Annotated in this window: 111 protein-coding genes, 1 tRNA gene and 1 pseudogene (1 of these 113 running past the window's edge); 61 read left to right on the forward strand and 52 right to left on the reverse strand. The window is 60.5% G+C overall.

What is annotated here, in order from left to right; translation table 11 throughout:
- Positions 1-40 precede the first annotated feature (40 nt).
- Positions 41-1,573 (reverse strand): YifB family Mg chelatase-like AAA ATPase, encoded by a 1,533-nt coding sequence (locus tag ACXHXG_RS05520; protein WP_104821758.1) that lies wholly within the window; start codon positions 1,571-1,573, stop codon positions 41-43.
- 133 nt (positions 1,574-1,706) lie between these two features.
- Here ACXHXG_RS05520 and ACXHXG_RS05525 point away from each other — a divergent pair, with 133 nt between their 5' ends.
- On the forward strand, positions 1,707-2,108 hold the full coding sequence (locus ACXHXG_RS05525) for a hypothetical protein (RefSeq protein ID WP_104821757.1): 402 nt from the start codon (positions 1,707-1,709) through the stop codon (positions 2,106-2,108).
- Between the two features lie 56 nt (positions 2,109-2,164).
- Here the strand turns inward: ACXHXG_RS05525 and gshB are convergent, their stop codons facing one another.
- From gshB to rsmI, 5 genes are all read right to left on the reverse strand, one after another.
- On the reverse strand, positions 2,165-3,112 hold the full coding sequence (gene gshB / locus ACXHXG_RS05530) for a glutathione synthase (RefSeq protein WP_457898676.1): 948 nt from the start codon (positions 3,110-3,112) through the stop codon (positions 2,165-2,167).
- Positions 3,113-3,221: 109 nt separating this feature from the next.
- The gene (locus ACXHXG_RS05535; protein WP_199773512.1) at positions 3,222-3,725 is read right to left on the reverse strand and encodes a cupin domain-containing protein; all 504 of its coding nucleotides are present in this window, start codon (positions 3,723-3,725) and stop codon (positions 3,222-3,224) included.
- A 96-nt stretch (positions 3,726-3,821) separates the two neighbouring features.
- Positions 3,822-4,817 (reverse strand): endonuclease, encoded by a 996-nt coding sequence (locus ACXHXG_RS05540; protein WP_457898826.1) that lies wholly within the window; start codon positions 4,815-4,817, stop codon positions 3,822-3,824.
- A 102-nt stretch (positions 4,818-4,919) separates the two neighbouring features.
- Complete coding sequence (locus tag ACXHXG_RS05545) at positions 4,920-5,288, reverse strand: YraN family protein (protein ID WP_283048740.1); 369 nt, start codon at positions 5,286-5,288, stop codon at positions 4,920-4,922.
- Entirely contained in the window at positions 5,281-6,189 is a 909-nt protein-coding gene (rsmI, locus tag ACXHXG_RS05550; RefSeq protein ID WP_104821754.1) for a 16S rRNA (cytidine(1402)-2'-O)-methyltransferase, read from the reverse strand. The genes ACXHXG_RS05545 and rsmI overlap by 8 nt, the downstream gene beginning before the upstream one ends.
- 246 nt (positions 6,190-6,435) lie before the next feature.
- Here rsmI and dnaN point away from each other — a divergent pair, with 246 nt between their 5' ends.
- The 7 genes from dnaN (at position 6,436) to ACXHXG_RS05585 (ending at position 11,534) form a co-directional block, all read left to right on the forward strand.
- A complete protein-coding gene (gene dnaN / locus ACXHXG_RS05555) occupies positions 6,436-7,554 on the forward strand; it encodes a DNA polymerase III subunit beta (protein WP_285169009.1) in 1,119 nt (372 codons plus the stop codon).
- A gap of 163 nt (positions 7,555-7,717) precedes the next feature.
- Positions 7,718-8,311, forward strand: coding sequence for a phospholipid N-methyltransferase PmtA (pmtA, locus tag ACXHXG_RS05560; RefSeq protein ID WP_283048733.1), 594 nt, complete (start codon positions 7,718-7,720; stop codon positions 8,309-8,311).
- A gap of 86 nt (positions 8,312-8,397) precedes the next feature.
- The gene (locus ACXHXG_RS05565; protein WP_457898677.1) at positions 8,398-8,985 is read left to right on the forward strand and encodes a histidine phosphatase family protein; all 588 of its coding nucleotides are present in this window, start codon (positions 8,398-8,400) and stop codon (positions 8,983-8,985) included.
- A 1-nt stretch (position 8,986) separates the two neighbouring features.
- Positions 8,987-9,679 (forward strand): orotidine-5'-phosphate decarboxylase, encoded by a 693-nt coding sequence (pyrF, locus tag ACXHXG_RS05570; protein ID WP_457898678.1) that lies wholly within the window; start codon positions 8,987-8,989, stop codon positions 9,677-9,679.
- A 25-nt stretch (positions 9,680-9,704) separates the two neighbouring features.
- The gene (locus ACXHXG_RS05575) at positions 9,705-9,992 is read left to right on the forward strand and encodes a DUF1330 domain-containing protein (protein WP_457898679.1); all 288 of its coding nucleotides are present in this window, start codon (positions 9,705-9,707) and stop codon (positions 9,990-9,992) included.
- 111 nt (positions 9,993-10,103) lie between these two features.
- The gene (locus tag ACXHXG_RS05580; RefSeq protein ID WP_457898680.1) at positions 10,104-11,084 is read left to right on the forward strand and encodes a complex I NDUFA9 subunit family protein; all 981 of its coding nucleotides are present in this window, start codon (positions 10,104-10,106) and stop codon (positions 11,082-11,084) included.
- Positions 11,085-11,369: 285 nt separating this feature from the next.
- Positions 11,370-11,534 (forward strand): hypothetical protein, encoded by a 165-nt coding sequence (locus ACXHXG_RS05585; protein ID WP_199773511.1) that lies wholly within the window; start codon positions 11,370-11,372, stop codon positions 11,532-11,534.
- Between the two features lie 70 nt (positions 11,535-11,604).
- On the opposite strand, the gene ACXHXG_RS05590 is transcribed toward ACXHXG_RS05585, so the two are convergent.
- Positions 11,605-12,405 (reverse strand): undecaprenyl-diphosphate phosphatase, encoded by an 801-nt coding sequence (locus ACXHXG_RS05590; RefSeq protein ID WP_104821747.1) that lies wholly within the window; start codon positions 12,403-12,405, stop codon positions 11,605-11,607.
- Between the two features lie 151 nt (positions 12,406-12,556).
- Between ACXHXG_RS05590 and ACXHXG_RS05595 the strand changes: the two genes are divergently transcribed.
- Genes ACXHXG_RS05595 through ACXHXG_RS05605 form a run of 3 tightly spaced genes read left to right on the forward strand, consistent with a single transcriptional unit; the run spans position 12,557 to position 15,291 of the window.
- Positions 12,557-13,249, forward strand: coding sequence for a glutathione S-transferase family protein (locus ACXHXG_RS05595; protein WP_104821746.1), 693 nt, complete (start codon positions 12,557-12,559; stop codon positions 13,247-13,249).
- Positions 13,250-13,261: 12 nt separating this feature from the next.
- Complete coding sequence (queG, locus tag ACXHXG_RS05600) at positions 13,262-14,419, forward strand: tRNA epoxyqueuosine(34) reductase QueG (RefSeq protein WP_457898681.1); 1,158 nt, start codon at positions 13,262-13,264, stop codon at positions 14,417-14,419.
- Positions 14,419-15,291, forward strand: coding sequence for an SDR family oxidoreductase (locus ACXHXG_RS05605; protein ID WP_457898682.1), 873 nt, complete (start codon positions 14,419-14,421; stop codon positions 15,289-15,291). The genes queG and ACXHXG_RS05605 overlap by 1 nt, the downstream gene beginning before the upstream one ends.
- A 309-nt stretch (positions 15,292-15,600) precedes the next feature.
- Here ACXHXG_RS05605 and ACXHXG_RS05610 read toward each other — a convergent pair whose 3' ends face one another.
- A complete protein-coding gene (locus ACXHXG_RS05610) occupies positions 15,601-15,813 on the reverse strand; it encodes a hypothetical protein (RefSeq protein WP_457898834.1) in 213 nt (70 codons plus the stop codon).
- On the opposite strand from ACXHXG_RS05610, the gene ACXHXG_RS05615 reads away from it, so the two are divergent.
- From ACXHXG_RS05615 to ACXHXG_RS05640, 6 genes are all read left to right on the forward strand, one after another.
- Complete coding sequence (locus ACXHXG_RS05615) at positions 15,716-16,057, forward strand: septal ring lytic transglycosylase RlpA family protein (protein WP_457898827.1); 342 nt, start codon at positions 15,716-15,718, stop codon at positions 16,055-16,057. The two genes, ACXHXG_RS05610 and ACXHXG_RS05615, sit on opposite strands and share 98 nt — an antisense overlap.
- Positions 16,058-16,271: 214 nt before the next feature.
- Entirely contained in the window at positions 16,272-17,561 is a 1,290-nt protein-coding gene (locus ACXHXG_RS05620; RefSeq protein WP_457898683.1) for an RsmB/NOP family class I SAM-dependent RNA methyltransferase, read from the forward strand.
- A 224-nt stretch (positions 17,562-17,785) separates the two neighbouring features.
- Positions 17,786-19,072 (forward strand): imelysin family protein, encoded by a 1,287-nt coding sequence (locus tag ACXHXG_RS05625; RefSeq protein ID WP_260303300.1) that lies wholly within the window; start codon positions 17,786-17,788, stop codon positions 19,070-19,072.
- A gap of 45 nt (positions 19,073-19,117) precedes the next feature.
- On the forward strand, positions 19,118-20,677 hold the full coding sequence (locus tag ACXHXG_RS05630; RefSeq protein ID WP_457898684.1) for a di-heme oxidoreductase family protein: 1,560 nt from the start codon (positions 19,118-19,120) through the stop codon (positions 20,675-20,677).
- Entirely contained in the window at positions 20,677-21,786 is a 1,110-nt protein-coding gene (locus tag ACXHXG_RS05635) for an imelysin family protein (RefSeq protein ID WP_457898685.1), read from the forward strand. Before ACXHXG_RS05630 ends, ACXHXG_RS05635 begins: the two co-directional genes overlap by 1 nt.
- Positions 21,787-21,791: 5 nt before the next feature.
- On the forward strand, positions 21,792-22,877 hold the full coding sequence (locus ACXHXG_RS05640) for a DUF1513 domain-containing protein (protein ID WP_457898686.1): 1,086 nt from the start codon (positions 21,792-21,794) through the stop codon (positions 22,875-22,877).
- A gap of 6 nt (positions 22,878-22,883) precedes the next feature.
- Here the strand turns inward: ACXHXG_RS05640 and ACXHXG_RS05645 are convergent, their stop codons facing one another.
- Complete coding sequence (locus ACXHXG_RS05645) at positions 22,884-23,561, reverse strand: GntR family transcriptional regulator (protein ID WP_457898687.1); 678 nt, start codon at positions 23,559-23,561, stop codon at positions 22,884-22,886.
- 327 nt (positions 23,562-23,888) lie between these two features.
- Between ACXHXG_RS05645 and ACXHXG_RS05650 the strand changes: the two genes are divergently transcribed.
- Positions 23,889-24,692 carry an alpha/beta fold hydrolase gene (locus ACXHXG_RS05650; RefSeq protein WP_457898828.1) on the forward strand — a complete coding sequence of 268 codons (804 nt, stop codon included), beginning with the start codon at positions 23,889-23,891 and terminating at the stop codon, positions 24,690-24,692.
- 14 nt (positions 24,693-24,706) lie between these two features.
- Here the strand turns inward: ACXHXG_RS05650 and ACXHXG_RS05655 are convergent.
- Positions 24,707-25,782: pseudogene (locus ACXHXG_RS05655) on the reverse strand (DUF2252 family protein).
- Between the two features lie 158 nt (positions 25,783-25,940).
- Here ACXHXG_RS05655 and ACXHXG_RS05660 point away from each other — a divergent pair.
- The 5 genes from ACXHXG_RS05660 (at position 25,941) to ACXHXG_RS05680 (ending at position 30,880) form a co-directional block, all read left to right on the forward strand.
- Positions 25,941-26,387: a PaaI family thioesterase gene (locus ACXHXG_RS05660; RefSeq protein ID WP_104821734.1), complete on the forward strand. Its 447-nt coding sequence runs from the start codon at positions 25,941-25,943 to the stop codon at positions 26,385-26,387.
- The gene (locus ACXHXG_RS05665; protein WP_104821733.1) at positions 26,384-27,025 is read left to right on the forward strand and encodes a 5'-methylthioadenosine/S-adenosylhomocysteine nucleosidase; all 642 of its coding nucleotides are present in this window, start codon (positions 26,384-26,386) and stop codon (positions 27,023-27,025) included. Before ACXHXG_RS05660 ends, ACXHXG_RS05665 begins: the two co-directional genes overlap by 4 nt.
- A gap of 94 nt (positions 27,026-27,119) precedes the next feature.
- Entirely contained in the window at positions 27,120-28,682 is a 1,563-nt protein-coding gene (gene guaA, locus ACXHXG_RS05670) for a glutamine-hydrolyzing GMP synthase (RefSeq protein WP_104821732.1), read from the forward strand.
- A gap of 701 nt (positions 28,683-29,383) precedes the next feature.
- Positions 29,384-29,962 (forward strand): TetR/AcrR family transcriptional regulator, encoded by a 579-nt coding sequence (locus ACXHXG_RS05675; protein WP_457898688.1) that lies wholly within the window; start codon positions 29,384-29,386, stop codon positions 29,960-29,962.
- A gap of 93 nt (positions 29,963-30,055) precedes the next feature.
- Complete coding sequence (locus ACXHXG_RS05680; RefSeq protein WP_457898689.1) at positions 30,056-30,880, forward strand: SDR family NAD(P)-dependent oxidoreductase; 825 nt, start codon at positions 30,056-30,058, stop codon at positions 30,878-30,880.
- Between the two features lie 470 nt (positions 30,881-31,350).
- On the opposite strand, the gene ACXHXG_RS05685 is transcribed toward ACXHXG_RS05680, so the two are convergent.
- Positions 31,351-32,100, reverse strand: coding sequence for an SDR family oxidoreductase (locus ACXHXG_RS05685; RefSeq protein WP_457898690.1), 750 nt, complete (start codon positions 32,098-32,100; stop codon positions 31,351-31,353).
- Positions 32,101-32,207: 107 nt separating this feature from the next.
- On the opposite strand from ACXHXG_RS05685, the gene ACXHXG_RS05690 reads away from it, so the two are divergent.
- Positions 32,208-32,843 carry a TetR/AcrR family transcriptional regulator gene (locus ACXHXG_RS05690; protein WP_283048709.1) on the forward strand — a complete coding sequence of 212 codons (636 nt, stop codon included), beginning with the start codon at positions 32,208-32,210 and terminating at the stop codon, positions 32,841-32,843.
- A gap of 107 nt (positions 32,844-32,950) precedes the next feature.
- Here the strand turns inward: ACXHXG_RS05690 and ACXHXG_RS05695 are convergent, their stop codons facing one another.
- From ACXHXG_RS05695 to ACXHXG_RS05705, 3 genes are all read right to left on the reverse strand, one after another.
- Positions 32,951-33,391, reverse strand: coding sequence for a lipid-binding SYLF domain-containing protein (locus tag ACXHXG_RS05695; protein WP_104821730.1), 441 nt, complete (start codon positions 33,389-33,391; stop codon positions 32,951-32,953).
- Positions 33,392-33,594: 203 nt separating this feature from the next.
- Positions 33,595-34,854, reverse strand: coding sequence for an RNA polymerase sigma factor (locus ACXHXG_RS05700; RefSeq protein WP_457898691.1), 1,260 nt, complete (start codon positions 34,852-34,854; stop codon positions 33,595-33,597).
- A 6-nt stretch (positions 34,855-34,860) separates the two neighbouring features.
- Positions 34,861-35,208: a YciI family protein gene (locus ACXHXG_RS05705; RefSeq protein ID WP_457898692.1), complete on the reverse strand. Its 348-nt coding sequence runs from the start codon at positions 35,206-35,208 to the stop codon at positions 34,861-34,863.
- Positions 35,209-35,448: 240 nt separating this feature from the next.
- Between ACXHXG_RS05705 and ACXHXG_RS05710 the strand changes: the two genes are divergently transcribed.
- On the forward strand, positions 35,449-35,820 hold the full coding sequence (locus ACXHXG_RS05710; RefSeq protein ID WP_457898693.1) for a YciI family protein: 372 nt from the start codon (positions 35,449-35,451) through the stop codon (positions 35,818-35,820).
- A gap of 145 nt (positions 35,821-35,965) precedes the next feature.
- A complete protein-coding gene (locus ACXHXG_RS05715) occupies positions 35,966-36,379 on the forward strand; it encodes a GFA family protein (RefSeq protein WP_104821727.1) in 414 nt (137 codons plus the stop codon).
- Positions 36,380-36,403: 24 nt separating this feature from the next.
- Here ACXHXG_RS05715 and ACXHXG_RS05720 read toward each other — a convergent pair whose 3' ends face one another.
- A complete protein-coding gene (locus tag ACXHXG_RS05720) occupies positions 36,404-37,354 on the reverse strand; it encodes a LysR family transcriptional regulator (protein WP_104821726.1) in 951 nt (316 codons plus the stop codon).
- Positions 37,355-37,481: 127 nt separating this feature from the next.
- Here ACXHXG_RS05720 and ACXHXG_RS05725 point away from each other — a divergent pair, with 127 nt between their 5' ends.
- Complete coding sequence (locus ACXHXG_RS05725) at positions 37,482-38,015, forward strand: hypothetical protein (RefSeq protein WP_457898694.1); 534 nt, start codon at positions 37,482-37,484, stop codon at positions 38,013-38,015.
- Between the two features lie 32 nt (positions 38,016-38,047).
- Here the strand turns inward: ACXHXG_RS05725 and ACXHXG_RS05730 are convergent, their stop codons facing one another.
- Both ACXHXG_RS05730 and ACXHXG_RS05735 read right to left on the reverse strand, forming a co-directional pair.
- Positions 38,048-38,611 (reverse strand): methylated-DNA--[protein]-cysteine S-methyltransferase, encoded by a 564-nt coding sequence (locus tag ACXHXG_RS05730; protein ID WP_104824958.1) that lies wholly within the window; start codon positions 38,609-38,611, stop codon positions 38,048-38,050.
- A gap of 172 nt (positions 38,612-38,783) precedes the next feature.
- Positions 38,784-38,912, reverse strand: coding sequence for a hypothetical protein (locus tag ACXHXG_RS05735; RefSeq protein WP_457898695.1), 129 nt, complete (start codon positions 38,910-38,912; stop codon positions 38,784-38,786).
- Between the two features lie 246 nt (positions 38,913-39,158).
- On the opposite strand from ACXHXG_RS05735, the gene ACXHXG_RS05740 reads away from it, so the two are divergent.
- Entirely contained in the window at positions 39,159-39,779 is a 621-nt protein-coding gene (locus ACXHXG_RS05740) for a 2'-5' RNA ligase family protein (protein WP_104821724.1), read from the forward strand.
- A gap of 14 nt (positions 39,780-39,793) precedes the next feature.
- Here the strand turns inward: ACXHXG_RS05740 and ACXHXG_RS05745 are convergent, their stop codons facing one another.
- Both ACXHXG_RS05745 and ACXHXG_RS05750 read right to left on the reverse strand, forming a co-directional pair.
- Entirely contained in the window at positions 39,794-41,428 is a 1,635-nt protein-coding gene (locus tag ACXHXG_RS05745) for a SulP family inorganic anion transporter (RefSeq protein ID WP_457898696.1), read from the reverse strand.
- 91 nt (positions 41,429-41,519) lie between these two features.
- Positions 41,520-42,398 (reverse strand): LysR family transcriptional regulator, encoded by an 879-nt coding sequence (locus tag ACXHXG_RS05750; protein WP_457898697.1) that lies wholly within the window; start codon positions 42,396-42,398, stop codon positions 41,520-41,522.
- A gap of 92 nt (positions 42,399-42,490) precedes the next feature.
- On the opposite strand from ACXHXG_RS05750, the gene ACXHXG_RS05755 reads away from it, so the two are divergent.
- The 6 genes from ACXHXG_RS05755 (at position 42,491) to ACXHXG_RS05780 (ending at position 48,714) form a co-directional block, all read left to right on the forward strand.
- Positions 42,491-43,465 carry a quinone oxidoreductase family protein gene (locus tag ACXHXG_RS05755; protein ID WP_457898698.1) on the forward strand — a complete coding sequence of 325 codons (975 nt, stop codon included), beginning with the start codon at positions 42,491-42,493 and terminating at the stop codon, positions 43,463-43,465.
- A gap of 280 nt (positions 43,466-43,745) precedes the next feature.
- Entirely contained in the window at positions 43,746-44,927 is a 1,182-nt protein-coding gene (locus ACXHXG_RS05760) for an MFS transporter (protein WP_457898699.1), read from the forward strand.
- Positions 44,928-45,080: 153 nt separating this feature from the next.
- Positions 45,081-46,142 (forward strand): M14 family zinc carboxypeptidase, encoded by a 1,062-nt coding sequence (locus ACXHXG_RS05765; RefSeq protein WP_457898700.1) that lies wholly within the window; start codon positions 45,081-45,083, stop codon positions 46,140-46,142.
- 99 nt (positions 46,143-46,241) lie between these two features.
- Positions 46,242-46,592 carry an ArsC family reductase gene (locus tag ACXHXG_RS05770; protein ID WP_457898701.1) on the forward strand — a complete coding sequence of 117 codons (351 nt, stop codon included), beginning with the start codon at positions 46,242-46,244 and terminating at the stop codon, positions 46,590-46,592.
- A 304-nt stretch (positions 46,593-46,896) separates the two neighbouring features.
- On the forward strand, positions 46,897-47,370 hold the full coding sequence (gene ybaK, locus ACXHXG_RS05775; protein ID WP_104824956.1) for a Cys-tRNA(Pro) deacylase: 474 nt from the start codon (positions 46,897-46,899) through the stop codon (positions 47,368-47,370).
- 90 nt (positions 47,371-47,460) lie between these two features.
- A complete protein-coding gene (locus ACXHXG_RS05780) occupies positions 47,461-48,714 on the forward strand; it encodes an aminopeptidase (protein ID WP_457898702.1) in 1,254 nt (417 codons plus the stop codon).
- A gap of 38 nt (positions 48,715-48,752) precedes the next feature.
- Here the strand turns inward: ACXHXG_RS05780 and ACXHXG_RS05785 are convergent, their stop codons facing one another.
- From ACXHXG_RS05785 to xseA, 3 genes are all read right to left on the reverse strand, one after another.
- Positions 48,753-49,862, reverse strand: a complete 1,110-nt coding sequence (locus ACXHXG_RS05785) for an endonuclease/exonuclease/phosphatase family protein (RefSeq protein ID WP_457898703.1) — start codon at positions 49,860-49,862, stop codon at positions 48,753-48,755.
- A gap of 101 nt (positions 49,863-49,963) precedes the next feature.
- Entirely contained in the window at positions 49,964-50,560 is a 597-nt protein-coding gene (locus ACXHXG_RS05790; protein ID WP_457898704.1) for an NAD(P)H-dependent oxidoreductase, read from the reverse strand.
- Positions 50,560-52,176, reverse strand: coding sequence for an exodeoxyribonuclease VII large subunit (gene xseA / locus ACXHXG_RS05795; RefSeq protein WP_457898705.1), 1,617 nt, complete (start codon positions 52,174-52,176; stop codon positions 50,560-50,562). The genes ACXHXG_RS05790 and xseA overlap by 1 nt, the downstream gene beginning before the upstream one ends.
- 137 nt (positions 52,177-52,313) lie before the next feature.
- On the opposite strand from xseA, the gene ACXHXG_RS05800 reads away from it, so the two are divergent.
- Positions 52,314-52,541: a homogentisate export protein gene (locus ACXHXG_RS05800; protein ID WP_104821712.1), complete on the forward strand. Its 228-nt coding sequence runs from the start codon at positions 52,314-52,316 to the stop codon at positions 52,539-52,541.
- Between the two features lie 40 nt (positions 52,542-52,581).
- On the opposite strand, the gene ACXHXG_RS05805 is transcribed toward ACXHXG_RS05800, so the two are convergent.
- A complete protein-coding gene (locus ACXHXG_RS05805; protein ID WP_457898706.1) occupies positions 52,582-53,130 on the reverse strand; it encodes an RES domain-containing protein in 549 nt (182 codons plus the stop codon).
- Between the two features lie 102 nt (positions 53,131-53,232).
- Positions 53,233-55,068: a hypothetical protein gene (locus ACXHXG_RS05810; protein WP_457898707.1), complete on the reverse strand. Its 1,836-nt coding sequence runs from the start codon at positions 55,066-55,068 to the stop codon at positions 53,233-53,235.
- Between the two features lie 238 nt (positions 55,069-55,306).
- Here ACXHXG_RS05810 and ACXHXG_RS05815 point away from each other — a divergent pair, with 238 nt between their 5' ends.
- On the forward strand, positions 55,307-56,320 hold the full coding sequence (locus ACXHXG_RS05815) for a glycosyltransferase (protein WP_457898829.1): 1,014 nt from the start codon (positions 55,307-55,309) through the stop codon (positions 56,318-56,320).
- On the forward strand, positions 56,317-56,703 hold the full coding sequence (locus tag ACXHXG_RS05820; RefSeq protein ID WP_104821709.1) for a GtrA family protein: 387 nt from the start codon (positions 56,317-56,319) through the stop codon (positions 56,701-56,703). Before ACXHXG_RS05815 ends, ACXHXG_RS05820 begins: the two co-directional genes overlap by 4 nt.
- Before the next feature lie 105 nt (positions 56,704-56,808).
- Here ACXHXG_RS05820 and ACXHXG_RS05825 read toward each other — a convergent pair whose 3' ends face one another.
- On the reverse strand, positions 56,809-57,795 hold the full coding sequence (locus ACXHXG_RS05825) for a Gfo/Idh/MocA family protein (protein ID WP_457898708.1): 987 nt from the start codon (positions 57,793-57,795) through the stop codon (positions 56,809-56,811).
- 316 nt (positions 57,796-58,111) lie between these two features.
- Between ACXHXG_RS05825 and ACXHXG_RS05830 the strand changes: the two genes are divergently transcribed.
- The 4 genes from ACXHXG_RS05830 (at position 58,112) to ACXHXG_RS05845 (ending at position 61,193) form a co-directional block, all read left to right on the forward strand.
- Positions 58,112-58,678, forward strand: a complete 567-nt coding sequence (locus tag ACXHXG_RS05830; protein ID WP_457898709.1) for an isochorismatase family protein — start codon at positions 58,112-58,114, stop codon at positions 58,676-58,678.
- Positions 58,675-59,667 (forward strand): GlxA family transcriptional regulator, encoded by a 993-nt coding sequence (locus tag ACXHXG_RS05835; RefSeq protein WP_104821706.1) that lies wholly within the window; start codon positions 58,675-58,677, stop codon positions 59,665-59,667. Before ACXHXG_RS05830 ends, ACXHXG_RS05835 begins: the two co-directional genes overlap by 4 nt.
- Positions 59,668-59,779: 112 nt before the next feature.
- Positions 59,780-60,730, forward strand: a complete 951-nt coding sequence (locus ACXHXG_RS05840; protein WP_283048662.1) for an aldo/keto reductase — start codon at positions 59,780-59,782, stop codon at positions 60,728-60,730.
- A 19-nt stretch (positions 60,731-60,749) separates the two neighbouring features.
- Complete coding sequence (locus ACXHXG_RS05845) at positions 60,750-61,193, forward strand: GNAT family N-acetyltransferase (protein WP_104821704.1); 444 nt, start codon at positions 60,750-60,752, stop codon at positions 61,191-61,193.
- A gap of 50 nt (positions 61,194-61,243) precedes the next feature.
- On the opposite strand, the gene ACXHXG_RS05850 is transcribed toward ACXHXG_RS05845, so the two are convergent.
- Positions 61,244-61,861: a hypothetical protein gene (locus ACXHXG_RS05850; RefSeq protein ID WP_457898710.1), complete on the reverse strand. Its 618-nt coding sequence runs from the start codon at positions 61,859-61,861 to the stop codon at positions 61,244-61,246.
- 170 nt (positions 61,862-62,031) lie between these two features.
- Here ACXHXG_RS05850 and ACXHXG_RS05855 point away from each other — a divergent pair, with 170 nt between their 5' ends.
- The gene (locus ACXHXG_RS05855) at positions 62,032-62,526 is read left to right on the forward strand and encodes a YciE/YciF ferroxidase family protein (RefSeq protein ID WP_104821702.1); all 495 of its coding nucleotides are present in this window, start codon (positions 62,032-62,034) and stop codon (positions 62,524-62,526) included.
- Between the two features lie 42 nt (positions 62,527-62,568).
- Here the strand turns inward: ACXHXG_RS05855 and ACXHXG_RS05860 are convergent, their stop codons facing one another.
- The gene (locus tag ACXHXG_RS05860; RefSeq protein WP_457898711.1) at positions 62,569-63,462 is read right to left on the reverse strand and encodes a LysR family transcriptional regulator; all 894 of its coding nucleotides are present in this window, start codon (positions 63,460-63,462) and stop codon (positions 62,569-62,571) included.
- A 136-nt stretch (positions 63,463-63,598) separates the two neighbouring features.
- Here ACXHXG_RS05860 and ACXHXG_RS05865 point away from each other — a divergent pair, with 136 nt between their 5' ends.
- The 4 genes from ACXHXG_RS05865 to ACXHXG_RS05880 all read left to right on the forward strand — a co-directional run bounded on the left by ACXHXG_RS05865 (position 63,599) and on the right by ACXHXG_RS05880 (position 73,098).
- Positions 63,599-64,594, forward strand: coding sequence for an aldo/keto reductase (locus tag ACXHXG_RS05865; RefSeq protein ID WP_104821700.1), 996 nt, complete (start codon positions 63,599-63,601; stop codon positions 64,592-64,594).
- Positions 64,595-65,043: 449 nt separating this feature from the next.
- Complete coding sequence (locus ACXHXG_RS05870) at positions 65,044-70,551, forward strand: alpha-2-macroglobulin family protein (RefSeq protein WP_457898712.1); 5,508 nt, start codon at positions 65,044-65,046, stop codon at positions 70,549-70,551.
- 9 nt (positions 70,552-70,560) lie between these two features.
- Complete coding sequence (gene pbpC / locus ACXHXG_RS05875; RefSeq protein ID WP_457898713.1) at positions 70,561-72,648, forward strand: penicillin-binding protein 1C; 2,088 nt, start codon at positions 70,561-70,563, stop codon at positions 72,646-72,648.
- 90 nt (positions 72,649-72,738) lie between these two features.
- Complete coding sequence (locus ACXHXG_RS05880; protein WP_104821697.1) at positions 72,739-73,098, forward strand: nuclear transport factor 2 family protein; 360 nt, start codon at positions 72,739-72,741, stop codon at positions 73,096-73,098.
- Between the two features lie 40 nt (positions 73,099-73,138).
- Here ACXHXG_RS05880 and pheT read toward each other — a convergent pair whose 3' ends face one another.
- From pheT to infC, 5 genes are all read right to left on the reverse strand, one after another.
- Positions 73,139-75,562 (reverse strand): phenylalanine--tRNA ligase subunit beta, encoded by a 2,424-nt coding sequence (gene pheT / locus ACXHXG_RS05885; protein WP_457898714.1) that lies wholly within the window; start codon positions 75,560-75,562, stop codon positions 73,139-73,141.
- 16 nt (positions 75,563-75,578) lie between these two features.
- A complete protein-coding gene (pheS, locus tag ACXHXG_RS05890; RefSeq protein WP_260303283.1) occupies positions 75,579-76,661 on the reverse strand; it encodes a phenylalanine--tRNA ligase subunit alpha in 1,083 nt (360 codons plus the stop codon).
- 318 nt (positions 76,662-76,979) lie between these two features.
- On the reverse strand, positions 76,980-77,384 hold the full coding sequence (rplT, locus tag ACXHXG_RS05895; protein WP_104821695.1) for a 50S ribosomal protein L20: 405 nt from the start codon (positions 77,382-77,384) through the stop codon (positions 76,980-76,982).
- A gap of 37 nt (positions 77,385-77,421) precedes the next feature.
- Positions 77,422-77,625 carry a 50S ribosomal protein L35 gene (rpmI, locus tag ACXHXG_RS05900; RefSeq protein ID WP_028750884.1) on the reverse strand — a complete coding sequence of 68 codons (204 nt, stop codon included), beginning with the start codon at positions 77,623-77,625 and terminating at the stop codon, positions 77,422-77,424.
- 319 nt (positions 77,626-77,944) lie between these two features.
- Positions 77,945-78,481: a translation initiation factor IF-3 gene (gene infC, locus ACXHXG_RS05905; protein ID WP_183868856.1), complete on the reverse strand. Its 537-nt coding sequence runs from the start codon at positions 78,479-78,481 to the stop codon at positions 77,945-77,947.
- 278 nt (positions 78,482-78,759) lie between these two features.
- Here infC and ACXHXG_RS05910 point away from each other — a divergent pair, with 278 nt between their 5' ends.
- Entirely contained in the window at positions 78,760-79,572 is an 813-nt protein-coding gene (locus tag ACXHXG_RS05910) for an alpha/beta hydrolase (protein WP_457898715.1), read from the forward strand.
- Between the two features lie 235 nt (positions 79,573-79,807).
- Positions 79,808-80,407, forward strand: a complete 600-nt coding sequence (locus tag ACXHXG_RS05915) for a transglutaminase-like cysteine peptidase (protein ID WP_283048642.1) — start codon at positions 79,808-79,810, stop codon at positions 80,405-80,407.
- A gap of 215 nt (positions 80,408-80,622) precedes the next feature.
- Here the strand turns inward: ACXHXG_RS05915 and mbfA are convergent, their stop codons facing one another.
- Positions 80,623-81,606 (reverse strand): iron exporter MbfA, encoded by a 984-nt coding sequence (mbfA, locus tag ACXHXG_RS05920; protein WP_283048640.1) that lies wholly within the window; start codon positions 81,604-81,606, stop codon positions 80,623-80,625.
- A 210-nt stretch (positions 81,607-81,816) separates the two neighbouring features.
- Here mbfA and ACXHXG_RS05925 point away from each other — a divergent pair, with 210 nt between their 5' ends.
- Positions 81,817-82,284, forward strand: coding sequence for a group III truncated hemoglobin (locus ACXHXG_RS05925; protein ID WP_457898716.1), 468 nt, complete (start codon positions 81,817-81,819; stop codon positions 82,282-82,284).
- Between the two features lie 2 nt (positions 82,285-82,286).
- On the opposite strand, the gene ACXHXG_RS05930 is transcribed toward ACXHXG_RS05925, so the two are convergent.
- Together ACXHXG_RS05930 and ACXHXG_RS05935 are read right to left on the reverse strand one after the other, a co-directional pair.
- Positions 82,287-83,201: an EamA family transporter gene (locus ACXHXG_RS05930; protein ID WP_104821689.1), complete on the reverse strand. Its 915-nt coding sequence runs from the start codon at positions 83,199-83,201 to the stop codon at positions 82,287-82,289.
- A 97-nt stretch (positions 83,202-83,298) separates the two neighbouring features.
- A complete protein-coding gene (locus ACXHXG_RS05935) occupies positions 83,299-84,324 on the reverse strand; it encodes a histone deacetylase family protein (RefSeq protein WP_457898717.1) in 1,026 nt (341 codons plus the stop codon).
- A gap of 152 nt (positions 84,325-84,476) precedes the next feature.
- On the opposite strand from ACXHXG_RS05935, the gene ACXHXG_RS05940 reads away from it, so the two are divergent.
- Positions 84,477-85,085 (forward strand): HAD family hydrolase, encoded by a 609-nt coding sequence (locus ACXHXG_RS05940; RefSeq protein WP_457898718.1) that lies wholly within the window; start codon positions 84,477-84,479, stop codon positions 85,083-85,085.
- 15 nt (positions 85,086-85,100) lie between these two features.
- Here ACXHXG_RS05940 and ACXHXG_RS05945 read toward each other — a convergent pair whose 3' ends face one another.
- A complete protein-coding gene (locus ACXHXG_RS05945; RefSeq protein ID WP_104821687.1) occupies positions 85,101-85,622 on the reverse strand; it encodes a GNAT family N-acetyltransferase in 522 nt (173 codons plus the stop codon).
- A gap of 17 nt (positions 85,623-85,639) precedes the next feature.
- Positions 85,640-86,209 carry a helix-turn-helix domain-containing protein gene (locus ACXHXG_RS05950; RefSeq protein ID WP_283051420.1) on the reverse strand — a complete coding sequence of 190 codons (570 nt, stop codon included), beginning with the start codon at positions 86,207-86,209 and terminating at the stop codon, positions 85,640-85,642.
- A 176-nt stretch (positions 86,210-86,385) separates the two neighbouring features.
- Between ACXHXG_RS05950 and lepA the strand changes: the two genes are divergently transcribed.
- Both lepA and ACXHXG_RS05960 read left to right on the forward strand, forming a co-directional pair.
- Positions 86,386-88,218: a translation elongation factor 4 gene (lepA, locus tag ACXHXG_RS05955; RefSeq protein WP_104824951.1), complete on the forward strand. Its 1,833-nt coding sequence runs from the start codon at positions 86,386-86,388 to the stop codon at positions 88,216-88,218.
- A 121-nt stretch (positions 88,219-88,339) separates the two neighbouring features.
- The gene (locus ACXHXG_RS05960) at positions 88,340-89,395 is read left to right on the forward strand and encodes a DUF4238 domain-containing protein (RefSeq protein WP_457898719.1); all 1,056 of its coding nucleotides are present in this window, start codon (positions 88,340-88,342) and stop codon (positions 89,393-89,395) included.
- Positions 89,396-89,399: 4 nt separating this feature from the next.
- Here the strand turns inward: ACXHXG_RS05960 and ACXHXG_RS05965 are convergent, their stop codons facing one another.
- On the reverse strand, positions 89,400-89,861 hold the full coding sequence (locus ACXHXG_RS05965) for a GFA family protein (protein ID WP_457898720.1): 462 nt from the start codon (positions 89,859-89,861) through the stop codon (positions 89,400-89,402).
- 143 nt (positions 89,862-90,004) lie between these two features.
- Here ACXHXG_RS05965 and ACXHXG_RS05970 point away from each other — a divergent pair, with 143 nt between their 5' ends.
- Positions 90,005-90,829: a DUF2066 domain-containing protein gene (locus tag ACXHXG_RS05970; RefSeq protein WP_457898721.1), complete on the forward strand. Its 825-nt coding sequence runs from the start codon at positions 90,005-90,007 to the stop codon at positions 90,827-90,829.
- 23 nt (positions 90,830-90,852) lie between these two features.
- Here ACXHXG_RS05970 and ACXHXG_RS05975 read toward each other — a convergent pair whose 3' ends face one another.
- Positions 90,853-91,581: a type 1 glutamine amidotransferase gene (locus tag ACXHXG_RS05975; RefSeq protein ID WP_457898722.1), complete on the reverse strand. Its 729-nt coding sequence runs from the start codon at positions 91,579-91,581 to the stop codon at positions 90,853-90,855.
- 121 nt (positions 91,582-91,702) lie between these two features.
- Between ACXHXG_RS05975 and ACXHXG_RS05980 the strand changes: the two genes are divergently transcribed.
- The gene (locus ACXHXG_RS05980) at positions 91,703-91,996 is read left to right on the forward strand and encodes an Rdx family protein (RefSeq protein WP_028750867.1); all 294 of its coding nucleotides are present in this window, start codon (positions 91,703-91,705) and stop codon (positions 91,994-91,996) included.
- A 96-nt stretch (positions 91,997-92,092) separates the two neighbouring features.
- On the opposite strand, the gene ACXHXG_RS05985 is transcribed toward ACXHXG_RS05980, so the two are convergent.
- Complete coding sequence (locus ACXHXG_RS05985; RefSeq protein WP_199773510.1) at positions 92,093-92,230, reverse strand: hypothetical protein; 138 nt, start codon at positions 92,228-92,230, stop codon at positions 92,093-92,095.
- 161 nt (positions 92,231-92,391) lie between these two features.
- Positions 92,392-92,817, reverse strand: a complete 426-nt coding sequence (locus tag ACXHXG_RS05990; protein ID WP_104821683.1) for a BA14K family protein — start codon at positions 92,815-92,817, stop codon at positions 92,392-92,394.
- A gap of 187 nt (positions 92,818-93,004) precedes the next feature.
- On the opposite strand from ACXHXG_RS05990, the gene ACXHXG_RS05995 reads away from it, so the two are divergent.
- The 3 genes from ACXHXG_RS05995 (at position 93,005) to ACXHXG_RS06005 (ending at position 97,037) form a co-directional block, all read left to right on the forward strand.
- On the forward strand, positions 93,005-94,426 hold the full coding sequence (locus ACXHXG_RS05995; RefSeq protein ID WP_457898830.1) for a phosphomannomutase: 1,422 nt from the start codon (positions 93,005-93,007) through the stop codon (positions 94,424-94,426).
- A 92-nt stretch (positions 94,427-94,518) separates the two neighbouring features.
- A tRNA-Leu gene (locus tag ACXHXG_RS06000) sits at positions 94,519-94,603 on the forward strand.
- A 289-nt stretch (positions 94,604-94,892) separates the two neighbouring features.
- A complete protein-coding gene (locus tag ACXHXG_RS06005) occupies positions 94,893-97,037 on the forward strand; it encodes an AAA family ATPase (RefSeq protein WP_457898723.1) in 2,145 nt (714 codons plus the stop codon).
- 87 nt (positions 97,038-97,124) lie between these two features.
- Here ACXHXG_RS06005 and ACXHXG_RS06010 read toward each other — a convergent pair whose 3' ends face one another.
- From ACXHXG_RS06010 to ACXHXG_RS06030, 5 genes are all read right to left on the reverse strand, one after another.
- Entirely contained in the window at positions 97,125-97,439 is a 315-nt protein-coding gene (locus tag ACXHXG_RS06010; RefSeq protein ID WP_283048610.1) for a hypothetical protein, read from the reverse strand.
- A 145-nt stretch (positions 97,440-97,584) separates the two neighbouring features.
- Positions 97,585-99,504: a beta-N-acetylhexosaminidase gene (locus tag ACXHXG_RS06015; protein ID WP_457898724.1), complete on the reverse strand. Its 1,920-nt coding sequence runs from the start codon at positions 99,502-99,504 to the stop codon at positions 97,585-97,587.
- Positions 99,505-99,531: 27 nt separating this feature from the next.
- A complete protein-coding gene (locus tag ACXHXG_RS06020) occupies positions 99,532-100,308 on the reverse strand; it encodes an SDR family oxidoreductase (protein WP_457898725.1) in 777 nt (258 codons plus the stop codon).
- A 179-nt stretch (positions 100,309-100,487) separates the two neighbouring features.
- Positions 100,488-101,351 carry a MurR/RpiR family transcriptional regulator gene (locus tag ACXHXG_RS06025; RefSeq protein ID WP_104821677.1) on the reverse strand — a complete coding sequence of 288 codons (864 nt, stop codon included), beginning with the start codon at positions 101,349-101,351 and terminating at the stop codon, positions 100,488-100,490.
- 87 nt (positions 101,352-101,438) lie between these two features.
- Entirely contained in the window at positions 101,439-101,828 is a 390-nt protein-coding gene (locus ACXHXG_RS06030) for a RidA family protein (protein ID WP_104821676.1), read from the reverse strand.
- 110 nt (positions 101,829-101,938) lie between these two features.
- Between ACXHXG_RS06030 and ACXHXG_RS06035 the strand changes: the two genes are divergently transcribed.
- The 3 genes from ACXHXG_RS06035 to ACXHXG_RS06045 are packed head-to-tail and all read left to right on the forward strand — an operon-like array spanning position 101,939 to position 105,031.
- Positions 101,939-102,424 (forward strand): hypothetical protein, encoded by a 486-nt coding sequence (locus tag ACXHXG_RS06035; protein ID WP_457898726.1) that lies wholly within the window; start codon positions 101,939-101,941, stop codon positions 102,422-102,424.
- An 11-nt stretch (positions 102,425-102,435) separates the two neighbouring features.
- Positions 102,436-103,926 carry a M81 family metallopeptidase gene (locus ACXHXG_RS06040; protein ID WP_457898727.1) on the forward strand — a complete coding sequence of 497 codons (1,491 nt, stop codon included), beginning with the start codon at positions 102,436-102,438 and terminating at the stop codon, positions 103,924-103,926.
- Position 103,927: 1 nt separating this feature from the next.
- Entirely contained in the window at positions 103,928-105,031 is a 1,104-nt protein-coding gene (locus ACXHXG_RS06045) for a D-TA family PLP-dependent enzyme (RefSeq protein WP_457898728.1), read from the forward strand.
- A 212-nt stretch (positions 105,032-105,243) separates the two neighbouring features.
- On the opposite strand, the gene ACXHXG_RS06050 is transcribed toward ACXHXG_RS06045, so the two are convergent.
- The 6 genes from ACXHXG_RS06050 to ACXHXG_RS06075 form a co-directional block, all read right to left on the reverse strand.
- Positions 105,244-106,380 carry an ABC transporter ATP-binding protein gene (locus ACXHXG_RS06050; RefSeq protein ID WP_104821672.1) on the reverse strand — a complete coding sequence of 379 codons (1,137 nt, stop codon included), beginning with the start codon at positions 106,378-106,380 and terminating at the stop codon, positions 105,244-105,246.
- An 84-nt stretch (positions 106,381-106,464) separates the two neighbouring features.
- A complete protein-coding gene (locus ACXHXG_RS06055) occupies positions 106,465-107,694 on the reverse strand; it encodes an ABC transporter substrate-binding protein (protein ID WP_283048601.1) in 1,230 nt (409 codons plus the stop codon).
- 35 nt (positions 107,695-107,729) lie between these two features.
- Positions 107,730-108,587, reverse strand: a complete 858-nt coding sequence (locus tag ACXHXG_RS06060) for a carbohydrate ABC transporter permease (protein ID WP_104821670.1) — start codon at positions 108,585-108,587, stop codon at positions 107,730-107,732.
- Positions 108,584-109,468: a carbohydrate ABC transporter permease gene (locus ACXHXG_RS06065; RefSeq protein ID WP_457898729.1), complete on the reverse strand. Its 885-nt coding sequence runs from the start codon at positions 109,466-109,468 to the stop codon at positions 108,584-108,586. The genes ACXHXG_RS06060 and ACXHXG_RS06065 overlap by 4 nt, the downstream gene beginning before the upstream one ends.
- 13 nt (positions 109,469-109,481) lie before the next feature.
- Positions 109,482-110,642 (reverse strand): Gfo/Idh/MocA family protein, encoded by a 1,161-nt coding sequence (locus ACXHXG_RS06070; protein WP_104824949.1) that lies wholly within the window; start codon positions 110,640-110,642, stop codon positions 109,482-109,484.
- A gap of 195 nt (positions 110,643-110,837) precedes the next feature.
- Positions 110,838-111,170: a hypothetical protein gene (locus tag ACXHXG_RS06075; RefSeq protein WP_285169047.1), complete on the reverse strand. Its 333-nt coding sequence runs from the start codon at positions 111,168-111,170 to the stop codon at positions 110,838-110,840.
- 289 nt (positions 111,171-111,459) lie between these two features.
- Between ACXHXG_RS06075 and ACXHXG_RS06080 the strand changes: the two genes are divergently transcribed.
- A protein-coding gene (locus ACXHXG_RS06080; protein ID WP_104821668.1) for a glycosyltransferase family 25 protein crosses the window boundary here: on the forward strand, positions 111,460-111,930 show its 5' portion. Its footprint extends 372 nt past the window's final position; only the first 471 of its 843 coding nucleotides appear in the window; the start codon lies at positions 111,460-111,462; its stop codon lies off the right edge, out of view.

Raw genomic sequence — 111,930 nt, forward strand, 5'->3', positions numbered from 1 at the left:
GGGGCGCTGCGGCGCCCTTTGTCATTTCAGCCGCTTGCGCTTACGCCGCCGCGGTCAGCCGCTCGCCGGCAATGCGGTAGGAAATGGCTTCTGCGAGGTGGATGCGCCCGACGGTTTGCTTGTCGTCGAGATCGGCGAGCGTGCGGGCCACTTTCAGCACGCGATGATAGCCGCGGGCGGAAAACTTCATCTTCTCGGCCGCGTCGCGCAGCAATTGCAGGCCGGCGGCGTCCGGCTCGGCGATCGTTTCGATCATCGATGTCGAGCAGCGGGCATTGGTGGAAATTCCCTTCATCCCGGCGGCCTCGAAGCGTTCGCGCTGCCGCTCGCGGGCACGGGCGACACGAAGGGCGACATCGGCGCTCTTTTCGGCCGTCGTCGGGCGGATGAGATCGGCCGCAGAGACGGCGGGCACGTCGAGGCGGATATCGATGCGGTCCAACAGCGGTCCGGAAATCCGGCCCTGATAATCCGCGACGCAGCGCGGGCCGCGGGCGCAGGTGTGACCCGGCTCGCCGGCCATGCCGCAACGGCAGGGATTCATCGCTGCAACCAATTGAATGCTCGCCGGATAGGAAACGCGATGATTGGCCCTGGCGATGACGCATTCGCCCGATTCCAGCGGCTGGCGCAGCGCATCCAGCGCTTGCGGCGAAAACTCGGGCAATTCATCGAGAAAAAGGACGCCGTGATGGGCAAGCGATACCTCGCCGGGGCGGGCACGCAAGCCGCCGCCGACCAGCGCCGCCATGGTGGCGGAATGATGCGGCGTGCGATAGGGCCGGCGGTCGGAGAGCTTTCCGCCCGAAAGCTGACCGGCAACGGAATGGATCATCGACACTTCCAGCAGCTCCGCCGTCGACAATGGCGGCAGAATGGACGGCAGGCGCGAGGCCAGCATCGACTTGCCGGAACCGGGCGGGCCGACGAAAAGCAGATTATGTCCCCCGGCCGCCGCCACTTCCAGCGCCCGCTTGGCGCTTTCCTGGCCCTTGATATCGGCGAGATCGGGGACGTTGGCGGCATTGGCGCGGATCGCCGGTTCGGGGCGTGACAGAACCTGGGTGCCGCGGAAATGATTGGCGAGCGCGATCAGGCTGCGCGGCGCGAGAATATCGATGTCGGCGCCGGCCCAGGCGGCCTCAGGACCGCTTTCGGACGGGCATATCAGCCCCTTGCCGATGGCATTGGCGGCGATCGCGGCCGGCAGCGCGCCAGCGACCGGCGCGATCGTGCCATCGAGGTTGAGCTCGCCGATGACGGTGTAGGCCGCAAGCGCATCCGCCGGGATGGCGCCCAGCGCCGCCATCAGCCCAAGCGCGATCGGAAGATCGAAATGGCTGCCCTCCTTGGGCAGGTCCGCGGGTGCGAGATTGACCGTGACCTTCTTCGGCGGCAGCGACAGGCCAGAGGCATGAAGAGCTGCCTGCACCCGTTCGCGGCTTTCGGCCACGGCCTTGTCCGGCAGACCGACGATATGCATCAGCACCTTGCCCGGGGAAATCATCACCTGCACTTCGACAGGAACGCCCTCAATGCCTTGAAACGCAATCGTGCTGACGCGCGCTACCATCCCCGCCCTCTTTTAACTCGTTTACCGTTATCAATTTTTCATAACAGACTATGGGTTGCATAGTGGCAGAAAACATGGAATAAAACAAGAACAATAAAAGAACGAAGGGACGATTTCTACAATCGGAGCAAATATGAGACTTGTAGTATCGCTATCCCTTCTACTGAGCGCTGTTCTGGCCGGCTGCCAATCTATCGATGGCGGGGATAATCTGGAAAAAGGCGCTCCCTATCAATTAAGCGCCAAGGAAATTGCCGCGGTGGAAAAGGGTTTGCACGAGCAGCTTCCCTATGAGGGCGTGCTGATCTTCGGGCCGATGGCGGCTTCCAAGGATAGCAAGGGCTACGTCAGCGTCTGCGGCACCATCAGCTCCTTTGGCGGCCTGCACGGTGTCATGGACAAGCGGCCTTACGTCGGCATGATGGTCGACGTGAAACCACTTTTCGGCTTCGTGCCGACGGTCATCGCAGACGATAGCTCCACCGGACCGTCGGCAGTGATCCTAACCTGCCGCCGGATGGGCATCGCGATATAGCCCGCCTTGCGGCGAGCGGAGAGGCGGCGTCCTGGTCCCTATAGGGCAGGCGCCCCTCAAGCCCGCTTCGCTTCGATCGCATCCCACAACAGGCTAGCGATATCGGCGCCGCCGAAGCGCTTGACTTCGCGCAGGCCGGTCGGCGAGGTGACGTTGATCTCGGTCATATAGTCGCCGATGACGTCGATGCCGACGAGCAGGAAGCCGCGCGCTCTCAATGCCGGGCCGATGCGCTCGCAGATTTCCTTTTCGCGCGGCGTCAGTTCGGTCGCCTCGGCGCGGCCGCCGACATGCATGTTGGAGCGGCTGTCATGCTCGGCCGGCACACGGTTGATCGCGCCGACCGCCTCGCCGTCGACGAGGATGATGCGCTTGTCGCCCTTGCGCACGTCGGGCAGATATTGCTGAGCGATGAAGGGCTCACGGAAGAGCTGGCCGAACATTTCGAGCAGAGAGGATAGATTGCGGTCGTCCCGCGTCGAATGAAAGACGCCGGCGCCGCCATTGCCATACAGCGGCTTCAGGATGATATCGCCCATCTCCTCGCGGAAGCGGCGAATTTCGGCCGGATCGCGCGTGATCAGCGTCTTCGGCATGAGATCAGCAAATTCGGTGACGAAGATCTTTTCCGGCGAATTGCGCACCCAGGCCGGATCATTGACGACGAGCGTCTTGGGATGGATGCGCTCGAGTAGATGCGTCGAGGTGATATAGGCCATGTCGAAGGGCGGGTCCTGGCGCAGCAGCACCACGTCCATGGTCGAGAGATCGACGCGCTCCGGCTCGCCGAGCTCGAAGTGATCGCCCTTGACGTCGCGAACGATCATCGGCTCAACCGTCGCGTAGACATTGCCGTCACGCATGCTCAAGCGCTCGGGCGTGTAATGGAAGAGCTTGTAGCCGCGGGTCTGGGCTTCCAGGCTCATGGCGAAGGTCGAGTCACCCGCAATGTTGATGCTCTTCACATGGTCCATCTGGACCGCAACATTCTTGATACCAGCCATAGTCAGCCCTCGCTCGAATTTGCGGACAGATGTAGGTCGGCCTGCATCCAAACGCAACGGCTATTCAAGGGCTTCCGTCAGAGACGTCTTTCGTCTGGGCTGGCCGCGCTCAGGCGGCAAGGCCCTGTGCGCCGCCCTGCCGGATGAAGTTGCGCAGGCGATAAGCCATGGTCAAAGGCTTCGGGAACGGCTTGCGGCAGAAGGCGACCTTGCGCAGATAGTGATCGATGCGCCATGTGGCCCAGGTTCCGCCCGCGAAATAGGCAACATCGCCTGCGCTGAGCGTGCGTTCGACGCCGTCTTCCGTCGTGATATGCACCTCGCCTTCAAGGATCATCACCGTTTCGTCCCAGCCGAAATACCAGCGAAACTCGCCTGCCGTGCAATCCCACAGCGCCGTCATCGCGGCATCATCCCGCCCACGCGAATGCTCGGCAATGCGCGCAACCGGATCGCCGGCCAGGATCCACGACGGTTCGATCGGCGAGGGCTTCATTTCCATCTCATCGCTTGCGCCAGCCACGAAGCTCTTCGACTGCGGCAATGCAACAACAACCGGGACCGCACGCGCGGCAAAGGCCGCCATGCTCGCCAACATCAATCTCAAAACCATGCAATCCCCCAATTCCAAGCGCGTCTCAGTTTCCATCGCACGGAAGAGGTAACGGCGCGGTTCATGAAATCTGGCGCATTTTAATGATTGCAGAGATCAGGCAGAAAAACCTTCGATTGTACAGACGACCATGTCATGATCGGATAGCGGCTTGCCCTCCTCATTGAGGGAGGAAACAAGGTGGCTTTCGCCGATCTTCAAACCGCGAGTGATGAACCAATCGAGCTTCATGGTGCGATCGGGAAAACGCGTGATCAGGCTCGGGCGCGTGCTCGTCTGATCCAGCGGGCCACCATGGCATTCGAAGCCACGGCCTTCGGCCATGGCGAACAGGGTATCGGTCGAGAAATCGCCGCCGGTGTGATTGCCGGTATTGAGATCGCCGCCGATCAGGATCGGAAGACCGGGCGCGAAGGCCTCGACAGCGTCGATCAACGCCGCCATCTGCCGCTCGCGATAGGCAGCGGTCGCGACACTTTCGAGATGAACCGACACGGCAACGAGGGGACCGGCCTCGGTCCCGACGATGGCGCCGACAGCACAGCGATCGCCGATGCGCGGCTGCTCATTTCCGTCGTTGAACCAGACGGCCTCGCCCGGCAGGCGGAAGAGGAAAGCATCCTTCAGGGCAACGGAGGACATCAGGGCGTTGCCGTGAAAGCCCTTCTCGTTGAAATCGTCGCGGCAGAAGGAACGCTCGATTTCCGAGCCGAGGCTGAGTTCCAGGAATTCCACGCCATAGGCATAGTTCATGCCGAGTTCGCCGGCGACGATCGCGGTCGGGTCATTCTGTTCGGTGCGCGCCATGCCCTCGTCCATCTCGGAGAGCAGGATCAGCGGCGCTTTGGTCGCCTTCAGCTTGGCGGCGGATTCGAGGGGGAAAAGGCAGCGTTCCAAATTCCATGCCGCCACGGTGAAGGGGAAAGCAAGCGGCCGATCCTCGCCAGTCGCGCCACCAACGCGCACCGTGTTCATGCAGGCAAGCGACGCCAATGTTGCCGCGTGAACGTCAGGGGTCTTTTCCAACGAAATGAAGCCCTTGCGTTCCTCCTGCGAGGGAACGGCGAAAGCGGAAACGGTATTGCGGATCATCATGAGACCTGTCGAAGTGGCTAAAGCGCGATGCCTGGAAGCGGTGTCAGCGCGGTGGTCTGGCAATAGTTGCGCTTTGTGACGTTGCCATGATGGCAGACGTTAAAAAGCATCCGGAAAATGGCGTGGCCAGCGGCCAGGCAGGATGGCAACGATATCGTAGCGCTGCGACAACAGCGCATAGTCCGGCTGGCGGGCAAGCCAGAGGTCACTCGCGGCACGGATGCGCCTTTGCGCGGAAAAAGAAACGGCGTCGATCGCCTCCTGCGCACCACGCCTGGCCTTTACTTCGACGAAGACGGCGAGATCGCCTTTGCGGGCGATGATGTCGATTTCGCCGAGCTTGGTGCGATGGCGAATGGCGAGGATGCGGTAGCCCTTGAAGAACAGGAAAAGTGCTGCGGCATATTCCGAGACATGGCCGCGCCGCCACGCTTCCCGCCGCTTCAGCCTCTCGCCGGTCTCAGCCATGGCGCTCCTTCATATCGAGCAGTCGCTGGTAAAGCTCCTTGCGCGGCAGGCCGGTGATGCGGGCGGCTTCTGCCGCGGCCTTGGCGGTCGGCATGCTGCGGGCGAGATCCCCAAGAATGGCCTCGACATCCGCCTCCGCCGCAACACTTTCCGCCGGCGGGCCGACGAGCAGGACTATCTCGCCTTTCACATGCTCGACGGCCTCATAGAACACGGCAAGCTCTGTGAGCGTGCCGCGACGGAATTCCTCGAAGGTCTTGGTGAGTTCGCGGCAGACGGCCGCCTTGCGCTCGCCGCCAAGTACATCGGCGGCTGCGGCGAGCGTCGCGGCGATGCGATGGGGCGATTCAAAGAAGATGAGGGTAGCGGGAACGGCGGCGAGTTCGGCCAGCCGGTCGCGGCGGCCCTTGTCCTTGGCGGGCAGGAAGCCAGCGAAGAAAAAGGCGTCGTTGGGCAGGCCGGAGCCGACCAGCGCGGCGAGCGGCGCGGAGGCTCCGGGGATCGGCACGACACGGTAGCCCGCCTCGATCGCCTGCAGCGCCAGCCGGTAGCCGGGATCGGAGACCAGGGGCGTGCCGGCATCGGACACCAGCGCCACCGAGCGGCCAGCTTCCAGCGCCTGCAGCAGCCGCGGCCCTGCCTCGTCGGCATTGTGCTCATGATAGGCGAAGGGTCGGTTCTGTATTCCGTAACGGTCGAGCAGCACGCGGGTGACGCGCGTATCCTCGCAAGCGAGAACATCGGCACCGGCCAGCGTTTCCAGCGCCCGGAGCGTGATGTCGCCGAGATTGCCGATCGGCGTGGCGACAAGATAAAGCGCCGGCTCCAGCGGACGGGCAGGAACCGTGGTATTGTGCAGGCGGAAGCTGCGCGCTCCGCCGCTTGTGTGTTCGTCGCTCATGCCGACCCTGAATTCGCCTCGGATTCATCGTCTTTATGGGCGAGGTATGGCCTGACGGCAAGAGCGGCGCAAATCCTGTGAGCATTGTCGGCCAAATACCGAAATGAGGTGCAGCATACCCGGATGCCTCTTGCATTCGCATGCTGAGTTCTGTCATTTTGCCCGTCCAATCTCGGGCCTTGTCCGAAAAAGCATCCTTCGGGCGCCTGTGGCTGCCCGGGAGTAACGGTCGAAAGCGGTAGCATCATGCGTATTACAATTGAGCGGTCGAACCTCCTGAAATCGCTGAACCACGTGCATCGCGTGGTCGAGCGTCGCAACACGATCCCGATCCTGTCCAACGTGCTGCTCAAGGCCGAGGGCACAAGCCTCGACATGAAGGCGACCGACCTCGATCTCGAAATCACCGAGGCGACGCCCGCCAATGTCGAAAAGGCCGGCGCCACCACCGTACCGGCGCATCTCCTCTACGACATCGTGCGCAAGCTGCCGGACGGTTCGGAAGTACTGCTCGCCACCAATCCTGACGGCAGCTCGATGACGGTTGCCTCGGGCCGCTCGAAATTCTCGCTGCAGTGCCTGCCGGAATCGGACTTTCCGGACCTGACCGCCGGCAGCTTCAGCCATTCCTTCAAGCTGAAGGCGTCAGACCTGAAGATGCTGATCGATCGGACGCAGTTCGCGATTTCCACCGAAGAGACGCGTTATTATCTGAACGGCATCTTCTTCCATACGATCGAAAGCAAGGGCGACCTGAAGCTGCGGGCCGTGGCCACGGATGGCCATCGCCTCGCCCGCGCCGATGTCGACGCCCCCTCGGGTTCGGAAGGCATGCCGGGCATCATCATCCCGCGCAAAACGGTCGGCGAATTGCAAAAACTGGTCGACAGCCCCGATGTTGTCGTCACCGTCGAAGTGTCCGATGCGAAGATCCGCCTGACGATTGGCTCGATCGTCATGACCTCGAAGCTGATCGACGGCACCTTCCCCGATTATCAGCGCGTCATCCCCACCAGCAACGACAAGGAAATGCGGGTCGATTGCCAAAGCTTTGCCCAGGCCGTCGACCGCGTCTCGACCATTTCGTCGGAGCGCGGCCGCGCCGTGAAGCTGGCACTGTCGGACGGCCAGCTCCTGTTGACGGTCAATAACCCCGACTCCGGAAGCGCGACCGAAGAAGTCGCCGTCGGCTACGACATGGACGCGATGGAAATCGGCTTCAACGCCAAATATCTGCTCGACATCACCGCGCAATTGTCCGGCGATGCGGCGATCTTCCTTCTTGCCGATGCTGGCTCGCCGACGCTGATCCGCGACACGGCCGGCGACGATGCTCTCTATGTCCTGATGCCGATGCGCGTCTAGCGAAACCGAAGCGCCCTTCATGCGTTCTTCGGAACGACAGAGGGGCGCTTTTCTTTGAGCCTGTGCAGCTTGCGACATTTTCTCTTTGTATTGCGCCATGGCATTGCAAGATGAGAGATAAACGATATGTAAGCCGTAACTGTTAAAACTGGTGGGGGAGAGCATGGCGCTGCGTCTCAAGGAACGGCTGGGCAAGAAGTTCGACGAAGAAATCCGTTTCTTCAAGGGTATGATGCAGGGTCCGAAAACGGTCGGTTCCATCGTTCCGACCTCCTCGATTACCGCCCGCAAGATGGCGAGCGTCGTCAATATCCATTCCGGCCTGCCGGTGTTGGAGCTCGGCCCCGGCACGGGTGCGATCACCAAGGCGATCCTGGCGCGCGGCGTCGAACCGGAAAATCTCGTCGCCGTCGAATATTCCACCGACTTCTATAATCATCTCGTCCGTCTTTATCCCGGCGTCCATTTCATCAATGGCGACGCCTTCGATCTCGACAAGACGCTTGGGGTGTTGCGCGGCCAGACCTTCGATTCCATCGTCTCGGGTATTCCACTGCTGAACTTTCCCATGAAGGCGCGCGTCGCTCTGCTCGAAAGCCTGCTGGACCGCATCCCACCCGGCAGGCCTGTGGTGCAGATCTCCTACGGACCGGTCTCGCCGATCATTGCCCGGCCGGATCGCTATCATATCCGCCACTATGATTTCATCGTCCGTAATATCCCGCCGGCCCAGCTCTGGGTTTATAGCCGGGGCTGAGGCTATCCAGGAAGAGTCATCTTGCCACCGCGTTTCGGCTGGACATATTCCTGTTCCGAGACCCTTCAGTATGGAATCCTGCTCCGATGTTCGCTCTCTATATTACGCACCCGCAGGTGCGCATCGATCCCTCTGTGCCGGTTCCGGACTGGGGTCTTTCCGATATCGGCGCGGAACGCGCCAGACTGGCGGCAAATCGCGCATGGGCGCGTGAGCTCGGCCTGATCGTTTCCAGCGGCGAGCGCAAGGCGATCGAGACTGCCGAAATCCTGGCGACAGCCAGCGGCGCAGCTGTCCAGATCATCGAAGCCATGCATGAGAACGACCGCAGCGCCACGGGCTTCCTAGCCCCGCCTGAATTCGAGAAGGCGGCCGACTGGTTCTTCGCCCATCCGCATGAAAGCTTCAAAGGCTGGGAGCGCGCGATCGATGCGCAGGCGCGGATTGTCTCGCAGGTAGAGGCCGTTCTTTCTCGGCACGACCCGCGCACGCCGATCGCCTTTGTCGGCCATGGTGGCGTCGGTACGCTGCTAAAATGCCATCTCGAGGGCAAGCCTATCGCGCGCCAGGGCGATCAGCCGCCCGGCGGCGGCAATCTTTTCTGTTTCGACCTTGCGAAGCGCGCCGTCTCATGCGACTGGACGCCTATGGAAGATTGGCAGGGGTGGAGTTGAGATGACCGCACGCGACCGCTTGATCGTTGGACTGGATGTTCCAAACCTTCAGGAGGCCGAAAAGGTCGTCACGGCGCTCGGCGACGATATTCTCTTCTACAAGATCGGCTATCAGCTCGCCTTCGCCGGCGGCCTGGAGTTTGCCCGCGACCTTGCCGCCGACGGCAAGAAGATCTTCCTCGACATGAAACTGCTCGACATCGACAACACGGTTGCGTCCGGCGTTGAAAACATCGTCAAAATGGGTATGTCGATGCTGACGCTGCATGCCTATCCGAAGGCGATGCGCGCCGCCGTTGCCGCAGCCAAGGGTTCCGATCTTTGCCTGCTCGGCGTCACCGTGCTGACCTCGATGGACGAAGAGGATCTCATCGCCGCCGGTTATGAATACGACCCGCATACGCTGGTACTGCGCCGCGCCGAACAGGCGCTCCTCGCCGGCATGGGCGGCATCGTATGCTCGGCCGAAGAATCTGCCGCCGTGCGCAAGATCATCGGTCCGGACATGGCACTGGTGACCCCCGGCATCCGCCCGACCGGCAGCGACAAGGGCGACCAGAAGCGCGTGATGACGCCGACCGAGGCCATCAAGGCCGGATCGAGCCATCTCGTCGTCGCCCGGCCGATCGTCAAAGCGGCCGACCCGAAGGAAGCGGCCCGCGCCATCCTCGCAGAGATGGACGCCGCGCTCTAAATTGCAGGAAACAGGGAGACCGGACATGGCCAAGGGATATTGGATCGCACGCGTGGATGTACGCGACCCTGAGCGCTACAAGGACTACGTTGCCGCCGCCAAGCCGGCTTTCGAGAAATACGGCGCGAATTTCCTCGCCCGCGGCGGCGCTTTCACGCCACTGGAAGGCCAGGCGCGCGGCCGCAATGTCGTCATCGAATTCCCGTCGCTGCAGCATGCTGTCGATTGCTACAACTCGCCGGAATATCAGATCGCCGCCAAGATTCGTCATGAAGTCGCAGACGCCGAAATGGTGGTCGTCGAAGGCGTCTAACGCTTTTAAAAAGCAGCCGGAACATGCGGTGTGATAGCACTTCACCTCGGCCCTCGGATCGGTTAAGACGAAACCAGATCAGCCCTATTTAAGCCTCTCGAGGAGCCTGCCATGACCCTGTCCAACCTTCCACCGCTCGTGACCGTGTTCGGGGGATCGGGCTTCATTGGGCGGCATGTCGTGCGCGTGCTCGCCAAGCGCGGCTATCGCATCCGCGTCGCCGTGCGCCGCCCCGATCTCGCCGGTTTTCTGCAGCCGCTCGGCAATCTCGGCCAAATCTCGATCGTCCAGGCGAACCTGCGTTACCGCAACTCCATCGATCGCGCCGTCGAAGGCGCACAGCATGTGGTCAATTGCGTCGGCATCCTCGCCGAAAGCGGCCGCAATAAATTCGATGCCGTGCAGGAATTCGGCGCCAAGGCCATCGCGGAAGCTGCACGCGGCGCCGGCGCTTCGCTGACGCATATTTCCGCCATCGGCGCCAATGCCAATTCGCCTTCCGCCTATGCCCGCACCAAGGCTCGCGCTGAAGCCGGCATCCTGTCGATCAAGCCCGATGCCGTCATCCTGCGGCCATCGATCGTCTTCGGTCCGGAAGACAGCTTCTTCAACAAATTTGCCGATATGTCGCGCACCGCGCCCTTCCTGCCGCTCATCGGCGGCGGCGAGACGAAGTTCCAGCCGGTCTATGTCGAGGATGTCGCCGAGGTAGTCGCCCGCGGCGTCGACGGCAAGCTGAAGGCCGGCACGATTTACGAGCTTGGCGGTCCGGAGGTGCTTTCTTTCCGCGAATGTCTCGAAACGACGCTTGCCGTTATCAACCGGAAGAAGTCGCTCGTCTCCATCCCCTTCGGCCTCGCTTCGCTCATCGGCTCGGTCGCTTCGCTGGTGCCGCTCATCACGCCGCCGATCACGCCCGATCAGGTTCGCCTGCTGAAGCACGACAATGTCGTCTCCAAGGAAGCCGAGGCGGAAGGCCGGACCCTGCAGGGTATCGGCCTGATGCCGACCCTGCTCGTCTCCGTGCTGCCTTCCTACCTGGTACGCTATCGCCCGCAGGGCCAGTTCACCGGCTCCGGCAAGGCCGCGTGACGCTTTGTAGCGATTCGGAAAAATTGAAACGCCGTCTGGTTCATCCAGGCGGCGTTTTTGTTTCCTCTGGCTGCGTTTTCGGCACCGGGAGAGCTAGCTTTGCCGTCTTGATTCACAGCTTGGCGTTGCTCAAAAGACGCACACTGAAAATAGTAGCATTAACGTCAAATTTAACATGAACCTTTATTGCTATTCATCATTTCACTGACTAACACAACCGCGCGTCGCCAAGCCCGGCACGGGCCAATCGTGGCGCGTTTCACTTCTGCGGAAAGGCATTCTTCGATGGGTAAGTCTATCGCGCTTTTGTTTGCGTGCGCGGCACTGGTGATCCTCGCTGGCTCGTTCGTGGCCCGCGGCAGCATCGCCTCGGTCAAGGGTGAATGCACGCCGACCTATGGCGTCGATCCCTGCACGACGGGTTCCATCGAGCCTTCATCCTCGAACTGATCGAGCATGAAAAAAGGCCGGTTCTCACCGGCCTTCATTTTTCTCAAGATTTCACCCCCGGCGATCGGCCTCAGCCGACCGTATAAAGCCCGATCAGGCCGAGCACGCCAATGGCGATGCGCCACCAGGCGAAGGGGGCATAGCCGCGGCGCGAGACGAAGTCGAGCAGAGCCCGGACCACGAACAATGCCGATATGAAAGCGGTGAAGAAGCCGACGACGATCAGCAGGCCCTGGTCCGTGCTGAGGTCGTGACGGCTCTTCCACAAATCCAGCGCGAAGGCGCCGGCCATGGTCGGCATGGCAAGGAAGAAAGAGAATTCCGCGGCCGAGCGCTTGTCAGCGCCAAGCAAGAGGGCGCCAACGATGGTGGAGCCGGAACGCGATGTTCCCGGGATCATTGCCAGACATTGGAAGAAGCCGATCTTGATCGCCATCGGCCAGGAAAACTCATAGGCGCTGGTATATTTGGGTTTGAACTCGATCTTGTCGATCGCCAGCAGAACGATGCCGCCAAGAATCAGCGAGATACAGATAACCTTCGGCGAATCGAACAGCACCGTCTTGATGAAATCATGCGCGATCGCGCCGATCACGGCAGCCGGGAGGAAGCCGAAAAGGACCGCCAGCACGAAATGGCGAGCCTTGACGCTGACCGGCAGCGCCTTTGCGATTTGAACGAGACGATTGAAATAGACGAGCAAGATGGCGAGGATAGCACCGAGCTGGATCAGAACGTCGAAAGTGGCAGCTTCATCAAAACCGAGGAAATGTCCGATCAATATCAAATGACCCGTGGAGGATACGGGAATGAACTCCGTCAGGCCTTCCACAAGGCCCAAAAACAACGCGATAACAATTTGTTCAGCCATATTGTGTCCTTTGTCAAAGAGCGGGGTGGCCCGATTCGCTTGTAATAGCTAGGCCAAACTCCTATAGCTTCAACCGATGACGTATGACTAGGGCCGCAAGATGGTGGGCCCGAGACTCTTATAAGCATCAACTGCAAAAGCCCGAGTATCAATGCCGACGCTGTATCATCATTCCATGTCATCTCCGTCACGGTTCGTCCGTCTGATTCTGACCGAATACGGCTATCAGACGGAGTTGATCGAGGAACAGACGTGGGAAAAACGGCGCGATTTCCTGGCGCTCAATCCGGCCGGCACCCTGCCGGTCTATGTCGACGACAGCATGCGGGCGCTCTGCGGCGCGACCGTGATCTCCGAATATCTCGACGAGACGCATGGCGTTTTGAAGCGAGACCGCCGGCTTCTGGCCGAAGACCCGTTCCAGCGCGCCGAAATCCGCCGGCTGACGGAGTGGTTCATGCAGAAGATGGAACAGGACGTGACGCGGCCTCTGGTGCGCGAACGGGTCTACAAGTTGCAGATGACTGCCGATCAGGGCGGCGGCGCTCCCGATTCCAAGGTGATGCGCATGGCTCGCGGCAACATCCGCCAGCACATGAAGTATCTCTCCTGGCTTGCGGGTTCCCGCCAATGGCTCGCCGGCGATCGACTGAGCTATGCGGATCTCGCTGCTGCCGCCTCGGTTTCCGTTCTCGATTACCTCGGCGAGATCGACTGGATGGAATCACCCGTTGCCAAGGAATGGTATCAGCGGCTGAAATCGCGCCCGTCGTTCCGGCCGATCCTGGCGGAACGCGTGCGCGGCATCACGCCTGTATCGCACTACGCCGATCTGGATTTCTGACGAGGGCTGCATATGCCCGAAGACCGTGCCATAGATAAAGAAAGCAAGCGAAGGCATAGGCTGACGGCCTTTCTTCGCGACGAAGCACAGGCGCAGGGATTCGATCTCTGTCGCATCACCCGACCGGACACTATTCCGGACGCGGGGATCAGGCTCAATCAATTCCTTGAACAAGGCTACCACGGCACCATGGCGTGGATGGAGGAAACGCGCGAACGTCGCGGCGATCCGCACATGCTCTGGGGCGATGTCCGCTCCATCGCCGTCTTCGGTCTCAATTACGGTCCCGAGGAAGACCCGCGCGGCATTCTGGCGAAGCCTGATAAAGCGGCCATTTCCGTCTATGCCCGCAACCGCGACTATCACGACATCATCAAGGGCCGGCTGAAGGAGATCGCCACCCGCTTTGCGGCGCGATCGCAGGAGGACGTCAAGGTCTTCGTCGACACGGCGCCGGTCATGGAAAAGCCGCTGGCTGCCGCAGCGGGCCTCGGCTGGCAAGGCAAGCATACCAATCTCGTCAGCCGGACGCACGGTTCCTGGCTGTTTCTTGGCTCGATGTTCACAACAGCCGATCTCGAACCGGATCAGCCCGAGATCGATCACTGCGGCTCCTGCCGCGCCTGTCTCGACGTCTGCCCGACGGCCGCATTCCCGGCCCCCTATCAGCTCGATGCGCGCCGCTGCATTTCCTATCTGACCATCGAGCATAAGGGGCCGATCGATCCGCAGCTTCGGCCGTTGATCGGCAACCGCATCTATGGCTGCGACGACTGTCTCGCCGCCTGTCCCTGGAACAAATTCGCCAGTGCGGCCGCCGAGATGAAGCTGGTCGCTCGCGACGACCTCAGGGAGCCGTCGATCGCCTTTCTGCTCGATCTCGACGATGCCGCCTTTCGCGCCTTCTTCAGCGGCTCGCCGGTCAAGCGCATCGGGCGTGACCGCTTCATTCGCAATGTGCTGATCGCCGCCGGCAATTCCGGGGATCGCGGCTTGATCACGGCATGCCGTGGCCTGTCGGAAGATCCTTCAGCCGTGGTGCGCGGCATGGCCGTCTGGGCGCTGTCGCGGTTGATGACGGCTGGCGAGTTCCGCACTTTTGCGGCAGAAAGAGGTGACGAACCGGACGCGGATGTCCGCGCGGAGTGGATACTGGCAGGAGTTGCGTGATGCATGTGATGATTTTCGGCTGCGGCTATTCAGGAACGGCTATCGCCAAGGCCTTCGCCGGCCAGGGCATTCGGATCACCGGCACGACCCGTTCGCCCGAAAAGACCGGCCCTCTTGGCGAGGAAGGCATCGAAGCTTTCGTCTTCGACGGAGAGACATTCGATCCCGCATTGAGCGAGGTGATGAAATCCGCCACGCATCTCGTCCAGTCGATCGCGCCCGGCAAGTCGGGTGATCCGCTGCTGCGGCTGGCGCATCTGAATATCCGCGCGCTCATGCCGAAGCTCGAATGGGTTTGCTATCTTTCCACCGTCGGCGTCTATGGCGACCACAAGGGCGCCTGGGTCAGCGAGGAAACGCCGCTGCATCCGGTTTCCGACCGCTCGGTTGAACGCGTCGAAGCGGAGGATGGCTGGCACCGCGTCGGAATCAGGCTCGGCATTCCGGTTGCCGTGCTCCGGCTTGCCGGCATCTATGGTCCTGGCCGCAACACCTTCTGCAATCTGGAAAAGGGAACGGCACGGCGGCTGATCAAGGCGAACCAGGTGTTCAACCGCATCCGCGTCGAGGACATCGGCGCCTGCGCCAAGTTCCTCTCCGACCGCAAACTGGGCGGCATTTATAATGTCACCGATAACGAGCCCGGTCCGCCGCAGGACGTCATCGTCGAGGCCGCCCGTCTGATGGGTGTCGAGCCGCCGCCGGAACAGGCTTTCGAAACGGCGGAGCTGACGCCGATGGCGCGTTCGTTCTATGGTGAGAACAAGCGGGTTTCGAACGCAAAACTGCGCGCGCTGGGCTTCCCATTCCGCTATCCGGACTATCGCATGTCGCTCGCCCAACTGTGGTCCTCGGGGCGCTGGCGCGGCTAAGGGAATTCGACCTCACCCCCCAGATCAATCGCACGAAAATTCCTACTAACCCATATTGGCTAGTTCAATTTGCTCCACATTTATGGTTAATGATCTCTGAAATTGCACAAATGCGGCAGCAAATAAGGCGAAGTCGGAAAATTATTTTTTCAAATTTCGTGATCTTCTGCATTGCAGCATCGATTTGGGAAAATTCGTTCGGTTTTTAACTGAATTTATTGTGTTTTTTCCATCAAACCTTAGTTTTAGCGATACTCGATATCACTCGTCATAAATCACAAATGTTACAGCATGTAACATTCCGTGATATTAGCAGGCACTTTTTTGCCATTTTTCGCCCGATTTAAGCCCCCGCCGCTCACCAGGCGCAAGTTCAATTGTTTGAGGGAAAATCGGTTTGAAGAAAATCAATCGTTCTGTTGCGATCATCGCAACTATATCCGCCGCTTTTGCTATCCTCTCGACGGACGCATTTGCAGCAACGGGATGCGGGGGCGCATCATGGTACGGGGGAAGCTCCAAGACTGCTTCCGGGGAACGCATGAGTTCGGGTAACTTTACTGCCGCCCACCGCTCGCTTGCCTTCGGCACACGCCTGAAGGTGACCAACCGCCACAATGGCCGCAGCGTTGTCGTTCGCATCAACGATCGCGGACCTTTCATTCGTGGACGCGTGCTCGATCTCTCCCGCGCTGCAGCGCAGAATATCGGCATGGTTGCCTCCGGCACGGCGAGCGTTTGCTACGACGTCGTCGCCTCGAAGTAATCGGCGGATTTGCTGGGAACGACCCCGGCGTTTCGGCCTGACGCTTGCTCTCTCCGTCAATCGCGGCTACCACGCGGTTGAGACGTCTCAATAATCTGCCGCCACGTGCTTATTTCGTGCGGATTGATGAGGTGTCAGTGACACTTTGGTGGCGCATGAGCCTTTCCGGTGATCCAGGTGGTTTCGGAACCATGCGCAAGCAGGAGAATAGTGAATGCGTCTGGGCGGCCGGCTGCAGGGGGCCATCGAAGTTCTTGCCGATATCGAAGCGCGCAAGCGACCAGTGGCCGACGCCCTGAAGGATTGGGGACTGGCCCATCGCTTCGCCGGCTCCGGCGACCGCGCCGCAATCGGCAACATCGTCTACGATGCTCTGCGCATGCGGCTGTCTCATGCTTGGCTGATGGGCGACGACAGCCCCTCCGCGCTTGCCCATGCCGTGCTCTTTCGCCAATGGGGCTTGACGCCCGAAGTGCTGGCCGCCGAATTCGAGGGCGACAAATTCGCGCCCGAGCCGCCAAGCGCCGAGGCGCTCGAAGCCTTTGCCGCCCGAAAGATCGAAGATGCGCCGCGCCATATCCAGGGCGACATTCCGGAATGGGTCGAGCATTCCTTCCAACAGGCTTTCGGCGATAGCTGGCTTGCCGAGGCCCAGGCATTGGCCGAGCGGCCGACGCTCGATCTGCGCGCCAACGCGCTGAAGGCCAGCCGCGACAAGGCCGTGAAGGCGCTGGAACGCGCCGGAGCGCACGCTTCGAAGATCGCCCGTTACGGCATCCGCATTCCCGCCGGCGAAGGCGCATCGCGCCTGCCGAATGTCACCGCCGAACTTTCTTTCCAGAAAGGCTGGTTCGAGGTGCAGGACGAAGGCTCGCAGATCGTTGCCGATCTTGTCCTACCTGAAGAAGGCGACCAGGTGCTCGACTATTGCGCCGGCGGCGGCGGCAAGACGCTCGCCATGTCGGCGGCGATGCACAATAAGGGCCAGGTCCATGCCTATGATTCCGATCGGCGGCGGCTGGCACCGATCATCGAGCGATTGAAGCGCGCCGGCACGCGCAATGTTCAGGTGCATGACGAAAGAAACGGCCTGCTCCCTTTGCGCGGCAAATTCGACAAGGTGCTGGTCGATGCCCCCTGCACCGGTACCGGCACCTGGCGCCGCCGCCCCGATACGAAGTGGCGGCTGACGCAGAAGAACCTCGACGAGCGCACCGGCCAGCAGCAGGAAGCGCTGGCTCAGGCCGGCGAATTCGTCCGCCCCGGCGGCCTGTTGCTCTATGTCACCTGTTCGGTCCTGCCGGAAGAAAATGAAACGCAGGTCAACCGCTTCGCAGCCAACAATCCGGACTTCGAAGTGGTCGAGGCGCTGAGCTCCTGGGAGAAGCTGTTCGGAAAAGATGCGCCCAAGCCGCGCTCTTCCGATGGCAAGACCATTACCCTGACGCCGGCATCGACCGATACCGACGGCTTCTTCTTCTGCCGGCTGCGGCGAAAGGGATAGGCAAGACTTATCCCGCCCGCAGCGCATTAGCTGGTTCGGCGGAACGAGACGGCGCGATATCTGCCGCTTTTTCCAGGCAAATGCGCTGCTTTGCCAATGCTGGAACTATCAATTTCCCGTTTTAAAATCATTCCAAACTAGAGTGTTTGACACCAGTTTATTTTTAATACATGAGACAATTTACCAAGTTTCTGACGGCGCCCCCGCCGTCGCAGGAGAGGATCATGAAACTGAAAATCAATTTTGGCGCCGGCCTGGCGCTGGCCGTCGCCTCGACTGCCATGTCCACCCTTCCGGCGCTCGCAGCCGCACCCGAGCCGGCCGCCATCATCAAGCATTACGCCGAAGTGGGGCATGCCAAGTATCAGGACGCGCTGACCACGGCGCAGACGCTGGACAAGGCGATCGATGCATTGCTTGCCAATCCCAGCGACAAGACGCTGAAGGCTGCCCAGGCTGCCTGGATCAAGGCGCGGGTTCCCTACGAGCAAACAGAAGTCTACCGCTTCGGCAATCCGATCGTCGACGATTGGGAAGGCGCGGTGAATTCCTGGCCGCTCGACGAAGGCCTGATCGACTATGTCGATGCCTCCTACGGCACCGAGAGCGATGAGAATTCGCTTTATGTCGCCAATGTCATCGCCAACAAGACGATCAAGATCAACGGCAAGGATGTCGACGCTTCGCATCTGACGCCGGAATTCCTCTCCGGTACGCTGCAGCAGGCCGGCGGCGTCGAAGCCAATGTCGCGACTGGCTACCACGCTATCGAATTCCTGCTCTGGGGCCAGGATCTGCACGGCACGGGCCCGGGCGCCGGCGAACGTCCCGCCACCGACTACGACCTGAAGAATTGCACGCACGGCAATTGCGATCGCCGCGCCGAATACCTGAAATCGGCCTCGACCCTGCTCGTCTCCGCCATGCAGGAGATGACCAATGACTGGGCGCCGGATGGCGAAGCCACCAAGCATATCGAAGCCGATCCGAAGGCCGGTCTCGCCGCCATCCTGACCGGCATGGGCTCGCTCTCCTATGGCGAACTCGCAGGCGAGCGCATGAAGCTCGGCCTGCTGTTGCATGATCCCGAGCAGGAGCATGATTGCTTCTCCGACAACACCTACAACTCCCACAACAATGCCGCCATCGGCATTGCCGCGGCTTATAACGGCAATTACACGCGCGTCGACGGCACCAAGATGAAGGGTCCGTCGCTGCACGATCTCGTTGCCGCCAAGGACAAGGCGCTGGACAAGGAGATGGAAGGCAAGCTGAACGCGACGCTCGATGCCATGAAGGCCATGGTTCATCGCGGAGAGACCGTCGAGAAGTACGACCAGATGATCGCCGAGGGCAATAAGGTCGGCAACGCCACCGTTCAGAAAGCGATCGACGGCCTGCTCGATCAGACGAAGAGCATCCAGCGCGTCGTCGCCGACCTCGATCTCGGCACGATCAAGCTTGAAGGCTCGGACAGCCTTGATAATCCTAACGCCGTCTTCAAGAAGTAATAAAGGAGGGCGGCGGTATCTGACGATGCTGCCGCCCTGATCCAGATGATCCGCATTCCGGTCAGCCGCGCATTCTTGCCCGCCCTCGCAGCGGGCTTTGTGGTTTTTGCAGTGACGTTGGCGGCAGCCGATGCGCTGAATTTCCCAACCGTCCGCACCGATCTGTCGGCCGATACGCTGAAACGGGTTCAGGACGTTACCCGCCCGACGGCGGATTTTTCCAAAGCCGAGCCCTATGAGGCGATGGAGAGTGGCGCGACGACGTCGATTGCCCCCGTCAGCCGCAATATCTTTTCCCAGCCTTCCGCCAATCTGGGCCTGGAGCGCGAAGAGAATTTCCATCTCGGCAACGCGTTGTTTCGCCAGCTCTGGGTCTCCTCGCCCTCTTCGACGCAGGCGACTGATGGGCTGGGGCCATTGTTCAACGCCCGTTCCTGCCAGAGCTGTCATATCAGGGACGGTCGTGGCCATCCGCCGGAGACGGCGGGAGCCCCCGCCACGTCGATGGTGCTGCGGCTGGCGCGGCAGGCGATCACGCCGGACGAGGAACAGGCCATCAAGGATTCCAAGGCGCTCAATTTTCCGGATTCGACCTATGGCGCTCAGTTGCAGGATCTTGCCGTTCCCGGTCTCACTGCCGAAGGCAAGGTGGCTGTCACCTATGCTGAGGAAACGGTGACGCTGGCAGGTGGCGAAACCGTTTCGCTGCGCAAGCCGCATTATGCCGTGACCGCGCTGGCCTACGGTCCTCTCGGCCAGACGACAACGGTCTCGGCGCGTGTCGCGCCGCCGATGATCGGCCTTGGCCTGATCGAAGCCATTCCCGATGCCGATATCCTTGCCCATGCCGACCCCGACGACAAGGATGGCGACGGCATTCACGGCCGCGCCGCCCTGGTCCGCGACCACCGCACCGGCCAGCTCGCTCTCGGCCGCTTCGGCTGGAAGGCGCAAAACGCCACCGTGCGCGACCAAGTCGCTGATGCTTTTCTCAACGATATCGGCATTTCCACGCCCGACCAGCCGAACGCCCACGGCGATTGCACGGCCAAGGAGACACACTGCCTTGCCATGCCGACCGGCGTGCAGAAGCGTCTTGGTGACACGGAAGCACCGGCGCCGATCCTCGATCTCGTCACCTTCTATTCCGAGAACCTCGCCGTGCCCGCGCGCCGCAAGGCGAGCTTTCCCGATGTTCTGCACGGCAAGGAAATCTTCTATCAATCCGGCTGCGCTGCCTGTCATACGCCGAAATACGTCACCCGCGACGATCTCATGGGAAGCGACAGCAAGGCTGCCGCGCAGGCCTTTCAGCTCATCTGGCCCTATTCCGATTTCCTGCTGCACGACATGGGCGACGGGCTCTCGGACGGCCAGCAGGTCGGTGTGGCATCGGGACGCGATTGGCGCACGCCGCCTCTCTGGGGTATAGGGCTGACGCAAACGGTCAGCGGCCAGCAAGCCTACCTGCATGACGGCCGCGCCCGCACGCTCACCGAAGCCATCCTCTGGCATGGAGGAGAGGCGGAAAAGGCCCGCAATACATTCGCAAACCTGCCGCAGAACGACAGGCAAGCACTCATCGATTTTCTGGAGTCCCTTTGATGCGCCATTGGAAACCTTTCGCGGCCAGCCTGCTCCTCAGCCTTGCGGCACTGCCCGCAAGCGCCCAGGACGCGACGGCCAATGGCGCCGGGCTGAACGAAGCAGCCGTGCCGGTGGTCCTGCAGAAGGCGGTCGACGATGTCATCCGCCCCGGATACCGCGCCATGCATGACAGCGCCTCGAAGCTGACCACGGCGATGAAGGCGCTCTGCGCTGATCCTTCCGCCGCAAGCCTTGCCAACGCGCAGTCCGCCTTCGGCGATACGATCAAAAGCTGGTCGCGCATCGAGATCGTGCAGACCGGGCCGATCATCGAAAAGAACCGTTTCGAACACATCCTCTTTTATCCCGACCGCAAGGGCGTCGGCTTGAAACAAGTGCAGGCGCTGATCGCTAAGGCCGACGAGCACGACACCACGGTCGAGGCGGTCGCCGGCAAGAGCGTGGCACTGATGAGCCTAACGGCGCTGGAATACGTGCTCTACGGCAACGGCTCCAGCGTTCTCAGCACCGAAAAGCAAGGATTCCGCTGCCGCTATGGCGCGGCCGTCGCCGGCAATATCGAAAACACGGCCAAGGACATCGCCGACGAATGGGACGATCCGAACGGCGTGCAGAAATCCTGGAAGTTTCCCGGCAAGACCAGCAACGACTTCATGGACAACAAGGAAGCGGTAACGGCGCTGCTCGGCATCCTCGTACACGGTGCGGCGAATATCCGGGATCAACGGCTTGAGACCTTTTACAAGGGCGATCCCGCTGCCGCACGGCCAAAGATGGCGATCTACTGGCGGTCCGGCGACACCTGGGCCTCGCTGTCAGGCAATCTCGAAGGGCTGAAGACGCTCTGGAAAAAAGCCGGCATGGCCAACCTTCTGCCCGCCGACAAACGCGGCATCGCCGACAAGGTCGACAATCTGCTGAAGGAACTGACGCTGACCGCGCCGACAGTCAATCCTGATATCGAAGCAGCACTCGGAAACGATGCCGAGCGCGCCAAGATCGACAAGCTGCTGAATGTCAGCCGAGACCTCACCACCGCTTTCAGTGACGATTACGGCGGCGCGATCGGCCTTTCCGCCGGCTTCTCCTTCGCAGACGGAGACTGAGCGCGATGCGCAGCGGCCTGATCGATCGCAGAGCTTTCGTCAAGGCGGCGGGGCTGACGTTCCTGGCCGCCTTGAAGCCCGGTGCCCTGATGGCGCTGGAGCGGGCCGATGCAGTCTATGCCTCCGGCATCCGCGCATCAGACGGTTCCTTCGCCGTGGCGACGGTCACCGAGAGCGGCCAGATCCTTGATCAGGTGGCACTGCCCGCCCGCGCCCACGGCATGGCCTTTTCTAAGGTAACCGGCAAGACCGTCGCCTTCGCCCGCCGCCCCGGCACCTATGCGATGATCTTCGATCCCTGGAACAAGGGCGAGCCCATCGTCATCACCTCGCGCGAGGGCCGGCATTTCTATGGCCATGGCACGTTTTCCCCTGATGGAAAGCTGCTCTACGCCAGCGAAAACGACTTCGACAAGAATCGGGGCATGATCGGCATCTACGACGCCCGTAATCGCTTTGCGCGGATCGGCGAATACGAAACCTACGGCACCGGCCCGCATGACATGACAGTTTCCGACGACGGGACGCTGTTAGTCGTTGCCAATGGCGGCATCGAGACCCATCCGGATTTCGGCCGCACCAAGCTCAACCTCGATCATATGGAGCCGTCGCTCACCCTGATCGACGCGGCCAGCGGCCGGCTGATCGAAAAGCACGCCTTGCCGCCACAATATGCTCAGGTCTCCACCCGCCATGTCGATATCGACGCGCAAGGCCGCATCTGGTTCGCCTGCCAATATGAAGGCCATCGCAACGACCTGCCGCCGCTCATCGGCCATTTCTCCAAGGGCGAGAACCTGACCTTCGTAACCCTGCCCGACGATACGACACGGGCGCTTGGAAATTATGTAGGCGCCATTGCCGTCAATCGCGCCGAAAACCTCGTCGGCGTCGCCTCGCCGGTCGAAGGCACGTCGGTGACGCTCGATGCGAAGACAGGCAGGGTGCTGAAGGTGGAAAGCATCGCCGACGCCGCCGGCATCGCACCGGCACGGCATGGCTTTGCCGTTTCCTCCTATCGCGGCGATTTCCTGGGCGAGCACAGCGACGTCGCCTGGGATCAGCATATCGTGCGCATCACCCGCGACTGACGCTGCCTAAACTAGCTTGTTGCCTTCAATGAAACGCCGCAACGCCGTCGCCGCATTTAGCATATGCGCCCGCATGCGCCGCGACGCCATTTCCCCGTCACCCTCTGCGATTGCCTGCATGATGGCTTCATGCTCCGCCCGGGATCGATCGAGGCGATGTTCCTGCTGCAATTGAGCGCGGCGGAAGGCCATTAGACGATTGCGGATCGCGATTGCCTGTTCGGCGAGGAAGCTATTGTGGGTCGCCTGATAGATCGCCTCGTGGAAGGCGCGATTGAAGGTATCATAGGCATCGAAATCGCCCTTTTTCACAATAGCTTCGGATGCATCGTGCAGTTCGATCAGGTGGCTACGCTCCAGGGGCGTCATGCGATAAGTGGCAAGCCTGACGCACATGGCTTCGATTTCGGCTGCCGTCTCGAACATGTCCATGATGCGCTCGGGCGTCATACGGGCGACGACGACGCCCCGCCGAGCCCGCACTTCGACTAGGCCGTTTGCCGCCAGTTGCCTTAATGCCTCGCGAACCGGCGTGCGGGAAGCGCCGAAGCGATCGGCAAGGTGCTGCTCGTCCATCGCAGCGCCCGCCTCCAGCTTACCCGCCGCGATCTCATCCGCCAGCGCGTTGCGGATACGATCGGACAACAATTCGCGATCCTCAGTGTCATCCGATCTATCAGCCATTTCTCATTCTCCCGCGTCCATACTGCTTGTATGCAAAAACATCTCTGCGCCTCATTTTTGCATGCAAATTCTCCATCACGCAACTGTTACGCATCCAATTATTGACAAATATCACCATTTAGAATACAAAACGATCAACGAGAGCGCTCTTGCATACATAAAGAAGCCTCGAATACCCATCCGGAATGCAAGACGGAGCCACATTTGATCCGTTCGGGCAAATGCCGCTCGCAGAAATACGAGACCTTCAAGAAGCTCACCGCTCCGACATCCGGCGCGGACGGCTTTCTGGTGCCCGTTTATCCTCTAACCACAAGGATCACGATGATGATGATGACCAGACGGAATTTCTCGACCGCGCTCATTGCCGGCGCCGCCGCCTCCTTAGTTTCGACGCGCGCCATGGCCGCCAGCAGCGCGGCCTCGAGTTCGGGTTCCGCGCTCCCGGCGCCGCCAAAGGCTCGCAACGTCGTCCTTGCCCATGGGCTCTTCGCAGACGGCTCCTGCTGGACGGAAGTCATCGCGCGGCTGCAGGCCAAGGGGCTGAAGTGCACGGCGGTGCAGAACCCACTGACGACGCTTCCCGAGGCGGTTGCGGCCGCCCAGCGCGTTCTCGATCGCCAGGACGGCCCGACAGTCCTCGTCGGCCATTCCTTCTCCGGCATGATCGTGACGGAAGCCGGTGTGCATCCGAAGGTTTCTTCGCTGGTCTATGTCGCAGCCCGCGCACCGGATGCAGGCGAAGATTATACGGCGCTCGCCAAGACATATCCGACGCCTCCGGCATCGGCAGGCATTGTCTTCGACGGCGATGAAGGACGACTGACAGAGGAAGCTTTCCTGCGGGATTTCGCCGGCGACCTGCCCAGGGCCAAGGCAGAGGTGCTTTATGCCGTGCAGGAGCCCTTCCAAAAGGCCTTGCTGACCGGGAAGACCACCCAGGCCGCCTGGCGCAGCAAGCCGAGCTGGTATGCGGTCTCCACCGAAGACAGGACGATCAATCCGGATCTGGAACGCTTCATGGCCAAGCGCATGGGCGCCAAGACCATAGAGGTGAAGGCCAGCCATCTCTCGCTGATCTCGCACCCCGATACGATCGCCCGTCTGATCCTTGAAGCCGCCGGGCATTGACCGGCTTTGCCGGTTTAGCCCTTCGCCGCGAACTCCGCCTGCTCCGTGCCGATCGCGACCGCAGCCGCCTTGGCGGAGTTCCTGAGCCAGTCCACCTCCCTCCTGTCGAGGTCAGCTAGAATGCCTGGAATGCAGGAGGCGTCATCGGCATGGCAGTTGGCGATCTCGAAGCCCATCAGGTCGAGCATCGCCGGCGACAGCAGGAGCTGCGCATCGCCCTCGACCTCGATCTTTCGGCTGTTTGGCGACAGCCGACGGACCAGCAGCTTGCCCACCACCTGATAATGCGGATCGGGAGAGCGGGCGCGGCCGGCGGCGATGACGCCCGTGTGGATCGTCGTGTCGGACGGATTGTGTCGGAGCGACCAGGCGGACTGGGCGAGCGCCTTGACCTCGCGGATCACCGGTCCGCCGCGCCATTCGACATCGGCGACAAAGCGCGGGCGGCCGAGGCTACCGGTGCCGGCCGTGCGCGGCTTGGCGACAAAAGGGAGCTGCTCATCTGGCAGCGATCGCCGCAGCACTTCAAGGCAAGGCGCAGGAACCGGTTTGGCGGAGGGCGGCAGATCGCGATATTTGTCCCAGAAAGCCTTGCGCTCGCCATTCGAAAGGATGACGTCGTTGCGCAGCCACTTGTAATCACGCTCCAGAATGACCGGTGACGGCGTCTTCAACCCACGGCGATAGCCGCCCAAAATGGCCTCGGCGATGGCGCGCGGCGTCGGCGCGGTGGCGCCTCGCGCAAGGATCGCACTCGTCGCCAAACGCACAAGGTCCAGCGCATAGGGCATTACCGCCGCATCATCGAAATCGTTGGCGCCCCAGACCAGCCGCCCTCCTCGTCGCGCCAGGTGCCGAAATTCTCCAGATGCGTATCGCCGATCGCCAGCACCTGCGGCGCGCTCGCAAGTTGGGGGCAGATGTCGAAGATGGTCTCGGCCCAGCGCCAATAGGTGGCGCGCAGGAAGACAAAACCGCCGCTCTTCATCTTCTTGTGCTTCTTGTCGAGATCGGCATCGACCAGATCGTCCCCCAATTGCGTCCGCATCCAGGTCTCATAGGCTCTCGTCGATTGCAGGATCGTCGTCATCTCGGTTCCATCTCGAATCTGTTGATGCGTATCGAATACCCAGCATCATGGGAAAACAATGTCGATCGCGCGTTATTTCCGCGAGGCGAATTCCACCGCAGTGCCCTTGTCCAAATCCTCCTGCCATGCCAATTTCGCACCCCGCGAAAGGGAATGGGATGACTGGGGAAAGCAGCGACTTTCGGGCGCGTATTCGAACGAGTTTCGAGCGACAGGCGGCGATGACGACGATCGGCGCGGAGCTGACGCGCGTCGAGCATGGCACGGTCGAGATCGAGTTGCCGTTCGACGTCAAGCTGACGCAGCAGCACGGTATTCTACACGCCGGCATCATTGCCGCCGCGCTGGATTCGGCCTGCGGATTTGCGGCTTACAGCGTCATCGATCCTACAGCATCAATTCTTACAATCGAATTCAAGATCAATCTGATGTCCCCGGGACGCGGCGAGCGGTTTCTGTTTCGCGGCGATGTTACCAAGCCCGGCTCCACCATTATCGTCGCCGATGGGCGAGCCTATGCCATCAGCGACGGGCCTGCCAAGCTGATTGCCTCCATGACCGGAACGATGATGGTCATCCGAGGCCGAGAGGGAATTACCGGATGAAATTCGAACTGAAACGCGTATCGGGAAAGTCGATCCTGTTCGTCATGGCGGCGGAGGCGGAATACGGCCCCTTCCTGCGCTCCCGCATCGACCCGCTGATGACCGGCGTCGGTCCAGTGGAGGCGGCGATCGCCATGACGAAAGCGTTCGCTCAGCTCGAAGCGCAGGACGATTTGCCGGACATGGTGGTTTCGTTGGGTTCGGCCGGCTCCTCCAAGCTGGAGCAGACGGAGGTCTATCAGGTCACCTCCGTTTCCTATCGCGACATGGACGCCTCGCCGCTCGGCTTTGAGAAAGGCCGCACGCCGTTCCTCGACCTGCCCGCCACGATCGAGCTGCCGTTGCGCATTCCCGCCATTCCGGAAGCGAGCCTCTCGACCGGCGGCAATGTCATCTCCGGCGCCGACGCCTATGGCCGGATCGCCGCCGACATGGTGGATATGGAGACCTTCTCCGTACTGCGTGTCTGCCAGCTCTACGACCGGCCGCTGATCGGACTGCGCGGTATTTCCGATGGCCTAGTCGAGCTCCAGCACATTTCCGGCTGGACCGAATATCTGCACGTCATCGACCGCAAGCTCTCCTACGCCGTCGACGGACTGTTCACTGCGCTGGAAGACGGCGTTTTCTGGTTCTGAACGGCGCGGCGGCTGATACAATCGGGACAATAAAATCGGCCCTCGCGCGATTTGCCGGATTGCCAGGGAAAGCGCTTTTCATTAAAGGCTCGCCATGACCCAGACAGCACATCCAGACACCGTTCTCATCGTCGATTTTGGCAGCCAGGTGACGCAGCTCATCGCACGGCGCGTGCGCGAAGCGGGCGTCTATTGCGAGATCGTCCCCTTCCAATCCGCCGAAGCCGGCTTCAAGCGGCTGCAGCCGAAGGCCGTGATCCTGTCCGGCAGCCCGGCCTCGACCGTGGATGAAGGCTCGCCGCGGGCGCCGCAGATCATCTTCGACAGCGGCTTGCCGGTCTTTGGCATCTGCTATGGCCAGCAGACCATGTGCATGCAGCTCGGCGGCAAGGTGGAAAGCGGCCACCATCGCGAATTCGGCCGCGCCTTCCTGGACGTCGACAAGGATTGTGCCCTCTTCGAAGGGTTGTGGTCGCACGGTTCGCGCCATCAGGTGTGGATGAGCCATGGCGACCGTGTCACCGCGCTGCCCGAGGGCTTTGAAGTCGTCGCCACTTCCTCGAACGCGCCTTACGCCTTCATCGCCGACGAGAAGCGCAGATATTACGGCGTGCAGTTCCATCCGGAAGTGGTGCATACGCCTGACGGCGCCAAGCTGATCGGCAACTTCATCCACAATATCGCCGGCATCAAGGGCGATTGGTCGATGTCAGCCTATCGCGCCAAGGCGGTGCAGGCGATCCGCGATCAGGTCGGCGACAAGCGCGTCATCTGCGCACTGTCCGGCGGCGTCGACTCTTCCGTTGCCGCGCTGCTGATCCATGAGGCAGTCGGCGACCAGCTCACCTGCATCCTCGTCGACCACGGCCTGATGCGCAAAGACGAGGCGGCCAATGTCGTCGCCATGTTCCGCGAGCACTACAATCTGCATCTGCTGCATGTCGACGCCTCCGACCGCTTCATTGGCGAGCTGGAGGGCGTCAGCGACCCCGAGACCAAGCGCAAGATCATCGGCCGGCTCTTCATCGAGACCTTCGAAGAGGAAGCGAAGAAGCTCGGCGGCGCCGATTTCCTCGGCCAGGGCACACTCTATCCGGATGTCATCGAGAGCGTTTCCTTCACCGGCGGCCCCTCGGTCACCATCAAGTCGCATCACAATGTCGGCGGCTTGCCGGAGCGCATGAAGATGCAGCTCGTGGAGCCGCTGCGCGAACTCTTCAAGGACGAAGTGCGCGTGCTCGGCAAGGAGCTCGGCCTGCCCGACAGCTTCATCGGCCGCCACCCCTTCCCCGGCCCCGGCCTCGCCATTCGCTGCCCGGGCGGGATCACCCGCGAGAAGCTGGAGATCCTGCGCGAGGCAGACGCCATCTATCTCGACGAAATCCGCAAGGCTGGCCTCTACGACGCCATCTGGCAGGCATTCGCCGTGCTGCTGCCGGTCCAGACCGTCGGCGTCATGGGCGACGGCCGCACCTACGAGTTCGTCTGTGCGCTCCGCGCCGTCACCTCCGTCGACGGCATGACGGCCGATTTCTACCACTATGACATGGAATTCCTCGGCCGCGCCGCGACCCGCATCATTAACGAGGTCCGTGGCATCAACCGCGTGGTCTACGACGTCACGTCGAAGCCGCCCGGCACGATCGAGTGGGAGTAGGGGAAACGGCGGTGATCGGCGGCCCTAGCGTAGAATTTCGCAGAAAATACAATGATTTGCGGGTGGCGTGGATTGCTGCCTAGGGTGCATTATCAATTAAAGTTTCAGGTCTAGTAAGCTATTGAAATTGTTCGATTTTATCGAGGCTCATTGCGGCTGGTGACGTTCCGGCAGATCAATCTGACGGTACTTTTGACGGTGCTCTTCACATCCGACCCGGCATTCGAAAAAGTACCGTCGCGCGTTTTTAGAACCTGACGGTACTTTTTTACGTATCAACGCTTTGAAAGCTATCCTGAAAATGGTCTTTCAGACGACGTATCCGCGCTGACGGTACTTTAGTTGTCAACATACATAGTTCGTAGCTGTCGGCCGCGGCTCGGGGACGATGTCCCGGACCTGATTGCACGTCGTTGGATGGTACCATCGCATGACCTATTGGATGCTGTCTAGACTGCTGCCGGATCTGCGATGGAGAGGTGCGTCGACCGCATCCAAGGGATATGCGCCCCTCCGAGGATGAGCGATATTGACAAAACAAGTAAATATGTCTAGTTTGACAATATTGTCAATTAGCGAAGCCTAACCAGTGAGCACCACCCTCAGATTCAGCAGCAGTTCCTACGGCCGAAAGGCCATCGAAGAAGCTACTTGCGCGACGGGTTCGATGTGCATGCTTCATCCGTATCCGAGGTGCCAACGTGCCTGATACGACCCAGACAGCCACGGCTCGGCAGACGGAAATCCTCGACGCGGCCCTTGAGGTCTTCGTCCGTTATGGTTTCAAGAAGACCTCAATGGACGACCTCGCTCGCGCCGCAGGTCTCTCTCGGCAAGGGCTCTATCTGCACTTCCCAAGCAAAGAGACGCTCTTTGCGGCCATGGTGGCGCATGCCAACGACGCCCTTCGAACTGGAGCCCGCGACGCGTTGCAGCGCGAGGATGTCGATATCGAGGAACGCCTGGTTGGGGCATTCGAGGCAATGCACGGAAGCGCCGTCGGGTCTGAGGCTCTGGACGAACTGATTGCGGCGACCGTCAAATTGGTCGGGCCTGCTATTCGCGAACTTGAAGAGGTCTTCGTTACCGACGTCGCGCGCGCCATCGGTGAAGCGGGTGTGCCTGAGCGTTGGCCACAGGAAGGCTTCACCGCGAGGATTCTTGCCGAGCACCTGTCGGAAGCATCAGCGGGCATCAAGCATAAGGCGAGGAGTCCAGCCGAATATCGTGAACGGATGCGTATTGCGGTCCGCCTCGTCTGCCGGGGCGCGCATTCGTAGAGAAATTGGTGCCGCCGCAACACGCTACGGCCGCGCCGAACTGAATTTGGCCGCCGCTTCGGCGGAGCGACCTAAAGTCAGAATGGAGACTTCATGCAGACGATCATCATCACTGGGGCTAGCGATGGCATTGGCGCCGCCAGTGCGCGCCAGTTGAAAGCCAAGGGCCACAACGTCGTGCTCGTCGGCCGTTCACGGGCTAAGACTGAAGCGCTTGCACGCGAGCTCGCAGCACCTTTCCACCTGGCCGATTACGCTCGTTTGGCCGACGTGAAACGGCTCGCCTCCGAACTGTTGCGATACGACCGCATCGACGTGTTGGCGAACAATGCCGGCGGCATCATGGGCGAGCGGGAGGTGACGGAAGACGGTTTCGAGAAGACGTTCCAGGTCAATCACCTGGCGCCGTTCCTGCTGACCAAGCTGCTTATGGGGCATCTCGCCGCCAGCCGCGCCAAGGTCATCCAGACGGCCAGCGAAGCCGCGAACATGTGGGGCAAGAACTTCGACGTCACGGATCTCAATAACGAACGCAACTACGCGGCACAAGTCGCCTACGGCAACGCCAAGCTCGAGAACATACTGTTCACCCGAGAACTCGACTGGCGGCACCGCGCGGACGGAATCTCGGCCGTCGCCTTCCACCCCGGCGTGGTGCGTTCCAGCTTCGCCAGCGACACCAACCACTTCATGCGGTTCATCTATCACTCGCCGTTGAAGTATCTGATCACGATCAGCCCGGAGAAGTCCGGTCTTGCACTCACGGCGCTTGCCGAAGGGAAGCCGGGCATCGATTGGCAGCCTGGAGGAATGTACTCAAGCGGTAAACCGATGAAAGTTGCGTTCAAGGATGACGGAACGGTTGCACGCCAGCTTTGGGAAAGGAGCGAAGAGCTTTTGAAGGTCGCACTTTCCTGATTTTGCACCGGACGAACAATAGCGCACGAAACACTCCACCGATTTCGGAATCCCGCTGGTCCGCGGAGCGCGTGCTCTGATAATGGCGGCGCATTGTCGGTTGGCTTCGTGGGAAACCCCTGCTGGAACTGTAGGTGACGGTACTTTTCTGACCTATACTTCCGGGGTTTCAGCTTGGCGAGGCGGCAGGTCGAGAGGCAATCGACCTCGATAGATGCCGAAGCCGATAGAAAAACTTTCAAAGAAATTTCTCTGTAAGATCAACACTATAAAATTTTGACGGGCCATGCGCCGGTTTTTCGGGCTGCCGGCAATAAAAAATCAAACTAGATCAATGATATAGCTGGATTTGGAACAATCGAGTGGGAATGAGGGGCGAGCTGCGGCCATAGCGTAGTTTCGGCAGCGATATTCGCTGCCGAACTTTTGCAGTCACTCGCTGTATCTCCCCCTCCGCGCCGCCGGGACACTCAGATCTGAGCCCAGCCACCATCGACGCAGAGTTCGCTGCCTGTGATGTAAGACGAGTCATCGGAGGCGAGGAACAGGACGGCCTTGGCGATCTCGTCGACGGTTCCGCTGCGGTGCATGGGAATTTGGGCGTGCACCTGGGTCTTCGTCTGTTCGATCATCTCCTCGCTCACTCCGGCTTTACGTGCTTGGTCCGTATCGATGTAGCCAGGCGCCAGGGCATTTACCCGTATGCCCTTGTCGGTCAGCTCCGCGGTGAGCGACCGTGCCAGTGAGCGGATGGCCGCTTTCCCCGCCGAATAGACGCTGACATAGGGGCGGCCTTGTCTGCTCAGGGTCGAGGTGTTCAGGATTATCGAGCCGCCGGAACCCATCAGCGGTAGGAGCTTCTGCACCGTAAAATACGTCCCTTTGAACGTGTTAGCGACCGTGAAATCGAATTCTTCTTCGGACGTGTATTCAAACATGTTCGGTCGCGCGCCCCCGGCGTTCGCGAAAATAATGTCGACGCGGCCATGCTTTCTCTCGACATATTCGCGAAGCGCTTCGATGTCCGACATCCTGGAAATATCACTGCGGACCGCGTCGGCGCCATTTCCGATGCTTTGCACGGCAGCGTCGAGCGCCGCTTGATCGCGGCCGGTGATGACCACCTTTGCGCCTTCGCGTGCGAACAGCTTGGCCGTCGCCAGTCCCATTCCTGAGTTACCGCCAGTGATGACAGCGATCTTACCGTCCAATTTACCCATATTCGTCTCCTAATTCGCTTCCTAAGGCGTCACCGGCAACCACACGGGGCTAGAGCATCGGCGACGGCTGTAATATATGAAGCATTATTCAGTTTTTGGATTCGCATATGGAAAACGCTGCTCCGTCACCGCTAAACCGCCGGAAACTACCGCGTCAGGTCCGATCCATCGTCACCGTGAACGCTATTTTCGAGGCGACCATTCAGGTTTTGCTGAGCGATGGGCCGATCCGCCTGAACACGACGCGCGTGGCGCGTCGTGCCGGCGTTTCGGTCGGAACGCTGTACCAATATTTCCCGCATAAGCAGGCCTTGCTTTTCGCTGTGCTGGAGCGGCATCTCGCGCTTCTCGCCGAGGCTGTGGAGAAAGCGAGCGACGAAAACCTGTACGCTCCGGTGGAGACAATAGCTCGGGCGGTGGTGAAGGCCTATCTTGACGCAAGGATGGCGCAAACCGAGGTCGCGCCCGCCCTCTACCTCATCGCTACGGAGCTTGATGCGCGCGAGCTGATCGAATCGGCGTCCCGGCGGAGTGAAAGGGCGATCGAGGCGATGCTGTCCACCGCCAGCGATGGCCGTTTTGCCGATCCGCACTTGATCGCCCAAACAATGACGGCAGTGATTTACGGAACGGTCCCGGCATTCTGCAAACGGGTCATGCCCCCGGCTGTGGGAAGCGAGGCCGAAAGACAGCTAACGATAATGTTTCACTCTTATCTCGTCGCGAGCAGCACTGCGGCATAGCGCAAGTGGCAAAAGCCACTTCCTGAATGACTTTGCCGGAGAGGCCCGATCGCCAAACTCAGCAAATCGGGCCTCTCCGGGGAGATGACGAACGGAGCAACAGCCCCTTACTTCACCGTGATGCTCAGACCGCTGATATCGGCATTGATTTGCAGGCCTACCTGCCTGCCTGTGAGTTCGAGCTGAGCGCCCTTGTCATTGGTCATGACGATCACCTGGGCTCCTTTGACGACCGCGCCGCCGCCGCCCACTGCGCCGTACACGCCCGACACATCTCGAGCGCGGCGAATGTGGCGCACGGTACCACTGAAATACGTCTTGGAGGCACCGAAGGCGAGGCCGCCCGAGATGCCGCCGATCGTGATGGGGTAGCGCCGGCCGTGGAAGGTCAGCGTGCCCTCGCCGCCGGAGCCACCGACGAAGAAGGCTGCCTTGTAGACGGCGAAGCGGATCGTGCCGCTGTCGGCATGCGCGGCACTGGCAAAGCTAATTCCCGCGGCGGCGATGACGGCAACCGCGACTGAACGAAATCCGGACGAAATCTTCATGATGAGAGACTCCTGAAAAAGCGCCGCTTACCCCAGCCGGCCGGGCACGACGTTAGCGTCGTATCAAAGTTATAACTGAACAGTCTCGCACGTCATTAGTTCCAAGCCATAATAGTAACATATCAAAATAATCGCGCGAGAATGAGGGGTTACACCTTCCAGCCAAGAAGGCGAGCTCGACCGGTCCGAGCGGAACACCAAGCTCAGCGCGGCGGCGTTAGGCTTTCGGTCTGTCGCCTTTGCAAAAAGCGGCGGACGGCAGGATCTATTTCCAACGCAATCGCTTGGTCATAGGCTTCGCGGGCCGCTGCCATTTCCCCCGTTCTCGCATGGAGTTCGGCGCGCGCTGCCCAATACGGCTGATATTCGACCAGCCGGCTGCCAGGGGCCAGTATCGGCAGCGCCGCCAGCCCTGCCGCAGGCCCGTGCGTCTGCGCCACGGCGATCGCGCGATTAATTGCCGCCACCGGCGAGCCGGTAATTGCGCAAAGGCCATCATAGAGGCGCTCGATAGCCACCCAATCCGTCGCGCCTGTGCGGCGTCGCACGACATGCGCCGATTGGATTGCCGCTTCCAATTGATAGCGGTCGAAGGCGTCAAGCGTACTGGCGCGAATAAGCAGATCTTCAGCTTCGTCGATCAACGCTTCGTCCCATAGAGCGGGATCCTGATCGGCAAGCGGCACGAATTCGCCGGCCGGACTGCGCCGGGCGCCACGCCGCGCATGGGAATAGAGCATCAGTGCAAGCAGGCCGAGCGCTTCGGCCTCCTTCGGCAGGAGCGCGACGATCAGCCGGCCGAGCCAAATCGCCTCTTCCGCGAGGTTGCGCAGGCTCGCATCGGTACCAGCTGGATCGCTCCAGCCTTCCGTATAGGCCGCATAGACCGCCTCCAGTACCGCCGCCAAACGTGCGCGCATGTCTGCCCTGTCGGGCACACGCAAGGGAATCCTGGCGCGACGGATCTTGTTCTTGGCCCGCGCCAGCCGTTGACCCATTGCCGCCGGCGAGACCAGGAAGGCGGAACCGATTGTCTGTGCGTCAAACCCAAGGATCGTCTGCAGGATCAGCGGCGCTCTCACTCCAGACTCTATTGCCGGATGCGCGCAGGCGAACATCAAAGCCAGACGCTCGTCTGGAATGTCTGGCGCTAGGCTCGCCGTTGCCTCCAACTCTTCCGCCATGAGCTTCAGATGCTCGGAGGCAACGGCGCTTACTCGTCTGCGCCTGACGGCGTCGATCATCTTGCGCCGGGCAACGGCAAGCAGCCAAGCCTCGGGGTTTAGCGGCGCGCCATTGGCCGGCCAATCGGCCAAGGCAGACGCAAAGGCCTCCGACAGGGCGTCTTCGGCGCCGGCCACATCGCGTGTGCGGGCCGCAAGGATGGCGACCAGTTTGCCATAGCTTCGGCGCGCCACCGCTTCAGCAGCTTTGATGGCGGACCGGTTATCTCCTTGCGACATGATAGTTCAATAGACCATGAGAGGGCGAACCTCTACCGTGTCCTGCCGGGAGCCGGGACAGCGCGCCGCCCAGGCGACGGCGCTATCGAGATCATCAGCCTCGATAATATAATAGCCGCCTAACTGCTCCTTGCTTTCGATATAGGGGCCGTTGAGAACGGTGGTCTTGCCCTCCGGCGCACGCACCACGGTTGCCATCGAGGAATCCTGCAATCCACTACCCGCAACGTAGGCTCCGGCCTTTTTCAACGTTTCCGTATAGGCCGCATAGGCCGCAAACGTCTCGGCTTTCTGTTCCTTCTTAGCATTCTTATGCTCGGCTTCGTTCCAATACACCAACAGCATATATTGCATGATGCGTTCCTTTCTCTCGATACGCGCAGCCTGATGGCCCGCTGCGACAAAGACGTTTGAACCGGCGAGATTTTGACAAGGCACTGGAAGAAACTAGGGGCATCCATCGATATTCTCGACGCTACTCTCATGCGAACGGTCGTGTCGCTAAAAAATCGCGAGATGGTGTCGGTTTCCAAAAACTCCGTTCGTCATTCCAATGTCAGGCCGATGCGGCCGGTTCAAAAAAGGAGACAGACGATGCGTGTGATGGTGATCGTGAAGGCTACCGAAGACAGCGAGAAGGGGTTCCTCCACACGGCCTGGGAGGCGGAGATGATGGAAGCGATGGGCAAATTCAATGACGAGCTGCGGGATGCCGGCATCTTGCTCACGGCCGACGGCCTCAAGCCCTCCTCGCAGGGCAAGCGTGTTGCGTTCGATGGTCCCGGGCGTGCGGTCATTGATGGGCCTTTCGCCGGTGGTCGCGAGATGGTCGCCGGCTTCTGGATCTGGGACGTCAAGGACATGGACGAGGCAATCGCCTGGGTGAAGCGCTGCCCCAATCCCATGCCGGGACCGAGCGAGATCGAAATCCGGCCGCTATACGAGATGGCTGATTTGCAGCAATAATCCGACGGGCAGAAGTCAATCGCGAACCTTTGCCTGTTTTATCCGCATGTCCGATGCTTCCTGCTGCATGATCCCCTAGAATACAGCGATTGACAGCGCGCGAACGGCGCGGATGCTTTGCCAGTCAAATATGGAGGGCTGATACATGGCGAAGAAGCACACCGGTCAGTGCGCATGCGGGGCCGTCAAATTCGAGTTTGATACCGATCCTACCTTTGTTGCCGTCTGTCACTGCCTCGACTGCAAGAAGGCGTCAGGCGGCGAGGCGGCGACGTTCTTCGGCGTGCCCGAGGACGATTTTGCGCTGGTCAGCGGCGAGCCGAAGGCGTTTCACTACATCGCCCAATCCGGCAAGGGCCTGGATCGCAACTTCTGCCCCAATTGCGGCGCCAGGGTCTTCAGCAGCAAGCTGGAGAGCTTCCCAGGAATGATCTTCGCCACGATCGGCTGCCTGGATAGTTCCGCGGGCATCGAACCGGTGCTCGAGATGTTCACCAAGCGACGTCTTGAATGGGTGAAGCCGCTCGACCTTCCGCAATTCGAGAACATGCCGAGCTGAGTCCAAGCGGGCATATCGATGTGATCATTGGTGCGATCTAGCTGGGTCGCCTCTGCGCGGAGCGTCGTTGCTGCGGTATCTGACATGCTCGATGAATGCGCGCAGTTTGGGCAAAACCTGGCTTCTGCCCGGGTGGTACAGAAAAACCCCGGGGGTTGTGACGGCGAAGGAGGCGAGCAGCACTTGCAAGCGGCCATCGGCAAGAGCCGCTTCGGCGAGCGGGCTTGGCACTTGCGCAATTCCCGCACCCTGGATGGCAGCTCCCAGGACCGTGGGGTAGTCATGCGCGATGAGCGGCCCTGAGACGATTGCCTCGACCGCCTTGCCGCCGTCGACAAAGGACCAGGGCGCGACCGACCCGTTCGTGCGGCGCATGCGCAGGCAGGCATGGTCACGCAGATCGTCGATACGCTCCGGCCGCTTATGCCGAGACAGGTAATCGGGGCTGCCAACGACTACAAACGGGAACGGCGGCGTCAGCCGCACCGCGACCATGTCGGCGTCGATGAATTCCCCCAGTCTGACGCCGGCATCAAATCCTTCTGCTGCGAGGTCGACCAGCTTCTCGCTTACGGCAATCTCCACCTCGATCGCGGGATAGGCCTCGCAGAAGGACGCGATCAGTGGCTCCAGCACGATCGGCACGACCGAACGCGGCACTGCAAGGCGCAATAATCCGGCTGGCCGCTCTCCGAGTTGACCGGCAACCTCGCTCGCAGCGACGAGTTCCTCGAAGGCTGGCTTTGCACGCGACAGGAATCGTTCTCCTGCTTCGGTCAGGCCGACACTGCGCGTGGTGCGCAGGAAGAGCGCTGCGCCGACGCGCGCCTCAAGCGCGCGCACCACTTGGCTGATCGCCGATGGAGTCACCCCGAGTTCCGCGGCCGCTCTGCGAAAACTGCGGTGCTCGGCGACGCTCAGGAACGCCTCCACCCCATCGAGCGCGCCTCGTCTGACTGTGAAATTCTGCTTCATGGCCCGTCAACATTATAGCGAATAGTCGCCAGGCGATAGCGGTCGTACATCTGACCCGGACGGCCCGGCTCGGCATTCCGACCACCGTGTTTGAGACCGCATGAGCTAGCACACCATAGGAGGCTACATGTCGCCCGCAATCATCTTCCAGCTACATCTCGTTCTGGGTTACGTCCCCTGGCTGCTCTGCTTCGGAGCCTACGTCTGGCCGAAGCTCAAATCCATGGATCAGGTCGAAGCGCAACGCGCCATCGCCACGCTGCACAGTTTCCGTTTCTTCGGGCTGGTCTTCATTGTTCCCGGCGTCGTCGGCCCCAATCTGCCCACCGGCTTCGCGATATCAGCCGCTTATGGTGACTTTGCAACCGGCCTGCTCGCCATGCTGGCGCTTCTCACCGTAAGGATACGTCCGCTCTTTTGGCTGTTCACCATTGCCTTCAATGTTGTGGGGACAGTCGACCTCATCGTCGACTACTATAATGGCACCCAATTCGACCTTCCCGGGTTCGCCGGACAGTTGGGCGCCACCTACGCAATCCCGATCATCTATGTGCCTCTATTGATGATCACGCATGTCGCCGCGTTCTATCTGCTGCTGCGTCCTCAGCCCGGAACGGCTCGGGCCATCGCCGGAGATGCGGCCGCATCCACGGACGCGTGACCCTCCGGGCGCGTTATGCACACGACCAACGTTCAGAAACCCAGGGATTGCTGCACGGGCTTCGGCGGCGCGAGCTGGACGCCTTCCAGTTCCAGCATGCGAGCCTTGGCGGTCGAACCGCCGGGCGCGGAGAAGCCGCCTATCTTGCCGCCGGCGGCCAAGACGCGGTGGCAGGGAATGATCAGCGCCACGGGGTTCTTGGCCATGGCCTGGCCGACGTCGCGCGCCGCTTCCGGACCGGCGCCGAGCTGTTTGGCTAGCGCGCCATAGGTGGTGGTGTGCCCCCACCCTACCTGCCTCGCTGCGGCATAGATCTGCTTGAAGAAATCGTCCTGCTCGCTGAGATCCAGTTTCACGCCGGAGAAATCGATTGTTTCGCCAGCGAAATAACGCTTTACGGCGGCAACCGCATCGGCGACATCGGGCGTCGGCGCGCTAGGTCGTGCATTTGGCAAACGGCGAAGCATGAGGCGCTCGGTCGCCTCAGCGCTTTTCGTCGGCAATTGGAAGCGAGTGACACCGATGTCGTTCCACGCAATCCCACAGAAACCACCGACGGTTTCGAAGATCAGATAATGTTGCCTTGTCTCGCTCATGGCAAAGTCTCCGTGTTTCCACTTGCCATGAAAATCGTGCCTCTGGCACCCGAATTCAACCCGATTCTTGCGCAGGCCGATTGTTGCCAACATTTTGCGGAGTGAAGGAAGCGATGCCGATGCTGCGACGGCAACATCCGCCACACCACTTCCCACCCAGCTTGGGAGCTTATCAATACCCTCCGCCGGCCGGAGCCGAATTCTGCGTCATGCCGCCGCCGGAGCCGGTGGTGGAGCAGGCGGAGACGCCGAGACCGATGAAGGCGAAAAGAACGGCGGAGAAGATGGCTTTGATCAACATGTGAGGTCATTCCCTTGTTGAGAGCGGGCCAAAATGCCCTGACCTGCGGTGAACAATCGAAGGGCAGTTTTATTCGGTGCTTTTTCCAAATCGAGGGATGCGATGAAATATCCGATCTTCCCGGCCAATTGCGGCCACTTCAATTTGTTCTCTATTTGTTCTTGATTTTAAGACTAGGCGACCGTAGGATATCAGCGCTCAGCAAGAACAGCACGAGGCAAGGCCGGCTGGCTTTGAAGCGATCTCATGAAGAACAACGCACAGCTTTCGCTCAATCTTGGCGGAGGATCACGAGTCAGGAAATCTGAAGCCGATCCGATGCATTCGGCTGGTCTTTATTTTGCTGTACTGCCTGATCGGGAGGTTGCTTCGTCAAGTGCCAAACTGGCAAGCGATCTGCATCGGCAATACCGCTTCTTCGCAAAGCCGCGCCCCTCGGATCTGTTTCATATTACGCTTTACCAGTTGGGCTCCTACGCCGGCATGCATGAGCCACCGCATGAGATCGCATTTGCGGCAATGCAAGCGGCGTCGACCGTCAGGAAGCCATCATTCCAAGTGGTTTTCGATCGAGCCGTCAGCTTCGGTAATGGCGACAATCGCCCCCTTGTCCTATGGTGCAAGGAAGGAAATGCGGAACTGAAAGCGCTGCGTCAAGAACTGGATGACGCAATGCGGTTCACCGGCTTTGCAAATAACGATAGAAGGGAATTTGAGCCGCATATGACCTTGCTATATCGGGGTCAATTGATTCCGGAAGTCGTGCTTGACGAACCCGTAGGGTGGACCGTCCGGGATTTTGTTCTGGTCCATAGCCTCCAGGGGGAAGGCAGGCACGAGCATCTTTGCTACTGGCTGCTGAACTAAGCCGGCTACAGAGGTCAGCCGTTCCCCACCGCCGGTGCAACCACCGCGGCCGCGTCGTCAACGCTGAAGCTACAGCGATTTTCGAGATCGGTCATTCCGGCCGCGGCCATGAGGTCGCGGGCTTTATCATGAGCACGCGCGAATTGCACGCGGATGCCGGCAATGCGCATGGCATTGTCGAATTCCATCAAAGCGTCGAGCGCGGAGCTGTCGAGATCGAAGCTTTCCTCCAGACTTAGCACCACGGCCTTCAGTCCCGTTTCGGCGCGGCTGCGCGTCAGAATCTCGCCAAGGATCATATCGGCATTGCCGAAAAACAGCGGCTCGCCGGGACGCCAGATCGCAATGCCGGGCGTTTCTATCGCCTCTGGGTGGCGGCTGACGTCGACGAAATTATGGCTGCCCCCCAGCCGTCCGAGACGAGCAACATAGGGGGATGCCAATCGATGCATCATTGCGACGAGCGAAAGTACGATCGCCAGCAGCATGCCGTTGAGGACGCCGAAGATCAGTACGCCGGCCGCGGCACCGAGCGCGACATAGAAATCACGATGAAGCCGCCGCAGTCGAAGAATCGGACCGGGGTCGAGCGCATGCGTGAGGGCCGCAATCACCACGGCGGCAAGCACCGGCTCCGGCAGCCGCGCCACCAGCGGCCCGGCGCTGGCGATCAGAATGGCAAGGCCGATGGCGGCAAAGACGGTGGTAGCCCGCGTCTTCGCTCCCGCCGCTTCGCTGGCGAAACCCGCGGAAAAACCGGCGCCGACGGGCATGCCTTGGACGACGGCGCTGGCGATATTGGCAAGGCCCAGCGCCCCCAATTCGCGATTGACCTCCAGAGCATCGCCGTAGCGTAGCGCCAAGGCCCGCATCGTACCCCAGGATTCGGCAAAGAGAATGAGCACCAGCGGCACGGTAAATTGCACCAGCCGCGAATAAGCGGGCCAGCCGGCATCGGGAAGCGAAGGCCATTGCGGCAGGACCTCGATCGTCCCGACCAACGCGACACCATGGCCGTCGAGGCCAAAGGCAGAAGAGGCGAGGATGCCGGCAGCGAGCACGAGGAAGGCGCCGGGGACGCCCGGCAGCCGCTTGAGCAATAGCAGTGCGACCAATGCCACGATGCCGACGGCAACGCTTGCGATGTTCCACCTGGGAATTGCCGCCAACAGCGCGCCGGCATAGCTGAAGATATTCGAGCCCTGCACGGGGACGCCGACGAGAATCGGGAGCTGATGCAGGATGATGGTAATCGCCAGTCCCAGGGCAAAGCCGCGCAACACCGGGCGCGAGATGAAGCCGGTAATGCCGCCCAGGCGCAAGGCGGCGGCGATGACGAAGAGGATGCCGGCCAGCGCGACGGCGATGGTCGCGAGGCTCGCCTTGACGGTGGCGTCTCCCGGAACAACCGCTAGCGTCGCCGCAAGAATGGCGGCAGATGAAGAGGTCGGTGAGACGATGGCGAAACGGCTGCGTCCGAAAATCGCGTAGACCAGACAGCCGGCAATACCGGCGAGGATCGCTCTATGCGGCGGCAGACCGGCGATACCGGCATAGGCGACCGCTTCCGGCAGCATCAGGCCGGCAACCGATATGCCCGCGATCACATCGGCTTTGTTTATCGCGGGCCAGCCGCTGAGCTTCGTCATCGATCACCGACCACAGGAATCGCCAATCTGTCTAGGTGTAGAGTTTCGCTGGTAAGCTGCAACAGGAAAGTAAGCATGACGAACCGTTGGCTTACGTGGCCCCGTCAGCCTCTCTCAATGGACACGTTCTGCCGATCATTTCGCTGACAAAATCCATCACTGCGCGGATGGCCGGAGAGCGGCGCAGATCGGGATAAGTGACGAGCCAGAGGTCGCGCGTGGGTGACGGGATCTCCGTCGGCAGACGCGTAAGCGCAGCTTCACCGTCGCCGAGAAAGGCGGGGAGCGCGACGACGCCGAGACCGGCAAGTGCGGCTTGCAATTGACCGAAGACGTCGCCGGCGCGGAAAACGATCGGGCGGCCTGCAAGCAGGCTGCGCAGCCAGGTCTGCTGAGTCAGATGATCGAGCGCCGCATCATAGCCGATGAAGACCCAGCTCTCCTCCGGTGTTGCGGCAATCTCAGGGACAGCATAGAGCCCGAAGCGCATGACGCCGATGCGCCGCACCAGAAGGTCGCTTTCCTCGGGCCGCGACATGCGCACGGCGACATCAGCCTCTCCATGATCGAGGGCGGCGCGACGGGTAACGCCGGCGATCGTCAGCGTGATATCGGGATGTTCGGCACGAAAGGCGACCGCTTTCGGGGCGATGAGGTGGGCGGCGATGGACGGCGGCGCGCTGATCTTGACGGCGGCGGAAAGCCCCGCAACCGCGCTTTTTGAATAGCGTCTGATCGCCTCGACATTGTCCTCCATGCCGGCCACCAGCTCGGCGATCGCCCGGCCATCGGCCGTCAGCGGCGAGGTGCGCGGCCTACGGTCGATCAGGCGCAGGTCAAGCGTGCGTTCCAGCGCGGCGATGCGCCGGCCGACCGTGGCATGGTCGACGCCGAGCTCACGCGCAGCCGCCGAGAGCGAGCCGGTCCGCGCCAGATAAGCGAAATGAAGAAGGTCCTGCCAATCGATCATCTGTGCATTATTGCACAGATATGGTGAACTCATACCGAATTTATTCAGACGCACCTTTGTGATCAAAAGTCCGTCTGAAAGGAGACCGTTCAATGCCTCTAGCCATCGCCATCACCAGTCCCGGCAGTCCCGAAACCATGACGCTCGTTGATCTTGCCATCACCGAGCCGGGTCCCGGCCAGGCCCGCATCCGCCAAAGCATTTCCGGCGTCAATTTCGTCGATATCTATGTCCGTTCTGGACTGTACCCTCTGCCGCCCGGCCAGACCGTTCTCGGCTTCGAGGGCGCCGGCATCGTGGAGGCAATCGGCTCCGGCGTCGAGGGCCTGTCGGTCGGCGATCGGGTCGCCTATGTCGGTCATCCGCTGGGAAGTTACGCGGAAGTGCGCACCCTGCCTGCTTCACGGCTGGTGCGGCTGCCTGACGATGTCAGCGAAAGGCTCGCCGGCAGTACGATGTTGCGCGGACTCACCGCCCATATGCTGCTCCACAAGGTTCATCCGCTGCAATCGGGCGAATGGGTGCTGGTGCATGCTGCAGCCGGCGGTGTCGGGCAGATCGTGACGCGCTGGGCCAAGCGGCTCGGCGCCAACGTCATCGGCACTGTCGGTTCCGAAGCCAAGGCGGGATTTGCCTATGAAGCCGGCGCCGACGCCGTTCTCCTGCATAATTCCGAGGATTGGGTGGAGGAAACGCGCCGCATCGCCGACCGCCGGGGCGTACATCTCGCCATCGACGGCATCGGCGGCGCGATGCTGTCGCAGACGCTCGCCACCGTCCGGCCCTTCGGCATGGTCGCCAGCATCGGCCAGGCCGGCGGCCCCATTCCTCCGATCCAGATCGAGGAACTGACTGCGCCCCGCGCCATCGGTCTCGCTCGCCCGAGCGTATTGACCTACGCCAACGATCCCGATCTCTATCGACGGGGCGCCGAGGCGCTGATGATGGAATTGCAGGCCGGCCTGATCAATCCGATTGGCGCGGAATACGCACTGAAAGATGCGGCCGGAGCGCATGCCGACCTTGAGGCGGGGCGGACGACGGCAAGCGTGGTGTTGACGATGTGAACCCAAGGGCAAGGTGGCGCAATCGTCGCCTTGCCTCCCTTCCCGCGGCCGGACATGGTGCGGTCCCCGCCACGGCGCTAAACACAATTGCTTGAACACGCCATGAATTTTTGCTGCAAAGCAGCAATTTCATTGACCCCACCGCTTCCCGCCTGATACGAAATTCATCCGTGACGTCGCACGGTCGATGGGCCGTTGCCGCCACTCCTGTCCGGTACGAACCCCGATCCGCATGGCAAACAGCAAGGACACCGCGCGCGGTGCCCGCAGGCGATATCTCGTGAACACTGCCTCCCAGACCATCCAGTCCGCCTCGACACTATCCCTCCTTTCCATCGTCGCGCTGACCTTCTTCGGCTATATCGCCATCGGCCTGCCGCTCGCCGTGCTGCCGACCTATGTCGACAGCGGTCTCGGTTTCGGCGTCGTCTGGGCCGGCATCACCATCAGCGCGCAATATGTGGCAACCATCATCAGCCGCGCGCAGGTCGGCCGGCTGTGCGATCAGTATGGGCCGCGCCGTTCAGTTTTCCTCGGTTTCATCGCCTATGGATTTTCCGGCGCCCTGACGCTGGCATCGGCGCTGGTGACGGGTGCTCCGGCTCTGAGCCTGGCGCTGCTGCTTGTCGGCCGCTTGGCGCTGGGTGTCGGTGAAAGCCTGGTCAGCACGGCGGCGATTACCTGGGCGATCGGGCTGATGGGCGCGCGCGAAACCGTGCGCATCATCTCCTGGAACGGCATTGCCACCTATGGCGGCATCGCGCTTGCCGCACCCTTCGGCGCCTGGCTGGAGGGGCAATATGGCTTCTTCGCCACGGGCGCCGTGACGATCGGCCTGGCAATTGCCGGCTTGATGCTGGCGCAGACGCGGCCGGCCGTACCCGGTGTCAAGGAAAAGGGCATCGGCACCGGCCAAGTCCTCAGCCGCGTCGCGCCTTTCGGCGCGGCGCTGGCACTGGCCTCCAGCGGCTTCGGCGTCGTGATGGCCTTTGTCGCTCTCTTTTTCCATAGCCGCGATTGGGATGGGGCTTCGCTGGCGTTGAGCGCTTTCGGCCTGGCCTTCATCGGCGTCCGCCTCGGATTGGCGCAAGCCGTCGCCCGCTTCGGCGGCTTGCCGCTGGCGCGCGTCTCGCTGGTGGTGGAGATCCTGGGGCTGATGGCGCTGGCCTTTGCTCCCTCGGCCACGGTCGCAATCATCGGCGCGGCGCTTGCCGGAGCCGGCTTTGCACCGATCTTTCCGGCGCTCGGCAACGAGGCGATGGCGCACGTTCCAGCACAAAATCGCGGCGTGGCGCTTGGCCTCTATTCGGTTTTCCTGGATGTGGCGCTCGGAAGCACCGGCCCGATCGCCGGCCTGCTTGCCAATCAGTTCGGCTATACGGCACCCTTCCTCCTCGGTGCCGGCGCCGTCCTGCTCAGCCTCGCCCTGATCATGAGCCTGCGCAGGAGCGGCGGCCTATAGAACAGAGGCGATGACAAAGGCTCCGGAAGCGGAACCTTGTCTTTCGGCAGGCGGTGAAACAAGTTCTGATCCATCCGCGCGCCGCCTTCCCATAATTGTTGCGGACGGAGGCCGCGACTTGGTATCGGGCCATCACAAGCAGGAGAGAAACACATGGACATCACGCACATTACTATCGACGGCGATACGCCGGGGATCGCATGGCGGTTGCCTGTGTTGCATTTTTCAGGCAGCGAGCCGGATGCGCCCAAGGTCTATATCCAGGCGGCGCTGCATGCCGGCGAACTGCCGGGCACGGCGCTGGCTCATTTCCTCTGCGAGCGGCTGCGGCAGGCGGAGACGGAAGGCGCGGTTCTGAGCGATATCATCGTCGTGCCGCACGCCAATCCGATCGGCGCGGCGCAATCGCATTTCGGCGAAATGCAGGGCCGCTTCGATTTGGGCACGCGCACAAATTTTAATCGCGACTTTCCGCTGATCTCCGCGCGCGACCGCCATCTGCTGCTCGAAAACCTGGAGCGCTACCCGGCCGCTGACCGGCTGAAGCGGCAGCTCATCCATATGGCGCTTGCGGCCGATCTGGTGATCGACCTGCATTGCGATGACGAATCCCTGCAATATGCCTATATCGACGACGCCTTCTGGCCGGAGGCAGCCGATCTGGCGGCGGCGCTGAACATGGACGCCGTGCTGCTGTCGGATGGTGAAAGCTCCGCCTTCGAGGAGGCTGTCAGCTTCGCCTGGAAATACGAAGTGCCCGGCGAGAAGAAGGCGCGGCTACCGGGAAAACTGTCTGTGACCGTCGAATTGCGCGGCACGCGCGATGTCTATCCAGAGATGGCCAAGAGGGACGCCGAAGGGCTCTGGCGTTTCCTCGCTGCCCGCGGCGCAGTGCGGGATGAAGGCGTGAGCCTGCCGAGCTTTACCGGGCCCGCCGTGCCGCTCGACAATGTCGAGATAATCCGGGCGCCGCAGGCCGGTACCGTGCTCTTCCATCGCAATATCGGCGAACATGTCGATGAAGGCGATCTGCTGGCGACGATCATTACCGCCCCCGGCATGCCGAATGGAACGATCGATATCCATGCTCCGCAAGCCGGCCTCATCGTCACCCGCGTCTCCGATCGCCTTGTTCGCCGCCGCGGTGACCTGATGAAAATCGGCTGCGACAGGCCGAGCACGGCCGCCCGCAAGCCGGGAGCGCTGGAAGACTGAGGCACCTCAGCGGACGTATGACCATCGAGCCGTCCCCAGACTTTCGCTCATCTCCGCTTGCGTGCTATGCGAGAGCGCACAGCAAGAGACGGATTCGACATGACGATCACCATCTACGGCATCAAGAATTGCGACACGATGAAGAAGGCACGGACCTGGCTGGAAGGCCATGGCATCGCCTATGATTTCCATGACTACAAGGCCGTCGGCATCGACCGCGACCATCTGGAACGCTGGACCGCGCAAGCCGGCTGGGAAACCGTCCTCAACCGCGCCGGCACCACTTTCAAGGCGCTCCCCGAGGAAGACCGCGCCGATCTCACCAAGAACAAGGCCATCGCGCTGATGCTGGCCCAACCTTCGATGATCAAGCGCCCGGTGCTGGAGGCCGATGAAAAATTGCTGGTCGGGTTCAAGCCGGAGATTTATGCGGGCATTTTCGGAAGCTGACTAAAGCCAATTGGCTTCCGGAATGACAGCGTATATGGCTTTGACATGAGTACACTGACAATCCGCCTTCCAAACGATCAACATGAGCGACCGAAAGCTCTTGCCGCCGCCCGCGGCACGAGCCTCAATAAGCTTTTCGAAGAACTTTCAACGAAAGCGTTGACTGAGTTCGACGCCGAAACACGCTTCCGCCTGAGAGCAGCAAACGGTGATAGCGCGCGCGGATTGGAAATTCTTGAAAGGCTCGACCGCATTCATTCTAAGCGCGGATGAGATCCGCATCGCCAAAGACACCGGTATCCGCATGTCCAAAACCACCCGCGCCACGCAGGTGCTGACCCAGGCCAAGGTTGCCTTCACCGTCCATACCTATGACTACGATCCGAATGCAGAGCGTGTCGGCATGCAGGCGGCGGAAGCGTTGGGCGAGGAGCCGCATCGGGTGTTGAAGACATTGATGGCGGAGGTGGATGGCAAGCCGGTCTGCGTGGTTGTCCCCTCCGATCATGAGGTCAGCATGAAAAAGCTCGCCGGCGCGTTTGGCGGCAAATCGGCGGCTATGATGAAGCCCGCCGATGCCGAGCGGCTGACGGGTTATCATGTCGGCGGCATCAGCCCTTTCGGCCAGAAGAAGACGGTGCCGACGGCGATCGAGGCACAGGCGATGGCCGAGGCATATGTCTATATCAACGGCGGCCAGCGCGGCCTGCAAGTGCGCCTTAACCCCCAGGATGCGCTGAGGATTTTGAAGGCGAAGGCCGCGCCGTTGATTGCCTGATCGTGCCAAAAGAACAAAACGGCCTTCATTTCCGTCGCAAACAAGTCTAAGTCTGGGACCGTTCTTCCGATCCTCACACGCAGGTTTGCCATGACGTTCGCCTCCCCCAACCATCATCCCGTCGATCCCGCCAAGCTGGAAAAGCTTGCCGAAGTGGCCGTGAAGGTCGGGCTGCAACTGCAGAAGAACCAGGACCTGGTTATTACCGCGCCGGTCGTCGCGATGCCGCTGGTGCGGCTGATCACCCGCGAGGCCTATAAGGCCGGCGCCGGTCTCGTCACCACGTTCTATTCCGACGAAGAAACCACGCTTGCCCGCTATGAATACGGCCATGAGGAGAGCTTCGACCGCGCCTCGAGTTGGCTCTATGAAGGCATGGCCAAGGCCTATGCCAACAACGCCGCGCGGCTTGCCATTTCCGGCGATAATCCGATGCTGCTCTCCGGCCAGGACCCGGCCAGGGTCGCGCGTGCCAATCGCGCCAACTCCGCCGCCTACAAGCCCGCACTGGAAAAGATCTCCAATTTCGACATCAACTGGAACATCGTCTCCTACCCCAATCCCTCCTGGGCGAAGCTGGTCTTCCCGGACGATCCGGAGGGCATCGCCGTCGCCAAGCTCGCCAAGGCGATCTTCGCCGCCTCGCGCGTCGACGTGCCGGATCCGATCGGGGCCTGGGCTGAGCACAATGCCAATCTGCACAAGCGTTCGGCCTGGATGAACGGCCAGCGCTTCGCCTCCCTGCACTTCCAGGGTCCGGGCACAGACGTGAAGATCGGCCTTGCCGACGGCCATGAATGGCATGGCGGCGCTTCGGTCGCCAAGAACGGCGTCACCTGCAACCCGAACATCCCGACCGAAGAGGTGTTCACCACGCCGCATGCGCTGCGTGTCGAAGGTCATGTCTCCTCGACCAAGCCGCTCTCGCATCAGGGCACGCTAATCGACAATATCCGGGTTCGCTTCGAAGGCGGCCGCATTGTCGAGGCGAAGGCGTCGCGCGGCGAAGAGGTGCTGAACAAGGTGCTGGATACCGACGAAGGCGCGCGGCGCCTCGGCGAAGTGGCATTGGTGCCGCATTCCTCGCCGATCTCGGCCAGCGGCATCCTGTTCTACAACACGCTGTTCGACGAAAATGCGTCCTGCCACATCGCGCTCGGCCAGTGCTACTCCAAGTGCTTCATCGATGGCGCGACGTTGAGCCAGGAACAGATCAAGGCCCAGGGCGGCAATTCCAGCCTCATTCACATCGACTGGATGATCGGCTCCGACAAGGTCGACATCGACGGCATCAAGTTCGACGGCTCGCGCGTGCCGGTCATGCGCGGAGGCGAGTGGGCGTAAGTCATCAATACCTTCGTTTCGATGGAGCGAAGGTATTTTCAGATATCGAGATCCACCCATACGGCCGCATGGTCCGAGGCGCCCTGTTTTTCCGCCGTCAGCTCGGGATAGACGTCCCAGCGCTTCGGCCGCGATCCCGGCCATAAGCCCCTGCGGAAAACGCCACCGCCTTGAACCTTGTCGAAAAGCGTCGGCGACAGGAAAAGATAGTCGATCTTGTTGGTGGTGTTGCAGAGGCCATAGGTACCGGGATAGCCGCCATCATCGAAGTCGGGATGGGTAAAGGCATCCTTCAGGGTGCTGGTGGTCAGCGGCTTCAGCGGCTGGCTATCGGGATAGTCGTTGAGGTCGCCGATCAAGGCGACGTAATCGACACCTTCCGTCAACAGCGCCTCGTAGATTTCCCGCGCCCGCTTCGCTTGCGTCCTGCGGCGGGCATCGGAAACCTGCACGCCGCCATAGCCCTTGCTTTTGAAATGGTTGACCAAAACGACGAGCGTCGCGCCGGCGGGCGTCGTAACGCGATATTCGGCGCAATCCCGCGAGAAGAGCAGCGAACCATCCGGCATGCGATCATCGACATGGCTGCGCATGAAATCGATCGGGAAATCTTTCCGCGTCATGAGACCGACATCGATACCGCGCTCATCATTGCCGTCGATCACCATGACATGCGCGAAAGGATCGCCGCCGACAGCCGGTACGATCAATGAATTGAAGGAAGAGAGTGCCGGCCGGCCTTCGACTTCGACAATGCCCAGCACATCGGCATTGACATCGCCGATGACGCGCGCCGTGTTGCGCATCGCCTCTTCATCCACCGGCTCTTCGCGCAGCTCCAGCGAGCCGACCCAATCGGCGCGGCCATCGGCAATGACGATGACACCGCCCGTCTTCGGCCGCGTCAACAGCGCACCGCGATTGCGCCGGAGGAGAACGAAGGGACCGGTATCGCTTTTCTCCAGGCCAAGCTGGACGATCAGTTCCGTCATCCTTTTTCGGTCGGCGTCGCTATAGCTCACTTGGCCGAGCAGGCCTTCGAGTGCGGCGAACTTCTCCAGGATCGGGCGGCCTTCATCCCAGCTATCGAGATTCATCGCCTTGGCGCGGTCGAACAGGTTTTCGACGTTATAAGAGGCCAACCTCATCGTATGGCCCTCCTAAAAAAACATGGTGTTAGAATAACATACGTCGCCAAAACCGCATATCAGCCGAATTGATTGGTTGGATACCGGGAGGATTAGTTGGTTCAAAGCGAAATGGCGGCCAAGGCGTTCCTGACGCGCGCAAGGTGCGCAAGACGCCCAGCTTCGCCGATCCGATCCATATCGTGCAGGGTCAACATACGGAAATCGAGCCGCTTTGAGCAGAAAGCAGCGATGCCGCGTTTCAAAAGGCGGCGCACCGGATTGCCCATGTAGAGATGCACGATCCACCAGGGCGAACCAGTCGTCGTCAACGCCCAGAACAGGCGGATATTGCTCAATTGCGGCACAATGCGGCCGCCGGCGGCATCGTGGCGGAAAGCGACGCCGGGAGCGAAAGCCCGATCGAAGAACCCCTTGAGGACGGCCGGAAAATTGAACCACCACTGCGGAAAGACCAGCATCAGCCCATCGGCCGCCTGCAGCCGGGCGACGATATTCTCGACGGCGGAAGTGTCATAAGGCTCATCGAAATAACCGCGCCGCTCGGCTTCGGAGAGGCGCGGGTCGAATTCCTCGCGGTAGAGATCGAGCAAATCCACCTGATGCCCGCCGGCGACGAGAGTCTCCTCCGCAGTTTTCGCTACTGCAGCCGCAAAACTATCCCCAAGAGGATGGGCGAGCACGAGGAGGATGCGCATTAGAACAGGCTTCCCTGCTTCGGCGGATCGGCGGCATCAGCCGGTTTCGCGGCCCGCTTCTTCGGCGGCGGCGTGCCTTCCGGCGGCACCCCCGGCGATGCAGTGGCAGGGTTGTCGCCGGTGACGGCACCGATGCGGCCATCGGCAAATTCGATCGAGATCGCGGCGCCCGTGGCAAGCGCTGCTGCCAAAGAAACGGGCCGGTCGGTCGCGTCGCGCACGACGGCGTAGCCGCGCTTCAGTACATTCTTGTAGGAAAGCGATTGCAAAATCCGCTCCTGGGCCACCAACTCGCCACGCGCCCGCACGAGCTGATGGCGTATCGCGGTGTCGGCATGGCGGGAAAGATTGCCTAGCAGATCGCGGGCGCGGCCGGTCTGCGCCGCCAGCCGCGACGGCAGCGTGGCGAAGACGGCATCGGCGCGGCCGATGCGGGCACGGGCGCGATCGATCATCCGCTCGACGGTGCGTTCAGCGCGGCTCATCCGCTCACCCAGCATCTGCCTCCGCTCGGCGATACGATTCGACAGCACATCGGGCCGCAGATGCGCGGCGGTGCGCTCGAAGGCGCGGCGCTTGTTGAGCGTGTTCATCTCCAGCCCACGGCCCAGCCCGGCGGCGGCCTCATCGAAGCGGCGGCGCGGCAAAGCCAGAAGCTGGTCGAGCGAGGGCAACGCCCGAAGCAGCGCACGCACCGCCTGCCGACGCTGATCCATCTGCCTGCCCATACCGCCCTGCAGGCGGGCGGCAAGGCTTGCGAGCTGCGCCTCAAGTTCAGCCTTGACCGGCACGGCCATTTCCGCGGCCCCCGTTGGCGTCGGCGCCCGTACGTCGGCGGCATAGTCGATCAGCGTCCAGTCGGTCTCGTGACCGACGGCGGAGATCAATGGAATCTCGCTCGCCGCGGCAGCGCGGACGACCGCCTCGTCGTTGAAGCTCCAGAGATCCTCCAGGCTGCCGCCGCCACGGGCGACGATCAGCACGTCCGGGCGGGGAACGGCGCCCCCTGGTACAAATTCATTGAAGCCGCGGATCGCATTCGCCACCTCATCGCCGGACCCGTCACCTTGCACCTTCACCGGCCACACCAGGACATGCACGGGGAAACGATCGGAGATGCGGTGCAGGATGTCGCGGATGACCGCGCCGGTCGGCGAGGTGACGACACCGATGACCTTGGGCATGAAAGGAAGACGGCGCTTTCGATCCGCATCGAACAGGCCCTCGGCGCCGAGCTTGCGCTTGCGCTCCTCCAGCAGAGCCATCAGCGCACCAGCGCCTGCCGGCTCCAGCGTTTCGATGACGATCTGGTATTTCGAGGAGCCCGGGAAGGTCGTCACCTTGCCGGTGGCGATGACTTCCATTCCTTCCTCGGGGCGGAATTTCAGCTTGGAAAATGTACCTTTCCAGATCACCGCGTCGATGCGGGCCCTGTCATCCTTCAACGAAAAATAGGCGTGACCGGAGGAATGCGGTCCGCGATAGCCGGAAATTTCACCGCGCACGCGCACCTGATCGAAAGCGCTCTCGACCGTGCGCTTGATCGACCCGGACAATTCCGAGACGGAATATTCCGCAAGATTCGTCGGCGAATCATTCTCAAAGAAGCTGCTCATACGGTCCTTTTATCGAAAGTCGCCGCAAATGCGGAGCCTATTCCTTCATCATGCGTTAACCCTATCAACAAAGCCTTTCTTAGCCATCCTCGTGCAATTCTGTGCAAACTTGTTTTTGGTAAAGAGGAGGTGGAGCGATGATATTCGTAACCGCCATGATCATCGGAATTGCGGCCGGCCTGCAGCGTTCGGCGATCGGTTCGATCCTGGGCGCGGCCTTGGTCAGCATCGCCTTCATGGCAGCCGTCGCCGCCTCCGTGGTTCCGCCGCCTCTGACGACATTGTTCGTTGCGCTCGGCGGTTACAACCTCGGCTTCATTGGTTATCTCATCACGCTCGACGTGCTGGAGCGTCGCCAGGCCTGATCCGGGCGCATGTGCGCAAAAGGGACTTACAAAGCTTTGGTTACAGACCCCACTTCGGGCCATCTTTCGACAAAGTAATCTCAACCGGATCACCGCTCACCTCGACAGATGGACCGCCGAGCGCATTCCAGCGAAACAGATTGAGATGCCAGCCACCGGGGATTGATCGATCGATGATGCCATCGGCACCCGCCGCTCTGGCGGCATCGGCGGTGCGCCAGGACGGCGGTTCCTCGCCGGCGGCCAGTGCCGGGCGCCAGGGGAGATTGGAGGCATTCCGATCAATGCCGAGCCGTTCACATGCCTGCTGATCATGCTGATCGAGCACAAATGCGTCGCCGACCAACAGCGGCACAACAACACGACGCCGTCCGTCCTCGCGCATATAACCAGAAATCGCCATGACCGCCCACTCGGGCGAGGCACTCATATAGAGGGCAGGCTGACCGAGCCGATGATAGCGGCCCGCGCTCCTCTCGTCCGGTGGATCGAGGACATGGTCGAGGCGTTCGACAAGGACGGAACGAAAGAAGCGCCCACTCACCTTGCGCAGGATGTTCGACGGTTCAGCGCGCGATTGTTCTTCCATGAATATCCGTTGGTCCGACATACTAGATAACGCAGGCTATCGGCGATTTGTGACAGAGTCGCATCGGCTGCAATAGTCAGCCCACCTGCGATACGGGCACCCTCAATCCTGCGGCTTGAACCGGAAGAACTGCACATTCGACTTCGCCGCCACTGGGATCGGTTCGAGATAGGCGGGCACGTGCCCCTGGCCGAGTTGGGCGTAGAGCCCTTCCGGCTTCAGCTTGGAAACTTCTTCCACTTGCGGGTCGCTAGGACAGAAGGCAAGCAATGTTACATGCGCGCCGCGCAGGAAGGCTTCTGCCTCTTTCGGCTCCGCAAGGCCGATGTGCAGCTCGGTCAGCATACCACCCTGGTTGCGATGATAAGGAGCGGACAGCACTCGATGCGGCGTGAAGCGCAGCATGGGCGAGCCCATGTTGGACGGCGCGGCAACGACGCCGGGATCGAGACTAGCGATCGGCGCCAGCGCGTCCTTTGAGGCGCATTCTCCCTTCTCTTCCGCATTGGCGACTGGAGCGGAGAAACTGTTTGCGATCCCGTTGTTGGCAAGCGCGCCGCCGACGGCCCAGACGGCGGGCACAGAAAGCAGCGTGGCGGCGACATAGAAGAAGGCTGCACCCATATCTTCCGGGTCAGCGGCAGAGATGCGACGAAGCTCGGCAAGCAGCAGCGCGAGCGGCGGAATGGCGAGCAGATTGGAAAACTCGGCCCCGCGCACCTGCACCAACGCAACGATCCAATTGACGGCTACCAGTGCCAAAAGGACGGCATGCAAGCGGGCACGCTCGCCCCGCATCATGCGGAAGATGCAGACAACGATCGCCATGAGGCCGGTGGCATAGAAGGCGCCGAGCGTATCCGGCTGATGATGGGACAGGGCCAGGATCGACTGCGCCTCGGTGACGCTGTTCAACCACAATTGCACCAGCATCGGATCGAGATCGGCGAGCGGATTGCGCAGGCATTGGGGCGCGATCGCCAATGTCGTCGCGAAGACAACGGCGCCATTGGCCGCCAGCACCGCCAGACGCCAGGGACGCGACAGGCGGCTGGCAAACAGCGCGGACAATAACAGGCCGGCGCCGCCGATGCTGATGATGCTATAGAAGCCGAGCGAGAGATTGTCGCATGTGACGTTGGAATAGAGATGCGGCGGCACCAGCGCGAAGAAAGCGGCGCTGACGGCGATCGTCAGCGTCAAGGCGAAGGCGCGGGCGGCGGGCGCGAAAATCTCGCCATCCCACGCCCAGAGCCCCGCAACAGCCATGCAGGCGACGGCGACGAACGGCGTGGTCTCCGCACCGATGCCGAGGGCAATGGCAAGGGCGATGGCCGCGATGACGAAATTACGCGGCCTGTAGGTCTCGTCGGCCAGCATGGCGACGGTGAGCGCGACAAGCCCGAGCTGCACATTGTCATGATCGATGGAGCCCGGCTTGAAACGGCTCGACACCAAAATGAAGAGTGCCGTCAGGCCGAGCGAGAAATGCATGCCTTCCGTGCTGGCGATGCGGCGTCCGGCTAGGCCCATGGAGAACATCAGCGGCAGCACGAGCAGCAGCGGCCAAACCGTAAGCGCTGCCGCCTCCGCGTTTTCCGGCGCAAGGAACAGTCGAAAGAAAGCAATCAGGCCGGCGATCGGCAGGTCGATGAAGCGCGACCAATGCATCAGCGTTCCGCCATCGAGGCCAAGGCGGTATTGCACCATGTCGAACCAGCCTTGGCCGCCGAGAAAATCGCGTACTTCGACCAGACGCATGATGTCGTCATTGTCTGGTCCGACATAATCCGTGGCATGACGATTGAGGATCAACAGCGCGGCGATGATGACGGCGCTGTAGATCAGCGAGACGAGCCATGGCTGCGACCAGCGCGAAGGCGTCTTCTGCGTTACCGCCAATGCCGATCCACGCGATATTCCCACCGCCTGCACCATTTCGAACCTCGTGTTTGAAGGACATGCAAGGGCGCCACGCTAACGGCTGCCGATCAAGAAAGGGTAAAGCAGGCCCACGCCGCAGCCGATATCACGATAATGTTCCCGCAGAGATCACAACCTGCCATTTTTCATCCTCAGCCATAGGGTCTTATTAACGCGCAGCGGGATAAGTTCTCATTCGAGTTATCCGTCGGGGCCTCAAGTGAAAGTCATGCGTAGGAATTGGCCAGAGACCATGTGGAATGAGAACCTGAATATCGCCGTTCTCCTGCCCTGCTACAACGAGGCCGCAACCATCGGCCAGGTCGTGCGCGGCTTTCGTGAGGCATTGCCGAATGCCGGCATTTACGTCTACGACAACAATTCCACCGACGGGACGGCGCTGCATGCCATGCTTGCGGGAGCGACCGTGGTGCGTGAGCGGCGTCAAGGCAAGGGCCATGTGGTGCGCCGCATGTTTGCCGATATCGACGCAGACATCTACCTCATGGCCGATGGCGACGGCACCTATGCGCCTGAAGATGCGGAGGAATTGATCCGCACACTTCTGACCGAAGGTTCCGATATGGTGGTGGGCACGCGCCGCGGCGTACATGACGATGCCGGCCGACAGGGCCATGCCTTCGGCAACCGGATTTTCAACTGGCTCTACCGCACGATCTTCGGCGCCGATTTCACCGATATTTTCTCAGGCTACCGCGCTTTCTCCCGGCGCTTCGTCAAGAGCTTCCCGGCCGTCTCCGGCGGTTTCGAGATCGAGACGGAAATGTCGGTGCATGCCTCGCGGCTGAAGCTGCCCGTCAGCGAATTGGAACTCGATTACGGTCGTCGGCCGGAGGGTTCGCATTCCAAGCTTTCAACCTTCCGCGACGGCTGGAAGATCCTCTGGATGTTCGCGATGCTGATGAAGGAAACGCGGCCCTTCGCCTTCTTCGGCATTTTGGGCGCCATGTTCATGGAAGCGAGCATCGGCTTCATGATCCCGGTCTTTGTCGAATATTTCGAGACCGGCATGGTCGCGCGCATGCCCACCTGGGTGCTGTCGATGGCGTTGATGATGATTTCCTTCATGCTGTTCACGGCCGGACTGATCCTCGATTCCGTCGCTCGCGCCCGCGCCGAACAGCTTCGCATCCACTATATGAGCTTGGCCAAACCGCCATCGCAGCAAATTGGCGATGAGAAAACGCTCTATATGGCCGAACACGAAAAGCCGGCGAGCCGGAGGAAAAAGGCCAAGGCCGCATGAAGAAGCTCCTTCGCTTCCTGATCGCCGGCGGCATCGGCTTCGTGGTCGATGCGGGCGTGCTGCATCTGCTGCTCTGGTTCACGCCGTTCGGTCCCTTCGTCGGCCGAGCAATCTCGATACCGAGCGCGCTGCTCGCCACCTGGTTCCTCAACCGCAATTTCACCTTTGGCCGTTCCAACCGCTCGCTCGCGGCGGAAGGCTTCCGCTATGGTTCGGTCGGCCTGACATCGGCATTGCTGAACTATGCGTTATTCAGCTCGCTGCTCGTTTCCGCGCCCACCCTTAAGCCGATTATCGCGCTGATCCTGGCCTCGGCGGCGGCGACTGCGTTCAGCTTCTTCGGCTATTCACGCTTCGTCTTCCGCCACCGTCAAAATCCCTAGAGGACGATGACTTTTATTCGAATCGTCATCATGCTCTAACTCTTTGATTTTGCATGATCTTATCCAAAAACCGCTGCGCACTTTTTGGGATCATGCTCCACCAGTTCAGACCGGCTCCCAGCCATCCTTTTCGCTGGCGCGATAAATGGCATCGATGACCTTCTGATTGAGCTTCGAGCTTTCGAGCGTCACGACTTCTGCACCCTTGCCCAATGCGGCCGAGGCAAAAGCTTCCGCCTCGCGCTTGTACTGACGACTATCGGGGAAGCGGAAGATCTGCGATTCCGAATGGCCGCGATTGGTCAGCTCCAGCTCTTCGGCGCCATAGCGGTCGGCATTGAAGGGAGACTTCACCTCGATGAAACCGTCCGTGCCGTGGAAAACCATGACTTGGCGGGCAGCCATCTGCGTCGAGATATAGAAGGTCATTTCGAAATCGCCGAAATCGGCTTTGACGCTGGAATAGATGTCCGTGCCGAATTCCGGATCGCGCTCGGTGACCGCCTGGATGCGCAGGGGTTCGCGACCAGTGACGAAGCGGCTGCTGATCGTCGGATAGACGCCGATATCGGGCAGGCCGCCGCCGCCGAGTTCCGGGATGTTGCGCATATTGCCGGCATCGCGGTTGAAATAGGTGAAGGCGCCCTGGATGTGCCGCAGCCGGCCAATGGCGCCGGCTTGCAGCAGCGAGCGGACTTTCTGCCAGACCGGCGTATAAGTAACCATATAGGCTTCCGTCACCAGCACCTTGTTGCGGTCGCGGGCAGCGATCAGGCTGTCGATCTCGTCGGCCTTCAGCGCAATCGGCTTTTCGCAGAGCACATGCTTGCCGGCATCGGCCGCCTTGATCGTCCATTCGACATGCTGCGAAGTCGGCAGCGGAATATAGACGGCATCGATCGTGTCCGAGGCGAGCATTTCCTCGTAGGAGCCGAAAGCATGCGGGACGGAGAAGCGATCCGCAATGTCGCGAGCGCGCCCCAGATCACGGCTGGCGATTGCCGTCACCACGCAATTTTCCGCATCCTGAATAGCCGGCACGACGAGTTCGCGGCCGATCTTGGCGGTCGACAAAATTCCGAAACGCAGCATGATTTTCCTCCTTGGAGCACGATCCCGAAGCAAACAACCGCAGGGCGGCAAGCGCTGAGCGGCTTTCGAACAGGACCTTATGAAATTGATGGGTGGAACGAAACGATGGGTCGTCTCGCTCGCGACGAAACCGGGACCAACTCTATTCGGCACTTATCCAAGGCGCAATGGCATGGAGCAGCGTCAAGCCGAAAACTCGTTGCGCTGCTGGATGTCTCTATGGCCGGATTTGTCCTCATTTTGTCCGGCATTTGGCTTTTGAGGCTATCAAGGCGGGTCTAGCTTCGGTTATCCTTCAAACACAGGAGATACGAAAATGTCCCATGCCGACACCGCCTTGCTGGTCATCGATGTTCAGGAGTCCTTTCGTCAGCGCCCATACTGGCAAACCGATGATCTGCCGGATTTCGTCGACCGGCTACAGGCACTGATCGACGGAGCCAAAGCCCGCGGCATTCCGGTGGTCCAGATTTTCCATGTCGATGGCGACGAGCATTTCAGCCTGGCGAGCGGATATGTCCGCAAGCTCGAGGAGATTGCGCTGGAGGCTGACGCCGTATTTCACAAAACCCGCCATTCCGCGCTCGTGGGTTCCGGTCTCGACGTCTGGCTGGTGGAAAATGGCATCCACAAACTGATCGTTTCCGGCATCCGCACGGAGCAATGCTGCGAAACCACGACGCGCCATGCCTCGGACCTCGGCTATGATGTCGACTATGTCACCGAGGCGACGCTGACTTTCCCGATGACGCACGCGTCCGGCACGGTGTTCAGCGCCGATGATATCAAGAAGCGGACCGAGCTGGTGCTATCAGGTCGATTTGCCCGCATCGCCACCGTGGACGATGCGCTTGCCGCCGCGACCACCAGGAGCGCTGCATGAACCAAACCGGCCGACACCTCCGGACCATTCCCGTTTATGTCGTACTGCCACCCTATACGCTGCTGATGGATGTCGCCGGGCCGGTGGAGGTTCTGCGCCGCGCCAATATCGAACAGGAGGATATCCTGTTCGATTACCGTTTCATTGCTGCCCGGCCGACCCAGACCACTTCGATCGGTCTGACGCTTGCCGACCTGCTGCCGCTGCCCGATCGTGTTCCCGATGGTGCACTGGTTATCGTCTCCGGCAGCGTCACGCCGCCGGCTGATGCCGGCGACATCGATGAAGAGAATAGGCTCCTCGCCACCTGGCTAAGGACGGTAATCCGTCCGGGCGTCACCCTCATCACCATCTGCTCTGGGGCCGTACTTGCTGCTCGCGCCGGGCTGCTCGAAGGCTATGCCTGCACGACGCATGCGGCGTGCATCGAGGAAGTTCAGCACCATGCCCCGACTGCGCGGGTTCTCGACAACCGGCTCTACGTCGAGGACCGTGAGCGCTATTCCAGCGCCGGCATCTCCACCGGCACGGACCTGATGCTGCACATCGTCTCGAAACTCACCTCGCCGGTGACAGCGTTGACCATCGCCCGACACATGGTCGTCTACATGCGCCGCACCGGCGCCGACCCGCAGCTTTCGCCCTGGCTCAGCGGCCGCAACCATGTGCATCCCGCCATTCACCGCGTTCAGGATGCGATCATGGCCGATCCCGCCCATGGCTGGTCGCTCGCGGAGCTCGCCGGTATCGGCGCGATGAGCGCGCGGCATATTTCCCGCCTGTTTCAGGAGCATGCCGGGCTGTCGGTAACCGCCTATGTCAATCTGATGCGCGTCACGCTCGCCCGCGATGTGCTCGCTAACTCGCGGCTGGATATGGAGCGCGTGGCGGAAAAATCCGGTTTCGCCTCGCCGCGGCATATGCGGCGCGTCTGGTCGAAGTATAATGAGCTGCCGCCCAGCCACTACCGACGATCGGCGGCCGAATAAAATAATCGTTAGTGGCATTTCCAATGGTAGAACGATAGCTTGCCGCGACGTCCCCTCCCCTTCCGGCCTTTTCCCCACGCCGGTTTTTGCTCAAGTGATTTGGAGAGCCATTATGGAAATGCGTAAGCTTGGACGAACTGATCTTTTCACCGCGCCGATCGTCTTCGGCGGCAATGTCTTCGGCTGGACGGCCGATGAGAGGACCTCCTACGCTCTGCTCGACGCCTTCTTCGACGCCGGCTTCAACACAATCGATACAGCCGACGTCTATTCAAGCTGGGTTCCGGGCAACAAGGGCGGCGATTCCGAGGAGATCATCGGCAAGTGGCTGAAGCAGGGCCGTGTCGCCCGCGACAAGGCCATTATCATCACCAAGGTCGGCTCGGAAATGGGTCCCGGCAAGAAAGGGCTGAAGGCGGACTACATCCTGCAGGCGGTCGAGGATTCGCTGAAGCGCCTACAGACCGACTATATCGACCTCTACCTCTCGCACTGGCCGGACCCGGAAACCCCGCATGAGGAGACGCTCGGCGCCTATGCCAAGCTGAAGGAACAGGGCAAGATTCGCCATGCCGGCTGCTCCAACCTCAATGCCGAGCAGTTGCAGGCCTCCTTCGACGCCGCGGCCAAGGCTGGCCTGCCGCGCTACGACGTGCTGCAGCCGGAATATAATCTCTATGCGCGCGACAGCTTCGAAGGTCCGCTCGCGGACCTCTGCGTCAAGGAAGAAATCGGCGTCATCACCTATTTCAGCCTCGCGGCCGGCTTCCTCACCGGCAAATACCGCAGCAAGGCCGATACCGAAGGCCGGGCGCGCGAAAACCGCGTCGCGACTTATCTCAACGACAAGGGTTTCCGCATTCTCGCCGCTCTTGATACAGTCGCGGCGGAAACCAAATCCACGCCGGCCGATGTCGCGCTCGCCTGGCTGCTGCGCAAACGGGGTGTTACCGCGCCGATCGCCAGCGCCACCAGTCTCAGCCAGCTCGACGCGCTGATCAATTCGGCAAAGCTTTCGCTTTCCGACGAAGCGATGAGGCTGCTCGACAAAGCCGGCGAATAACGTAGGCAGGGACAAAACGATGACCGTGGTGATCCGCGATGCCAAGCCAGAAGACGAAAGCCGCTGGCGCGAGCTCTGGGCCGACTATCTCGCTTTCTATGGCGTCGGCATCGCGCCGGATATTACCGACAAGACATGGCGCCGGGTCTTCGATCCGGCGTCCGCCATATTCATGCGCGTCGCCGAAGTCGATGGCGAGGTGAAGGGTTTCACGCTCTGCCTGACGCATGAGGGCACCTGGGTGCGTACGCCGGATTGCTATCTGGAAGACCTGTTCGTCGATGAAAGCGCACGTGGCCGGGGTGTCGGCCGGGCGTTGATGGACGACCTCGTCGCCCTCTGCCAAAAGAACGACTGGGCGCGGCTCTATTGGCATACGGAAGAGAGCAACGCGACGGCCCGCAAGCTCTACGACAGCTATGTCGAGAGCGACGGACACATTCGTTACCGCATCAGTTTTTAGGGCATGATCCCAAAAAGTGTGAAGCGGTTTTTGGATAAGATCATGCCCAGTCAAATAACCGGTTTCGGAAATCCTTCGTAGAGGGCCGAATGATCGCCTTGCCAATTTGCCATGCCGGGCTTGGTCAGCATGCCGCGCGGCGGGGCATAGCTCTGGATCGTCCGTTGCGGCCGCTCGTGCCATTGGATGTTGAAGGCCCATAATTTCGGGAAGAAGCAGAGCGAAGCGTAGGGCAGGTGATCGTGGATCCACCAGGCAAGCTTCTGCCAATCTCCCTCTTCGCGGCAATTGTCGATCAGCCACGGCACGATGATACAGACTGCCGCGCCCATGCAACCATCAAGATCGCGCATATCCCAAATATGATGCGTGGCGGTGTGGGCATTGGTCGAGCAATTGAAGCCGTTCCTGTTACCGAAGGCATTGACCTCGGGCGCGCGGTAGCCTGAACGGATATGCAGTCGTCCGAAGGTCGCCTGCAGCGGCTCCAGCAGCTCCTCGCAAAGCCGGCTGCCGGTCTCGATTGCCAGATCAGGATCATCGGGGATATTCGGAATGCGATGGAAATCGGCGATCTCCGAGTGCAGGAAATCACGCAGGAAGAAATTCTTCGACAGCCGGACGCGGCCGAGCTCCTCCAGCCCCTTCATCGATCCCGGCTTCTTCATCGTCTCGAACCTCTCTCCGCCCGCGTGACTGGTACAGACACCTTATCTCACGCCGCCACCCCGAATTTTGTCAGCAGCGGGAACAATTGGGATTGCACTGGCTTCTGTAGGGGTCGCCGTCGAGCGGCATTCCAGAAAAATCAGGCTCTGACAACACGGAGAGAGAGATAATGGCCAAGGACAAGACGTTGGAAGATCTGTTCTACGATACACTGAAGGACATCTATTATGCCGAGCGGCAAATCGTTCGGGCACTGCCCAAGATGGCTCGCGCAGCGCAATCGCCGGATCTCAAGGCCGGCTTCGAAAAGCATCTGCAGGAAACCGAAGGACATGTGGAACGCCTGCAGCAGGTGTTCGAACTGATCGGCAAACGCGCGCAAGGCAAGACTTGCGAAGCCATTCAAGGAATCATCGCCGAAGGCGAAGAGATCATCGACGAATTCAAGGGAACGCCCGCTCTCGATGCCGGGCTGATTTCCGCCGCGCAGGCCGTCGAGCATTATGAGATTGCCCGCTACGGCACGCTGCGCACCTGGGCGAACACACTCGGCCAGCAGCAGGTGGTCAAGCTGCTCGACCAGACGCTGCAGGAAGAGGGAAACACCGACAAGATCCTCTCGAAGCTGGCGATGACCGCTGCCAATCAGAAAGCCGCAGCGTGATTGCCTCGTGGCAAGAGCGGCGGGGCCTGCCCCGCTGCTCTCCTATTGCCCGGTATATTTGAAGAAATCGATGAAGGCCCTGAGTGCCGGGCGCATCTGACGACGGCTGGAATAATAGATGCAGAAGCCGGGATAGGGTGCACACCAGTCCTCCAGCACGCGGATGAGCTTGCCCTCGGCCAGTTCCTGCTGCACGCGGATGTCAAACAGATAGGCTAGGCCGGCGCCATTGATCGCCGCCAGAACCGCAAGCCGGTCCTCGATTACGATCAAAGGCCCGTCGATGGCGACGATCAACTCACGACCGTCCTTCTCGAACTCCCAGCGATAGAGAGAGCCATCGGTAAATCGTCGCTTGATGCAGCGGTGATGGACGAGATCGCGCGGATGCAAAGGCTTCGGATTCTTCTCGAAATAGGCCGGGGAGCCGGCGATGACGGTGCGGATATCCGGCGAGACCTTCACCGCGATCATATCCCCTTCGATGCTCTCCTCCAGGCGAATGCCGGCATCGAAACCTTCCTTGACGATATCGCTGAAGCCATCCTCATTGGCGATCTCCAGCGTGATATCGGGATAGGTGTTCAGGAAATCGCCGAGCCGCGGGGCGAGCAGCAGGTCGGTCGCAAAACGCGGCGCGGTGATGCGAAGGTTGCCGGCCGGACGCCCGCGGGCGGCAAGCGTATCCTCCAAGGCAATATCGATCTGCTCCAGTGCCGGCGCCAGGCGTTCCAACAACAGCTTACCCTCCTCCGTCGGCGACACACTTCGGGTCGTGCGGGCAAGCAGCCGCACGCCGAGGCTTTCCTCCAGGCTGGAGACCGCATGGCTGACAGCGGAGGGCGCTATCGATAGTTCCTTGCCGGCGGCACGGAAGCTGCGATGGGCAGCAACGGCGGCGAGGACCGCCAACTGAGAGAGCTGGGTTCTGTTCATTGATCTAAATAATAGAACAGCCTATTTGGATTTGCATGCATTTTCATTCGTTATCGGCAAGCATAGTTTCTCGCTTGTCACGCGGCAGGCAATCATTGTCGTCGCGGCTCGGAATTAAGCTCAAAAGGATACGACTATGAAAACCCGCAAACTCGGCAAGGAACTTTCTGTCTCCGCCGTCGGTCTCGGCTGCATGGGCATGAGCTTCGCCTATGGCGCTACGGATGATAACGAGTCCGTCAAAACGCTGCATCGTGCCGTCGACCTCGGCGTAACCTTTTTCGATACCGCCGAAACATACGGCCCCTTCACAAACGAGGTGCTGGTAGGCCGTGCGCTGAAGCCCGTCAGGGATCGCGTCGTCATCGCAACGAAGTTCGGCTTCAAGCTCGATCTGGAAAAATCCGGTCCGGCAGCGATGGTCGGCGTCGACAGCCGGCCGGAACATGTGAAAGAGGTGGCCGAAGCCTCGCTGAAACGCCTCGACACGGATGTCATCGACCTCTTCTACCAGCACCGCGTCGATCCGAATGTTCCGATCGAAGATACCGTCGGCGCCATGGCGGAGCTGGTGAAGGAGGGCAAAGTGCGGGCGCTCGGGCTTTCCGAAGCCAGTGCCGCCACCATTCGCCGCGCCCATGCCGTGCATCCGATTGCCGCCGTGCAGAGTGAATATTCGCTGTGGAGCCGCGACCCGGAGGAAGAGGTGCTTGCCGCCTGCCGTGAACTCGGCATCGGCTTCGTGCCCTATAGCCCGCTTGGCCGCGGCTTCCTGACCGGCGCGATCCGCAATGCGGACGAACTGGCAGCCGATGACTTCCGCCGCAATCTGCCGCGTTTCCAGGCCGAGAATTTCGACGCCAACGCCGCACTCGTCGCCAAGCTCGAAGCCCTCGCCAAGGACAAGGGCGTCACCGCGGCACAGCTCGCACTCGCCTGGGTGCTGCACCAGGGCGACGACATCGTGCCAATCCCCGGCGCCCGCAAGCTGAACCATCTGGAGCAGAATGCCGCCGCTGCCGACATCACGCTCTCGGCCGGCGAACTTCAGGAATTGAGCGATGTCATGCCGCTCGAGCTGGTAGCTGGCAAGCGCTATTCGGATGCCTCGCTGGCGATGACGAACCGGTAGGATCGTCAGCCATTCTCCCGCAACATCGGCACCGGCGCCCCCTCGCCGTTGCCGATGAACACGTGACACATCTATTCGATGACGAACTGAACGCGATCCCCAGCAGCCATCGTCATGAGGATGAAACAGACGCTCTGTAAAGGTCTGTACTGCGAAACAAGGTATCGACCTTCTACAAAATAAGCTTTTGATTTTTCTCTGCTTATCCGTGCCGAATGACATCTTCGCATGCGCAGTCCATTGCGAACTGGATGATTGGCATTCCCATCGAGCGTTCTGTCGAAAGCCTTGAAAAGCGTAGACTAAAGTACCAATTTTTGATCGAAGGCTTCACATCAAATAGATCGTTATGGTCGAAATCCCGCTTTTAGATCTCGACGCTCGGTTGACAAATTAGCCCGAAGTTTGAAGAGTGCGGCCAATCGAAACGGACAGCGTTGGGGGGACTTATGTCTAAGCGCGCGTTTATCGAACTTTCCGCTTTTCTTCTCGCCACCTTCGCTGCCTTGACGCCGGCGAGCGCCGCCGATACGAAGCGCCAGGTGGTCACCACACAGGATGGGGACTATTTCGGCTTCGATCTGCGCACCGAACAGAATGTCACGCTGGACCAGTGCTCGACATCCTGCATCGGCGACAAATCCTGCAAGGCCTTCACCTATAATCCCAAGGTGAAATGGTGCTTCCTGAAGTCCGATTTCAACCAGCTCAACAGTTTCCCCGGCGCTGTCGCCGGCAAGATCGTCGAAACGGCTGCCGCCAACGAGCCGGATATCGGCGCCGCACCCGCCCTCCCCTTCCTTTCCGACAATTTCGTACAGAGCGCGCGCGATGCGAAGAGCAGGCTCACGCTCGCCAATGAGTTGAAGGGACAAGGCGTCGAAAGCCTGACGGCGCTCGGCCGCATCGAGCTGACCTCCGGCAACGTCAACAATGCCTTGAACGCCTTCCAGGGCGCGCTGTCGCTTGCGCCTGACAATGGCGCGCTCTGGGTCGAGATGGCACGGGCCGCCAACACGATAACGAACGATACAACCGTCGCCACCCAGGCGGCTTACGCTGCTCTCAACGGCTATCAGCTTTCCCGCACGACGCGCAGCCGCGCCGACGCACTCGCCGTGCTCGCTACCTCGCTGCAGAATGCACAGAATTATCGCCAGGCGCTCAGCGCCTATAAGGCAAGCCTCGCTCTGGCCGGCTCCCCGACGATCCAGGCCGCCTATGACGATCTCAAAGCCCGGCAGGGCTTCCGTGTGACCGGCAACACGCTGGACAACGACAACGCCTCGCCCCGCGCCTGCCTGCAATTCTCCGAAAAACTGGTGAAGAGCGGCGTCGACTACACGCCCTTCGTGACCGTCAACGGCGCCGCCCCCAAGGGCGTCGACGCCAAGGACAACCAGATCTGCGTCGAAGGCCTCGAATTCGGCCAGCACTACAAGATTTCGCTGCGCCGCGGCCTGCCCTCCTCTGTCGATGAGAACCTTGCCGCCCAGGTGGACATCGATGTCTATGTCAAGGACCGCACCGCCTCGATCCGCTTCACCGGCGACAATTTCGTGCTGCCGTCGACGGCGCGTCGCGGCATTCCCTTGGTTTCGGTCAACACCACCACGGCCAATCTGAAGCTCTACCGCATCGGCGACCGCAACATTGCCCAGTTGCTCAGCAATTCGCAGTTCCTGACGCAGATGGACAGCTATAGCGCCCAGACCATCCAGGACACCAGCGGCGAACTGGTCTGGCAGGGTTCGATCGATATCCAGCAGGACCTCAACAAGGACGTCGTCACAAGTTTCCCGGTCGACGAGGCGCTGCCCAAGCGCAAGCCGGGCGTCTATGTCCTGACCGCCGTCACACCGAACGGCGGCCAGGAGTGGGATCCGCAGGCTACGCAATGGTTCGTCGTCTCCGACATCGGTGTCACGACCTATGCCGGCACCGACGGCTTGAACGTCTTCACCCGCTCGCTTGGCAGCGCCAAGCCGATCGCTGGCGTCGAACTGCAACTGCTCGCCAAGAACAATGAAATCCTTGGCACTGCGAAGACCGATGCGAACGGCCGCGCCACCTTCAGCGCCGGCCTGATGCGCGGCACGGCAGGCATGACCCCGGCCGTCATCACGGCGCAGAACGGCGACCAGGATTACGTCTTCCTTGACATGACCCGTGCGGGCTTCGATCTCTCCGACCGCGGCGTCACCGGCCGCACGGCACCGGGCGCGATCGATCTGCTCACCTGGACCGAACGCGGCATCTACCGCGCCGGCGAGACGGTGCATGCCTCCGCTCTTGCCCGCGACGTCAGCTCGATGGCGGTCGAGAACCTGCCGCTCACCTTCGTCTTCCTGCGCCCCGACGGCGTCGAGGACCGCCGCATCGTCACCGACGGCGGCAAGCTCGGCGGCTACAATGTCGACCTGCCGCTACAGCAGACCTCGATGCGCGGCACCTGGACAATGAACATCTATACCGACCCGAAGGGCACCTCCATCGGCTCACAGACCTTCCTCGTCGACGATTTCGTGCCGGATCGCATCGAATTCGACATGAAGAGCGACGCGAAGGCGATCGAAGTCGGCCAACCCACACCGGTCAATATCGAAGGGCGCTACCTCTACGGCGCGCCGGCCGCGGGTTTAAGCCTCGAAGGCGAAGTGACGCTGAAGCCGACCCGCGAGAGCGCCGACTATAAGGGCTATGAATTCGGCCTCGCCGACGAGGGCGCCGGGCAGGACAACAGCGATAGCGACAGCAGCGGCGACAACAAGGCCGAAAGCTCGCAAATGCCGCTGGAAGACCTGCAGGCGCTGGACGAAGACGGCAAGACGACCTTCGACGTCACCATAGCCGACACGCCTTCGACCACGCAGCTCCTCAATGCCAACATCACCGTGCGCATGCAGGAGGCCGGCGGCCGGGCCGTCGAGCGCTCCCTGACGCTGCCGGTCAAGGCGGATGGGCCGCGGATTGGCATCAAGCCGGAATTCGACGGCGATCTCGGCGAAAATTCGATCGGCAATTTCCATGTCATCGCCGTCGACCAGAACGGCCAGAAGCAGGCTATGCAGGGCCTGACTTGGAAGCTGCTCAGCGTCGAACGCGACTACCAATGGTATCGCGACGGCAGTAGCTGGAAATATGAGCCTGTGATGTCGACCAAGCAGGTCGCCACCGGCACGGTCAACGCCACAACGGACGGCGCTAGAATCTCGGTGCCGGTGACCTGGGGCCGCTACCGGCTGGAGGTAGAGACGACCGATACGAACGGGCCGGAATCCAGCGTCGAATTCAACGCTGGCTGGTATGTCGCTTCCACCTCGACACAGACACCTGATGCACTGGAAATTGCGCTCGACAAGGACAGCTACCATGTCGGCGATACTGCTAAGCTGAAGGTGACCTCGCGTTACGCCGGCCAGTTGATGGTGACGGCCGGGTCCGAAACGCTGATCTCGGTGACCAATGCCGATATCGGCGCCACCGGCGGCGAAGTCGACATCCCCGTCACCGCCGATTGGGGCGCCGGCACCTATGTGATCGCCACCCTCTTCCGCCCCGGCGATGCCCAGGAAAGCCGCATGCCGATGCGCGCAATCGGCATCAAATGGGCGATCGTCGATCCCGGCGAACGCAAGCTGCAGGTCAAGCTCGATGCGCCGCAGAAGACCCTGCCGCGCCAGCCGCTGACTATCGGCGTGCAGGTGGCGGGCGCGGGCGCCAACGAGGATGCCTATGTCACGGTTGCCGCCGTCGATGTCGGCATTCTCAACCTCACGCGCTACCAGCCGCCAGCCCCGGACGAATGGTATTACGGCCAGCGCCAGCTCGGCCTCGAAATCCGCGACCTCTACGGCCGCCTGATCGACGGCTCGCTCGGCGCCACCGGGCGGTTGCGCACCGGCGGCGATGGCGGACAGGCGGCCTTGCAGGCCAGCCCGCCGACGGAAAAGCTGATCGCCTTCTTCTCCGGCCCGATCAAGCTCGATGCCAGCGGCAAGGCCAATGTCAGCTTCGACATTCCGCAGTTCAACGGCACGGCACGCCTGATGGCCGTCGCCTGGTCGAAGGCCGGGATCGGCCATGCGACGCAGGATGTGATCATCCGCGACCCCGTCGTCGTCACCGCTAGCCTGCCGAAATTCCTCGCTCCGGGGGATAAGGCCAATCTCCGGCTCGATATCGCCAATACTGACGCGCCCGCCGGCGACTACAGGCTGGCAGTGACGGGCAACTCGGCCGTGACCGTGGATGCAAGCGCTGCGCAGCAGACGATCAACCTACAGACCGGCGGTAAATACAACATCACGCTGCCGCTGACCGGCGGACAGCCCGGCGACGGTACGGTTTCGATCAAGCTGTCGAATGCTTCCGGCATGTCGCTCGATCAATCGGTCGATATTCCAGTTCGCCCGGCGCAGCTACCAGTCACCGAACGGCGCGTCATCGCGCTTGCCCCCGGCAAGAGCCTGACGGTCAATGCCGACCTTTTGGCAGACAGCGTGCTACCGGGCGCTTCCGTCAGCCTCAATGTCAGCCGCTCCAGCGCCTTCGACGTGCCCGCTTTGCTGATGAGCCTCAGCCGCTATCCTTATGGCTGCGCCGAGCAGACAGCCAGCAGCGCGATGCCGCTACTCTATTTCAGCGATATGGCGATCAAGAACGATCTTGCCGACGACGCTGAAATCCACAAGCGCGTTCAGGACGCGATCTATCGCGAAATGTCCTATCAGTCGTCGACGGGCAGCTTCGGCCTCTGGGCTCCGGGCTCCGGCGATCTCTGGCTCGACGCCTATGTCACAGACTTCCTGACCCGCGCCCGCGAGCAGAAATACACCGTGCCGGATCAGGCCATGGTGCAAGCACTGGAAAACCTGCAGAACTCCTTGAGCATCAACACCAACGTCAAGGACCAGGGCAACGAGATCGCCTATGCGCTCTACGTGCTCGCCCGCAACAAGAAGGCTTCGATCAGCGATCTGCGCTACTACGCCGACACCATGCTGAACGACTTCCCGACGCCACTCTCCAAGGCACATCTGGCGGCCGCTCTCGCGCTCTATGGCGATGCCCAGCGCTCACGCAACATCTTCGTCGATGCGCTGCAGATGTCGCAAAAGGCGGCGGTGACCAAGGTCAGCTTCGCTCGTTCCGACTACGGTTCGTCGCTGCGCGACGGCGCGGCCGTGCTGGCGCTTGCTGCCGAAAGCCGCCCTGTGCCGCCGATCATTCCAGACCTGGCGTCGGTCGTTGCCAAGGAATGGCAGACCAAGACCTATACCAGCACCCAGGAACAAACCTGGATGCTGCTCGCCGCCCGCGCCCTACAGAACGGCGATGACGGCCTGACGCTGGATGTCAACGGCGCTGCCCATAGCGGCGCTTACATGGCCCAAATGACCGGTGACGCCCTGATGGGACATCCGCTGACCGTCACCAACACCACACGCCAGCCCTTATCGGCCGCGGTGACTACGGTCGCCGCTCCGGTCGCACCACTGCCGGCCGGCGGCAACGGCTTCAAGATCGAGCGCAAGTACTACACGCTCGATGGCGAGGAGGCCAATGTCAGCCAAGCACAACAGAACGAGCGTTACGTCGTGGTGCTGCATGTTACCGAGGACAATGACTGGCCGCAGCGCCTTCTCGTGACCGATCTCCTGCCCGCCGGCTTCGAGATCGACAATCCGAGCATCGTCAACAGCGCCCAGCTCTCCAACTTCGACTGGCTCAGCGATATCCAGCCGGCCCATGTCGAATTCCGCAACGACCGCTTCGTCGCCGCTTTCGACCAGAGCACCGGCGCCGATCGTGATCTGACCTTCGCCTATGTCGTCCGCGCCGTTACCCCCGGTACCTACGATCATCCGGCCGCGAGCGTCGAGGACATGTATCGTCCGCAATTCTCGGCCCGCACGGCGATGGGCCGTATGGAGGTGCTGGCAGCACAGCAGTAAGAGCAGGTGATGAAGACGCGATGGAAAATTGCGATCGGTGTCGGGATGAGCGCCCTCTCGGTGGCGGCGCTGATCTTTGGCCTCGAGGCTGCCGATCGCGCCTTTCCGCCGCCGCTCGACAAGGCCGGCATCGTTTCGTCTGAAGTGCTCGACGTCAATGGCGAGTTGCTCCGAGCCTTCGCCACGCCGGAGGGGCGCTGGCGGCTGAAGACCGATGTCGCCGATGTCGATCCGCAATTCCTGCGCATGCTGGTCGCCTACGAGGACCGGCGGTTCTACGACCATCACGGCGTCGACCCGATGGCGCTCGGCCGGGCACTTGTGCAGCTCGTTAGCCATGGCCGCATCGTCTCGGGCGGCTCGACACTATCGATGCAGGTGGCGCGGCTGATCGAGCCGCGCAATGAGCGATCAGTGACGGCAAAGCTGCTGCAGATCGTCCGCGCCATCCAGATCGAGCGGCGGCTCAGCAAGGAGCAAATCCTCGATCTCTATCTGACGCATGCGCCCTATGGCGGCAATCTGGAGGGTGTGCGGGCGGCAAGCCTTGCCTATTTCGGCAAGGAGCCGCGGCATTTGACCGTCGCACAGACGGCCTTGCTGGTCGCTCTGCCGCAATTACCGGAAAAGCGCCGGCCGGACCGCAATCTCGCAAGCGCCGAGGCAGCCCGCCGCCGCGTCCTCGATCGCGCTGCCGTTGCGGCTGCCGTCGGCGAGGGTGAAGCTGAGCGGGCAGCGCTCGTCCCGGTCCCCGCGAAGCGACGGCAATTGCCGGCCTATGCCGCGCATCTCGCGGAGGCCGCGCTACGCAAGCAACCCGGCGTCATCCAGCACCACACGACGCTGCGCCAGGATATTCAGCAAGGCCTGGAAACCGTCGCCGATGAGGCATCGAAGCGGCTGGGGCCGAAGGTCTCGGTCGCCATGGTGATGGCGGATGCACATACGGGCGACATCGTCGGCGAGGTCGGCTCGGCGAATTATTTCGATTCCAGCCGCTCCGGCTGGATCGACATGACCCGCGTCCTGCGCTCGCCCGGCTCGACGCTGAAACCCTTCATCTACGGCCTGGCCTTCGAAGAAGGATACGTCGCCCAGGAAACGATCATCGAGGACCGCCCTGCGGATTTCTACGGTTATCGCCCGCGGAATTTCGACATGACCTACCAGGGCGATGTCAGCGTGCGCGAGGCGTTGCAACTGTCGCTCAATGTGCCGGCCGTGCGTCTGCTCGACGCCGTCGGGCCGACGCGGCTCCTCGTGCGTTTCCGCCGCGCCGAGGTGAAGCCGGTATTGCCGCCCAACGAAGCGCCGGGCCTTGCCATCGGCCTCGGCGGCGTCGGCATTACGCTCAAGGATCTGGTGCAGCTCTATGCAGGCCTTGCCAACCGCGGCAAACCGATGCGGATCGGCGACGGTATTCAGGACCAGCCCGGGCCGATCGAAAGCGAGCCGCTGATGGAGCCGGTGGCAGCCTGGAACATCACCGACATTCTCTCCGACATCATCGCGCCGGCCGGCAGCAAGCAGCTCGGCATAGCCTATAAGACCGGCACCAGCTACGGCAACCGCGACGCGTGGTCCGTCGGCTACGATGGTGCGCATGTGCTCGGTGTCTGGGTCGGCCGGCCCGACAATGGCGCGGTGCCGGGACTGGCGGGCTATGTCTCAGCCGCCCCCATCCTGTTCGAAGGCTTCGCCAAATCCGGCGTCGCTATCGCGCCGTTTCCGCCGGCGCCCATGGGCGCGGTGCGCATTTCCGCCACCGAACTGCCGATCAGCCAGCGGCGTTTTTCGGTGACGGCCGCCGGCTTGCTGTCAGCCTCGACCCGCGAGCCGGCGCCACAGATCGTCTATCCGCCAGAGGGGGCGCGCGTCGATCTTGGCGCGAGCAGCGGCGCCAACCCACCGATGCCGCTGGCATTGAAGCTACAGGGTGGCCGCGCGCCGTTCCGCTGGCTCGCCAACGGCAAGCCGCTGCCCGATCTCTCCCGCCGCCGCACCAATCAATGGGTTCCGGATGGCGCCGGCTATTCGACGTTGACCGTTATCGATGCCGCCGGCCGGGCCGCCAGCGTACGGATTTTCGTAGAATAAGACCGGTCAAATCCTCGCGATCACGCCGCCGTTTTTGCCAGTTGGGGCGTTTATGCTATATTAACAAGCACTCAAACGAGGAATAGCGAGATGTCAGAAGAGCAAGCAATCCGTGCGGTTGTTCACCTCTATGTCGATGGCATGGCATTCGCGAACGAGCCGGCATTGCGCAAGGCGCTCCATCCACGAGTAGCGATCATAGGCAATTATCAGGGCGCGGTGGAATGGATGACGCGCGACGAATTCATCAGCGCTATCGTTGAAGAAGGCAGCGCACCGCCCGACACCGTTCCGCTGATGGAGATCGAGCTGATCGATATCGAAGGCGATGCCGCAAGCGTCAAAGTCGTCGACGAATTCGCCGGCATGCGCTTTTCCGACTATCTGTCATTGCTAAAGATCGACGGACGGTGGACCATCGTCAACAAGGTCTACCATTTGCATCGGTAGGTCTTTCCCCTTCTCCCAGGTGGGGAGAAGGGAAACCTTGTCACCCCCGCAACACGCCACCTGTCGTTTTCGTCACGTTGGCGACGATCTTCTGGGTCAGCGCCTCGAAATCCTCGTCGGTCAGCGTGCGCTCGGCCGGCTGGATCTGCACCTCGATGGCGATCGACTTCTTGCCGTCGCCGAGCGATGCGCCCTCGAAAATATCGAAGACATTGACGCCGGTGATCAGCTTGCGGTCGGCACCCGTGGCGGCGCGGATGATCGCGCCGGCTTCCACAGTCTTGTCGACCACGAAGGCGTAGTCGCGCTTGACTGCCTGGAACGGCGAAAGCTCCAGCGCCGGCTTGGTGCGCGTCGTCTTCTTCTTCGGCTCCGGCATGGCGTCGATATAGACCTCGAAGCCGGCAAGCGCGCCGGTGACATCGAGCGCTTCCAGCGTCTTCGGATGGAATTCGCCGAAGTAGCCGAGAACGACTTTCGGACCCATCTTGATCGTGCCCGAACGGCCCGGATGATACCAGGCGGGGCCACCCTGCTCGATCTGGATATTGCCCATCGGCAGGCCGCAGGCTTCGATCACGGCCAGTGCGTCTGCCTTGGCGTCGAAGACATCGACCGGCTTGCCGCCGCCCTTGGCGGCGTTCGACCACATGCGGCCGGCGCCCGTCAGCGTCGCAGTACCACGGCGGATGCCGCCGGCGACGCGGCGCTGGCCTTCGGGCCTGTCGTTTTCATAGGTGCCGGAAACCTCGAAGATCGCGACGTCGCCATAGCCCTTGTCGGCGTTGCGTTGCGCAGCCGACAGCAGGCCCGGCAGGAGCGAGGGACGCATGTCGGACATGTCGGCGGCGATCGGATTGGCAAGCTTCAGCGCATTGGAGCCGCCGCCGAAGAGCTTGGCCTGATCTTCGGAAATGAAGGACCAGGTGACGGCTTCCAGCATGCCGCGGGAGGCAAGCGCGCGCTTGGCGGTGCGCGTACGGATCTGCAGCGTTGTCAGAATCTTGCCGTTGACGGCGTTGTGGCTTGCGAGCGGCTGCGGCTTGATATTGTCGACACCATGGATGCGCATGATCTCTTCGACGAGATCGGCCTTGCCATCGACATCCGGCCGCCAAGAGGGAACTGCGACGGAGACCCGCTCGCCCGAGCCGGAGACCGAAAAGCCGAGCTTCGTCAGGATTGACCTGCCCTCTTCCACCGAGACGTCAAGGCCAGTCAGACGCTTGACCTCGGAGAAGGGGAAATCGACGATCTTGGCGTCGTAGCCCTTATAGCCTTCGACCTTGGCCTTGGCGGCGGTGCCGCCGCAGCAGGCGAGCACCAGCTCGGTCGTGCGTTCCAGGCCGGGAGCCATATATTCCGGATCGACGCCGCGCTCGAAACGATAGCGGGCATCGGTGATGATGCCGAGGCTGCGGCCGGTCTTGGCGATGTTCATCGGGTCCCAAAGCGCCGATTCGATCAGCACGTCGACGGTGTTCTCATCGCAGCCGGAATGCTCGCCGCCCATGATGCCGCCGATCGACTCGACGCCATCATCATCGGAGATGACAACATTGTTGGGATTGAGCTTGTATTCGCGCTCATCCAGCGCCAGCACGGTCTCGCCATCCCGGGCACGGCGCACGACCAGATTGCCCTTGACCTTGGCGGCGTCGAAGACGTGCATCGGCCGGCCCTGATCGAAGGTCATGTAGTTGGTGATGTCGACCAGCGCGCTGATCGGGCGCAGCCCGATTGCGAGCAGCCGCTGCTGCATCCATTTCGGGCTCGGGCCGTTCTTGATGCCGCGTACGAGGCGGAGCGCGAAGCCGGGGCAGAGGCTGGTATCGTCGAGCTCGATCTTCAAGTCCACCGGCGTATCGCCGTCGACGGCGAAGGTCGGCGTCAGGCGCGGCTTCAGCGTGCCGAGGCCGGAAGCGGCGAGGTCGCGGGCGATGCCGTAGACGCCGGTGCAGTCGGGACGGTTCGGCGTCAGGTTGATCTCGATCATCGGATCGTCGAGCCCGGCATAGGCGGCAAAGCTGGTGCCGACGGGCGCATCTTCCGGCAGATCGATGATGCCGTCATGGCTGTCGGAGATTTCCAGCTCCTTTTCCGAGCACATCATGCCATGGCTTTCGACGCCACGGATATTGCCGACCGTCAGGATTACATCGATACCAGGAACATAGGTGCCGGCAGCCGCGAAGGCGCCAACGAGGCCGGCGCGGGCATTCGGCGCACCGCAGACGACCTGAACCGGCTTGCCGGAGCCGTTGTCGACCATCAGCACCTTCAACCGGTCGGCCTGCGGATGCTTTTCGGCTGACAGCACCTTGGCGATGACGAAGGGCTTGAACGCCGCCTTATCGTCGACGTCTTCCACTTCCAACCCGATCATCGTCAGGCGGGCGCAGATCTCGTCAAGCGTGGCGTCGGTTTCCAGGTGCTCTTTCAGCCAGGAGAGTGTGAATTTCATGTGCTTTATCCCTTCCTTACACGCTCAAACCGCCGAACAGTGTCGGCATGTCGAGCGGGCGGAAGCCATAGTGGTTCATCCAGCGGACGTCGGCGTTGAAGAAGTCGCGCAGGTCGGGCATGCCGTATTTCAGCATGGCGATGCGGTCGAGGCCCATGCCCCAGGCAAAGCCCTGATATTCATCCGGATCGAGACCGCCATAGCGCAGCACGTTCGGGTGAACCATGCCGCAGCCGAGGATTTCCATCCAGTCGGTGCCTTCGCCGAATTTGACGATCGGGCCGGAGCGATCACACTGGATATCGACCTCGAACGAGGGTTCCGTGAACGGGAAGAAGGACGGGCGGAAGCGCATCGTCACATTGTCGACCTCGAAGAAGGTCTTGCAGAATTCTTCCAGCACCCAGCGGATATTGGCGACATTCGCCGTCTTGTCGATGACGAGGCCTTCCACCTGATGGAACATCGGCGAATGCGTGGCGTCGCTATCCTGGCGATAGGTCTTGCCGGGAATGATGATGCGGATCGGCGGCTTCTGCGTCTCCATGGTGCGCACCTGCACCGGCGAAGTGTGCGTGCGCAGCACCTTGCGCTCACCCTTCTCGTCCGGCTGGAAGAAGAAGGTATCGTGCATCTCGCGGGCCGGGTGCCCTTCGGGGAAGTTCAGCGCCGTGAAGTTATAATAATCGGTCTCGACGTCGGGACCTTCGGCGATCGAAAAGCCCATGTCGCCGAAGATGGCGGTGATCTCGTCGACGATCTGGCTGATCGGATGAATGCGGCCGCGTTCCGCAGGCGAAGAACGCACGGGCAGGCTGACGTCCAGCGTCTCCGCCTTCAGCTTGGCCTCGATCGCGGCATCGCGCAGCGCACCCTTTCGGGCGTTGATGGCGTCGGTCACCGAATTCTTCAGCGCATTGATCGCCGCGCCCCGCGTCTGCCGCTCTTCCGGCGACATCGAGCCCAGCGTCTTCAACAGTTCTGAAACCGAGCCCTTCTTGCCGAGAGCGGAGACCCTGACGGCTTCGATCGCCTGCTCGTCCGTGGCAGCGGCCACGTCGGCCATGAGTTGGGTTTCAAGAGTATCGAGTTCCGTCATCTTGTCCTGCCTTGCGGAGGGCGGGCTCACCGCGCCGCTCATTCCGCAGAATAATTGGTGAACACATACATCGGATAGCTGGTGGCAACGATGAAGCGCTGCAGATCACTACCCATGTGCACGCGGCCAATCAACGGGCAAATGACAAAAACCCGCCAAGAAAGCGGGTCATGTGCCGAAGTTCGGCCACAGCCGGCGGCGGCGCGCGCTTTGATCAGGCCACATGGGCTCGATCACGCGTGCTGCAAAACACAAAACCCGCGCCGGTTTTTGCCAGCGCGGGTTTGCAATGAATACACGAAATACGTGGAAGCGGTGTTAGTTCACAGCAGCTTCGAATTCGTTCTTCGTGCCGGCGTCCTTGAGATATTCCAGCGCCTTCTTGGAGGCGGCGACGAGCGCGCCGAAAGCTTCCGGCTCATGGATCGCCATGTCGGAGAGAACCTTGCGGTCGACTTCGATGCCAGCCTTGTTCAGACCGTCGATGAAGCGGCCGTAGGTCAGGCCGAATTCGCGGACGGCAGCGTTGATGCGCTGGATCCAGAGGGCGCGGAAGTTGCGCTTGTTGATCTTACGGTCGCGGTAAGCGTACTGCTTGGAGCGGTCGACGGCGGCCTTGGCGGTACGGATGGTGTTCTTGCGGCGGCCGTAGAAGCCCTTGGCTGCCTTCAGAACCTTCTTGTGCTTGGCGTGGGCGGTAACGCCTCTTTTTACGCGTGCCATTTCATGATCTCCTTAGTCTATAGCGTTACGAATAGTCTCAGAGACCGTTCGGCAAGTAGTTCTTGACAACCTTACGGCCATCCGGTTCTGCGAGAACCATGGTGCCGCGGGCGTCGCGAATGAACTTGTTGGTACGCTTGATCATGCCGTGGCGCTTGCCAGCAGCGGCTGCCTTGACCTTGCCGGACGCGGTGATCTTGAACCGCTTCTTGGCAGAGGACTTCGTCTTCATCTTGGGCATTTTGCTACTCCTTCGATGCTTCCTGGCGCGCTTTGTAAAAAGCCTCCCCACAGATCCGGCTGGGCCGGGGCTGCGACAAGGTGCCGGAGCGTTTGTTGTTGAACGGCGGATACGGTGACGAACCGCTCCGCCAGCATTCTGAACTGCCACGGCATGCCCTGCCGGTCAGTTCGGACGCGCGCTTATAACCGCAGTCGCCTGTAAGTGCAACGGGCACGGCGGGGATTCTTTTACGGATCGATGACAGGCATCAACCCGGAGCACAAAAGGAAAAAGCCGCCCAACAGGACGGCTCCGGCCTCTTACGTCTGCTCGCGCCTCACTTTGGCGCAAGCACCATCATCATCTGGCGACCTTCGAGCTTGGGCTCGGCTTCGACCTTGGCGATCTCGAGCGTATCTTCCTTGACCTGCTGGAGAAGCTTCATGCCGAGTTCCTGGTGGGCCATTTCACGGCCGCGGAACTTCAAGGTCACCTTCACCTTGTCGCCTTCTTCAAAGAAACGTTCGATCGCCTTCATCTTCACGTCGTAGTCATGCGTGTCGATGTTCGGGCGCATCTTGATTTCTTTGACTTCGACGACCTTCTGCTTCTTGCGCGCCTCGGCGGCCTTCTTCTGGTTGGCGTATTTCAGCTTGCCCAGATCGAGGATCTTGCACACAGGCGGTTCAGCGTTGGGGGAAATCTCCACGAGATCGAGACCGGCCTCCTCTGCCATTCTCAATGCCTGGTCGGTTGGGACGATGCCCATATTCTGGCCGTCAGCCGCGATGAGCTGAACTTTGGGAATGCGGATTTCCCTGTTGGAACGTGGCCCGTCCTTCACGGGCGCATCGGTTTTAAAGGGTCTGCGAATGGTCGTACTCTCCACGAATTGTTTCGGATTGCTGCAGCCTCTCGCTCCCGTCGGCGCAACTGACGGAAATGTCGTAAAAGCTGCGGTGAAGTCAATAGCATGATGCCAGGAAAAAATCACCTCCCGTGTGCCAATACTGTGCGGCGCAGCCGTAAGATGCGCAAAGGACACAGCAACATCACAAAATAGCGCATGCGCTTCTTCAGAAATCGGAAGGATTTTTGCACTCGCGTGGGTGCGAATCTGCTCTATAAAGCACAAAATTCCGGGAGTTTTTAATGTCAGAAGCACTAGCCGACCTTGAACCGACCTTTATTTCCGTGGGCAGCGCCGACGACCAACGGCAAATTGCCGTGCAACTGCGCGCGGCCAGGAAAGGCGTAAAGGGCGCGACCTTCGTGTGGCTCTCCGGCTATCGCTCCGATATGAGCGGCACCAAGGCGCTGGAGCTCGACGCGCTTGCCGAACGGCTGGGCCTCGGCTGCATCCGCTTCGATTATTCGGGCCATGGCCAATCCGGCGGCGTCTTCACCGACGGCACGATTTCGCGCTGGTTGGAAGAGGCGCTCGCCGTCATCGACTACGCCAAGCCGAAGCGGATCGTCCTTGTCGGTTCGTCCATGGGCGGCTGGATCGCGCTGCGGCTCGTCCAGGAACTGCGCAAGCGCAAGAAGACACCGGCCATCCAGGGCCTTGTGCTGATTGCTCCCGCCCCGGACTTCACTATCGATCTCATCGAGCCGAACCTTTCCGATGTCGAGCGGAGATCGCTTGCCGAACGCGGCTATTTCGAGGAGCCTTCAGAATATAGTCCCGAGCCGAATATCTTCACCCGCGCGCTCATCGAGGACGGCCGCGCCAACCGCGTCTTGACCGGCATCATCGAAACGGGCTGCCCGGTTCATATCCTACAGGGCATGCAGGACGAGGATGTGCCCTTTGCCCATTCGTTAAGATTGGTCGAACATTTGCCGGCCGACGATGTCGTGTTAACACTTGTGCGTGACGGCGATCATCGGCTGTCCCGACCGCAGGATATCGAGCGCATGTTGACCGCAGCGGAGACGCTGGCGCTCCATAATCATCCGTAAAAACATATAGATAGCTTTGTGAAAAACCTGCGGACGGCCCGCTGCGGGGGTAGAACCCGCATGCCTTCCGGTAATCATAAGAGGCATTGAATTGTGGCGACTAGCCTCTTGATTGTGCTGAAATTAACCATAAAGGCTGGTTCCGCTGTTAACACTTAAGTAACGATTGACTTGGCGCGCCCCCTTACATTAACAATTTGTTAACAAATGCAGGGACGATACAAGGAAAGTGGGCGTGCGTATTAAGGGCGTATTCGTTGCCTTCGCAGCTATAGTTGCGATGTCGTCGTCGGCCATGCCGGCCCCCCAGAACACCGCATCGATGACCATCGGCGGTGTCACATCCCAGCCCATCGGGCACTATGAGTTTTGCGAGCGTCATGCCGACGAATGCGGCCCGACGCGCAATACCGGTCCTGTCGATATGAACGCCGCCACCTGGACGCTGGTCAATCAGGTCAACCTGCGCGTCAACAAGACCATCACGCCGGCCACCGACATGGAAGTCTATGGGCAGGAAGAATATTGGGAATACCCGAAGACGGCCGGTGACTGCGAAGATTTCGCGCTTCTGAAGCGCAAGCTTCTCATGCAGAAGGGCTTTTCCGCCGCCAACCTTCTGATGACGGTCGTACGCAAACCCGATGGCGAAGGCCATGCCGTGCTGACATTGCGTACCGACCAGGGCGACTACATTCTCGACAATCTCGATGACGAGGTGAAGGTCTGGTACCAGACCCCCTATTCCTATCTGAAGCGCCAGGCGAGCTACAATGCCGGCCGCTGGGTCACCATCGAAAACGGCAACGACGTCCTCGTCGGCGCCGTCAAGTAATCACCGTAAGAACACAACTCATACAAAAGGCCGGCACATCTGCCGGCCTTTTGTTTTTCCAAAAATGCTCAGAACGGTCTACACCTCTCAGGCACGGACAAATTGAAGCGCCATTTGGTTAGTTGTTCTTATGGCTCTGCTGACCGGCCTTGACATGCTGTTCATGGGTGCTGCCGCGCGTACCGCTCGATCGCTGCTCCTTCGACGATCGCGTCTCACCCATTTCCAATCAGTATGCCCGCTGCAAGCACCAGGGAACCGCCGACGACGACTTGGAAGGCGGCGCGGAGAAACGGTGTCTCCATATATTTGTTCTGAATAAAGGCGATCGCCCACAGCTCGAAGAAGACAACGATGGCGGCGGTGATGGTGGCGGTCCAGAAATTGGGAATGAGATAGGGAAGCGCGTGGCCCAAGCCGCCGAGTGCCGTCATGACGCCGCAGGCAAGACCGCGCTTGATCGGCGAGCCGCGGCCGGAAATCTTGCCGTCATCATGGGCGGCTTCGGTGAAGCCCATGGATATGCCGGCGCCGACGGAAGCCGACAGGCCGACGAGGAAGGTCTGCCATGTCTGCTGCGTCGCGAAGGCGGCGGCGAAGATCGGCGCAAGCGTCGAGACCGAGCCGTCCATCAGGCCGGCAAGGCCCGGCTGCACATAGGTCAGCACGAATTTGCGGCGGGCATCCGCATCCTCTTCTTCCTTCACCGATTCCGGCGTGTGCTTGTCGCCAAGCATGCGGGCAATGTCTTCATGCCCTTGTTCAGCCAGCGCCAGATCGCCGAGAAGCTGGCGCGTCGAGGCGTCGGAAACCCGCTTGCCCGCCTCGACATAAAAATTATAGGCCTGCTGTTCCATGCCCTCGGCTTCTGCACGGATGGCTTCGAGCGACAGGTTCTTGCGTAGCCAGTCCGGCTTGCGTTCATAGAAACCGTTGACATGTTCGCGCCGGATCAGCGGGATACGCTCGCCGAAACGCTTGCGGTGCATGTCGATCAGCGTCTTGCGGTGGGTATCCTCGACTTCGGCCATGTCCTCGAACACCTTGGCGGAATCGGGATAGTTGTCTCTTAGAATATCGGCATAGGCGAGATAAATGCGGGCATCGTCCTCTTCCGAGGCGATGGCAATGGCGAGAATTTCCTGTTCGGACAAAGAGGCAAAGGAACGTTTTGGCGAGCGGAAAAACCCGAGCAACATAAAAATCTCCATCTTTAGAATTATTCTAAAACTAAAGTGGACGATCACTGGGGTCAAGGGCTAACAGACTATGCCGAGCCAACTACCCCATGACTTTGACAGATTGCCGCAACGGCGGCATGACATCTTGGTTGCGCCATGAAAATGCATAGATAGAGGGCCGACAAACGCCGTATTGCGCAAAATGCTGAGCGGCGGCAGGAGCATCACATGAACAGTGACATACAGGGTCGCGCCGCTCACCTGGCCGGCATCCGCGAGAAGGCCGAAGCCGAGATGACGCGCATCGGCATCGATGCCGCCTTCATCGACCGGCTTGTCGATACTTTCTACGGACGCATTCAGGCGCATCCCCGGCTCGGTCCGGTTTTTGACGGTCGTCTTGCCGGTCGGTGGCCGGACCATATGGAGAAGATGAAACGCTTCTGGTCGTCGGTTGCGTTCAAAAACGGCGCCTATGGCGGCAAGCCGGTGCAGGCTCATCTCGGCGTCGAAGGCATCGCGCCGGACCTCTTTCCAGAATGGCTGGCGCTTTTTTCGGAAACGCTTGCGGATATCGCGCCCTCGGATGAAGCTCGGGCCTGGTTCATGGCGACGGCCGAACGCATCGCCAAGAGCCTGACGCTCTCGCTCTTCTATAATCCGGCATTGGACGATCCGGCGAGGAAGACTGTCTAAGCTCAGCCCTTCGTCGCGAAAATCGTTGCGCCGATGCTGGCGGCCACGACGAGCGCCGTGCCGAACATTTGCGACGGCGTCATCGGCTGCGACAGGATAATAAAGCCGGCAACAGCAGCAATGGCGGGTTCCAGGCTCATGAGGATGCCAAAGGACGAGGTCGGCATGCGCCGCAGCGCGACCATTTCCAGCACATAGGGGAGCAGCGGAACGAGCAGTGCCAGGCCGGCGATTTCGAGGAGGCCAGAGGCTGTCAGATGCGGGGCGGCGGAGGCAAAGCCGAAAGGTGTTGAAACGACCGCCGCGACCAGCAGTGACATGGAAAGCCCTTCGAGACCCTGGAAGGCGTTGCCGACCTTCTTCGTCAACAGGATATAGCAGGCCCAGCCCACGCCCGCGCCGCAGGCAAAAAGGATGCCCGGCAGATTGCCCACCCATTCCTCACCGTCATAGGCCAATAGCAGAACGCCGACGCCGGCGAAGACGGGCCAGAGAAGCTGACGGCTCAACCCGAAGCCGAGGGTCGCGACAAGCAGAGGTCCGAGGAAGTCTATCGCGACCGCAAGACCCAGCGGAATGTGCGCAATCGCCGAGAAGAAGGAAGCCGTCATCAACGCCGATACGGAACCAAGTGCCAGCACGCTGATCCATTGCGAGCGGCTGTAGCTCATGATCTTCGGACGGACGATGATCGCCAGTGCGGCAGACGCGAAGACGAGCCGCAGCCACGTCGCGCCGACGGGTCCATAGGTATTGATGATCGGAGACGACAATGCCGAGCCGAATTGGATGCTGCACATGGACAGGACGCACATCAGCACGCCGGCGGCAATGCCGCCGGAGGATGGCGCAACATCCGGATGCGGCATCAGCGCCGCGCCGCCATCCGTGCCACTTTCGATAAGCTGCTGGTCCATGACCTCTCCTCTTATGCGGGTTTTTTAGAGATCTGGCCCTGGACTGACAAATTCAAACTTTTCATCCTGCGATCACGCGCGTTGATCCAGGCCCGTCTCAGGCTTCGAGGCCCATGAGGACGTTGGCGACGTTCAGGCCGATCTTGGGCACGCCATAACCGCCCTCCATGCAGACGAGAACCGGCAGGCCGGCGCCGGCAACGCGCTCGCCCATGCGAATGAAATCCTGCGACGTCAGCTTGAAAAAGGAGATGGGATCGCGCTCGAACGTATCGACGCCGAGCGAGAGCACGATCGCCTCCGCGCCGAAATTCTTGATGCGGGCGAGAGCCTCGGCAAGTGCCGCCGACCATTCTTCCCAGGACGTGCCGCGCGGCATCGGATAATTGCGGTTCGCCCCCAACCCTTCGCCTTCGCCCTTCTCGTCGACATGACCCAAGAAATAGGGGAAGGCATGGATGGGATCACCATGCAGCGAAGCGGTGAAGACATCGCCGCGCCGATAGAAGATATCCTGCGTGCCGTTGCCATGATGGAAATCGACATCGAGCACGGCCACTTTCTTCGTGCCGTGGTCGCGCAGCCGCTGCGCGGCGACGGCGGCATTGTTGATGAAGCAATAACCCCCGAAGAGATCGTATCCGGCGTGGTGGCCGGGCGGGCGGCAGAGGGCGAAGGCATAGCGATTGCCGGCATGGAGCCAATCGGCACCCGTCAATGCGCAGCGCATCGATGCGAGCGCCGCTTCATAGGAGCCCTTGGTGATCGAGGTGTCGGCGGCGTTGGCATAATGGCCGATCATGCCGACAATGTTTTCCGGCACGCGCTGGCTGGTGCGCCGCACGGGAAAGGAATTGGCGATCGCCTCACCCTTGTAACCGGCCGCAACCCAGCGCTCCCAGACCACGCCCAGAAAATCGAGATAGGCGGGATCGTGAACCTTGCGCGCCGTCTCCAACCCATGCGCTTCCGGCGCGACGATGTCCGCAAAACCGGCCTCCTTCACGGCGGCCAATATCCATTCGGCACGGAACGGCGCTTCGAAAGGCGTCACAAGCTGCCCATCATGCAGTTCTGTCTTGGCGTCCCTCAGCTTGTGATCTTCCGAATAGATGACGCGCATGGCAGCCTCCTGACGCCGGCTAAATTCCCTGGGGAATGCAGAGGCTTACACGGATTGCAGGACGGAAAAAAGAGCCGCATGCGCTCTTGATCGCCGGCAGAGACAACGCCACCTTCCGCATGCCTTTCATTCCACTGGGAGATTCGCGCCGCATGAAAGTTCTGATGGTCGATGTCGACGGTGTGCTGGTGCATGGGCGACCCGGCGATGGCCTGCACTACTGCACCTATCTGGAACGCGATCTCGGTCTCAAGCGTGAGGTGCTTCAGGAAGAATTCTTCAGGAGAGACCATTGGGGCGACGTCGTTACCGGCCGCGACAATCTGGAACCCCGGCTCGCCAGCGTTCTGGAGAGGATCGCGCCGGGGCTGAGCGCCTCAACGCTGATCGACTACTGGTTCGAGAACGACTCCCGCCTCGACCAAGCCTTGCTTGGCGACCTCGCGGCGCTGCGGGCCAAGGGCATCCCGATGTACCTGGCGACCAACCAGGAGCATCGCCGCGCCGCCTATCTGATGGAAAAGCTTGACCTATCCTCCTATTTCGACGGCATCTTCTATTCCGCCATGCTCGGCTACCAGAAGCCCGCGCCCGAATTCTTTCGGCTGGCGACCGAGCGCGTCGGCATCGACGCCGATGAGATCGCCTTCATCGACGATTATCCCGCCAACATAGAGGCCGCGCGGCAATTCGGCTGGAAGGCCATGCACTGGACGCCGACTTCGACGCTGAATGACGCGCTTGCCGCATTTTCACAGTGACTATGCCAACCGAGTTCAGGCGGCGATCCGCTTATAGAACAGCGTCGTATCGCAGAGCCCACCTTCCGGCCACATGGCGTAATCGGGGATGACCCCGACCCGCTGCCAGCCGAGGCGGGGATAGATGGCTTCGGCTTCGCTGCCGGTTGCGGTATCAAGCACCAGCAGGGTCTTGCCGCGCTTGGCCGCTTCACGCTCAGCCGCCGCCATCAGCAGCCGCGCCAGCCCCTTGCCACGCGCAGAGCGATGCACCAGCAATTTCTTGAGATCGCCGCGATGCGGCTGGTTCGGCATCTGCGCCGCGCCTACCTGCACGGTACCCACAACTTTGCCCTCGATCTCGGCTACCAAGAGCAGCGTAGCGCCGCTCTCGACGCTGTCGGCGACGCCTTGCCAATAGGGCATGGCGTCGGCTGGCTTATACGGCTGCATGAAGCCGACCGATGCGCCGCCATTGACGCAATCGGCGAGCACGTCGCAGAGATCAGGAGCGACGGCGCGGGCTTCGGCGGCGGAAAGAAGACGAATATCGGGCATGAAAAGGTCCTTGATGATTATGAGCGGCCGCGATCGAGGATGACGCAATAGCGCGCCGGACCCTCGCCGGGATTATGAAAGGCATGACCGTCGCCGACGCCCATGAAGAGGCAATCTCCGGGCATGAGGCGATGCGTGACATCGCGATGGGTCACTTCCATCTCGCCTTCGAACAGCCAGACATGTTGTGTCATGGCAAGGCTCGCGGCATTCGGAGGAAAACTGACGCGTGCGCCGGCAGGGAAGACGACTTCAACAACATCCACCTTCGATTCCGTCCCCGGTGGCGAGACGGCGCGTCTGACATAGCCGGTTTCCGGATCTCGCCAGACCGCTTGCTGGTCGCGGCGGGCCAATGGCGACACATCCTTATCGTCCGCGGCGAAGAAGGCCGAGAGCGACAGGCCGAGGGCTGCGCAGAGCCTCGACAACAAGGATGCCGTCGGGCTCGCCTCGGCCCGCTCGATGCGCGAAATCATGGCGCGGCTGACGGCGGAGGCATTCGCCAGCTCGTCCAGCGTCAAACCGCGGGCAATGCGCAACTGCTTGATGCGAGCCCCGATCGCCAGCTCCAAATCGTCATCCATCATTTGCTCGCACCATCCGCCTCGCAATTCCAATATAAGAGAAATGCACGATCACATAATGGAATCAAGCGCGATAATGATCTTGATAAATGGAGCGCCCGAAAAGCCTGCCTTCATGCGAATATAGCCGCCAAAACCCCGCTTTTCCGCTTTGCGGCGCGGGGCGGCGCTGCTATATGGCGCGCATGAGCACCAATTCCACCACTCCGCTTTCGCATATCCGCAACTTCTCGATCGTGGCCCATATCGACCACGGCAAATCGACGCTGGCCGACCGCCTGATCCAGACGACGGGCGGCCTCGCCGAACGCGAGATGTCGGAGCAGGTGCTGGACAATATGGAGATCGAGCGCGAGCGCGGCATCACCATCAAGGCCCAGACCGTGCGCCTGCACTACAAGGCGAACAATGGCGAGACCTATATTCTCAACCTGATCGACACGCCCGGACACGTCGACTTCGCCTATGAAGTCTCCCGCTCGCTGTCGGCCTGCGAAGGCTCGCTGCTGGTGGTCGATGCCAGCCAAGGCGTCGAAGCGCAGACGCTCGCCAACGTCTATCAGGCGATCGACAACAACCACGAACTCGTCACCGTCCTCAACAAGATCGACCTACCGGCGGCCGAACCGGACCGCATCAAGGAACAGATCGAGGAAGTGATCGGCATTGACGCCTCCGACGCCGTGCTGATCTCTGCCAAGACCGGCCTCGGCATTCCCGACGTTCTCGAAGCCATCGTGCACAAGCTGCCGGCGCCGAAGAGTGCGGGGGGCGAAAAGGCGCCGCTGAAGGCGCTGCTGGTCGATAGCTGGTACGACACCTATCTCGGCGTCATGGTTCTCGTGCGCATCATAGACGGCACGCTGACCAAGGGCCAGACCATCCGCATGATGGGCACGGATGCGAAATACCAGATCGAGCGCGTCGGCGTGCTGACGCCGAAGATGGTCGCCGTCGACAGCCTCGGCCCCGGCGAGATCGGCTTCATCACCGCATCGATCAAGGAAGTGGCCGACACCCGCGTCGGCGATACCATCACCGAGGACAAGCGCCCGACCGCTGCGCCGCTGCCTGGCTTCAAGCCGGCGCAGCCTGTCGTGTTCTGCGGTCTCTTCCCCGTCGATGCCGCCGATTTCGAGGACCTGCGCTCGGCCATGGGCAAGCTGCGCCTCAACGACGCCAGCTTCTCCTTTGAAATGGAATCTTCTGCCGCTCTCGGCTTCGGCTTCCGCTGCGGCTTCCTCGGCCTGCTGCATCTGGAAATCATCCAGGAGCGCCTGGAGCGCGAATTCAATCTCGATCTGATCGCGACGGCACCTTCCGTCGTCTATCAGCTCACCATGACTGACGGCACCGAGATCGAGCTGCACAACCCGGCCGATATGCCCGACGTCGTCAAGATTTCCGAATTCCGCGAGCCGTGGATCAAGGCGACGATCCTGACGCCGGACGATTATCTCGGCTCGATCCTGAAACTCTGTCAGGACCGCCGCGGCATCCAGACCGAGCTGACCTATGTCGGCAACCGCGCCATGATCACCTACGATCTGCCGCTCAACGAAGTCGTCTTCGACTTCTACGATCGCCTGAAGTCGATCTCCAAGGGCTATGCCTCCTTCGACTACAGCCTGACCGATTATCGCGAGAGCGATCTCGTCAAGATGTCGATCCTCGTCAATGCCGAGCCGGTGGATGCGCTCTCGATGCTCGTGCACCGCTCCGCCGCCGAAAAGCGCGGCCGCGTCATGTGCGAGAAGCTGAAGGACCTGATCCCGCAGCACATGTTCCAGATCCCGATCCAGGCCGCGATCGGCGGGCGCATCATCGCCCGCGAGACGGTGAAGGCGCTGCGCAAGGACGTGACCGCCAAGTGCTACGGTGGCGACGCCACCCGCAAGCGCAAGCTGCTCGACAAGCAGAAGGAAGGCAAGAAGCGCATGCGGCAGTTCGGCAAGGTCGAAATCCCGCAGGAAGCGTTTATTGCAGCGCTGAAGATGGGGGATGAGTGAGGGATATCTGAAGCGGTTAGATGCCCTGCTCCCTCTGTGCGATTAAATCAACCTAAAGTATTGCAATAATAAAATACATCTATAAGGTGTATTTTATTATTCTTTGCTTTTCGGGATATGGATGAGCGAGCATCGATCTCAACATTATGTGCCTCGTTGTTATCTCAAGAACTTTTCATCCGAGATAAGCTTGCGATGCATCAACCTCCTCAACATCAATCGTGAATTATCGATTCGCAATGCGCCGATAAAAAATCAATGTGAGAAGTCCTTTTTCTATGGAAAGGATTTAGTCATCGAGAAATCACTTCAGAATATCGAGGGTGATTACTCGCGTATTGCTGCTTCAATCGTCAAAGAAGAAATTCTTAGATCAGAAGAAATCGAATTCCTTCGTCAATTTACCTACCTCCAATATCTGCGAACAGACTACGCGGCCAAAAGAATGCAGATTGCACATTCGGAAATGGCTGATCTCATTTATGAGTTTGATAGCGACAGTCGCCCGAAAGATGCTGAAGAAGTTTCAATTCTTCTTGAGCTTTTTGATAGCACCAAGCATTCCATCGACGATCTAAAATTCGTCATCATCAAAAATGAAACAAGAACCAATTTCATTACAAGCGATGACCCCGCCATCGTCACAAATAGGTTTCCAAAATCCACGGGAGACCTTGGCGCCGCAGGTTTAAATAATTCTGGTTGCATATTATTTTTGCCAATAAATCCCATATATTCCATTTCTTTTTACGACGGCGGTATCTATACACTACCAGACAAACTTAAATATACTTTGCGATTAAAAAAGTATTCTGATGTTAAGGCTTTAAATCAGCTTCAAATAATTAAAGCGCAAAAGAATATATACTTTTCTACCTGGCAGGAAAGAGATGAATTATTAGCGGAGCTTTGTGAGATAAAAGACAAGCGCCCATCAAAATGGCATGAAATTCACTATGCAATAGAAGATCCACAACGTTCTCAAGACGGCTTGACCAGTTATAGAGCGGTTTACACAGCAGAAGAACGAAAGGAAGCGCAGAGAGCGCTAATACACCTACACCAGATTCCGCTGGTCCCTTCATCCTGGCCGTCGGCCATTAAGTTTCGGCGTCCGGCTCGCTATATTGACACGAAGTCGGGTGCAGGGCTCATTCGTAGACATATGTCACGCTAAGATTTTAGGTGTTGATTCTCTCCCCATACTCCTTGATGAGCCCCTCATACTCGTTCATCTCCGGCAGCGCCGGATAGCTGTGCTTTGCCGGTGTCGTCACCCAGGGCAATTTCTCGCTGGTCCAGGTCTCGACGAAAGGCGTGAACCAACTGGGGTCGTCGAGCATGGTCGGGCGCAGGTTGACGAACCAGTCGAACCCTTCCAGGCGCGTGAACATCCAAGTCATGCAGTAGGGGCAGAAATAGTGCTTCAGGTTTTCGTCGTGCATGCCGCCGATAACGGGTTCGCCTTGGGTGACTTCGAAACCTTCGCTCGGAATGGCGACGCTCAACGAATAGGCGCTGGAGGACATGCGCTGACAGCCGGTGCAATGGCAGGCCATGGTCAGGAGTGGCTTGGCGCTGATCTTCAATCGCACCGCCCCGCAACGGCATCCGCCTTTCCAGGGTAATTCTGGCTGGGTCATGATCTCGCCTCCTCCGGTTTCTATGAAATCTAGTGGCCTTGACGCCGTTGTCAAAGCCATCGTCAACGTCGCTCAGCCGTCATAATCTGACATTGCCTGCCGCTTGTTTTCACGACACCATGGCAGCGTTCGGAGATGTCCCGATGTTGAAATCACGATCGATTGCCATCGCCTTCGCGCTCGCAGTCATCAACGAGGCAGCCGTCGCTCACGCCGATGATCAGAGCCGGCTTTACCGAGCGCAGGCAATCGTTACCGGCACTGGCGCCATCAATCGCGAACTCGGCTTCAAGGATTGCCTGGGTCGCGTGCTGGTCAGGGTCAGCGGCGATCAGCGTGTGACGACGGAGAATGCCTTTCAAGCGATGCTGCCGCGTGCCGGCTCCTTCGTCGCGACCTACAGCTATCGCGATCGCCTGGAAGGTATCCCGATCCATGACGAGCAAGGCACCCACGACCGGCCGCAGGACCTCACTTGCATCTACATGCCCGATACCATCGATCAATTGCTGTCCACGCTCGGGCACAAGCCGTGGCTGTCACCGCGCCCGAAACTCGCGATTTTCTTGGTCGTACGCGATGCGCAACGCACTTTCACGCTGACCCGCGACGGTGACGAAAGCCCTTACATGATCGACGCTTTCGAAGCGGCCGCCAGACCGTTTGCCATGGCAATCATTGTGCCCAACAAGGCAATGCTGGTCAGCCGGGGCCTCACCACAACCGGTTTGGCGGGGACGGCACAGCAGGAACTCGATGCCTTGGCCAAGACCATCGGCGGCGATGTCGCCTTGGCGGGTTCGCTTGTCTGGAGCGACAAGGATCTCGGCTGGGTCGCCGATTGGTCGATGATGGAAAGTCGAAAAATCCATCACTGGCGAATCCGCGGCGTCAGCTTCGATGACGCATTTCGCAACGCTATAGGCGGGGCGGCACAGATCGCCTCCGGCAATGGAGAGCCGCAATAGATGGGCTAGCCGATTGAACCGCTCTAAGACGCCGCCTGCAGCTTCGCCTCAGCACCAATCGTCCTCACCCACGCCCGGGCGATCGTCAGCCCGGCGATCTCAGCCGCCGGTGCATTCTTTGCGGCGATCTCGGGATAGCGCTCCAGCCAGCCGGGTTCGTTGCGCTCGATCGTCGCCTTGAACTCCGTCCGCCAGCCTTCGACGACGGCGGTATTGGCCTCGAAATGGAACTGCGTGCCGTAGGTTGCGCGGCCGATGCGGAAGGCTTGGTTGCTGGTCACCGCGTTGGTGGCGAGGCGAACGGCGCCGGTCGGCAGCGAAAACGTGTCGGAGTGCCATTGGAAAATGGTGAAATCATCGCCGAGAGCAGATAGCAGCGGATCGGCCTTGCCTTCCTCGGTGACGCCGACGGTTTTCCAGCCGAATTCATGGGCGGCACCGAGAAGATTTTCCGCCTCGTAGGCGCGGGCCAGAATCTGGCTGCCGAGGCAGATGCCGAGCGCGGCCTTGTCGGCCTCCTCGAACCGACGCATGAGCCTTGCGAGCTCCGGCAGATAGGGGTGGGTGTCGTCGTCGCGGGCATTCTGCTCGCCGCCGAGCACTACCAGCGCATCATGCGCCGCTACATCGCTCGGAAGCCGCTCGCCATCCCACGCACGGAACCATTCGATCTCCGCTCCCGCTTCTTCCAGCGCGATGCCGAGGGCGCCGAGCGGCGTGTTTTTCATGTTTTCGACGATGGCGACCCGCATTCCCATGACCCCCGAATACAATTCGGGCAAAATGAACATGGGAGGGCCGACGACGCAAGAGGCCAGCTTGCGGCCGATTAAAGTTGAGCCTAAATATCAGCAAACAACAAGGAAACCGCCGATGACCGACAAGCCCCGGATCACCATTCTCTATTGTACGCAATGCAACTGGCTGCTGCGCGCCGGTTGGATGGCGCAGGAACTGCTGCAAACTTTCAGCGACAGCGTGGGCGAAGTGGCGCTGATCCCTGGCACGGGCGGCAATTTCGAAATCCGTATCGATGGCGAGCTGCTGTGGGAGCGCAAGCGCGACGGCGGCTTCCCCGGCCCGAAGGAGCTGAAGCAGCGGGTGCGCGATATCATCGATCCCGATCGCGATCTCGGCCATACCGACCGCGGATCGCTGGAGAGCTGACTACCCCATTCTCCGGCGCACCTCCGCGGCGCGCCGGCCGATATTCCGCCGACTGACATATCGAGAAGGCGCGGCCTGCGGCGCGTCTTCGCTCCGTCACTTATCTTTCCTGCCGAGGCTGATCGTGCTGGCAGCCTGCCTGACCTGAGAACCAGGCTGCTGCTTTACAGCGACGATCTTGCCCTTCTTGGGTTTCCGCGCTTCGCGGGTACTTCTCAATTGACCCTTTGCCATTTTGGGCTCCTTGCTTCGCCCGCGACCCTGTGGAAGCGGCGACATTATAGGGACTGCCCAAGTCGCGAGAAAATCAAGCGATTTATTTTCGCTTCCTCATATAGACAAGGCGAATGGATGTGCTCTGTGCTGAAACCGGCGCCAGAGGCGCTCCCGCTCACTCAATAATAGGGGGAGCGGCAGGTCTGAAAGCCGTGGTGAAGGGTGGTGTAGAGATTGGTGCCGGGATTGTAGGTCCGATAATGTTCGGAGCACCATATCTGATGCCGCGTGCGATTGTTGACCGGCGCCGGGTAGTTGGTTCTCGGCGGAACAGGATTGCGCGGCTGGATATAGATGCGGGGATTGTCAAAGCGCGACCTCCTATCGAGGCTCCGCGGCGTATAGGGAATGGGATAGCCGGGCGGGCGGTACCATTGCTGCGAGCCGAAACCGAAACAGCCGCGAGCGTCGCAAACAGTGGGCCCAACCCTCGGGGGAGGCAGGCCGAGCTTCGGGCTGTTCGAGGCCGCATTGGCGAGATCCGGTGGCGACAACAAAACGAGGCTGACGGCGCAGCCGAACGCGATCTTGCCGAAAACAGTCATGGCAGACTCCTGTTGCTGGTCTTGGCGACCCAGCATCTTTTCCCGCGGCTCGCTCTATATTTGGGGCTTCCCTCAAGGCAAAACCAGGGGCGCGAAGGCGGCTATCGGCCGCGATCGATCGGTTGATCCTTTCCCCCGCTTGTTCCATAAGAGGCGCAACATTCCGAGGAGATTGCACGTGAGCAGCTTGAAATTTGGAACCAGCGGCCTTCGCGGCCTGTCCGTCGATCTCATGGGACGGGCGTCTGCCCTTTACGCTACGGCCTATGCCCGCCACCTGTTGAAGAGCGGCCATGCGCAGCCCGGCGATCTCATCCTGGTCGGCCGCGATTTTCGCGAGTCCAGCCCGGCGATCTCGGCCACCTGCATCGGCGCGCTGAAACGCGCCGGCCTCACGCCAGTCGATTGCGGCACGGTGCCGACCCCGGCGCTGGCGCTCTACGGGCTGGAGCTCAAGGCCGCCTCGCTGATGATCACCGGCTCGCATATTCCGGCCGACCGCAACGGCATCAAATTCTACCGCCCCGACGGCGAGATCGACAAGCAGGACGAGCTGGCAATCAGCGCCGAAGCAGCCGCGATCGGCGACGCCGAGCTGGATGAGACGCCCGGCACTTGCGACGACCGGAAGGCGGAAGCCGAGGCGCTGTTCTTCGAGCGCAATGTCGCCCTGCTGCCCGCCGACAGCCTCGCCGGCCTCACCATCGGCGTCTATCAGCACAGCACCGTGGCGCGCGATCTGCTCGGCCTGGTGCTGGCCCATTACGGCGCGCGCGTCGTGCCGCTCGGCCGCTCCGAAAGCTTCATCCCGGTCGATACCGAAGCGGTCTCGGCCGAAACCATCCGCCTGTTGAAGGGCTGGGCGCCGGAGCATGGGCTGGATGCGATCGTCTCCGCCGATGGCGATGGCGACCGGCCGCTTGTCTCCGATGAAACCGGCGAGCCGCTGCGCGGCGACCTGCTCGGCCTGATTGCCGCGAATTTCCTCGGCGCGGAAGTCGTGGTGACGCCGGTCACCTCCAATTCCGGCATCGAGGCCGCCGGCTCCTACGCCGTCACCCGCACCCGCGTCGGCTCGCCCTATGTCATCGCCGGCATGGATGAGGCGCTGGCGGCCGGCAAGGCCAATGTCATGGGCTTCGAGGCCAATGGCGGCACGCTGACGGCAAGCCGCTTCATCATCGAGGGACAGACGATCCGCGCCCTGCCGACGCGCGACAGCTTCCTGCCGATCCTCGCGACGCTTTACGCCGCCGCGCGCGCAAAACAATCGCTGTCGGCCGTTGCTGCCAACTACCGCCTGCCGTTTGCCGCCGCCGACCGACTGGAGAATTTCCCGGTCGAAACCAGCGGGGCGCTGATGGCCTATCTGCGCGCCTCCGACGCCAATCTCGCCGACTTCCTGGCGCCGGTCGCCGGCGTCGCGTCAAAGAGCGATATAGACGGGCTGCGGGTGACGCTGGCCGACGGCCGAATCATCCATTTCCGCCCCTCCGGCAATGCGCCGGAGATGCGCTGCTATGTCGAAGCGGCAGATGAAAACGAGGCAAAGGCCTTGCTGGAACAGGGACTTGGCCTCATCCGCGCCTGGGCGGCGGCCCGGGGTTAACCCGGGCTTCAACTGCTTTTTTCAAGATTGCCACGAAAACTTCAAAAACCCTGTTGACACTGGACAGCCACCCCCTTACATGCGTGTCCGTCGCCCAGATGGCGGAATTGGTAGACGCGCAGGTTTCAGGTACCTGTGCCGCGAGGCGTGGAGGTTCGAGTCCTCTTCTGGGCACCAAGTTTCCGTATTTTGTTGTTCGCCGATGTGCGGAATGACCCTAAAAGGCCCCGGTTTCCGGGGTTTTTTCGTATCTGGTGTTTGAGTACTCTCTAGTCCATTTTTTGGCATCCGGAAAAATCGTTGATACCCACCGATTAGACGCAGAATCGACATTGTGCCGCAACGGCCATGGCCCAAGAGCCGCAGTTTTGGTCGAAATGAATGGACACCAAAGATGTGAGACTTGTGCGAATCGGGAGCGTGAACATACTTGCTGGAATAACGCTCCGTTTTCTGAAAGACGTCAATGCGCCTCAGTAAGCTTATTCTTCAGAACATAAAGAGTTTCCGGAATCGAACTGAGATCGATTTCAGCGCCGAAATGAATCTTTTCATTGGTCCGAATGGCGGCGGCAAAAGCAATTTGATGAATACGCTGTCGTGGGTACTGAACAGCAGATTTTATCGATCTTTTGCTTCATCACTTCACAACAACCGACAAGTCTTGCAACTTCAAAACTTCTCCGAAAATGCACCCGAACCGCATTGGGCGGAGTCCGACAAGCCATCCTACGTATGGATTGAATTCGAGGTCACTGCCGAGGATATCAAAGGTCTACGGGATCACTGGCGCAACAAAGACCGGCTGCTTGAGAAATTTCGCAGCATGATCTCTTGGGAGGGAAATCAGCATTTAGACAAAGACGAGATGGTCAGCGAGTTTGACAATAGTGTCATCGATCCCGACGCCCATAACTTGTCCCCAGGGCAAAGATTTCGGTATAAAATCTCGATAGAAAGGCGGAATCGTTACTCATTTCAGCTCGTTCCCGTCGATGATGCCGATAGACCAATAGAGGGAAATGACCGACCCCTTTATGACGCGTATCTGCGATATCTGACGGACTCTGATTTACGCAAAACGCTAACGGGCGAGCACCAGCCGTTTACACTGCCTTACATTCTCTACGCCCCCTCGCGTGAGCCAACTGATCTGTCCATAAACCTGTCGGGCGGTGCAAATATCAATGACATTGCTCGCACCTACCAAACAGAGATGCAGAACTTTGTCTTTAATAGTCGCGGGACCTCGCAGCTTCTTTCACAGGTTTCAACGTTTGTTATAGGCGCCGAGTACCTGCAAAACATTTATGTCGGTGGCACACAATTTGCTCTCCAAAAATTCGAAAATTCGCCGTTGATCAATTCACTTAGTGATGACCTCGCCGTATTTGGCTTTAAATGGCAGCTTTTGCCCCTCAACCAATTTGCGAATCATTTTCAGATTGTTATTGCCCGACCTCAAGAGGAAGGCTTCTTCTCAGTGCTTCAAGCTAGTTCGGGTGAAAGGCAACTACTCAACTTCATATTCGGATTGTCGATCGATAGTATTCGAAATTCTCTCATTATTATCGATGAGCCCGAATTGAATCTGCACCCCCGGTGGCAGAAACTGCTCTTGCGGTTCTTTCTGCGGACCCAAAAGAAGTATAATTGCCAGTTTGTGATGTCGACCCATTCGGCAAGCTTTCTTGATGAGAAAACTTTACCGCATGTCCGGCGAATCTATCGCAAGAATCAATCCAGCGCGTTGAGTAGCTCACATCACAGTGGAGCCGACCGTGGGAAATTGTCGGAAGCGGTCAAGCTACTGAACGCACAGCAGAACGAGCGAATTTTCTTCACGCAAAAGGCGGTGCTTGTTGAAGGGCAGAGCGACTTTGTCATTTGGCAAAAGCTGATAAACTTGCTGCTGGAGATATTCGGGGTTGGCGAGATCATTGAAGTTATGGAGGTTCTAGGGAGCTCGAATTTCTCGAAATATCGAGCCTTCTTGGATTTGTTCGAGATCGAGTCCTACATCGTTGCCGACCAAGACTATGTGATGAGTGTCGGTGACGACGAGATTAGAGGTGTCTTCAAAAAGTTCTATCAAGAAAACAAGACGTGCCAGAACTTGCTAAAAACCCACTCGCTCGATCGGCTCAAACTCGTGAGCGCGTTAGAGACGGCGATGGCCACCAACGACAAGGACACGCTGCAAGGCGTCTTGGATTACCTCAAAGCTCGCAATACCAAAATCGATCTTTCCAAGCTAACCATCGACGAACTGTCTGCGTTCTCGCGCTTTCGTAATGAACAAGCGGGACAAGGGGTGTTCGTTTTGGAAAAGGGCGCATTGGAGTCTTACTATTTGGTACCAGGGCAAGATGCTGGCGCCATCAAAAAGGACACCGACAAAGCAATCTCTTTTGCCGGAGATGATACCGCATTTCACGAGTGGATCGAACGAGGTGCTCGGATTCACAATGGCCAGAATCCCACAGCAAAAGACAAGATTATGGCAGAGGAGTCTGCAGAGTTTCTGACAATTGCGATGAAGATTATTGGTGTCGAACTTAATGGGGAAACGGCAGCACAAATACTCCGAGTTGTAGAACGCTCCGATTGATCGCGGATGTCTCCAAAAATTTCGATCGATCACCAATTCGTCAGCTGTCGCCCTGCCTATGGATCCGACATTGATTGGCCGAATCCCTCACCGACTCCGATTATGCCCCTTCCCCGTCGTCGAGACACAGCGCTGAACCTTGCAGCTCGGATTGTCCGAGGTCGGCACCGAGGCGCTCGACATGGTGCCGCGGTTGACGCAGGCGGCGGAGTTTGAGACGTATCGATCGTACATCATCAGATTGTTGACGCTGTGCGAAGGGTATCGCAGGACGATTTCGCCCTCTCGGGCAATTTTGTCGTGAAGAGCCGAACACGTCATGCGATGGGAGTCATAGCGGGACATTGCCATTGCGCTTGAGGCGGATAGCGCCAATGCCACGAGCAAAATGATCTTCTTCATGGGGTTTCCTCTTCTAGGTGACAGACGTCGCTATCGAAAGGAACCACATTATCCTGCATCTATTCTATCAGTTTCGTGACATAGCCATGCGCTGCCGGCAATGCAGGCAATCACGGCTGCGGCAATCACGACCCTGGACATCTGCCTATAGGGCCGGACTGAGCCGCACGATCGCGGCGAAGCGCTCCCAATTCTTGCCCGCCTTCGGCGTCCAGGCGGCTTCGGCGATGGCCGGCAGCCGGGGGAAGACGAGGCGGTTGAAATAGGCGCGGGAGAGGAAGTTTTCGAGCCAGATGCAGGCCTGCACGCCCTTCATCCGATCCTTCAGCTCCTCGGGAAACTCACCTTCCGCCTCATAGGCGTAGGTATGCGCTGGGGGTACCGTGCCGGCCCAGCTCGCGCCCGGCTCCTGCCAGGCTTCCGCCTGCACCATGTCGAGGTAATAGGCCTGGCCGGGGGTCATCACCACATCATAGCCTTCGCGCGCAAGCTCGATACCGACCTCCGGTTTCTCCCAGGCCATCAGCAGCGTACCTTCCGTGCCGACGCCGCCGCCGTGGGCGACTTCGTTCCAGCCGGCGAGCTTGCGGCCGCGTGCGGTCAGCATCGCCTTCACCCGCTTCAGGAAATAGGATTGCAGCGCGAAGGTGCCGGATATGCCTTCCCGCTCCATCAGCTTGCGGGCGAGTGGCGAGGCGAGCCACGAGCCGTTGGCCACTTCGTCGCCGCCGATGTGGATATATTCGGAGGGAAACAGCTCGACCATTTCATCGAACACTTTCCCGAGGAACTCATAGGTCGGCTCCACGGCAGGGTTAAGCGCATTGTTGGGATAGCCCTGGACGGAATGATAGCTCTCCGGCGCTTCCTGCCCGTCGGCCAGATCCGGCAGGGCGATGAGGGCGGCTGTGCTGTGGCCGGGAATATCGATTTCCGGCACGACCTCGACGCCGAGCGCCAGGGCATGGGCGACGATCTCCCTGACATCCTCATGCGAATAGAAGCCGTCCACTGGCTCGGCGCCATTGCCGAGCTGCGGCAGCAGGGGTTCGTCGGGGCCGCGCAGCACGCCGGTCGAGGTGAGCTGCGGATAGGCCTTGATCTCCAGTCGCCAAGCCTCGTCGTCGGTCAAATGCCAATGGAAGATGTTGAGCTTCAGCCAGGCGAGGATATCGATCAGCCGCTTCACATTCTCCTTCGGGTGGAATTGCCGGGAGACATCGAGATGGCAGCCGCGCCAGCCGTAACGCGGCTGGTCGGAGATCGTGCCGGTGATCGGAAAGCGGAATTTGCCGGGTTCGCGCCGCGCGCCGTCCAGAAGCTGCGCCAAGGTCGTCAAAGCATAAAGGCGGCCGGCCTCATTGCTATAGGCAAGCGTGATCTCTTCGGCCGAGAAAGTGAGCTGATAAGCTTCCTTGGCGAGAGCCGGCCGCTCGACGAAGCGCAAGGGCCTGCCCTGCGGCGCGGCGATGAGGCTGAATGGTGCGTGATTGGCCGGAAACAGGCGCTGGAAGAGCGCCAGCGCCGTCGCAACTGCCTTCAGGCTGGCAGCATCGGTTCCCTTGACGGGATAGAGCACGACCGGAAAGCTTTCGCCCGGCTTGGCATCGATCGCCGCTGGCCAAGGCTGGATGGCGAAGGGAAGATCGAGCTTGCCTTCCGGCAGCAGCACCGGCGGCGGCTCGCTGACGCGACCTTCAAGCAGGAGATCGGTGACGGACACCGGCACATGGCTGCCGTCGGACAGTGTCAGATAGGCGGATTTGGCGCCATCGGTGCAATGTTTCGCTGTCCGGTTCAGGCCACTGACGCTGAAGGTCCAGCTTTCGCCCGATGCCAGGGAGAGGCCGGCAGGCGGGGCGAATTCATGGAAATTGGCGTTGCGGCGCAGGAAGACGGCATTGTCGCAAGCCTTGGGATCGATGACGCGCGTCAGCGAGGTATAGACAAGGCGGAAACCGGTGAGCGGCGCATCCGAGAGATTGATCAGCGTAAAGGTCAGGCGGCCGTTCGGTCCGCCATCGGAGGACCAGGTGTTTTCGAGATGATAGGAAGCCGGCTGCATATCTATTCTCTCCTTAACGACAAGCGTTCAATAATGATCGGACTGTGAAAATGTATGCGCCAGCTCGGCCTGCCCCGCCGTCAGGCCGCAATCGACCGGCAGGCAGACGCCGGTGATGGCGCTGGCAAGCGGGCCGGCGAGAAAGGCAACGGCATTGGCGACATCGGCCGGATCGACGACGCGCTGCAGCGGATACCAGCGACGGGCCTCTTCGAAGACATTGGGATTGGCCGCCGCACGCGCCTCCCAGGCCTGCGTGCGCACCGTGCCCGGCGCGACCGCATTGGCGCGGATGCCGAACTTGCCGTATTCAACCGCGACCAACCGGGTGAAATGCAACAAACCAGCCTTGGCGGCGCTATAGGCGGGATGGCCGAAGACGGCCATGCCGTTGACCGAGGCGATGTTGATCAGCGATCCCTTTGACGCCTTCAGCATATCCTCGACGGCACGGAAACAGAGGAAGGCGGCTTCGAGATTAAGGGCATTGTCGGCGCGCCAGATATCCGGCGTCGTATCATGCAGGCTGACGGCGCGGGCCGCACCCGCATTGTTGACCAGGGTCTTGACCATACCCAGTCCCGCGGCGGCCTTTGCCATTTCGGCAAGGTCGGCCTCGCCGGTGACATCGGTTTTCAGGGCGACGAAGCGTTCCGCCGGCCCCAGCTCCTCCGCAGCCTTTCGAACGGCAGAGGCATCGATATCGACCAGCAGGACGATATCGTGATCATCCGCGAGACGCCGGGCAATGGCGCGGCCGATATCGCCGGCAGCTCCGGTAACGATGGCGACGGATCGGGTCATGCATCTCTCCCCTGCTGCGTTTCTGTTCTTTCGCAATTCCGGACGGAAAGCGGCTCACGCACTTTTCCTAAAGCTCGTGGCGATCTTTCAGATTCGCTCCCACGCTTTAGCTCCTTGTTTTTGCATGGCGTTTTCGCAAAACCGCCGCACACTTTTGCGCGACATGCATTAGAATTGCTTTAGTCCCCGAGAAGCTGGCGGTCGTCGCCGTCGCGATGAGTGACGAGCTGCTGCTTGATGCGGCGCAGCGTTACCGTCGCTTGCGGCTGGATGCGGTAGGCGACAAGGCTGGCGAGGATGTCCACGACCGCAAGATAGGCGATGCGCGTCGATGTCGGGCGATAGATATTGTTGCCCTCGGGCAAATCGACCGGCACGGTGATGTCAGCGGCAAGCGCCACCGGACTGTGGCTCTGCGTCAACGCAATCGTCGGCACCTTGGCTTCGCGGGCGAGCATAAAGGCCCGCACCAGCTCGGCATTGCGGCCCGACAGCGACGAACCGATCAGCACGTCCGTCGGCTTGGCGGCGGCGGCCATCATCAACTGCATGCTGTGATCGGAACTGGCGGTGACGCGCAGGCCGAGGCGGAACAGCCTGTTCTGCAGCTCGCTGGCGATCATCGAGGAATTGCCGCCGGAGCCGAAGGCGTAGATCATCTCGGCGCCGGCAAGCCTGTTGGAGGCCTGCTCGATGGCGGGGATATCCAGCCCGCGATGCAGCAGGAACAGCGCATTCTGCGCCTTGGTGATGATGTCCTGCGCGACATCCGCCGGCGCGATGCTCTTCGGCTCCGGCTTGATGTAGCGCATGCCGACATAGGCGGTGCGGGCAAGCTGCACCTTGAAATCGGAAAAGCTCTCGCAGCCGAGCCGACGGCAGAAGCGCGTCACGGTCGGCGGCGAAACATCCGCCTTGCCGGCAAGCTCGATAATGGAGGCGTTGACCGCAAATTCGAAATCGTTGAGGACGATGTCGGCAATGCGGTTTTCCGACTGCGACAACCGCCCTCTTTCCTCCTGCATGGTCGTGAAAATATCCACAGACGTCCCCCATTTTAATGCACAATCCTATCCAAAAGCCGCTATGCGCCCTTCCAAGATCATGCAGCCCCTGACAGTCTTCCTACCTCACGCTTCCGGCGCCTTGTAGGCGATGCAGTCGATCTCCACCTTGCAATCCACCATCATCGACGACTGCACGCAGGCGCGCGCCGGCGGATGCGCGCCGAAGTAGTCCTGGTAGATCTTGTTGAAGCTCCAGAAATCACGGGGATCATCGAGCCACACGCCGACGCGGACGACATGCTCGAGGTCATAGCCGGCTTCATGGAGAATGGCGATGAGGTTGCCGATCGCCTTATGAGTCTGGGCGACGATGCCGCCATCGATGATCTCACCATCTTCCATGGCAACCTGGCCGGAGACATGGAGCCAGCCATTGGCTTCGACAGCGCGCGCGAAAGGCAGCGGCTTGCCGCCCGCACCCGTCTGGACAGCGCCATAACGCTTGATGGTCATTTCAATCCTGCAAATTATTTTCGTGACACGTTGACAAATGACCATAGAAAGCAGAATTTGACCAGTGAAAATCGCAATTTATGAAAAGAATTTCAATATTGGCGGGTACAATGCGCGATCCCTTTAAAAATCCCTTCCCTGCCGACGACGCTGCCCGGCACGCAATCTGGGAGATGCTGGTGCCGCGCGATATCGACGCTTTTCTCGCAGCCGACTGGTCGCAGGTGGCAGATGATTTCGTCGAAGACGGCTTCATCGGCATCGACGGCCGCCGCGAAGTTAGCCCGGACAAGTGGCGCCTCACCTTCCCGACGCTTGCGGCCTACCGCGACGAATGGTTGCGGCAAGCACGCGATTTCGCCAGCCAATCCTTTGCGGAAGACCCGCGCACCGCAATCTTTACGACGACTACGCTGGAAGACATCGAGATCGAAGGCGATATGGCGCTGGTGCGCAAGAAATTCGACGGCAGCCTGAAGAAAGCCGATGGCGACGTCGATGTGCTGAAATGGCAGACGCTTTATTATTGCCGTCTGGATAATGGCCGCTGGAAGATTTCCGGCTTTACCGGTTATCTGCCGAACCCAATGGAATAGAGGCGACGGCGTTGCGCATTTTTACCGCGGTGCTCGCGACCGAGACGAACACATTTTCTCCGATCTGCGTCGATCGGCGCGCCTTCGAGGCTTCCCTCTATGCGCCGCCGGGCGAACATCCGGAGACGCCGACGCTTTGTTCGGCGCCGATCACGGTCGGCCGGCGAGTGGCCGCGGAAAGGGGCTGGGAGCTGATCGAGGGCACGGCCGCCTGGGCAGACCCGGCCGGCCTGGTGAACCGCACGGCCTATGAGGGCCTGCGTGACGAAATCCTCGACCAGCTTCGCGCCGCCATGCCGGTCGACGCCGTCGTGCTCGGCCTGCATGGCGCGATGGTTGCCGCCGGCTACGAGGATCCCGAGGGCGATTTCCTGTCGCGGGTCCGTCAGATCGTCGGGCCGGACATTCTCGTCGGTGCTGAACTTGATCCACACAGCCATCTGACGAAAAAGCGTCTCGCAGCGGCAAATTTCTTCGTCTACTTCAAGGAATTCCCGCATACGGACTTCGTCGATCGCGCCGAAGATCTCTGGCGCATCGCCGTCGATACGCTGGAGGGCCGGGTAAAGCCGGTCATGTCGGCCTTCGATTGCCGCATGATCGACGTCTTTCCGACCTCGCGCGAGCCGATGCGCTCCTTCGTCGACAAGATCATGGCGCTCGAGAAAAGCGATGCGGATATCCTGTCCATCTCCGTGATCCACGGTTTCATGGCCGGCGACGTGCCGGAAATGGGTACGAAACTGCTGGTCGTCACCGATAATAAGCCGGATAAGGGTTCCGCCCTCGCCCGGGACCTCGGCTTGGAACTCTTTTCCAAGCGCGGCACCTTCATGATGCCGCAGATCGACGAAAAGCAGGCCGTGACCGAGGCCATGGCTGCCAGTTCGGGGGCCGCACGCTCGGGTCCGGTCGTCATCGCCGATGTCTGGGACAATCCCGGCGGCGGCACGGCGGGCGATGCGACCGTCATCCTCGAAGAATTGCTGACCCGCGGCGCCCGCGACACGGCGATCGGCACGATCTGGGACCCGATGGCGGTGCAGATTTGCATGGCGGCCGGCGAAGGTGCGGAAATTCCGCTGCGCTTCGGAGCGAAATCTGCGCCCGGCACCGGCAATCCGATCGACGGCGTCGTCAAGGTCGTGCGTCTGGTCGCCAATGCCGAAATGCGCTTCGGCGAAAGCCTGGCGCCCTTCGGCGATGCGGCGCATATCGAATTCGAAGGCATCGACATCATCCTCAATTCGACGCGCGCCCAAAGCTTCGATCCGAGCCTTTTCTCGGTGATGGGCATCGACCCTACGCAGAAGAAGATTCTGGTGATCAAGTCGACCAACCACTTCTTCGCATCCTTCTCCAAGATCGCGTCGGAAATCCTTTACTGTTCGGCCGGAACGCCCTATCCGAACAATCCGGCGCGCACGCCCTATCGCCGCGCGCCCAAGGATATATGGCCGATGGTTGCCGACCCGCATGGGTCACAAGAGGGAGCTGCCTGATATGGCGCAGGACATCGTCTCGGACATCAGCCCCAAGCCAGGCGACCGCATTGACGATCTTTCGACGCCGCGCCCGATCATCGACGAAGACCGCATGATGGCGAATATCGCCCGCGTGCAATCCTATATGGATGCGCATGGGCTGAACTTCCGGCCGCATATCAAGACGCACAAGATCCCTGCGCTGGCGAGCGCCCAGGTGGCGGCAGGCGCCAAGGGGATCAACTGCCAGAAGATCACCGAGGCCGAGGTGTTCGCCCATGCCGGCTTCGAAGATATCCTCATCACCTTCAACATCCTCGGTCCGGAAAAGCGCGCTCGCCTCTCTGACCTCAACGATCGCATTTCCGGGTTGAAAGTCGTCGCCGACAGCACGGTTACGGTCGACGGCCTGTCAGCCCATTTCGCGACGCGCAAACCGCTCACCGTGCTGGTGGAGTGCGATACAGGCGGCGGGCGCTGTGGCGTGCAGTCGCCGGAAGAGGCCGCGGCATTGGCAAGGCATATTGCCGGCAGGCCGGGCCTGACCTTCGGCGGCCTGATGACATATCCGAAGCCAAATAGCGCTGCCGCCATACAGGCTTTTCTGGCCGAGACCATCTCGCTCCTGAAGCGTGATGGCATCGCATGCCCCATCGTCAGCAGCGGCGGCTCGCCGAGCCTCTACGAGGCGCATCTGGTGACGGCGGCCACTGAGCACCGTGCGGGCACCTATATCTACAACGATCGGTCCATGGTGCGGGCGGGCCATTGCAGCGAGGACGATTGCGCCATGCATATCCTCGCGACCGTCGTCTCGCGCCCAACGCCAGACCGCGCCGTCATCGACGCCGGTTCCAAAGCGCTGACCTCCGATCTCCTCGGCTTTTCGGACTACGGCACCGTGGTCGGCTACCCCGAAGCGGTCATCACAAATCTCTCGGAAGAGCATGGGGGGATGGATCTTTCGAAATGCGCCGGGGCTCGTCCGGTAATCGGCGAGAAGATCCGCATCATCCCCAACCATACCTGCGTCGTTTCTAACCTGTTCGATCGCATGGTGTTTCACCGCGACGGCATCGTGACCCGCATCGAGGATGTCGCGGCGCGCGGGCTGGTCTGGTAGGGCGCCGCTGATTGTGCCAACCACCCGCTCTCGTGGTTCGAGGGCGCTGCGCGCCACCTCACCATGAGGGCTCACCTTCCGCGCCTCGCGGCTGCATATATCGTCTTTGCGTTGATGCGTGGTGGCCGCTCGGCCTCATCCTGAGGAGCACTGACACGGGAGCGCTTGCGGACTTGGCAGGGCCTCGAAGGACGAGGCGGCCCCAAGGGCTTTCACGAAGAAGGTGTGCCCAACAGCTCCATATCGATATCCGTCAGCTCCACCTTGCGCTCGAAAGCCAGGCCGTTCTCATCGAAAAGATGGCAGTCGGCCAGGCGGATGCCCGTGACCAGCGGCACATCCGTGCGGATGGCGACGCTTCCCGGCAGCGTGGCGCAAAAATTCTCGCCGCTATAACGCTCCAGCGCCGCATAGGCGACCGTCTGTGCCCCCAGCCGCTCGATCACTGTCGGCATGACTGTCAGGGATATATCGCCGCCGCCAAGCTGCACATGCTCCGGCCTGATGCCAAGCGTGAGCTCCTTCCCGACGACGCCGTCTCGCGGGGCGACCGGCAGCAGCGCCGTCTGGCCTTTGTACTCCACCTCGACGCCTGCCTCGGTGACGCTCTTGCAGGTCACGGGCAGGAAATTCATCTTGGGGTTACCGATGAAACTCGCGACGAATTTATTTGCCGGCTTATGATAAAGCTCCAGCGGCTCGCCGGTCTGCGCGATCTCGCCGGCGTTCAGGACGACGATCCGGTCGGCCATGGTCATGGCTTCGACCTGGTCGTGGGTCACATAGATCATCGTTGCCTGCAACTGACGGTGCAGCTTGGCAAGTTCGATGCGCATATCGGCGCGCAGGGCCGCGTCGAGGTTCGACAGCGGCTCGTCGAACAGGAAGATTTTCGGCTCACGGACGATCGCCCGGCCGATGGCGACGCGCTGGCGCTGGCCGCCCGACAGCATGCCCGGCTTTTGCTGCAGGCGTTGATCGAGATGCAATATGCGGGCGGCGTGCTCTACCCTGGCCTTGAGCTTGTCTTCCGCCATCTTCTCGACGCGCAAGGGAAAGGCGATATTCTCGAACACCGTCATATGCGGATAAAGGGCGTAGGACTGAAAGACCATGGCGATGCCGCGCTTGACCGGAGGCAGGTCGTTGACGCGCGCGCCATCGATGACGATGTCGCCGCTCGTGACACCGTCGAGGCCGGCGATCATCCGAAGCAGGGTCGACTTGCCGCAACCGGAGGGGCCGACGAAAACGACGAACTCGCCATCCATAACGTCAAGCTCGACGCCTTTGATGACTTCGAAGTGGCCGTAGAATTTCCTGACCTGGTTAAGGTGAAGCTTTCCCAAACTCTGTCTCCGCGCGGCGCCGCCATCAGGCGGGCGGGGCTCAAAAGGCCGCGCGCGATGCGCGCGGCCCGGCGATTTGCAAGCCTATTTATATTGCTCGAGATCCCCGGCTGCCTTCTTCAAGGCATCCGCCGGCTGGGCCTTGCCGGTCACAACGGACTGGACCATCTCGATCATGACGTTCTGAAAGCCCTTATAGTCCTTGAACAGCGGTTCCGGACCACCATAGCCGATGCCGTCGATGAACGGCTTCCAGAAAGGATCCTTCTTTTCGAACTCATCGACCATGGGCGAAGGACGCAGAGGCGTCAGACCGGCGCCGCCTTGCAGTTCGTATTCGCCCTGCGGACCGGGAGAGGTGATGAACTTGGCGAATTCGATTGCCTTGTCCTCGACGCCGGTGCCCTTGAAGACCGCAAGGCTGTCGGTGATGAGCAGCGTGCCTTGGCCCTTGGCTGAAGGACCGAGCGGCAGCGGTGCGACGCCCCAGTTGATCTTCGTCTCCTTCAGGCGATAGGCAGCACCCGAGCCCGCCTGGATCATGCCGACTTTGCCGTCCAGGAAGATGGCGCGCACTTCGTTCTGTTCGTAAGCGGTCGGTCCTTCGACGGAATAAGGCGTGATATCCTTATAGGCTTGAAGGGCGGCCAGCACTTCCGGGCTGTCGAGGACGATCTTGTCGCCGTCGATCACCTTGCCGTTGTTGGTGTAAACCCAGTGCAGGAACTGGTGCATGGTGTTGTCGAACGTCTTGGCCGACAATCCATAGCCGGGGATACCGGTCTTCTCCTTGATCGCCTTGGCATCGGCAATTTCCTCGGCCCAGGTGGTCGGCGGCTTTTCCGGATCGAGACCCGCTTGCTTGAAGAGGTCCTTGTTCCAATAGAGCGCCTTGGTCGAGAAGGCGATCGGAACACCCCACTGCTGGCCGTCGGAGGTGACGGTATCGACGATATTCGGATAGTAGCTCTTCTTCTCCTCGTCCGTCATCGGCATCGGAACGATTAGATCATTCTCCGCAAACTGCTTGAGGGTGCGCGAGCCGACATAGGCCATGGCGACCGGCGTGCCGGCCGCGGCGAGCGTCGTCGCCTTATCCTGGCACTGCTCCCAGCCGACGACTTCCGGCTTGACCGCCCAGCCGGGATTCTTGTCTTCCCACTGCTTGATATATTTCACATGGATCGGATCGATGCTGTCGCCGCAATAGATCCAGCTAATTTCCTTGTCGGCGGCTTGAGCATTCACGGCCCCAAGCGCAGTGGAGCCGAGCAAAGCAAGGGCCAACAGCCCTGTTTTGAAATGGAATGTCACGTTTAAGCTCCCCTTCTCTAGTGATTTTGGACGATTTATTGCTTCACCGCGCCGGCGGTCAGACCGCTGACGAGATAGCGCTGCAGGAAGAAGATCACGACCAGCGCCGGCGCGATGCCGACGAAGCTTGCAGCCATGAGTTCATTCCAGACAACCTCTTGCCGGCCGAAATAAGCGAACAGCCCAACCGGCAACGGCATGTATTCGGTCTTTGAATTGAATGTGAGCGCATAGATGAACTGCTGCGCATAGGCTTCGATGAAGGAGGAAATCGCCACCACGACGATGCCCGGCATCGCGATCGGCAGGATGACGCGGCGCAGCGTGTAGAGTTGGCTTGCGCCATCGACATAAGCGGCCTCGTCAAGCTCCCGGGGGATGCGCTTCATATAGGTGTGCAGCAGCCAGATCCCGGTTGGGATGATGAAGGCGACGCCCGGCACGATCATGGCGAAATAGGTGTTGAGCACGCCGAAGGAACGCATGAGCCGGAACAGCGGAATCAGCAGGACCGCACCGGAGAACATCTTGACGGCGAGAAAGGCGCCGAGCAGCAGTCCGGAGCCCCTGAACTCGAAACGCGCGAAGGCATAGGCAGCCGGCACCACCAGGATCAGCACGATGATGGTAATCGTGCCGGAAATCAGGAACGAGTTGAAGATGTACCAGCCGAAGCCCGGCACACTGGTCCACATCGTCCGATAGGCGGCGAACGAACCGTTTTCGGGAATGAAACGGTAGGGTGACGAGAAAAGCTGGCTGAGCGGCTTCAGCGAAACCAGAAACCCTTCGATAAAGGGCGCTAGTACAAAGGTAAGAAACAGCAGAATACCGGCATAGATGCCGATAAGTTCATACCATCTGTAGCGATTGATCATCGAAGGGTGGTTCATCGCTTGTCCCCCGTGGCAAAGCGGCTGGTCAGGCGGAAGTAAGCGAGGCAGAAGAGCGACAGGAAGATGCAGATCAGCACTGCACGGGCCGCCCCATCACCATATTTGTAGGAGCCGATCGCCGTACGATAGGTATCGATGATCATCGTCGTCGTCTCACCATTCGGGCCGCCGCGGGTCAAGATCCAGATGATGTCGAAGGAGTTGAACGTCGAAATCAGCGACAGCATCGACATGGTGACCAGCGAGGGCACCAGGAGTGGCAGCGTGATGCGGCGGAAGCGGTAGGACCGCCCTGCGCCATCCGTCCAGGCGGCTTCATATAGATCCTGCGGAATCGACTGCATGGCAGCCAGCATATAAAGCGTCACCATCGGCACGCCGATCCAGACGTCCGTTATAATCGTCGCCCAGAAGGCCGTGCTGCCAAAGGCCAAAAAGGCAACCGGGCCATCGACGAGACCAAAGCGCTGCAGCAGGCCGGAAATCATGCCGAACTGGCCGTTATACATCCAGCCCCACATGAAGATGCCGATCGCCATCGGCACGATCCAGGGCGGCATGGTCAGCACTCGAAAAAGCGAGCGGCCGGGAACCGCCGAATTCAGCATCATCGCCCCGAAGGTGCCGATGATCATCTTGATCGACACGGAAAAGAACGTCCAGATGAAGGTGCGGACGATCACCGAGGCAAATGTTTCGTTGAAAATCTTCGCATAATTTTCGAAGCCGACCCAGTTTGTCAGCTTCTTCAGCGAGGCGTCGGTGAAGGACAGGATGACGGTGTCGACCAGCGGATAGGCGACGATGACGACGACGTAGAGAACGGCCGGAAGAAGCAGGAGCCAGGCGAAGATGACTGTGCTGCGTTGAACACCCATCTTGCGCCTCCCTCTATGCGGCCCGCGAGTGCAGCGCTTCGTCGAACTCGTCCCAGATCGGGCGGAGATCGACGACGGCTCTCTTCCTGCGAGCCTCGTCCATCGACAAGGCAAGAATGCCCGCTTCGAGCGCATTCAATGTCGAGACCGGCAGATGCTGCCCCGATCTGACATGCGAGATGATATCGGCCGCCATCTGCTCGTCAGCGCCGTAGTGTTGCGAAAGCACCGTCCGCGTCGCATAGGTCTTCTCGATCACCTTGTTGCCGGTAAGCATCTCGTGGACGTTGAAATAGCCGCGAATGAAATCGCCTTCCGCCATGCCGCGCGAGCCCATGATGGCGAAGCGGCGGAACTGGTCTGGGACGTTCAGATTGGTGTGAAAGTTCATGCCGACGCCGTTGGCATATTCGACGATCGCCACCTGGTAATCGATGATGTCGCCATCGCTGTCGAAAACCTTGTCCGATCCCATCCAGCCGCTCGGCTTGCGATGGAAAAGCTCGAGATCGTTGATGCCTTCCCTTGCCGGGTCGTTTTCCGGAATGAAGCTCTTGCGCCCGCCAAAGCTGGCGACCCTCTCCGGTCGTGCGCCGACCACGCCATTATAGAGATCGAGGTCATGGCAGCATTTCTCCAACATGAAGCTGCCGGAATAATGTTCGTAGCGGCGCCAGTCGCGCATGAAGAAGGCGCCGTGGTAGGGTTCGATATGCTCGGCCGCCTCGATGGAAACGATGCGACCGAGCTTTCCTTCGGCCTGCGCGACGAGCAGATCGCGATACATCGGCGAATAGCGCAGGACGAGGCCGACCATTAGCCGCTCATGGCCGAATTTTGCCATCAGGCGGGCAAGCTCGATACTGTCCCTAATGCTCGTGACGATCGGCTTTTCGCAGAAAATCTTGAGACCTGCCTCAAGCCCGAGGCGAATATGATCGAGATGCATGTGGTTCGGCGAACCAATCATCAGCAGGTCGAGCTTTTCACTGGCGATCAGCTCCTGCGGGGAGGCATAGGCCTTGCCGGCCGAAATGCCGTTTTCGGTCAGGCCCTGAAGGCCCGCCGGCTCGGGATCCACATAGCCCGCGATCTCGAAGCTGTCATCGATCGCTTTGAAAACATACCCCAGATATCCCAGACGGAATCCGAGTCCAATGATCCCCACTCGCATACTGGTAACGTTCCCGCTGCGTAATTTATTTTCGTCAGCTTGAGCGAAATTTTCCCATTCGTCAACGCGCTTCGGGAAAATACTCGAAATGATGAAATTCATTTTCAGATCAGCGTTCAGCAACCCGCTACCGCTTTGGAGCGGAGCGCATCGGATATCGATCTCTTGCCGATTACTTTTGCGGGATGGCCGAGCCTATCTGTTGGGGCCGTTATATTGCCAATACTGATAGTTCGGCTTGCCGGTGCCTTCGGAGATGACGCCGTTTTGTTCGCAGATATAACCGAGACGCGGCATGTTGTGATAGAAGACGCCCTCGTGGAATCCGCGTATGCGCACCGTGGTCGTGCGGCACTCGAATTTTTCGTCAGCAGCCATCTTCGGTTCCGTCACTCCCGGAAGGTCCTTATAGGGATAGATCGGGCGGACATAGGGCTTGGGGAGCAGCGGATTGTCGGCAAAGGCAGGCACGGGCACGAGGCCGGCGAGAAGTAACGCGGCAATGACGATTTTCGGTCTGCTCCACATGGATTTCAGGATCCTTCCGGCATGCAGGCGCATGACAATACGCCGTCTGTCTCAGATATAATGATGCCCATGCAGCGCCAACAGATGACGCATGAAAATGACCTCGGAAACCGGCATGTCTGCAACCGCACATTCGTTCACAGCAAATTACGTCAGCGAAAACGCTTTTACTTGAGCATACACTATAAGCGTGCAATCTGAATTTGCGAAAAGTGAGAAGCCTGTTATATATAAATGGGGCTGTCGCTTTAGTTTATCTTGGTCGGGATTTCTATTTTTGGGAGTAAAGGTGATTCTGGAGCGGACCAATCGGATCATCGCATGTGCGGAAGTACCCAGCGCCGATAATCCGGCCTCGCAAGTTCGCATTTACGTCATCAACCTCGACCGTTCGCCCGAACGCTGGGAAAGATTGCGCGGACAGGCCGCCCAATACGGGCTAAATGTCACTCGAATTCCCGCTATCGACGGTAAGACGATTCCGGAACGCGACCGCGTCGATTTCCAGCCGCGGCAATTCATCTATCACAACGGGCGTAAATTGCTGGCCGGCGAATATGGTTGCTACCGCAGCCATCTGCTTGCCCTGCAGCAATTTGTCGCAAGCGGCGAGAAGATGGCGATCATCATGGAGGATGATGTTGAGCTCAACCATAGATTGATACCCCGTGCGCTCGCCGCCATGGACAGCGTTTGCGGCGCACGCCTGGTGAAGCTCGTCAATCATCGTCTGGTCGGCTTCAAGCCGATATCCGAAACC

The sequence above is a fragment of the Rhizobium sp. LEGMi-198b genome, assembly GCF_054114205.1.

What these genes read in the sequence shown, in the direction of transcription:
- ACXHXG_RS05845 (WP_104821704.1), top strand. Translation starts at nt 60,750, where the DNA reads ATGACCGTGGTGATCCGCGATGCCAAGCCAGAAGACGAAAGCCGCTGG.
- ACXHXG_RS06035 (WP_457898726.1), top strand. Translation starts at nt 101,939, where the DNA reads ATGCGCGATCCCTTTAAAAATCCCTTCCCTGCCGACGACGCTGCCCGG.
- ACXHXG_RS05695 (WP_104821730.1), bottom strand. Translation starts at nt 33,391, where the DNA reads ATGAAGATTTCGTCCGGATTTCGTTCAGTCGCGGTTGCCGTCATCGCC.
- ACXHXG_RS05605 (WP_457898682.1), top strand. Translation starts at nt 14,419, where the DNA reads ATGCATGTGATGATTTTCGGCTGCGGCTATTCAGGAACGGCTATCGCC.
- ACXHXG_RS06045 (WP_457898728.1), top strand. Translation starts at nt 103,928, where the DNA reads ATGGCGCAGGACATCGTCTCGGACATCAGCCCCAAGCCAGGCGACCGC.
- ACXHXG_RS05525 (WP_104821757.1), top strand. Translation starts at nt 1,707, where the DNA reads ATGAGACTTGTAGTATCGCTATCCCTTCTACTGAGCGCTGTTCTGGCC.
- ACXHXG_RS05770 (WP_457898701.1), top strand. Translation starts at nt 46,242, where the DNA reads ATGACGATCACCATCTACGGCATCAAGAATTGCGACACGATGAAGAAG.
- ACXHXG_RS05805 (WP_457898706.1), bottom strand. Translation starts at nt 53,130, where the DNA reads ATGGAAGAACAATCGCGCGCTGAACCGTCGAACATCCTGCGCAAGGTG.
- ACXHXG_RS05710 (WP_457898693.1), top strand. Translation starts at nt 35,449, where the DNA reads ATGCGTGTGATGGTGATCGTGAAGGCTACCGAAGACAGCGAGAAGGGG.
- ACXHXG_RS05980 (WP_028750867.1), top strand. Translation starts at nt 91,703, where the DNA reads ATGACCGACAAGCCCCGGATCACCATTCTCTATTGTACGCAATGCAAC.
- ACXHXG_RS05700 (WP_457898691.1), bottom strand. Translation starts at nt 34,854, where the DNA reads ATGTCGCAAGGAGATAACCGGTCCGCCATCAAAGCTGCTGAAGCGGTG.
- ACXHXG_RS05580 (WP_457898680.1), top strand. Translation starts at nt 10,104, where the DNA reads ATGACCCTGTCCAACCTTCCACCGCTCGTGACCGTGTTCGGGGGATCG.
- ACXHXG_RS05535 (WP_199773512.1), bottom strand. Translation starts at nt 3,725, where the DNA reads ATGGTTTTGAGATTGATGTTGGCGAGCATGGCGGCCTTTGCCGCGCGT.
- ACXHXG_RS05985 (WP_199773510.1), bottom strand. Translation starts at nt 92,230, where the DNA reads ATGGCAAAGGGTCAATTGAGAAGTACCCGCGAAGCGCGGAAACCCAAG.
- lepA (WP_104824951.1), top strand. Translation starts at nt 86,386, where the DNA reads ATGGCGCGCATGAGCACCAATTCCACCACTCCGCTTTCGCATATCCGC.
- ACXHXG_RS05545 (WP_283048740.1), bottom strand. Translation starts at nt 5,288, where the DNA reads ATGGCTGAGACCGGCGAGAGGCTGAAGCGGCGGGAAGCGTGGCGGCGC.
- ACXHXG_RS05790 (WP_457898704.1), bottom strand. Translation starts at nt 50,560, where the DNA reads ATGCGCATCCTCCTCGTGCTCGCCCATCCTCTTGGGGATAGTTTTGCG.
- ACXHXG_RS05650 (WP_457898828.1), top strand. Translation starts at nt 23,889, where the DNA reads ATGATGATGACCAGACGGAATTTCTCGACCGCGCTCATTGCCGGCGCC.
- ACXHXG_RS05625 (WP_260303300.1), top strand. Translation starts at nt 17,786, where the DNA reads ATGAAACTGAAAATCAATTTTGGCGCCGGCCTGGCGCTGGCCGTCGCC.
- ACXHXG_RS05565 (WP_457898677.1), top strand. Translation starts at nt 8,398, where the DNA reads ATGTTCGCTCTCTATATTACGCACCCGCAGGTGCGCATCGATCCCTCT.
- ACXHXG_RS05520 (WP_104821758.1), bottom strand. Translation starts at nt 1,573, where the DNA reads ATGGTAGCGCGCGTCAGCACGATTGCGTTTCAAGGCATTGAGGGCGTT.
- ACXHXG_RS05970 (WP_457898721.1), top strand. Translation starts at nt 90,005, where the DNA reads ATGTTGAAATCACGATCGATTGCCATCGCCTTCGCGCTCGCAGTCATC.
- ACXHXG_RS05945 (WP_104821687.1), bottom strand. Translation starts at nt 85,622, where the DNA reads ATGCCCGATATTCGTCTTCTTTCCGCCGCCGAAGCCCGCGCCGTCGCT.
- ACXHXG_RS05800 (WP_104821712.1), top strand. Translation starts at nt 52,314, where the DNA reads ATGATATTCGTAACCGCCATGATCATCGGAATTGCGGCCGGCCTGCAG.
- ACXHXG_RS05825 (WP_457898708.1), bottom strand. Translation starts at nt 57,795, where the DNA reads ATGCTGCGTTTCGGAATTTTGTCGACCGCCAAGATCGGCCGCGAACTC.
- ACXHXG_RS06010 (WP_283048610.1), bottom strand. Translation starts at nt 97,439, where the DNA reads ATGAAGAAGATCATTTTGCTCGTGGCATTGGCGCTATCCGCCTCAAGC.
- ACXHXG_RS05860 (WP_457898711.1), bottom strand. Translation starts at nt 63,462, where the DNA reads ATGAACAGAACCCAGCTCTCTCAGTTGGCGGTCCTCGCCGCCGTTGCT.
- ACXHXG_RS05815 (WP_457898829.1), top strand. Translation starts at nt 55,307, where the DNA reads ATGTGGAATGAGAACCTGAATATCGCCGTTCTCCTGCCCTGCTACAAC.
- ACXHXG_RS05880 (WP_104821697.1), top strand. Translation starts at nt 72,739, where the DNA reads ATGTCAGAAGAGCAAGCAATCCGTGCGGTTGTTCACCTCTATGTCGAT.
- ACXHXG_RS05630 (WP_457898684.1), top strand. Translation starts at nt 19,118, where the DNA reads ATGATCCGCATTCCGGTCAGCCGCGCATTCTTGCCCGCCCTCGCAGCG.
- ACXHXG_RS05780 (WP_457898702.1), top strand. Translation starts at nt 47,461, where the DNA reads ATGACGTTCGCCTCCCCCAACCATCATCCCGTCGATCCCGCCAAGCTG.
- ACXHXG_RS05745 (WP_457898696.1), bottom strand. Translation starts at nt 41,428, where the DNA reads ATGACGAAGCTCAGCGGCTGGCCCGCGATAAACAAAGCCGATGTGATC.
- xseA (WP_457898705.1), bottom strand. Translation starts at nt 52,176, where the DNA reads ATGAGCAGCTTCTTTGAGAATGATTCGCCGACGAATCTTGCGGAATAT.
- ACXHXG_RS05990 (WP_104821683.1), bottom strand. Translation starts at nt 92,817, where the DNA reads ATGACTGTTTTCGGCAAGATCGCGTTCGGCTGCGCCGTCAGCCTCGTT.
- ACXHXG_RS05540 (WP_457898826.1), bottom strand. Translation starts at nt 4,817, where the DNA reads ATGATCCGCAATACCGTTTCCGCTTTCGCCGTTCCCTCGCAGGAGGAA.
- ACXHXG_RS05705 (WP_457898692.1), bottom strand. Translation starts at nt 35,208, where the DNA reads ATGCAATATATGCTGTTGGTGTATTGGAACGAAGCCGAGCATAAGAAT.
- ACXHXG_RS05640 (WP_457898686.1), top strand. Translation starts at nt 21,792, where the DNA reads ATGCGCAGCGGCCTGATCGATCGCAGAGCTTTCGTCAAGGCGGCGGGG.
- ACXHXG_RS05595 (WP_104821746.1), top strand. Translation starts at nt 12,557, where the DNA reads ATGCCGACGCTGTATCATCATTCCATGTCATCTCCGTCACGGTTCGTC.
- ACXHXG_RS05720 (WP_104821726.1), bottom strand. Translation starts at nt 37,354, where the DNA reads ATGAAGCAGAATTTCACAGTCAGACGAGGCGCGCTCGATGGGGTGGAG.
- ACXHXG_RS06065 (WP_457898729.1), bottom strand. Translation starts at nt 109,468, where the DNA reads ATGGGTGTTCAACGCAGCACAGTCATCTTCGCCTGGCTCCTGCTTCTT.
- ACXHXG_RS05865 (WP_104821700.1), top strand. Translation starts at nt 63,599, where the DNA reads ATGAAAACCCGCAAACTCGGCAAGGAACTTTCTGTCTCCGCCGTCGGT.
- guaA (WP_104821732.1), top strand. Translation starts at nt 27,120, where the DNA reads ATGACCCAGACAGCACATCCAGACACCGTTCTCATCGTCGATTTTGGC.
- ACXHXG_RS05725 (WP_457898694.1), top strand. Translation starts at nt 37,482, where the DNA reads ATGTCGCCCGCAATCATCTTCCAGCTACATCTCGTTCTGGGTTACGTC.
- ACXHXG_RS05575 (WP_457898679.1), top strand. Translation starts at nt 9,705, where the DNA reads ATGGCCAAGGGATATTGGATCGCACGCGTGGATGTACGCGACCCTGAG.
- ACXHXG_RS05930 (WP_104821689.1), bottom strand. Translation starts at nt 83,201, where the DNA reads ATGGACCAGCAGCTTATCGAAAGTGGCACGGATGGCGGCGCGGCGCTG.
- ACXHXG_RS05645 (WP_457898687.1), bottom strand. Translation starts at nt 23,561, where the DNA reads ATGGCTGATAGATCGGATGACACTGAGGATCGCGAATTGTTGTCCGAT.
- ACXHXG_RS06005 (WP_457898723.1), top strand. Translation starts at nt 94,893, where the DNA reads ATGCGCCTCAGTAAGCTTATTCTTCAGAACATAAAGAGTTTCCGGAAT.
- pyrF (WP_457898678.1), top strand. Translation starts at nt 8,987, where the DNA reads ATGACCGCACGCGACCGCTTGATCGTTGGACTGGATGTTCCAAACCTT.
- ACXHXG_RS05950 (WP_283051420.1), bottom strand. Translation starts at nt 86,209, where the DNA reads ATGGATGACGATTTGGAGCTGGCGATCGGGGCTCGCATCAAGCAGTTG.
- ACXHXG_RS05835 (WP_104821706.1), top strand. Translation starts at nt 58,675, where the DNA reads ATGAACCAAACCGGCCGACACCTCCGGACCATTCCCGTTTATGTCGTA.
- ACXHXG_RS05830 (WP_457898709.1), top strand. Translation starts at nt 58,112, where the DNA reads ATGTCCCATGCCGACACCGCCTTGCTGGTCATCGATGTTCAGGAGTCC.
- ACXHXG_RS05785 (WP_457898703.1), bottom strand. Translation starts at nt 49,862, where the DNA reads ATGAGGTTGGCCTCTTATAACGTCGAAAACCTGTTCGACCGCGCCAAG.
- ACXHXG_RS05765 (WP_457898700.1), top strand. Translation starts at nt 45,081, where the DNA reads ATGGACATCACGCACATTACTATCGACGGCGATACGCCGGGGATCGCA.
- ACXHXG_RS05855 (WP_104821702.1), top strand. Translation starts at nt 62,032, where the DNA reads ATGGCCAAGGACAAGACGTTGGAAGATCTGTTCTACGATACACTGAAG.
- dnaN (WP_285169009.1), top strand. Translation starts at nt 6,436, where the DNA reads ATGCGTATTACAATTGAGCGGTCGAACCTCCTGAAATCGCTGAACCAC.
- ACXHXG_RS05910 (WP_457898715.1), top strand. Translation starts at nt 78,760, where the DNA reads ATGTCAGAAGCACTAGCCGACCTTGAACCGACCTTTATTTCCGTGGGC.
- ACXHXG_RS05870 (WP_457898712.1), top strand. Translation starts at nt 65,044, where the DNA reads ATGTCTAAGCGCGCGTTTATCGAACTTTCCGCTTTTCTTCTCGCCACC.
- ACXHXG_RS05960 (WP_457898719.1), top strand. Translation starts at nt 88,340, where the DNA reads ATGAGCGAGCATCGATCTCAACATTATGTGCCTCGTTGTTATCTCAAG.
- ACXHXG_RS06075 (WP_285169047.1), bottom strand. Translation starts at nt 111,170, where the DNA reads ATGTGGAGCAGACCGAAAATCGTCATTGCCGCGTTACTTCTCGCCGGC.
- pheT (WP_457898714.1), bottom strand. Translation starts at nt 75,562, where the DNA reads ATGAAATTCACACTCTCCTGGCTGAAAGAGCACCTGGAAACCGACGCC.
- ACXHXG_RS05635 (WP_457898685.1), top strand. Translation starts at nt 20,677, where the DNA reads ATGCGCCATTGGAAACCTTTCGCGGCCAGCCTGCTCCTCAGCCTTGCG.
- ACXHXG_RS05755 (WP_457898698.1), top strand. Translation starts at nt 42,491, where the DNA reads ATGCCTCTAGCCATCGCCATCACCAGTCCCGGCAGTCCCGAAACCATG.
- ACXHXG_RS05685 (WP_457898690.1), bottom strand. Translation starts at nt 32,100, where the DNA reads ATGGGTAAATTGGACGGTAAGATCGCTGTCATCACTGGCGGTAACTCA.
- ACXHXG_RS05680 (WP_457898689.1), top strand. Translation starts at nt 30,056, where the DNA reads ATGCAGACGATCATCATCACTGGGGCTAGCGATGGCATTGGCGCCGCC.
- ybaK (WP_104824956.1), top strand. Translation starts at nt 46,897, where the DNA reads ATGTCCAAAACCACCCGCGCCACGCAGGTGCTGACCCAGGCCAAGGTT.
- gshB (WP_457898676.1), bottom strand. Translation starts at nt 3,112, where the DNA reads ATGGCTGGTATCAAGAATGTTGCGGTCCAGATGGACCATGTGAAGAGC.
- ACXHXG_RS05975 (WP_457898722.1), bottom strand. Translation starts at nt 91,581, where the DNA reads ATGCGGGTCGCCATCGTCGAAAACATGAAAAACACGCCGCTCGGCGCC.
- ACXHXG_RS05735 (WP_457898695.1), bottom strand. Translation starts at nt 38,912, where the DNA reads ATGTTGATCAAAGCCATCTTCTCCGCCGTTCTTTTCGCCTTCATCGGT.
- ACXHXG_RS06030 (WP_104821676.1), bottom strand. Translation starts at nt 101,828, where the DNA reads ATGACCATCAAGCGTTATGGCGCTGTCCAGACGGGTGCGGGCGGCAAG.
- ACXHXG_RS05665 (WP_104821733.1), top strand. Translation starts at nt 26,384, where the DNA reads ATGAAATTCGAACTGAAACGCGTATCGGGAAAGTCGATCCTGTTCGTC.
- ACXHXG_RS05850 (WP_457898710.1), bottom strand. Translation starts at nt 61,861, where the DNA reads ATGAAGAAGCCGGGATCGATGAAGGGGCTGGAGGAGCTCGGCCGCGTC.
- rsmI (WP_104821754.1), bottom strand. Translation starts at nt 6,189, where the DNA reads ATGAGCGACGAACACACAAGCGGCGGAGCGCGCAGCTTCCGCCTGCAC.
- pbpC (WP_457898713.1), top strand. Translation starts at nt 70,561, where the DNA reads ATGAAGACGCGATGGAAAATTGCGATCGGTGTCGGGATGAGCGCCCTC.
- ACXHXG_RS06070 (WP_104824949.1), bottom strand. Translation starts at nt 110,642, where the DNA reads ATGCGAGTGGGGATCATTGGACTCGGATTCCGTCTGGGATATCTGGGG.
- ACXHXG_RS05730 (WP_104824958.1), bottom strand. Translation starts at nt 38,611, where the DNA reads ATGAGCGAGACAAGGCAACATTATCTGATCTTCGAAACCGTCGGTGGT.
- ACXHXG_RS05750 (WP_457898697.1), bottom strand. Translation starts at nt 42,398, where the DNA reads ATGATCGATTGGCAGGACCTTCTTCATTTCGCTTATCTGGCGCGGACC.
- ACXHXG_RS05660 (WP_104821734.1), top strand. Translation starts at nt 25,941, where the DNA reads ATGACTGGGGAAAGCAGCGACTTTCGGGCGCGTATTCGAACGAGTTTC.
- mbfA (WP_283048640.1), bottom strand. Translation starts at nt 81,606, where the DNA reads ATGTTGCTCGGGTTTTTCCGCTCGCCAAAACGTTCCTTTGCCTCTTTG.
- ACXHXG_RS06020 (WP_457898725.1), bottom strand. Translation starts at nt 100,308, where the DNA reads ATGACCCGATCCGTCGCCATCGTTACCGGAGCTGCCGGCGATATCGGC.
- ACXHXG_RS05690 (WP_283048709.1), top strand. Translation starts at nt 32,208, where the DNA reads ATGGAAAACGCTGCTCCGTCACCGCTAAACCGCCGGAAACTACCGCGT.
- rpmI (WP_028750884.1), bottom strand. Translation starts at nt 77,625, where the DNA reads ATGCCCAAGATGAAGACGAAGTCCTCTGCCAAGAAGCGGTTCAAGATC.
- pheS (WP_260303283.1), bottom strand. Translation starts at nt 76,661, where the DNA reads ATGACGGAACTCGATACTCTTGAAACCCAACTCATGGCCGACGTGGCC.
- ACXHXG_RS05715 (WP_104821727.1), top strand. Translation starts at nt 35,966, where the DNA reads ATGGCGAAGAAGCACACCGGTCAGTGCGCATGCGGGGCCGTCAAATTC.
- ACXHXG_RS05810 (WP_457898707.1), bottom strand. Translation starts at nt 55,068, where the DNA reads ATGGTGCAGGCGGTGGGAATATCGCGTGGATCGGCATTGGCGGTAACG.
- queG (WP_457898681.1), top strand. Translation starts at nt 13,262, where the DNA reads ATGCCCGAAGACCGTGCCATAGATAAAGAAAGCAAGCGAAGGCATAGG.
- rplT (WP_104821695.1), bottom strand. Translation starts at nt 77,384, where the DNA reads ATGGCACGCGTAAAAAGAGGCGTTACCGCCCACGCCAAGCACAAGAAG.
- ACXHXG_RS05585 (WP_199773511.1), top strand. Translation starts at nt 11,370, where the DNA reads ATGGGTAAGTCTATCGCGCTTTTGTTTGCGTGCGCGGCACTGGTGATC.
- ACXHXG_RS05965 (WP_457898720.1), bottom strand. Translation starts at nt 89,861, where the DNA reads ATGACCCAGCCAGAATTACCCTGGAAAGGCGGATGCCGTTGCGGGGCG.
- pmtA (WP_283048733.1), top strand. Translation starts at nt 7,718, where the DNA reads ATGGCGCTGCGTCTCAAGGAACGGCTGGGCAAGAAGTTCGACGAAGAA.
- ACXHXG_RS05590 (WP_104821747.1), bottom strand. Translation starts at nt 12,405, where the DNA reads ATGGCTGAACAAATTGTTATCGCGTTGTTTTTGGGCCTTGTGGAAGGC.
- ACXHXG_RS05740 (WP_104821724.1), top strand. Translation starts at nt 39,159, where the DNA reads ATGAAGAACAACGCACAGCTTTCGCTCAATCTTGGCGGAGGATCACGA.
- ACXHXG_RS05840 (WP_283048662.1), top strand. Translation starts at nt 59,780, where the DNA reads ATGGAAATGCGTAAGCTTGGACGAACTGATCTTTTCACCGCGCCGATC.
- ACXHXG_RS06015 (WP_457898724.1), bottom strand. Translation starts at nt 99,504, where the DNA reads ATGCAGCCGGCTTCCTATCATCTCGAAAACACCTGGTCCTCCGATGGC.
- ACXHXG_RS05935 (WP_457898717.1), bottom strand. Translation starts at nt 84,324, where the DNA reads ATGCGCGTCATCTATTCGGAAGATCACAAGCTGAGGGACGCCAAGACA.
- ACXHXG_RS05820 (WP_104821709.1), top strand. Translation starts at nt 56,317, where the DNA reads ATGAAGAAGCTCCTTCGCTTCCTGATCGCCGGCGGCATCGGCTTCGTG.
- ACXHXG_RS05925 (WP_457898716.1), top strand. Translation starts at nt 81,817, where the DNA reads ATGAACAGTGACATACAGGGTCGCGCCGCTCACCTGGCCGGCATCCGC.
- ACXHXG_RS05620 (WP_457898683.1), top strand. Translation starts at nt 16,272, where the DNA reads ATGCGTCTGGGCGGCCGGCTGCAGGGGGCCATCGAAGTTCTTGCCGAT.
- ACXHXG_RS06060 (WP_104821670.1), bottom strand. Translation starts at nt 108,587, where the DNA reads ATGAACCACCCTTCGATGATCAATCGCTACAGATGGTATGAACTTATC.
- ACXHXG_RS05940 (WP_457898718.1), top strand. Translation starts at nt 84,477, where the DNA reads ATGAAAGTTCTGATGGTCGATGTCGACGGTGTGCTGGTGCATGGGCGA.